Consider the following 115,343-nt stretch of genomic DNA (forward strand, 5'->3'; position numbering starts at 1 on the left):
CGATAGAGTAGGCCATAAAACGGGAACGGGTAAGGTGTGGAGTTAAGGGAGAGAATTATATACTTTTTGTTTTGGTTAACTATATATATGGCAGCTACCTTGCCACAGATGGACAAAGAATAAAAAGTGGCCGTTTCCTGACCTTATAATCGCCTTCTGTTTCCGCTACAATGCGAACATTCTTTTTCAGACGGCCTTTTAACTATAAAAGGCCGTGTCCTAATCCGACTCATACAAAACCGGAATAAAACATGACCGATTACCGCAAAACCGTTAATTTATTGGATACGCCGTTTTCCATGCGCGGCGATTTGGCCAAGCGCGAACCCGCATGGCTGAAAAGTTGGTACGAACAGAAGCGCTATCAGAAGCTGCGCCAAATTAGCGCAGGCCGTCCTAAATTTATTCTTCACGACGGCCCTCCTTATGCCAACGGCGATATCCATATCGGTCATGCCGTCAATAAAATCCTGAAAGACATTATTTTGCGCAGCAAAACGCTGGCCGGGTTTGATGCTCCTTATGTGCCGGGTTGGGATTGTCACGGTCTGCCGATTGAAGTGATGGTGGAAAAACTGCACGGGCGTGATATGCCCAAAGCCAAGTTCCGTGAGCTTTGTCGCTCTTATGCAGCCGAACAGATCGCACGCCAGAAAAAAGACTTTATCCGTTTGGGTGTGCTTGGTGATTGGGATAATCCTTATCTGACAATGGATTACCAAACAGAAGCCGATACCGTGCGCACTTTGGGAGAAATCTACAAAGCAGGTTATCTCTATCGTGGTGCAAAGCCCGTCCAATTCTGCCTGGATTGCGGCTCGTCACTGGCCGAAGCCGAAGTCGAATACAAAAACAAAATTTCCTCGGCTATCGATGTGGCGTATTTGTTCAAAGACAATGCAGCGCTGGCAGCTGCATTTGGTTTGGAAAAAATCGAGGGTGAAACCTTTGCCGTGATTTGGACAACCACGCCGTGGACACTTCCTGCCAGCCAGGCTATTTCCGCAGGCGCCGATATTGTTTACCAACTGATTGATACGCCGAAAGGCAAAATCGTTTTGGCCAAAGACTTGGCACAAGACGCTTTGGCGCGCTACGGTTTTTCAGACGGCCTCACAGTGTTGGCCGAAACCACAGGCGCGAAGCTCGAAAACCTGCATCTGAGCCATCCGTTTTTGGAGCGGGATATTCTGATGCTCAACGGCGACCATGTCACCACGGAAGCCGGTACCGGTTTGGTGCATACCGCGCCTGCCCACGGCTTGGAAGACTATTTTGTCTGCCTCAAATACGGTATCGAGATGATTAACCCTATCAACGCCCAAGGACGCTATATCGCAGGCACGCCGCGTGTGGAAGGCATGAGCGTATGGGAAGCCAATCCTGTGATTGTCGAGTGGTTGAAGGAAAACGGCCGCCTGCTTGCCGATGGCAAAATCGAGCATAGCTACGCCCACTGCTGGCGGCACAAAACCCCGCTGATCTACCGCGCCACCGGGCAATGGTTTATCGGCATGGACAAAAACGGGGCAGACGGCAAAACCCTGCGTAACAAGGCTTTGCAGGCAGTGGACGACACCGAGTTTTTCCCCGCTTGGGGCAGGGCACGTTTGCAGGCCATGATTGAAGGCCGCCCCGATTGGGTGGTTTCTCGCCAGCGTTTTTGGGGCACACCAATGACGTTCTTTGTGCATAAAGAAACGGGTGAATTGCATCCCAATTCCGCTGCGTTGCTCGAAGCTGTTGCCAAGCGCATCGAAGAAAAAGGCATTGAAGCATGGTTTGCCTTGGATAAAAGCGAGCTGCTCAGCCCGGAAGACTGTGAACAGTATGAAAAACTGGCCGACACCATGGATGTATGGTTTGATTCGGGCTCTACTCATTATTCTGTTTTGAAGCAGCGCGAAGAGTTGGCCTGGCCTGCCGACCTGTATCTCGAAGGCAGCGACCAGCACCGGGGCTGGTTTCAGTCTTCCATGCTGACAGGCTGCGCGACCTTGGGGCGGGCGCCTTACAAGCAGCTTTTGACCCACGGTTTCGTTGTCGATCAAAACGGCAGGAAAATGTCGAAATCATTGGGTAACGTCGTTGCGCCGCAAGAAGTGTATAACGAATTTGGCGCCGATATTCTGCGCCTGTGGGCAGCGGCCACCGATTACAGCGGCGAGCTGGCGATTTCCAAAGAAATCCTGAAACGGGTGACCGAAAGCTACCGCCGCCTGCGCAACACCCTGCGTTTTCTGTTGGCCAATCTGAGCGACTTCAACCCGATTGAAGATGCCGTGCCGCAGGCCGATATGGTGGAAATCGACCGCTATGCGCTGGTGCTGGCGCGCAAATTGCAGGAAAAACTGGCCGGCGATTATTATCCGCGCTATGCCTTCCACTTTGCCGTGCAAGACATCGTGGCTTTCTGTTCGGAAGATTTGGGTGCGTTCTACCTCGATATTTTGAAAGACCGCCTCTATACGACCAAAGCGGACAGCCATGCACGCCGCAGCGCGCAAACCGCGCTTTACCATATTACCCGCAGCCTTGTTCTGCTGATTTCTCCGATTTTGTGTTTCACAGCCGAAGAGGCGTGGGACATCATCGGCGGCGGCGAGGAAGACAGCGTGCTGTTCCACACTTGGCACGATTTTCCGCAAATGCCCGCCGCCAGTGAGGCAGAGTTGGTGAAAAAATGGCAGGCAGTCCGCGAAGCACGCAATGCGGTTACCGCTGCCATCGAGCCGCTGCGCGTCGACAAATCGGTAGGCTCTTCCTTGCAGGCCGAAGTGTCGCTGACCGCGCCGGAAGATTTGGCTGCCGCACTTGAAGCCTTGGGTGAAGAATTGCGTTTTGCCCTTTTGGTTTCCCGTGCCGAAGTTCGATCAGGCGCAGAGCTGGCCGTTGACGTGCGGGTAAGCGGCGGAGAGAAATGCGAGCGTTGCTGGCACTATACCGCCGATGTCGGAACGGTTGCGGGACATGAAACCATCTGCGCCCGCTGCGCCGACAATATCGACGGACAAGGCGAAACCCGCAGCTATGTCTGATGGTTAGAACAGTCTGATACGCTGAGGCCATCTGAAAACCCGAAAGGTTTTCAGATGGCCTTTAAGTTTGTAAGCAAAAACATAAAAATCATTGGATTGTGCAAAAAATTTGCGTTAGTCAAAAAAAACGACCGTTTGTTTTTAAAAATAACCGATAAAACCAAAAGTAATAGTCGTTGGGGCGGTTGTAATACAATCGCGCCCTTTTCCACACAACCACCCCACTTTCGAAGGAAGCATAAATGCAGCTGATGTATATGACTCCGCAGGAAATTTTGGATTTCTGGTTTGATAAAGATACACGCCGCCATTGGTTTACGAAAAGCCAGTATCTGGATTTGAAAATCCGAGCAACCTATGAGCGGATTTTTCGTGATGCCGTGAATTGCGAATTGTCGGATTGGCGCGATACCATTCAGGGGCGTTTGGCCGAAATCATTATTTTGGATCAGTTTTCCCGCGCCATTTTTCGTGGCAAGCCCCATGCCTATACGCAGGACCGCATGGCGCTTTTGCTGGCGCAGGAAGCAGTCCGCCATCAGTCCTTTCCCTTTATGGAAGCGCGTCAGCGCCAATTTATCCTGATGCCCTTTCTGCACAGCGAAAACCGCAATATCCATACCACGGCGATGGGTCTGTTCCAACGTTTCGGCACGCGTAAAAGCGTATTGTTGGAGCAGCAGCACAAATCAGTTATCGACCGCTTCGGCCGCTATCCGCACCGCAATGCGATATTAAGACGGCAGACTACGCCGGAAGAAGCTGCATTCCTCAAACTCTATCCGAGCGGTTTCGAGCCGAACGAAGATGACGACGACGACGAATAAACCATGTTGACAAACCTCGGCTGCACAGAGGCCGTCTGAAAACCTATATGCTTTCAGACGGCCTCTGTACGTGTACAATTTCAATTCCATCCCAACCGTTTTGAGGAGAAATACCATGTTCCGACACATAGATTTTTATCCCGGCGATCCGATTTTGAGTTTGGTGGAAACTTTTAATGCCGACCGGCGCGAAGGAAAGGTCAATCTCGGCATCGGCATTTATTTTGACGGAGAAGGCCGTCTGCCTGTTCTGCCTTCGGTACGTTCGGCAGAAATCGAGCGGGCAGCGGAGGCTCAGCCGCGCTCTTATCTGCCCATGGAAGGTTTGGCACAATACCGCAGCGCGGTGCAAAAACTGGTTTTCGGGACGGAAAACCCATTGCTGCAAGAGGGTAGGATCGCGACGATTCAGACCTTGGGCGGTTCGGGTGCACTGAAAATAGGCGCAGATTTTCTGCACCGCTGGTTTTCCGAGGCAAAGGTCTATGTCAGCGATCCGACGTGGGACAACCATAAAAACATTTTCGCCGGCGCGGGTTTCGAGGTCGGGACTTATCCGTATTACAACGCGGCCGATGGCAGTCTGCGCTTCGATGAGATGCTGGTTTTTTTCGCCGGATTGCCGGCACGCAGCGTATTGGTGCTGCATCCGTGCTGCCATAACCCGACAGGTGTCGATCTGAGCCGCAGCCAATGGGACGAATTGCTGAAAGTGCTTGCGGAACGCGGCCTCATTCCGTTTATGGACATGGCTTATCAGGGCTTCGGCGAAGATTTTGACAATGATGCCTATGCCGTACGCCGCGCCGCGCAGATGGGTTTGCCCGTGTTTGTTGCCAATTCGTTTTCCAAAAATCTGTCGTTTTACGGTGAGCGCATCGGTGGACTGAGCGTGGTGTGTCCGAGTGAGGCAGAAGCGGATTTGGTGTTTGGTCAGCTTAAAGCCTGCGTGCGCCGCATTTATTCCAGCCCGCCCGCGCATGGCGCGTTTGTTGCTGCTGCGGTCTTAAATACGCCGCAGTGGATGGCGCAATGGCGGGACGAAGTGGCGCAGATGCGCGGCAGAATCCGCGGAATGCGGCAGTGCCTGCACGCTTTGCTGCGAGAGCGGCGGCCGCAGAGAAATTTCGATTATCTGCTCAACCAGCGCGGTATGTTCGGTTATACGGGATTTTCCGCAGAACAGGTTCGGCGGCTGCGCGAAGAGTTTGCCGTTTATTTGGTGGATTCAGGGCGGATGTGTGTGGCCGGCCTGAACGAGGGCAATATCGAGCGTGTTGCTGATGCGTTTGCCGCTGTGTCGGAGTAGGGCAAAAAAGCAAGAGGCCGTCTGAAAACCTTTTTTGGGGTTTTCAGACGGCCTCTTGATGTATAAAAGGTTTTTTAATTCATTGAGTTGTAATAAGCGTAGGCTTTTTCCATATTCTCGAAGCGGTGCATATGTCCGCGTTCCAGCACCATGGCGTTGTCGCAATATTGCCGGATGGCGTTGTCGCTGTGGGAAACGAGGATAATCGAGCGGTCTTTGCGCTTTTCAAACAACTCGTGTTTGCACTTGTTGGTGAAACGCGAGTCGCCGACAGCGATGACTTCGTCGATCAGGTAGCAGTCGAATTCCACGGCCAAAGACAGGGCAAAGGCCAAACGTGCTTTCATACCCGAGGAGTAGCGTTTGACGGGTTCGTAAAGATAGCGGCCAAGTTCGGAGAATTCTTCCGTAAACTGTTTGACGTAGTCGATATCGACATCATAGATGCGGCAGATGAAGCGCAAGTTGTCCATTCCCGTCAGGCTGCCTTGGAAGGCACCGGAAAAAGCCAGCGGCCAGGAGATGCTCATCGTGCGCCTAATTTCTCCTTCGGTCGGCGGTTCTACACCGCTGATCAGGCGGATAAGCGTGGATTTTCCGGCTCCGTTCCGTCCGAGAATGCCGATTTTTTCGCCTTTTTGCAGCGAGAAATTGATGTCGTTTAAAACGGTACGTTTGCCTTGGCGGGTTTGGTATTGTTTGTAGACGTGTTCTACTGAAATCATTGCGGTTCCACCCCTTTGCTGAATTGGGCGACCATGGACAGGCCGAGAAGCAGCAGAATCAGATTGCATAAGACAATAAACCACGGGTTTTCATAGGTAATTGAACTTCCGCCGAAATAACCTGCGCGGAACATTTCCGTGCCGTGTACCATCGGAATCATCAAAACATAATGCTGTATCTGCTGGGGCAAGTTGTGTACAAAAAAGAATGCCCCCGAAAGCGGCATCATCACAAAGCTGAGGCTGTTCCATACTTTGCCGAACGGCTCGAAACGGAAAGCGACCGAGCAGATAACCAAGCCTAATCCGATAGCAAATACGGACATCAGCAGCCAAGCCAGCAACATATAAAAAATATCGGCGGGCGGTTCGATCCACTGCACGGCAATCAATACACCCATAATAAGTATTTGGGCGATGGTCGCCCCTGCAATTTCCAAAAACATTCGGGCCAGAATGGTATCCAATACGCGGACATTACGGTGGTAGAGCAGGCTGGCGTTAGCGCTGATCGAACCGATGGCGCGGCCGGAAGCATTGCGCCACATCATCATCATCGGATAGCCGGTAATGACAAATGCGATGATGTTTAAGGAAGAGACATTGCTTGCCCTGAAGAATTTCCACATTAGGACAATAACTAATGTGAACAGCAGGGGTTCGACGAACAGCCATAAAAAACCAATATTGTTGCGTCCGTAGCGCGTGATAATTTCGCGCATCAGTAGGGCGCCGATTACCCGTTTTTGAATCGCCAATGATTCGCGAAACGAAGTTTTATGCAGCTCTTTCATCAGTTTTTATGCTCGCGTATGCTGGCCGACAGCAGGCTGGTGATGCCGTAGATAATCAAGCCGATGATGAAAGTGGCAATGATGTTGTACAAGCGCGCGGGTTTTTGCGCCAAGTCGGGTTTGCTGGGGCGGGAGATTACTTCAAGATAAAGTTGTTGCCGGTCGGCTTCGGCTTTGGCGTTTTCTAGTGAAGTAATGGCCGCTGCCAATTGTTTTTCGGCAAGTTCGTTTTCCAGATAGATGCGCTGGTATTCCGACGCCTGACTGCTTAAAGAATGATCTCCCCCACCCGAAATGGCACGCAGCTGCCGGGCAATTTCTTGGCGCAGGCTTTTTTCCCGAGCCGTCAGGCCGGAGATTTGCGGGTTTTCCGGTGTGATAGCTTTAACCTGATCCAATTGGGTTTGGATGACAATTAGTTCGTCTTGTAGTTTGGAAACCAAACCGAGTTGAACATCGGATTGTGCTTTTAAGTCGAAGATGCCGTTTTTGATTCGGAATTGGGCCAGTTGCGAAGAAGCTTCTTTGACCTGTTTTTCTGCTGATGTTACAACTTCTTCAGCATAACGGATGGTGTCTTTTCTGGCTCTTTCATTCAGCTGATTAATGAGTGCCTCGCCTTGTTTGAGCAGGGCCTCATTGATTTTCTGGGATTCTTCCGCATCAAACGAGGTAACATTTAGGTTAGAAATTCCCGAAACCGAATCAAAGTGAATGCCGATTTTTTCTCTGTAATACTGATAAAAAGCTTCGTTTTCTCCCGTTAATCCGAATGCATTGAAACGGCTGAAGATATCCCCTTTTGTTTCGTAGAATTGTCGCACGGGCATTTTTTTCATTAGTGCATCAAGCGATGAGCGAGACTGCATATATTCTTGCACAGTATAGATATCATCTTGTGAACGCGAAAATCCAGAATTTTGCAGAATCGCCCCCAAACCACTTAATGAGGTTTGATTTTTGGGTGAGCGAACAACGAAACTGGATTGGGAGATAAACTGTTCTGAGGCAATCAATCCGAAATATGTTATCGAACAAATAGTGGGTACAGCAACAGTAATCCAAAAAAGCGGACTGATTTTTTTCAGAATGTTTTTTTGCTTCTTTTTTTGTGGAGGAGTCGGCGTCTCCGTCGCTACTTGTGCCGATTGTTTCTCAGAGGTAGAAGGATTGGCAATTTGATCAGACATAATCTAAAAAACTTTCGTGGTTAATTGGTCAGATTGTTGATGCTGTTTGCACTGCTAACCACAGGAGAAAAGACAAACGACAAGAATTTTTGAACTTCTGCCAAAGGTGCGTTAGATACATAGACCACATCTTTGTTTTTGATGGGAAAACGCTGCATCCAAAACAGAGAGTTGGCATCAGTGAGATTCAAACGGTAAACGACAGGGATTTCCGCTGTAAGGCTGTATCCCTGTGTAATCCATTTGGATTGTTTTTCAGACGGCAGTTCGGACAGGGGCGCATAACGGAAAACAAATACACCGCGCGCATCGGCACGCCTGTCTTGTAAACCACCCATACGACCGACCGCTTCTGCTAATGACAACCCCTTCACGGAGAAACCGATCTGTTGGGTTCTTCCAACCGCCCCCATCGATGTGAAACTGCTGGGATTGGTAATCATGGTAATAATGTCGCCTCGGCGAAGTAGGATGTTTTGTTGTGGATCGGATACCAGATCTTCTAATGCAACTGTTTTTACCTGATTCCCACGTGTCAACTGGACATTGGTGTCTTGTACATTGGCAGTGGAACCGCCAACAGCAGCTATTGCATCCAACACCCGCTCTCCTGCCGTGGTCAGCGGCATCCTGACGCTATTACCCGCACGGATAACGGAAACGGTTGCGGCATTGTTTTGCACTGTTCGGACGATAACTTGCGGTTGGTTCGCCATTTTTTTCAGACGGTCTTTGATTAAGTCCTGAATCTGTGCCGGTGTTTTTCCGACAACTGAAACATCACCGATGAAGGGAACGGAGATTGTTCCTTTACTGCTTACCATTTGATCAGGCAGTTTAGCCTGCTGTGCATTACCCGAACCTACGGAAGATAGAGAGCCACCGAATAATAAGGCAGGGGGAGCTTCCCAGATAGTAATGTCCAGCATATCACCAGTATAAATAATGCCTCCAGACGCTGCTCCATTACCGAACTGAGCGAGAGATTGGCTGTTTTGTACTTGATAGAGGGATTCAGTAACAGCATTGTTGACATCAATCAACTCCACTGTAGGTGTTACAGATTCCCTTTGTACGACATTTTTTAAGGAGACTATATTTTTAGCACTTGGACCAGAGGATGGTATAAAAGCGCAAGCAGATAGAGTCCACAATATCGGGTAGATTAAAATTTCTTTTTTCATAAAGTAGTTTTAGTTATCCTAGTAGATCATTTAAATCCTGAAATTGCAAATAATTTCTTATTAATGATTTGGGATTTGTGTTATAAATAATGCCACCCCTCTCTCTGATGGCTAAATCTGCATTGACAATATTAAAAATTTGTACACTACTTTTTGAATCATCAATTTGAATTTCATTTTCAAGATAAAACCTAGCATTTTCTTGATTATAGATTAGATCTACCCCTAGAAGGTAGATTTCCCTAATTCCTAGATAGCTAGCAAGTTGGATAGCAAGCATCACTGTTGTACACCCATAATAATAACCATGATATAAGTCAAATGAAAAGCCATCTCTTTCAAGAGCTGAGACATAATATACATTATCTATATCATTAGGATATACATCTATAATTTCTTTTCTGAATACCTTAATCGTATTTTTACCCAATCTATACGTTGCTAATTGTTTCTTCATAGCTACATCAAAAAAACGTTTGTCTGATACGACATAATATGATTGTGTAAAATCAAATTTTTCTGATAATAAAGTAGATGCATTAATACCGATTGTAACTTCATTTTTCAGCTTTGAGAGATCGTATTCGTTTATTGATGGGCCATTTGCTAGAATAAAGCAGCGATTTCCTCTTTCTCTATCCTTTAATTTTCTAATATCATACATCAGTTAATATCTCCAAATAGATTTTATTATATATTTCAAATAATTTATCGGCTCTAAGATATTGATCAAAAAAATCAAATGATTTTTTTTGATAGTCTCGAACTAAATCGTAATTAGCTAATAGTGCGATCGTGTTCTTCGAAATATTACTGGGATTACATCGATAGAAAGGTGGCATTTCTGGTGCAGTAGCAAGCGATGCTAACATGAATGAAGAAAAATAATCAGCATTGTTGATAACAACATTGCCTGCACATAAACCTTCCAAACTAATCTGGTGATAAGCTCCTGTACTTATTTCATCAATAGAAACATGGCATGTCTTTCTTACTTCAAGTAGTGTATCTTGTGGCAAAGGAGAATCAAGTTTAATTATCTCAATACTTTTCATTTTCTCCAATGAGGATATGACTGTATTCAATTCCTCTGAAAATTTATTATTCCACCTTCCGCCACGTTTATGCGTTGGGGAATACATGACTCTTAACGGTTCATCATCTTTTACCAAGTTTTTACTAGGTGCACCAAGCACAATATTAGGAACAGGATAAAAATCTGGGTAGTGCCTAGGATGATATTGCCCAACAACTAGCTTCTTTGAAAAATTAACACCAAAAGAATTTGTTTTATCAATAAAAATAGGTCCTTCTCTTAATGGAGAATGAACATGATAAATAAATTTTTGATTACTTTTCCATGTAATATCATGAAAAATATTGAAATCATTATGGATGTGTATAATATCAGCTTCTTCTATATAAGATAGTAGTTGATCAGTTAAGTATGGTATTTTTTTATTCCATAAAATTGAATACTTCATAAATTTTTCGTTTAAGCCTGATTTTTCAGGATAATCACCCAATATAATCGAATGTGATAAATATCCATTTTTTTCGCATAGGTAGCTAAGTTTTCCAGGAGCACCAACTAATGGGGTATTGGATAGATGCACTATTTTTTTCATTCACTGACACTCCACGTCGAAATATAAACCGTCTTTTGACGCATATAGATAGAAATTAGCCAAGTTGTCAAAGGTTGGATTAACTAGTAAATTTTGATATTTTAAGAAAACTTGTTCTGTAACATATAGACCATTTGTTAAATTAGCCATCGATATACACAATTCACTATGATATTTAATATTATTATTCTCTATTTTTGATAAACTCAAGTATATTTTAATATCGTAATTACGATTTTTTTCTTTAAAAAGATCAATCCGATAGTCGTCTTTCGATGATATGACAGGCAATAATATATTAATGTCCCTTGGCAAAATTTCCTGTAATACCTTTCTAATGTATAAAGATAAATTTAAAGTAGTGTCATAAATAAACGTTTTTCTAATAGGTTTTTCTTCTAATTTATTAATATTATCTTTATGAATTAAATAGTAACCTAATACATTACTAGTGACTAACTTATTGTTTTTTTGTTTTGGGATAATTTGTATTACATTTATTGTATGATTGCAATGATATAGGGATAAAGAAAAATTTTCAGTATCGTCCAGTATGAAGATATTCCTAATATTTGATAATCTATCCCTGTTGGCATTGTTTAATTTTTCAAGCATATGAAAGGGTTCTATTTCACTAAAATAATCATCATAACAATAAATAATGAGTTCCCCATCTCGCAAAGGTAAGAAATCTTTGTGTCTATGAAGTAGAGGAATTAATTCTTCTGCAATGGGATTATACCGCTCAGGGAGAAGAATCATGGTTCTTAGGTGCGCTTTCTTTGCATCCATTTCTGGAAAGACAATAAACCCACTAGGAGAAATATCCAATTTTTTTATTTTAGGACGTAACAATTTATTTTCTATTGGGATTGTATCGTGCTTATTTTTTAGAAGTATAAAATTGTATTTTTTAATTTTTAAATAAACTGGCTGAAAGTATCGGGAATCTTTAAAAAATAGGATAGGATTTCTAAAGAATTTCTTAATTTTTTTCTTTATTCTCATAAATTTGCTTTCGTTATTTCTAATTGATAGTAATTTGTCCAGATTAATTTTAATGGGGTGATATTCTCCTTTTGAAGATTGCTCTCCATATATAATGCCATTAATATTTTTTAAAAAACAGGCATTCCACTCATAAATGGTTTGTTTGGAATATTTAATAATATCAGTATTTTTTATTTTTGTGGAAATAGCATTTTTAATAGTCTGTGCAAAAATATTGATATCCCATATAGGAACTGTATGGGCAAATTTATAGTTTTGTATAAATTGACATATGCCACAATGTTCCCATAAAACAATTTGGCATCTGTTTAATATGGCTTCGCTGGCAACCATAGACCAAGTCTCAAAAATACTGGGTATAAGTACGATATCCCCAGTATTGACTAAATTTTCTAAATTTGCATCCACTCCATCAATAAAATTAAAATTTGGATGGTGCATAAACGTTTTTCTTAGCTTATCATCACCCACCAATGTAATATTTAAGGAGGGTTCTTTCTGGATTATTTTTAATAGAAATATCGTACCTTTTAAATAGTCTCCTCTTCCAATAAAAAAAATTTTTCTAGAATTATCCGATGGAATATTGTTTTCTCGTCTGGCGTTATGCAAATATATTGGATTAGGTATAATTACAACATTGTCTAAATTATCAAAAAATAATCTGCTGATGTCTACAGTAATTGACGAAGGCGCTGATATGATGTGTGCTTTGTTAATCTCAGCTTGTTCTTCACGGATTAACTCAGCTGATACCGCTAGATTTTGAAGATAGTTGCAATATGTTCTACTTCCATGTAATCTGATATGTAGTCTCGGATGGTTAATATATTTACTTGCTGTTCTAGTCTCGGGAGCTTCAACAATAGTTATCTCGTTATTATTGATAAAAAGTGCCACTCTTTTTCGAAAATCTTCTATAGGTTCCCCAAGCCTAATACTTAATATTTCAACAGTAAAGTGCTCTGATAATATATCTTTTGCTTGTTTGGTATATGCAGTTACTCCGCTTTTGTGAGATGCAAACGGATCAATAAACAAGTAATCTATTTTTCTTGACATATTGTAATTTCATATTTAAAGGTATGCTAGATAAAAATTTATATTAATCATTTATTCATGGGTCTATTTTTAATAGATAGTGAACAGAGAAATTGCTTTATTTTTTCTAGCTGTTTGTCATGTAATCTCCTGTGCAGTATCGTGAAATTTTTCTGTAAAAATTTCTGTTTTTTTAAAAATTGCATTACCTCAATGACGTTAACGAGATGTTGTGTTCGGGGATTCACATATTCCGGATAATAAACCAGCGTTCCCGTTATCAGCTGCCACAGTTCCAACTTGCGGCTTCGGCGGGGGATGGGCAGGGTATCTTCGGTCAGTCCCCAGCCTGCATAGAAGGGCAGGCCGTAGCAGCAGACTTTTTTGCCGCGCAGCAGGGCTTCGAATCCTGTCAGCGAGGTCATGGTGTGAACTTCGTCGGCGTATTGCAGGCAGGTCAGAATGTCGGCTTCGGGGGCGGTTTGGTCGGCGTAGCGGGCGGCATCTTCGGCGGAGATGTGGCCGGTGCGGTTGCCGCTGACGACGTCGGGGTGCGGTTTGTAAACGATAAAGGCATCCGGGTTGCGTTCGCGTACGGTTTTGAGCAGGTCGAGGTTGCGGCAGATTTGCGGCGAGCCGTAGCGGATGGAGGCGTCGTCTTCGACTTGGCCTGGCACAAGGATAACGGTTTTATCGGTTTTTGGCACGCTGAAATTTGTGTTGCCGACGTTGTATTTGCTGATTTTGTTTTCCGTGAGCGCCTGTTGCAGCACGGAGGCCGTCTGAAAATCCTGTTCGTCGAAGACTTGGTTTTGCAGGATGTGTTCGAGGCGCGACAGGGTTTGCGGGTTGAAATAGATGCCCATGTCGTCGATAACGAGAGACAGCGGCGGCACGAGGTTGGAGCCGAGGCCGACGGAGCGGATGAAACCGTCTTCCATACGCAGCAGCGGGATATTGTGTTCGCGGGCAAAGCGGACGGTTTCGTCTTTGCCGTTTCCCCATGCCAGCAGGCGGGCGTCGGCGGGCAGGGGTTTTCCCGCCAGTTTGTCCACGGATTTGACGAATTTCAGACGGCATGAAGGCACGTTGAAAAACGGTTTGACCACGGCGCGTTTCCACAGCGACATGCCCACGCAGTATAAGCTGCCGCGCAGTTTTTCGTTGCTGCGGCGGACGGTGGTGAGGTAGTCGATGACGTCAAACAGGCTGCCGGGTTCGCCGGTGTTGGGGTTGATGTGGCGGCTGTATTGCAGGTAGGCGGCGGCAAAGAGCTGAGGCAGGGTTCTCGGTGCGCGGCGCTGTTGTTGTGCCAAAGTTGCGGCATCGGGGTGGCGGTCGTCGCTCACGCCCCATCCGGCATACCACGGCAGGCCGAAGGTGACGGTCGGTTTGCCGCAGAGCAGGGCTTCGAAGCCCATTTGCGAGGTGACGCAGTAGACTTTGTCAACGGCTTGCAGCAGGGATACGGGGTTGATGTCTTCTACCAGCAGGCGGACGCGTTCGTGTTGCGCCAAGCCGGTCAGATAGCCTTGTTTTTTGCCGCTTAATACGTCGGGATGGGTTTTGATCCAGATTTGCGCCTGCGGGTTTTCCGCTAAGGCCGTCTGAAACATGCGCTCGAATGCCGCTTCGTCGGCTCCGCCGTATTGCACGGCCATGTCGCCGAAGGTTTGGTCGATCAAGAGCACGTTTTCCCGCTCCCGCATTTCGGACAAGAGGCCGTCTGAAAGGTCGGGAGCATGATTGTATTTGGACAGGCGGTGTTTCAGAATCAGACCGATGGCGCGTTCCGCTTCTGCCGTCGTTTCCGGCGGCATGGTGTCGGCGGCCAGAATCAGCTGCTCCAAACGCGAGGGGCGGCTTGTGTCGTGGTAGATGCCGATGTCGTCGAATACGAGGGAAAACGGCGGCCATCCTTCGACGCCTAGTCCGAGCGAGCGCAAGAAACCGTCTTCCAGTGCTACAAACGGCAGACCGTGCGCGTCGGCGAATGCGCGTGCCTTGCGGGTGGTGGGACGCAGCCCCCAGCCGATAACGGTCTGCGCGTCTGCCGGTTTGTTCCGGATGTGGAATTCGGGCAGGAATGCGGCCAGGTTGGGAATGCCGCGTATGCCGCGCGACGGGATGTAGGCGTTTTTCATGATTGTTTCAGGGTCGTCGGTTCTGATCCCGCCATTGGTTTTAACTTCGTTGAGGCCTCGTTTTCAGACGGCCTTTTACGGATGGTTGAGGCCGTCTGAAAAACCTGCGGGCGGTTCAGACGGCCTTTTTGTGCGTGTTTAAAACGTTGCCGCTTCGGCCAGTGGTTTGCCGGCAAGGTCTTTGGCTGACAGGTTCGGCTCGCCTTGCAGCGGCCATTCGATGCCGACGGCAGGGTCGTTCCAAATCAGCGAGTGTTCGGCCTGCGGGTTGTAATAGTCGGTGCATTTGTAAACAAACTCGGCTTCGTCGCTCAAAACGTAAAAGCCGTGGGCGAAACCTTCGGGCACCCAAAGCTGGCATTTGTTGTCGGCGGAGAGGATTTCGCCCGCCCATTGCCCGAAAGTCGGCGAGCTGCGGCGCATATCGACGGCTACGTCGAACACTTCGCCCGACACCACGCGCACGAGTTTGCCCTGTGTGTTTTCGGTTTGGTAATGCAGGCCGCGCAATACGCCTTTGCCTGATTTGGAATGGTTTTCCTGTACGAATGTGCGTTCGCATACATTGGTCTTAAACCATTCGTCGCGGAAGGTTTCCATAAAAAAGCCGCGTGCGTCGCCGAAAACCTGCGGCTCTAAAAGTTTCACGTCGGGGAGGGCGGTGTCGATGATTTTCATGATGCGGTGTGTGTCGGTTTGAGGCCGTCTGAAGAGGCTGCGGTGTTTTAACTCCGTTGCAGCCCCGCTTTCAGACGGCCTGTTGCGTTACAGATAGCGGACGTTTTCGGCCGCGTCGATTTTCAGGTATCCCTGCTGTTGCAGGCCGGCAAGCAGCGCGGCGGCATCGGCGGCGTGCTGCTGTTGGAGCAGGGCGAGCAGGGCGGTTTTCTTTTTCGGACGGTTTTTTCTGATAAGCAGAACGATATGGGCGGGCACTGTGGAAGTGTCTGCGGCGGGCGCGGGATGTTGTGGTGGCGGCAACAGGACGGCCGTGGCGGCGGCACGCACTTGCACGGCGGCTTCGGCAATGATGTTGTTTTCAGTTTCCTGCACGAGGGCATTGCCTGCTTGGAGGCCGTCTGAAACGTTTTCAGACGGCCTGTTGCCTGCGGACAGGAAGCGGCGCGCTTTTTTGCCCAGTTTGCCGCCGCAGAAGATGCGTGCGTCGGGGTGGCGCTGTTGCAGTTTGCCGAGTTTCAGGCGCAGTTTGCGGCGGGGGCTGATAACGGCGATTTCGGCTTTCGGGTCGGTAGCAAGGATTTTCTCCGCTTCGGCCAGAATGGCGGCTCGGACGGCGGATTTGCGCAGCACCAGCAGGCGGAATCTGCCGCTGCCGCTTTGGTTTTTTTTGCCGTCTGCTTTTTTGCGGATGCGCAGCAGGCTGCGGAAGGGTGTGGCCGATTTTTTGTCGGCAAACAGGCGGACACGGTGTGTGCCGAAGGGAATGTATTTTTTGCCGGAATCGGTTTTGACGGTGTCGATCAGCAGGTGTGCCATATTGTTTTCTCCTTTGTTTTCGGGGCTGTAGACCATCAGACTTGCAGTATGAAACACTGCTTAGCAGGCCGAATGTCACACGCCGGGCGGAATCTGTGTTCAGTTTGCGGCGGCTGAGAAAGCGTCGATAACCGCCTGTAAGCGGTTGTGTTTCAGTTTCAGCGCGGCTTTGTTGACGACAAGACGGCTGGAAATGTCGCAGATGTGTTCGACGGCTTCAAGGCGGTTGGCTTTTAGGGTGTTGCCGGTGGAAACGAGATCGACGATGGCGTCGGACAGGCCGACCAGCGGGGCGAGTTCCATCGAACCGTAGAGTTTGATGATGTCCACATGCACGCCTTTGCCTGCGAAATGTTCCGCGGCGATGCGGGGATATTTGGTGGCGATGCGCAGGCGGCTGCCGGGCTGCGAGGCGGCGGCGTAGTCGAAACCCTGCGGCACGGCCACCATCATGCGGCATTTGGCAATCTGCAAGTCCAGCGGCTGGTAAAGTCCTTCGCCGCCGTGTTCGATGAGGACGTCGCGTCCCGCGATGCCGAAATCGGCCGCGCCGTAGCGCACATAGGTCGGCACGTCGGAGGCGCGGACGATAACCAGGCGGATGTCTGGATCGTTGGTGGCGATAACCAGTTTGCGCGATTTTTCGGGGTCTTCGGCGGGTGAGATGCCTGCTGCCGCCAGCAGCGGCAGGGTTTCTTCGAAGATGCGGCCTTTGGATAGCGCGATGGTGAGGCTGTTGTCCGGCATGGGGTTTTCCACGGTTGAGGCCGTCTGAAAAACGCGCGGCGGCGGTTTCAGACGGCCTGAAAAGCATTTAGGATTGGAGCAGGCGTTTGACGTCGGCGGCGATTTCGCCCGATGTTCTGCCGTAGTTTTCCATCAGTACGGTTTCGCCGTTTTTATCGAGAACGTAGGTGCCGGCGGTGTGGTCGATCAGGTAGATGTCGGCCGACTGTTCCTGCGATTTGGCCGATACCACGCGGTATTGCTGTTTGACGACGGGGATGCTTTGATCGCCGGTGGCGGTGAGGCCGATGAAGTCGGGGTTGAAGGTTTTGGCGAATTTGCCCACCACTTCGGGCGTGTCGCGGTCGGGGTCGACGCTGACGAATACCACGGCCACGTCTTTGGCCTGTTCGCCGAGTTGGCCGAGCACTTCGCTGTAGGTCAGCAGGCTGGTGGGGCAGACGTCGGGGCAGTTGGTGTAGCCGAAGGTGAGCAGCACGACTTTGCCTTTCAGGCTGCTGAGGGTAAAGGGTTTGCCGTTGCCGTCGGTCAGCGTGAAATCGCCGCCGATGTCGTCTTTTTGTACGTTGGTGCCGAAAAAACCGCCCTGTGCTTGAGATTTCGGTGCGGAAGCGGCGGGGACTTCCTGTGCCTGAGAAGCGGCGGGTGCGTTGTTTTGCGCGGTTTCCTGCGAGCAGGCGGCAAGCAGGAGGGTGCTCAGCAGAGCAAGGTAACGGTGTTTCATGGTCAGACCTTTCGCAAGTGGACAAAATCGCCGCAATCTTACCGTGTTTCAGGCGGCAGGGGAATGAAACTGCGGGAGAAAGTAAAGGAAAGTTGATTTGGGCAAAGTTTTTTGTTTGGGGAAAATCGTTTTTTTGTTCAATGCATTGGGCTGTATTTCCCGTAAAATCCATCCGTGCTGCTTTACAAGCGGTTTTTTTCCGCTATAATAGCGCCTTTACTACCTGCCCGGGTGGTGAAATTGGTAGACACAGGAGACTCAAAATCTCCCGCCGAAAGGTGTGTCGGTTCGAGTCCGACCCCGGGCACCATCAGCCGCTTCGAGCGGTTATTTTTTTGTCCGGCGGTTAGGTCGCGTGGATGGCCTGCTTTTGCGGGTGCGGTAGAAGGTTTGGAAAAAGGCCGTCTGAAAAACTCTGTCGGGAGTTTTCAGACGGCCTTTTTGTCATGCCGGCTTATTTGGCGGCAGAGGCGGCGGAAGCGGCTTCTGCTTTGGCGCCTGCGGCGGCGTTTTCACCCCAGGAGGCGGGGTATTTGTAGCCGGCGAAGCGCTGGTGTGCGTAGGTTTTGAATTCGTCGGAGTTGTAGGCGGATTCGATGTCTTTCACCCATTTGGCGTCTTTGTCGGCAGTGCGCACGGCAGACCAGTTGACATAGGCGAAGCTGGGTTCTTGGAACAGGGCTTCGGTGAGTTTCATGCCGCTGCTCATGGCGTAGTTGCCGTTGACGATGGCGAAGTCGACATCTTGGCGGCTGCGCGGCAGGTTGGCGGCTTCCATTTCGACAAACTCGATGTTTTTGCTGTTTTCGGCGATGTCGGCACGCGAGGCTTTGAGCGGGTCGATGCCGTCTTTGAGTTTGATCCAGCCCAATTCGTCCATCATCACCAGCGCACGGGCGAGGTTGGAGGGGTCGTTGGGGATGGCGACGGTGCTGCCGTCTTTCACTTCTTCGAGTTTGGCCAGTTTGCCCGGGTAGATGCCCAAGGGGGCAGTAGGCACTTGGAAGACTTCGGTCAGGTCGAGTTTGTGTTCGGCTTTGAAGGAGTCGAGATAGGGTTTGTGCTGGAAGATGTTGATGTCGATCTCGTTTTCGGCCAGGGCTTTATTGGGGGTGACGTAGTCGGGAAATTCGGTGAGGCTGACGGTGTAGCCTTGTTTTTCCAGCATGGGTTTGATTTGCTCTTTGACCATGTCGCCGAAATCGCCCGGAGTCGTGCCGAAGCGGAGTTCGCTTTTGGCGGCGGTTTCTGCGGCGGGGGCACTGCCGGCCGTTCCGGAGGCGGCGTTATCGGCGGACTGGCTACCGCAGGCGGCAAGGCCGAAGCCGAGGGCTGCGGCGAGGGTGAGTTTGACGAATGTGTTCATAAATAATCTCCTATGGGTGGGTGTGGGTGCCGCGGTGTTGCGGCGTTTTTTTCAGACGGCCTTTTGCAGGACGCCGGAATGGTGCGGCCGTCTGAAAGCGGATTGGGTGCGTTCGCGGCCGGTTGCGGATTTTAAACGGTTTGCGTGCGGGCGCAAACGGGTTTCAGACGGCCTTCCGGGGTGCGCGGGCTAGCGTTTGTCCGCTTTTGCCGACAGGTAGTTGCCGAGGCTTTGGACGACGACGACGATGGCGCTGAGCAGGGCGACGACGGCGGCCATGACTTCGGGCATGTAGCGCTGGTGGCCGTAGCGGATGCCGAGGTCGCCGATGCCGCCGCCGCCGATGAGGCCGGCGGCGGCGCTTTCGCCGAGAATGGCGATCATCAGGATGGTGATGCTGAGGATGAGGCCGGCGCGGGCTTCGTTTATCAGCACTTTGAAGATGATGGTTGACGGTTTGGCGCCCATGGCCTGTGCGGCTTCGATCACGCCTTTGGGCACTTCGTTGAGGTTTTGTTCGATGAGGCGGGCGAAATAGAAGCTGGCGGCGATGGAGAGGGAGACGCAGGCGGCCAGGGGGCCGAAGGATGTGCCGACGACGGCGCGGGTGAGCGGCATGAGCACAATCATCAGGATGACGAAGGGGAAGGCGCGCATGAAGCTGACCAGCCAGCTGACGATACGGTTGAGCGGCGGGTTGGCGAATATCTGGCCGCGCGCGCTGGTGAAGAGCCAGATGCCGAGCGCGCCGCCGGCGATGACGGCGATGGTGGCGGAAACGCCGACCATGACGAGGGTCTGCTGAATGGCTTTTTGGAATTCGGGCAGCAGGGATTGCAGGTTTTCGAGGGCGTTGCGGTTCATAGTTCTTCCGTAATCAGTTCGCGGCCGATGTCGGTGCGGGCGAGGATTTGGCGGTCGCGCACGTCGGCCACTTCGAGGAGGCGGCCTTGGTGCAGCAGGGCGGTGCGGCGGCACAGGCGGCGGATGACGTTCATTTCGTGGGTGACGATGACGATGGTGACGTGGAAGCGGCGGTTGATGTCTTCGAGGCATTCGAGCACGCTGCGGGTGGTGGCGGGATCGAGTGCGGAGGTGGGCTCGTCGGCCAGAATCACTTTGGGGTTGGGGGCGAGGGCGCGGGCGATGCCGACGCGTTGTTTCTGCCCGCCGGAGAGCTGGGCGGGATAGTGGTGCGCGCGGTCGGACAGGCCGACGATTTCCAGGCATTCTTTGACGCGCACGGCGGTTTTTTCAGACGGCCATCCTGCGATTTCGAGGGGGAAGGCGACGTTGCCGGACACGGTGCGGTTGGACAGGAGGTTGAACTGCTGGAACACCATGCCGATGTTTTGCCGCGCGCGGCGCAGTTGGGCGGGTGTCATGGCGGTGAGCTCTTCGCCGCCGACGAGGACGCGGCCGGAATCGGGGCGCTCCAAGAGGTTGATGAGGCGCAGCAGGGTGGATTTGCCTGCTCCCGAATAGCCCATCAGGCCGAAGATTTCGCCCTGTTCGATGTCGAGGCTGGTGGGTTCGACGGCGGTAAACCATTGTTTGTCGCGCGTTTGGTAGCGTTTGGAGACCCTGTCGAGAGTAATCATTGTGTCGTTTCCGGATAAAACAAAGCCCGATGTGGAACACAGCGGGCTTAAAAAATAACAGCTTAAATCGAAAAACTCTGTAACGCTTTAGCTGTTTTAACGCCCGCAAGCTGTGTCAAATCGGCGTATACATCAAGTTTCGTGATTAAAACGCAAGCTTGGGTAAATGTCAAACCTTCTCATCGGCTGTGTTGTGCGACAGGTACAGAAGGCCGTCTGAAAATCGGTTTCAGACGGCCTTCTGTCTTGTGCCGCTTTATTTCATGGCTTTGGCGAGGGCATCGACGTTGTGGCGGATCATGCCGGTGTAGGTGTCGGCGGGCGGGGTTTTGCTCAGGGCGTCGGAATAGAGTTTGCCGCCGACTGTGCTGCCGGACTCTTTGGCGATGCGTTCGAGCATGCGGGAGTCTTTGATGTTTTCGGCGAACACGGCTTTGATGCCTTCCTGTTTGACCTGGCGGATGAGGGCGGCGACGTGTTTGGCGGAGGGTTCGGCTTCGGTATTGATGCCCTGCGGTGCGTAGAATTTGATGTTGTAGCGGCGTCCCATGTAGCCGAAGGCTTCGTGGCCGGTGAGGACTTTGCGGCGTGCGGCGGGGACGGCGTCGAATTTGGCTTTGGCGTAGGCGTCGAGCTGTTGCAGCTCTTTGCCGTAGTTTTGCAGGCGCTGGCTGTAATAGGCTTTGTTTTGCGGGTCGGCTTTGATAAGGGCGTCGGCGACATTGGCGGCGTATTTCTGCATCAGGGAGGGGTCGCTCCACACGTGCGGGTCGTAGGCGCCGTGATGGTGGTGGTGTTCGTGGCCGTGGTCGTGATCATGGCCGTGGTCGTGGTCGTGGTCGTGGTCGTGATCCGCTTCGATGGCTTTGATGCCGGCAGCGGCTTCGGCGTAGCGCACTTTGCTCTGCTGCACGGCGCGGGTCATTTCGCCCGATTCGAAACCGAGGCCGTTGAGCAGGACGAGTTTGGACGAGCGGATTTTTTTCAAATCGCCGCTGGTGAGGCGGTAGACGTGCGAGTCCTGATCCGCGCCGACGAGGTTGGTGACGGCGATTTTGTCGCCGCCGATTTGTTTGGCGACGTCGCCCAAGATGCTGAAGCTGCTGACGACATTGAGCGGCTCGGCATTGGCTGCGCCGGCAATCAGGAGGGCGAGGAGGGCGGGTTTCCAGTGTTTCATGCTTGTTCCTTTCGATGGGGGGGTTAGAAGGTTTTGTGGCGGCTGCGGCGCAGCTGTTTGGTGAGCACGCCGCCTTCGCTGCCGATGAGCACGGAGAGGGCGTACCAGCCGCCGCAGAAGAGGATGATGGCGGGGCCGGAGGGGATTTCGACATGGTAGGAAAACAGCAGTCCGGCCAGGCCGCACAGCAGGGCGAAGACAACGGACAGCAGCATCAGCATGCCCATATTGCGCGCCCACAGGCGGGCGGTAATCGCCGGAATCATCATCAGGCCGACGGCCATCAGCGTGCCGAGGGCTTGGAAACCGGCAACGAGGTTCATCACCACCAGCACGAGGAAAATCAGGTGCCACAGCGCGCCTTTGCCGTTTACCGCCTTTAAAAACAGCGGGTCTATGCTTTCGAGCAGCAGCGGGCGGTAGATAACGGCGAGGGTGAGGATGGTGGTGCTGGCGACGAGGGCGACGAGGGTGAGCGCGCTCAAATCGACGGCGAGTATCGAGCCGAACAGAAGGTGCAGCAGGTCGATATTGCTGCCGCCCATGCTCACCAGCAAAACGCCGACGGCAAGGCTGGTGAGGTAGAAGGCGGCGAAGTTGGCGTCTTCCTTCAAATCGGTGAAACGGCTCACCAGCCCCGCCAGCAGCGCCATCACCATGCCGGCGACGAAACCGCCCGCGCTCATGGCGGGCAGGCTGAGGCCGCCGAGCATATAGCCGACGGCCGCACCCGGCAGTACGGCGTGTCCCAGCGCGTCGCCGACCAGGCTCATGCGCCGCATGACGAGAAACACGCCCACCGGCGCGGCACTCAGGGCGAGAAACACCACCGAGGCGAGCGCGTGGCGCATAAAGTCGAATTCGGCAAACGGCTCGATCAGCCATTCGTAAAGGGGGATGGTCATATTCGGTTTTGTTTTTCAGACGGCCGTGCGGCTTGGAAAAACGTTTTCAGACGGCCTCCGATGCCGCCGCTTTGAGGGCATCTGAAAACGGATTTTCCATTACCAGAACGCTTTGCTGCCTTCAAAGATTTGCAGGGCGGCGGCGCAGGTTTGGGCGGCGCATTTTTTCATGGTTAAAACGGCGGTGTAATCGCCGTCTTTTTCGGCTTTCCAGCTGAAACCCGGGCTTTTGAGGATGTGCAGGTTGTTTTTCACGTGCAGGCCGTGTTTGGTTTCTTCGTCGTACAGGTCGAGATACACGTTTCTGTACAGATCGAGATGCAGATTGTCGCACTCGGGGCCGCAACGGCCGGTAATGTTGTAGGTTTTGCCTGCGGTGAAGTGCGTGCGCACGACGATTTCCTGCCCCTGGGCAAGTTTTTCCTCTGTGGCGGCGATTTCGCGCGATTCGGGGTCGTTGCGCTGCTGATATTGGCGGATCACATCGGTTGCGCGTGCCAGGGTGTGGGTTTTCGAATACCGGTCAAGCACGGCTTTTTCGTCGGCTTTTGCATCGGTTTGGGCGCGGTCTTTTGCCGCAGCCTGTCCGATACCGACGGACAGCAGGGCGGCGAGGAGGGTAAGGGCGGGTTTGATCGTCATATACGGTTTCCTTTTGGTTTGCTTGTCACAGGCGCGGCCGAGGCCGTCTGAAAACGGGTTTTAACTTCGTTGAAGCGGTGCTTTCAGACGGCCTTCACACTCAGGCGGCGCACCACTGCGCGTAGTCGTAACGCTGCATGGCCTCGTTGGCCTGTTGCAGATAGCCCTCGGTCAGCACCTCTTCCGTTTTGCCCGCCGTGATTTTCTCCCGCGCAATCAGCAGCGTGTTGGGGAAATAGGCGCGCACCTGCTCGTAATCGTGCAAAACGGCAATCACCGCCTGATGTTCGGCGTTGCAGCGGCGCAAAACGTCGAGCAGGGCGTAGGTCGTTTTCGCGTCCACCGCGTTGAAGGGTTCGTCGAGCAGCAGGAATTTGGCGTTCTGCGCCAGCATCCGCGCAAACAGCACGCGCTGGAACTGGCCGTTGGACAGGTGGGCGATTTGGCGGTGGGCAAATTCGGCCATCTCCACCCGCGCCAGAGCCTGCATCACGCGCTCCTTCTGCGCGGCACTGACGCGGCCGAAAAAGCCGATTTCGTACCACAGCCCCATCGCCGCCAGCTCGAACACCGTCATCGGCTGGCTGCGGTCGATGTCGGCCTGCTGCGGCAGATAGGCGATGTCGCTGCGGCGCAGGCCGTGCCACGACACCTTGCCGGTGCTGCATTCGAGCAGCCCCATCACGGCTTTGAGCAGCGTCGATTTGCCCGCGCCGTTGGGGCCGAACACCGCCCACATCGAAGCGTTGTCGAAACGCATGTCCACATGGTGCACGGCCGGTTTCTGCCGGTAGCTGACGGTGAGGTTTTCCACTTCGATCATGACGAGGCCGCCCAAAAATAAACGCCCCACACCACGGCCAGAGCCGCCGCCGCCAGAAGCAGCCGTTGGAGCAATCCGCTGAGTAATAGGTTCATTGTCGTATGTTGCCGCGCGCGGCGGGCCGTGCAGACGGCCTGCCGCCTGCGGAGGGTTGTCGGAACGTGTTTTCAGACGGCCTTCACGAATATGGCGGCGTCGGAAAAGGCGTGATGATACGTTGTAACACTTTTTTTGTAAATCTCGATGCAAGGGCGGCTGCCGACATATCCGAAAGCCGTCTGAAAACCGGGGCGGCGTATAATCGCCGCTTTTTGACGCGAGGGAGCAGCCAATGACCGAACCGCTTTTAAACGACAAACTCAACCTCGAAACCGCCCGCATTGCCTGGGCAGACCTGCAAACCCATTTCGCACGCGGCGCGGCGGTGTATGTGTCGTCCGATGTTGATTTGATTGCCGCCGCGCGGCTGGTTGCCGACGACGACCGCGAAGCTGTCGCCCGCCTGATGGAGGAGGGCAGGTTCGGTTTGGTGACGGAAGAACAGGCGCGGCGGTTTTATGCCGACAAGCAGGAGATGTGGGCGGTGGTGGTCGCACCGTGGGTGCTGGTGCAGCCGGTGCGTGAGGCCGTCTGAAAAAACGCAGGCCGCAAACGAAAAAGGCCGTCTGAAAACCCGAATCGGTTTTTCAGACGGCCTTTTGGCGCGTCAGACGCGGAACTCAGATTTTGCACGCGCCGCCGGGGCAGGAATCGTCGTCGCTGTCGCTGTCGAATCCGCCTTCCACGGCCACGTCGTCAAAACCGGCCAATGCGTCGTCGAGGTTGTCCATTGCGCTGTCAAAATCGGTATCTTCCATTTTGCTGCTCCTGATTGTGTTGCGGGATAAGGGCGCGCATTCTACCGAAGCGGCGGCTTGGCGGCAAAAGGCCGTCTGAAAACCGGTTTTAACTTCGTTCAAGCGGTGCTTTCAGACTGCCTTTTTGCTGCATTCAGAAACGTCATTCCCGCGTTTATGCCCCGCAGGGGTATAGGCGGGAGCGGCCTCAAAGCTGTATCCGCATCAGCCGCACATCCAGATTTTCGCGTCCCCATTTGGTTTTATAAATCAGACGCAGGATAAAGGGATAATGCGGCGCGCAGAGGCTGCTGAGGTGGATTTCTTCAATCAGGCGGCTGCCGGGGGCGAGTTTCAGCACATCGTTTGCATCGCGCACGCCCCAGCGGAATTCGGGCGGCGTTTCATTCATTTTTTTCAGCGCATCGTGCTGCTGGGCGCGGCCGACCATTTTTTGAGCCAGCGCGTCCATCGCCACCTGCGTGCCAGGCAGTTTGCGCTGCACCATTTCAAAAAACGAGCGCACCTGCGCTTCGTCAAAATACATCAGCACGCCTTCGATAATCAGCAAAACGGGTTTGCCGTGCGCGGCAACGGTGTCCGTCCACGCTTCGTCAAACATCGAAATGCCCAGATAGCGGTTGCTCGATTCGGGCAGCAGCATCCGCCGCACATCGATCACTTCGGGCAAATCCAAGTCGTACCACGCGGTAACGTTCGGTCTGCCCATGCGTTCGTAACGCGCGTCCAAGCCCGAGCCCAGCTGCACCACCACGGCATCGGGATGCTCGTCGATAAAACGCTGCGCCATTTCGTCGAGTATCCGCGCCCGCCCGCAGCAGCCGACTTGCGATGCTTTGACTTTGGCAAAGGGGGTGAAGTCGTAGTCGATCATGTCCAGCATCCGCGCGGCTTCTTTGTCGTGCAGGATGGCGTCCGGCCGCCCGTATTCGACGGCTTTTGCCCACAGGGGAATCAGCATGGTGGCGGACAACACGGTGATGTCTTTCGGGGAAATTTTCTCGCTCATTTGTATTCTCCAAAATCAGGCAAACGGGAACGGTTTGCGTTTTTTCACTATACGCCGCCGCTCCCCGTCTGCCAACTGCGGCGGGCGCGGGAGGCCGTTCCGCCTGCTCGGGAATGACGTTCCTGAACGCGGCGCGGTTGTCAACGGCGCGCGTGGCGTGTTTCAATCCGCCGATGCCGTCTGAAACCCCTTTTGAAAGGAAAACCATGTCCGAGTCTGCCGACCAACCTGTTATCGAAACCCGCCCCTTCCCGCCTTTTCTGCCGCCGCAGGCCACGGTGATGCTGATGGGCACTTTCCCGCCCGCCAAGGAAAAGCGGGCGATGGAATTTCACTATCCCAATTTCCAAAACGATATGTGGCGCGTGTTCGGCCTCGTGTTTTTCAACGATGCGGCGCACTTTCAGAGGCCGTCTGAAAAAGCGTTTGACGCCGACAAAATCAAAGCGTTTTTAAACGAACGCGGCATCGCCTCCTGCCCCACCGTGTACAAAGCCATACGCGGCCACGGCAACGCTTCGGACGCGTTTTTAGAGGTGGTCGAACCCGTTGATTTGAAATCCGTTTTGCAGCAAATCCCCCAATGCCGCCACATCGGCACCACCGGCGGCAAGGCAACGGAAATCCTGCTGGGCGTGCAGGGCGGCGGCATGAAACTGCCCAAAACCGGCGACACCGTGCCCTTTCCCTACGCTGGCCGCGAACTCACCCTCACGCGCCTGCCCTCCACCTCGCGCGCCTATCCGTTGAGTTTGCAGAAAAAAGCCGCCGCCTACCGCGCCTTCTTTCAGACGGCCGGACTGGTTGGATAAACCGAACGGGGCGGCGCATAATGCCGCCTTTCTTCATAAAGGCCGTCTGAACCCCCGTCAAACAAAGGAAACCCGCCATGCAAAACTACCTCACGCCCAACTTCTCCTTCGCCCCCGTTATCCCCGAGCGCGGACTCGGCAGCCGCGTTTGGGACAACGAAGGGCGCGAATACATCGACCTCGCAGGCGGCATCGCCGTCAACGCCCTCGGCCACTGCCATCCCGCCCTTATCGCCGCCCTCAACGAACAGGCGCAAAAACTCTGGCACATCTCCAACATCTACACCACCGAGCCAGCGCAAAACCTCGCCCGCCGCCTTGTCGAGAACACCTTTGCCGACAAAGTATTCTTCTGCAACTCCGGCGCAGAAGCCAACGAAGCCGCCCTCAAGCTCGCCCGCAAACACGCCCGCGACACCTTCGGCGCGCACAAACACAAAATCATCGCCTGCACCAACGCCTTCCACGGCCGCACCCTCTTCACCGTCTCCGTCGGCGGCCAGCCCAAATACAGCCGCGACTTCGCCCCCCTGCCCGAAGGCATCGTCCACATCCCCTTCAACGACCCCGCCGCCCTCGCTGCCGCCGTTAGCGAAGACACCTGCGCCGTCATCATCGAACCCGTGCAGGGCGAAAGCGGCGTCCTCCCCGCCACATCCGAATTCCTGCGCGCCGCCCGCGAACTGTGCGACCGCTTCGGCGCCGCCCTCATCTTCGACGAAGTGCAAACCGGCATGGGGCGCACCGGCAAACTCTTCGCCTATGAGCACACAGGCGTTACCCCCGACATTCTCACCAGCGCCAAAGCCCTCGGCAGCGGCTTCCCCCTCGCCGCCATGCTCACCACCGACCGCCTCGCCCCCGCCTTCGCCCCCGGCAGCCACGGCAGCACCTTCGGCGGCAACCCCCTGGCCTGCGCCGTCGGCTGCGCCGCCTTCGACCTCATCAACCGCGAAGACACCCGCGCCAACACCGTCCGCCAAGGCGCAGCGCTCACCGCCGCCCTCGAAACGCTCGGCCGCGACACCGGCATCTTCCAAAGCGTGCGCGGTCAAGGACTGCTCATCGGCTGCGTCCTCGCCGAGCCCTACGCGGGCAAAGCCGCCGAACTCACCGCCGCCGCCCTGCGCCACGGCCTGATGATCCTCGTCGCCGGCGCCAACGTCCTCCGCCTCGCCCCCTCCCTGCTGCTCACCGACGAAGACCGCGAAGCCGCCGTCCCCCGCCTCGCAGCGGCGGTGAAAGAATGGCTGCAAACGCAGTAAAACCCCGTTTCAGACGGCCTCCGATGCCGCTTGCGGCGCACGCGGTCTGAGGCCGTCTGAAACCCAATCCGACCAAGCCGCGCAGGTCGGGCATTTATGCCCGACCTGCCGAACTGCGGCAACTTCTGCGAAGCAGCAGAGAATGCGGCTCGGTAAACCGCCACGCCACCCCGCCCATCCCCCGCGCAAGCGTAGGTCAGGGTAGGGAGCAGCTTGCAGTTGCCTGCAAGGCAGCGCAGGTATGCCGCACCGCGATGCCCTCGTTTTCAGACGGCCTGTCACATCCAACCGCACACCGCGTCCAAACAACCAAACCGTAGCCTTCCCCTTCCAACCCGCTATACAATCCGCCCCTTTTTCAGACGGCCTACCATGAAACGCACACCGAAAATCATCTTCTTCGACATCGACGACACCCTGTGGATCAAAGACGAACAGCGCATCCCCGACAGCACCCACCTTGCCTTAGGCCGTCTGAAAGAGTGCGGCATCGCCGCCGCCATCGCCACCGGCCGGCCGCCCTGCCTGATTCCCGACCCCATCCGCGCCCTGATGGCCGATGCCGCCATCGACATCCTCGTCGCCATCAACGGCCAATACGTCGAACGCGGCGGGCAAGTGCTGGCCGAATTCCCCCTCAGCCGCAGTGAACTGGACACCGCCACCGCCCACCTGCGCCGCCTCGGCATCGCCTACGCCTACGAATCCGCCCGAAAAATCAGCGTCCCCGCCGACAGCCGCGAAATGCAGGCTGCCCTCGGCTCGCTCGCCATCCCCTACCAAACCGGCGAAACCGACCCCGCTATTCCCGTCCACCAAATCCTCGGCTTTTACGACGAAAGCCGCGCCGAAGCCGTCGAATCGGGTCTGCCCGACAGCCTGCGTACCACCCGCTGGCACACCTTCGGCGTCGACATCCTGCCGCGCCGCGGCTCGAAAGAGCGCGGCATCCGCACCGCCCTCGACAGCCTCGGCCTCGCCACAGACGACGCCATGGCCTTCGGCGACGGCCTCAACGACATGGAAATGATACAAAGCGTCGGCTGCGGCGTCGCCGTCGGCAACGCCCACCCCGAACTCAAAGCCGCCGCCGCACACGTCTGCCCGCCGATACGCGAAGACGGCATCCTGCGCGGCCTCACCGAACTGGGCGTGCTCGGCTGACCGAGTCGGCCCGACGCAGACAAAAAAGGCCGTCTGAAACCCTCTCAGACGGCCTTTGCACATTTGCCGCACGCGCGGTGCAACGGTAACATACGCCGCCTTATCCACCCTTTCAGACGGCCTGCCATGCAGCACATCACCGAACTCATCCGCAGCGAAACACCCGCCGCCGTGCGGGAAACCCTCGAATTCATGCTCTACGAATGCAGCCTCGACCAAGCGCCCGATGCGGCCGACGTCGGACAATGGCGCGGCATCCTGACACAGCGCGGCGGCAAATTCCTACCGCTGGCGCAAATATGCAGCGACTGGCTGGCCGAGGAAGGCGCATGAACCTGCCGCGCAACCGATACACCCTCTTTGCTGCCCTATGGTTCGCCGCCCTGTGGTTCGCACTGCTGCGCGAAAGCGGCAGCCACACGCCGCCGCCCTTTCCCCACTTCGACAAAACCGCCCATTTCGCCGCCTTTTTCGCCCAATTCCAGCTGGCCGCACGCGCATGGAACGAAGAGCGCCGCCGCCCGCCGATACTGCACCTGGCCGCCGCCGCCCTCGTGCTCGCCGCCGCCACCGAAGCGGCACAGGCGCTGTTCACCCGCACCCGCAGCGCCGACCCGCTCGACGCCCTGGCCGACCTGGCCGGTACCGCCGCCGCGCTGTGGCTGGCAGACAAAGTATGGCGCAGCCGCAACGGACAATAGAATGCAAAGGCCGTTCCCGCCTTCGCGGGAATGACGTTTCTGAAACTGAACCGGATAACGGAATTCCCTCTCCCGCCCCGCGGGGGAGGGCTAGGGGCTGTTGACATTCAGCTTGCGAAGCGGTTTTTTGAGGAAAAATCCGCGCCTGCAAGGAAAAAAGCGCAGCAAGATTGGACATCTTGCGAGCATTTTTGACGCGGCAGGCGCGGATTTTTACCAAAAACACTGCCGCAAGGCTGATTGTCAACAGCCCCTAGGGTGGGGCTTGCGCCGCTGCGGCAACTTTTGCAGGGCATCGGCGCGAATGCAGTTCTGCGGACTGCCACCCCCTCCCCGACCCTCCCCCGCGCGGGCGCAGGAGAGGGAGCAGATGCGCGGCGGGATTGGCGGTTTCAGACGGCCTTTCAGATTTGAAAACCACGTTTTCACTCCGTTTAAATTTCGCTTTCAGACGGCCTTTCAGGTTTCAGGCCGATTTGAGGCCGTCTGAAACCTTTCGGGCAACCGCTTCCCCTCTCCCGCCCTGCGGGGGAGGGTTAGGGTGGGTGGTGCCGCTACGGCAAAACTTTTGCAGGGCATCGGTGCGAATAAAAAAGGCCGTCTGAAACCCAAATCGGGTTTTCAGACGGCCTTTTGTTACGGCAGCGGCTCAGGATTCGAGTATGGCGAGCTCGAAGCGGTTGCCGAAGATTTCGACGAAGCCTGTCATGACGCGTTCGGGGTCGGTGACGGCGGGGTCGTAGGTGATGCGGGCGTTTTGGCCTTCCAGATCGGCTTCGGCGGTGGTGACGCCGTCAACGGACGAGAAGGCGCGGTTGACTTTGGCAACGCAGTTGGGGCAGTGCATGCCGCGGACGGCGGCGAGCATGGTTTTGGTCATGGCGGGGTTTCCTTGTGTGAAAGTCCTTTCGGACAAAAAGCTTGCGGGGGTGGCCGTCGGGTGGTTCAGACGGCCTATACTTCCAAATCGTCGCTCAGGTAGACGCGGCTGCCGTTGTCGTGCGGCATCAGCAGGTTCATCAGGAGTGCGGCGCAGCCGCCCATGCAGATGGGGTTTTGGAACAGTTCTTTGAGCGGGAGCAGGGCGAAGACTTCGGGTTTGAAGCTCACGCCCAGGCCGAGGCCGATGGAGGTGGCGGCGATAACCATTTCGCGGCGGTTGATGCCGCGGCTCATCAGGATGCGCACGCCTGCCACGGTAATCAGGCCGAACATCAGCACCATGGCGCCGCCGATAACGGGGCTGGGGATGGTGGTGAAGGCGCGGCCGACGACGGGAAACAGCCCAAGCAGTACCAAAATCGCGGCGATGTAGCGGCCGACGTGGCGCGAGGCGACGCCCGTCATTTGAATCACGCCGTTGTTTTGCGCGAAGGTGGTCAGCGGCAGCGAGCCCAGCGCGGTGGCAATGACCGACACCAGCCCGTCGGCCAGCACGCCGCCGCGCAGGCGGCTGCGGAAGGCTTCGCCTTCGTAGTCTTCGCCCGACACCATGGCCGTGGCGGTCAGGTCGCCCACTGCTTCAAAGATGCTCAGAAGGTAAACCAGCGCGGCCACCAGAAACGGCGCCGGTTGGAAATCGAAGCCGTATTTGAAGGGGACGGGCAGGGTGAGGGTGGGGAGATTGTCCAGCACGGAAAAATCGACCATGCCCAAATACAGCGCCACCGCGTAGCCCGCAATCATGCCCACGGCGATGCCGCTCATGCGCAGCAGCGGGTTTTTCAGGCAGTTGAACACCAGCACCACGGCCAGCACGAAGGAGGCGAGGCCGATGTTTTGCAGCGAGCCGAAGGTGCCGTTGCCCTGTGCCGCGAAGCCGCCGCCGAACTCGGTAATCGCCACACTGATAAGGCTCAGGCCGATCATCATCACCACCACGCCGCTGACGGTGGGCGTAATCACTTTTTTCAGATAGGGCAGCAGCCAGGCCGAACCGGCCACGATAAACGCCCCTGCAAAAGCAATGCCCATCAGCGCCGACATCATCGCGTTTTCGTCCATGCCCTGCGCCTTCATGCCGCTGCCCAGCGCAATCATCACGCCGACGAAGGAAAAGTTGACCGACTGGATGGACAAGAGCCCCGAGCCGACCGGCCCGAAGCGGCTCACCTGCAAAAACGTGCCGATGCCCGAGGCCACCATCGCCATCGACACCAGATACGAAGTCATTTCCGGCGGCAGATTGAGCGCGCTGCCGACAATCAGCGCGGGCGTAATCATCGGCACAAAAATGGCGAGCAGGTGGGTGACGGCGCTCAAAAGCGCATTGGCAAACGGCGGCCTGTCTTCGAGGCGGTAGACCAGATCGGCGGGCTGCTGCGGGGCGGGGGCGGACATATCGTGCTTTCGTGTGTGCGGGAAAAACCGCAGCGGCAGAGGGCGGCTGCGGGGAAAGGGCGGCATTATAAAGCGGAGGCGCGCCGCCTGAAAGCGGCGCAAAGGCCGTCTGAAAAAATCGAAAACGGGTTTTGGCTTTGTTGAAGCTCCGCTTTCAGACGGCTTTCAGGTATCTGCGCGGATCGTGTGCCGCAGGTGCGCGGGCGTTTTACGGAGCTGCTGCGCAGGTTGTTAGGGCATCAAAAAACCGCGTGCGTTGCTGCGCAACACACCCTACTGGTGGCGGAAAGGCCGTCTGAAAGCCTGTGCGGGTTTCAGACGGCCTGTTGTTGCCGTGTCAGCGGGATTTTTTATCTGCCGTTTTCTTTTTGCGGGCGGCGGTTTTGCCGCTGCCGCGCGGTTTGCGGTTTTTGCCTTTTTTCCTTTTTGCCGGAGGCATCGTCCGCCGCCGTTTTGCTTGGCGCGGCAGGGGCGCTGTCGGCGCGGCCGGAGACGAGGGTGATTTTGCCGTTGACGGTGGCGAGCACGCGGGTTTGGGTTGGCTGCGCGGCGGGTGCCGGGCTGTCGGAAGATGCTTTTCGGCTGTTTTCAGACGGCCTTTCTTGCGGTGCTGCCGTTTGCGGGGCGGCGGCTTCGCTGTTTTTTCCGCCGCGCTTGCGTTTGCGGCTTTTGGTGGGGGCGTCTTGCTGCTGTTTTGACTCTGTTGAAGCAGTGCTTTCAGACGGCCTTTCCTGTTGCGCTGCCGTTTGCGGGGCGGCTTCGGCTTTGTTCCCGCTGCGCTTGCGTTTGCGGCTTTTAGCGGGGGCGTCTTGCTGTTTTGACTCTGTTGAAGCAGTGCTTTCAGACGGCCTATTCTGCGGCGCTGCCGTTTGCGGGGTGGCGGCGTCGCTGTTTTTCCTGCTGCGCTTGCGTTTGCGGCTTTGGGCAGGGGTGTCTTGCTGCTGTTTTGACTCTGTTGCAGCTTCGCTTTCAGACGGCCTGTTCTGCGGCGCTGCAGGCTGCGCGGCTGTTTCGGTTTTTTGTCTGCCGCGTTGGCGTTTTCCTTCGCCGCCGCTGATGAGGGCGAGGTCGATTTTGCTGGTGTCGAGGTCGGCGCGGGTGACGCGGACGGTGACGCGGCTGCCCATTTCAAAGCGGATGCCGCTGCGTTCGCCTTCGATACGCATGACTTCGGGGCGGTAGTGGAAATAGTCTTCGCCCAAGTCGCTGATGTGCACCATGCCTTCGATGTGGATGTCGTCGAGGGTGACGAAGAGGCCGAAGTTGGCCATGCCGGTGATGCGGCCGTCGAAGGTTTCGCCGACTTTGTCGCGCATGTAGTAGGTTTTGAGCCAGTTTTCGACGTCGCGGGAGGCGTCGTCGGCGCGGCGCTCGCAGGCGGAGGTGTGCACGCCCGCTTCGTTCCATGATTCGGGGGCGTAGGTACCGCCTTCGAGCACGGCTTTGATGGCACGGTGCACCATCAGGTCGGGGTAGCGGCGGATGGGGGAGGTGAAGTGGGCGTAGTGCTCGTAGGCGAGACCGAAATGGCCTTGGTTTTCGGCTTCGTATACGGCCTGCTGCATGGAGCGCAGGAGCATGGTTTGGATGAGTTCGCGGTCGGCCCGGCCGCTGATTTTTTCGGCAAGTTCGGTGTAGTGTTTGGGGGTGGGTTTGTCGCCGCCGCCGAGACTGAGGCCGAGCAGGGCGAGTTGTTCGCGCAGGGCGGCGAGTTTTTCGGGGGTGGGGCCGAGGTGGTTGCGGAAGAGGCCGCGGTGTTTGTTTTTGATGAGGAAGTCGGCGGCGCAGACGTTGGCGGCCAGCATGCATTCTTCGATGAGTTTGTGGGCGTCGTTGCGCACGACGGGGACGATGCGCTCGATTTTGCCGTGGTCGTCGAACAGCATTTGCGTTTCGACGGTTTCAAATTCCATCGCGCCGCGCTGCGCACGTTTTTTGTGCAGGATTTGGAAGAGTTTGTAGAGGGTTTCGATTTGGCTTTTGTGCGGGTAGTCGCCGCCCGCTTCGAGATGTTGCCAGACTTGGTCGTAGGTAAGGCGGGCGTGCGAGCGCATGATGGCGGGGTAGAAGCGGTATTCTTTGATGTTGCCGGCGTAGGTGACGGTCATGTCGCACACCATGCACAGGCGCTCGACGTCGGGGTTGAGGGAGCAGATGCCGTTAGAGAGGTTTTCCGGCAGCATGGGGATAACGCGGCGGGGAAAGTAGACGCTGGTGGCGCGTTCGTAGGCGTCGCGGTCGATGGGTTCGCCCGGGCGGACGTAGTGGCTGACGTCGGCGATGGCGACGACCAGACGGTAGTTGCGGCCTTGTTTTTCGGCGTAAACGGCGTCGTCGAAATCGCGGGCGGTGGCACCGTCGATGGTGATCAGCGGCAGTTTGCGCAGGTCTTCGCGGCCTTTGCGCTCGGCGGGACGCACTTTGTCGGGGATTTTGGCGGCGGCTTGGGTGCAGGCGGCGGAAAATTCGTGCGGCAGACGGTGTTTGCGTACGGCGATTTCGATTTCCATGCCGCTGTCGGCGTAGTCGCCCAGCACTTCGGTGAGGCGGGCGACGGCGGGCTGGTGGTTGTGCGGGTAGCTTTCGATGCGGGCGGCGACGACTTGTCCCTGCTGCGGTTGGAGGGCGGCGACGGAATCGGGTTCGAGCAGGATGGCGCGGTTGAGACGCTTGTCTTCGGGCTCCATGATGGCGACGCCGTGGTCGAGGTAGAAGCGGCCGACGACGTCGGTTTGCGCGCGTTCGATGATGTCGAGCACTTCGCCTTCGCGGCGGCCGCGGCGGTCGGTGCCGGCGGGGCGGACGGTGACGATGTCGCCGTGCATCAGGTTGCGCATCTGCCGTTCGTATAAAACGAAATCGGCCTGTTTGGGCAGCTTGTCGACGGGTACGGCAAAACCGAAGCCGTCTTTGTGCGCTTCGATACGGCATTTGACCAGCTCCAGTTTCTGCCCGGCGCACACCGCGCCGCGGCGGTTGATGAGAATCTGCCCGTCGCGCGCCATCGCTTTCAGACGGCGTTCGAAAAATTCGTATTCCGCTTCGCTGATGGAGAGTTTTTCCGCCAGCGCGGGCATGGACAGCGGCACGCCCTCGTTTTCCAATATTTCGATAATCCATTCGCGGCTGGGCAGGGGGAATTCGTAGCGCTGCTGCTCGCGTGCCAAAAACGGGTCTTTTTCCCGAAGGCTTAAAGGTTTAGCTTTTTTCTTCATTTTTCTGATTGACATTCCTTAATGGGGATATATAATGCGCCCTTTCGGTCGGGCGTTACTTTAACGCAAGACGGATATTAAAGCAAAGCCCGGGTGGCGGAATTGGTAGACGCGCCAGCTTCAGGTGCTGGTATCCTCACGGGTGTGGAAGTTCGAGTCTTCTCCCGGGCACCAAACACTTTGCTTTGAAACGATGCTGTAAAAATTCGGATTGCCCGGGTGGCGGAATTGGTAGACGCGCCAGCTTCAGGTGCTGGTATCCTCACGGGTGTGGAAGTTCGAGTCTTCTCCCGGGCACCAGAATAAAACAGCAGACGATAAAACAGAGATACGGAAACAGAGCCGCGCAAAGCGGTTTTTATTTTGCCCGCAGTTTGCGGGCATTTTCGTTTTCGTTTGCCGCGTGTGGCATACGTGATGGGCAGGATGCACAGAGGCCGTCTGAAAGGTTCGGGTTGGTTGAAACCGGGCTTTCAGACGGCCTTTTCGCGTTGTCCGTTCAGTGCTTCTGCGTCGTGCGGGCGCGTTGTTTTTGCGCGGCGTGCGGCGGGTCGAGCCACGGGAGGTTGAGGCTGTTGAGGGCGGCGTGCCATTGCGGCAGTAAGGCTTCGAGGCCGTCTGAAAGCGGTTTGCCGGACGCATCCTGCTGCAAGAGCTGGACGATGGCGCCGCCTTGCGCGGCGGCGGCGAGGGCGGCGGTTTGGCGCAGGATGCCGCGGTCGGGCACGGTGTGGGCGCGGATGCCGATCAGCAGGCGGACGGGTTGGGCGGCGAGGCGTTCGCGCAAGGCGGCTGCGGCGTCGCGGCTGTCGGCGCAGCCCTGGTCGAGCCAGTCTTGGCCGAGGACGTTTTTGTACCAGCCTTTGTCGGGCCATTCGGTTTCGAGCATTACTGCCCATTTGGCCGCACCGTTGTCGGAGGTGATGTCGGGCAGGGGTGCGGGCGCGGGTTCGCCGCCGTTGTCGGCATCTGTTACGGCGCTCTGCCACTGGCGGATGATGTTTTGGTAATACGGTTTGTCGAGCGGCAGGGTTTCGGCGGCGCGGCGCAGGAGGAGGGTGCAGGCTGCCCAGGCGGCCAGGCGCGGCAGGATGCCGTAGCAGAGGATGCTGCCGATCAGCAGGCCTGCCCAGGCTCGGGCGTGGGCGGCGTTGCCGTTCAGACGGCCTTGCAGCACGGCGGCATCGTCGGGTACGGGGAAACCGAGTGCGGCGGGCAGTTTGGCGAGGGCGGCGACGGTCTGCACCAGCGCGCCGTTGTCGAGCAGGGTGCTTTCCCAGTTGAAGGTGTACTGGCGCACGGTGAGCAGCAGCAGGATGCAGACGAGCATGCCGGCGAGGGTGCAGAGCCAGAGGCTGTGCGAGGCGGCGCCGATGCGCCAGCGCACGGCGGGTTTGCGCCATTCGTCTGCGTAAAGCCGCAATACGGCCTGGTTGACGCTGTCGCGGCCGCGCAGCCAGGTGGAGGGGCTGGAAACGGGCAGCAGGGTTTTGACGCGCAGGAAGACGGTTGCGGCAAGCCAGACGGCGAGCATGACGGTGTTGGTGCCGAGCACGCCGGCAAGGATAAGGAAGAAGTTGAGGCCTTTTTCGTCCATCAGGACGAAGGTGGCGGAGAAGGCGGCGGAAAAGAGGGCGGTGGCGGTCACAACCCACAGCCAGAACACGCCTTGGCGGTTGCGTTGCAGGGCGTCGGCGAGGCGGCCGTCGCGGTCGGCCAGTTCGGCGCGGCGCAGCAGGCGCTCTTCCGTGCCGAGGCTGCTGTGGCGCAGGGATTCGGTAATCGGGGCGGGATCGGCGGCGAAGAGGTGGCCGCTTTCTTCGAGAAGGCGGACGAGTTCGGCAAGTTGGCGGCGGGAGTCGAGCAGCATGGCGGAATGTGAAGGCCGTTTCCGTTCTTGCCTGCGGGCGGCGGCACGGGAGCGGTGTGGGTGGAAGAGGCCGTCTGAAAGGGCGCGGCGGCGTTTTCAGACGGTCCGGGGCTGATTGTCAACAGCCCCCGGGGTTAGAGATAGAATTTTTCGAGGACGTTGAGCTGGTCGTCGAGTTTGTACACCAGCGGCTGTCCGGTGGGGATTTCGACGGACATGATGTCGTTGTCGCCGATGCCTTCGATGTGTTTGACGAGGGCGCGCAGGCTGTTGCCGTGGGCGGCGACGAGGACGCGTTTGCCGCTCAAAACGGCGGGAGCGATGCGGTCGTGCCACACGGGCAGGACGCGTTCGAGGGTGGTTTTGAGGTTTTCGCCGTCGGGGATGATGTCGGCGGGCAGGTGGGCGTAGCGCGGGTCTTTACGGGCGGAAAATTCGTCGTCGGCATCGAGCAGGGGCGGCAGGGTGTCGTAGCTTCTGCGCCAGATGCGCACTTGCTCGTCGCCGTATTGTTCGGCGGTTTGTTTTTTGTCGAGCCCCTGCAGGCGGCCGTAGTGGCGCTCGTTCAGCCGCCATGTTTTGATTTGCGGAACGTAGAGCTGGTCGGATTCTTCGAGGACGATGTTGCAGGTTTTGATGGCGCGGGTGAGGACGGAGGTGAAGGCGAGGTCGAAGCGGTAGCCCTGTTCTTTGAGTTTGCGTCCGGCGGCCTGCGCTTCGGCGACGCCCTGTTCGCTGAGGTTGACGTCGCGCCAGCCGGTGAAGAGGTTTTTGGCGTTCCATTGGCTTTGGCCGTGGCGGATGAAGACGAGTTCCATGGTTTGCTCCTTTGGGTTTTTGCGGTTTCCGGTTTGGGGAAGGCCGTCTGAAAGGGTTTTCAGACGGCCTGAATGGGGCACGCGGGTCGGACGGTAAGCCGGGTTCTGTCGCGGACAGTCATTCCTCTAGGCGCACCGTTGCCGATACGCTCCAGCAACCTACCCGAACGCTCGGCGGGCCGCGTCAATGCGTTCTGTTTGGTCTTGCTGCGGATGGGGTTTGGCCTGCTGCGCCCTGTTGCCAGGGGCACGGTGCGCTCTTACCGCACCTTTTCACCCTTGCCCGTGCCGCTTTTTCAAGCGGCCGTCGGCGGTTTTGCTTTCTGCTCCACTTTCCGTCGCGTTGCCGCGCCCGGCCGTTAGCCGGCATCCTGCCCTGTGCAGCCCGGACTTTCCTCCCCGTATGCCTTACGCGATACGCGGCGACTGTCTGTCCGACCCGTGTGCGGCGCGGATTATAGCGGAAAAGGAAAAAGGCCGTCTGAAAAGCTGCAAACGCGCTTTCAGACGGCCTTGGTGTCCGGCAAAACGGTTCGGGTGGCGCTAATCGGCGTTTTAACTTCGTTGAAGCGCTGCTTTCAGACGGCCTAACGGCTGCCGTGTACGGCCTGCCAGGCGGCGTTGAGGCGCTCGCCCGCCTGTTGCAGGGCGGCATCGTTGGCGGCCTTGCGCTGCTGCGCTTCGCCAAGCTGCTGCGTGTAGGCTTGGATGTCGGCTTCGGCGGAGGCTTTGCGCTGTTGGGCGGAGACGAGTTTCTGTTGCAGGCCGGAGAGGTTGGCGTCGACGGTGTTTTGTTCCGACAGCGCCTGACGGAAGGCGGCCTGGGCGCTGAGAAGTTCGTCGGCGGGCTCGGCCGACGCGGCGGCGCAGAGGGTGAGTGCGAGGACGGGAAGCAGGAGGCGGATGTTCATTTCATGTTCCTCGAAAATGCGGTTTACGGCGCGCAGACGATTTTGCGCTGTTCGTCGGTAAGCGAATTGGGCGGCACGGCCATCGGGCGGATGTCGATGGCGCTGTAGCTTTCGTCGGAGATGATTTTGCCTTTTTCGTCGTAAAGCGTGGACGCGGTGAGGCGGAAGGTTTTGTTGGTGCAGTGCATTTCCCAAGTGCTGATGGCGGTTTTGTAGGCGGGAACGTTGACAAAGCGCTCGTTTTTCATGTCGACGACGATTTTGCGGTCGCGGAAGGTGACGAGTGCGCCGTTGCGTTTGATGCTGTTTTTATCGACGGCCAGCATCAGGTTGCCGTTGCCCGCCTCGCCCATATTGTGCCAGTCGCCGCCGGCCTGCGGCACGTTGTTCATCGGGCAGCCTGCCAGAAAAAAAGCCGCCAGCGCGGGCAGTGCGGCAAGGCGGAGCGTGCGTTTTGCGTTCATTTGCTATCCTTTCAGACGGCCTTTACAATAACGCGCCCATTATAACGGAAAACGCTTTATGTCCAACCCGCGCGCGCTCGAGATTCTGAACGGTGTGTTCGGCTATCCGGCCTTTCGCGGCAGCCAGGCCGAAATCGTCGACACGCTCGCGGGCGGGCAGAGCCTGCTGGTGCTGATGCCCACGGGCGGCGGCAAATCGCTGTGCTACCAGATTCCCGCGCTGATGCGCGAGGGTGTCGCCATTGTTGTGTCGCCGCTGATTGCGCTGATGAACGACCAGGTCGCCAACCTGCGCGCGGCGGGCGTGCACTGCGCGGCGGTACACAGCGGCACGCCGCCCGACGACGTGCGGCAGATTGCCGAAGACATCGCCCAAGGCCGTCTGAAACTGCTTTATGTGTCGCCCGAACGCCTTGTTACCGAGCGTTTCCTGCGTTTTCTCGACCACACACCCGTCAGCCTGTTCGCCATCGACGAAGCCCACTGCGTCAGCCAGTGGGGACACGACTTCCGCCCCGAATACCGCCGCCTCGGCCTTCTGGCCGAACGCTTCCCCAATATTCCCCGTATCGCCCTCACCGCCACCGCCGACGCCGAAACCCGCGCCGACATCAAACACTATCTCAAACTCGAAAACGCCCGCGAATTCGTCGCCGGTTTCGACCGCCCGAACATCTACTACCAAGTCGTCGAAAAAAACGGCGGCAAAAAACAGCTCCTGCAATTCATCAAACAGCAGCCGCCCGGGCAAAGCGGCATCGTCTACTGCCTGAGCCGCAAAAAAGTCGACGACACCGCCGCCTTCCTCAACGAAAACGGCATCCCCGCCGCCGCCTACCACGCGGGCATGGGCATGGCGCAGCGCGAAGCCGCCCAACACCGCTTCACCCACGAAGACGGCCTCACCATCGTCGCCACCGTCGCCTTCGGCATGGGCATCGACAAACCCGACGTACGCTTCGTCGCCCACCTCGACATGCCGCAGAGCATCGAACACTTCTATCAGGAAAGCGGCCGCGCCGGACGCGACGGCCTGCCCGCGCAAAGCTGGCTGTGCTATGGCCTCAACGACTACGCCCTGCTGCGCGAGCGCATCCAAACCGGCACGGGCGACGACTTCCAAAAACAAATCGAGCTGCAAAAACTCGACGCCATGTTTGCCGTGTGCGAAACCGCCGCCTGCCGCCGCGCCGCCCTCCTGCGCCACTTCGGCGAAACCATTGAACCATGCGGCCACTGCGACAACTGCCTGCACCCGCCCGTGCGCTTCGACGCCACCGAAAACGTGCGCAAACTCCTCAGCTGCGTCTACCGCGCCGGACAACGCTTCTCCTCCGGCTACATCATCAACATCCTGCGCGGCAAAGCCGACCAATGGATACGCGACAACCGCCACGACACCCTCTCCACCTACGGCATCGGCGCCGATTTGTCCGACAAAGAATGGCGCGGCATCATCCGCCAGTGCATCGGCCTGTGCTACCTCGAAACCGACGCGCAAAACTACCACGCCCTGCGCCTCACCGAAGCCGCCGTGCCCGTGCTCAAAGGCAGCGAAACCGTCATGCTGCGCCCGCTCAAACGCGACAAAGCCGCCACCCGCAGCCCGCAGGACACCTGGCTGCGCACCGAGCGCGAAGAACGCCTGTGGCAGGCGCTGCGCCACTGGCGGCTCGAACGCGCCCGCGCCGAAGAAGTGCCCGCCTACGTCGTCTGCGGCGACAAAACCCTGCGCGATTTGGTGGAAAAACAACCGCAAAGCCGCGCCGCCCTGCACGACATCTACGGCCTGGGCGCGGCCAAAATCGACAAATACGGCGACGAAATCCTCGCCGTCACCGCCGCCGCGCAGGAGAACGGCAGGCCGTCTGAAACAAACTTTGCCGCCGAGCCGCCCGCCCTTTCAGACGGCCTTAACGACACAGACGGCAACCCCCGCGCCGCCGAACTGGCCGCCGCCCTGCGCCAATGGCGCCGGCGTCAGGCCGAAAGCGAAAACACCGCCCTGCACACCGTCTGCCCCGACGACAGCATAGACGACCTGTCGCGCAACCCGCCCGCCGAAACCATCGACCTCGCCGCCGTTTACGGCCTCGGCAAAGTGCGCACCGAACGCTACGGCGCCGACATCCTCGCCCTCTGCCGCCCCTTTTCAGACGGCCTCCCGCCCGAGGCCGAACGCCGCCGCAAGCTCGCCCGCCGCCTGACACAATGGTGCGCCGCCACTGCCGCCGCCGAAGGCGAGGAAGACTTCCGCATCCTCAGCAAAATCGCCCTGCGCGCCATCGCCGCCAAACAGCCGCAAACCCTAGACGACCTGGCCGCCATCCACGGCATGGGCGCAGAAAAAACCGCCCGCTACGGCAGCGAAATCCTGCAAATCTGCCGCGAAGAGGCCGTCTGAAACCCTTGTTTGAGGCCGTCTGAAACCGTTTCAGACGGCCTCCCGCCCGAAAGGACACCCATGACCGTTTTTCTGATTATCCTCGGCATCGCCGCCCTGATTGCCGGCCTGTTCGGCACGGTTTATCCCGCGCTGCCCGGCCTGATACTGATGTTTGCGGGCGCGTGGCTGCTCGGTTATGCCGACGGCTACCAAACGATAGGCGGCGGCACGATTACCGCCGTCGGCATCCTCGCCGCCATCGGCACGGCCACCGACTACGTCGCGGGCGTGCTCGGCGCCAAATTCACCGGCGCGAGCCGCGAAGCGCTGTGGGGCTCGTTTTTCGGCGGTATCGCCGGAGCTTTCTTCGGCATCCCCGGCCTGCTGCTCGGCCCGCTGCTCGGCGCGGCCGCAGGCGAATTCGCCGCCCGCCGCGAAGCTTTGCGCGCGGGAAAAGTCGGCCTCGGCGCCTTCGTCGGCTTTATTGTCGGCACGGCCGCCAAAATCGGCTGCGCCGCCGCCATCGTGCTGACACTGCTGGGCGTGTGGCTCTACGGCCTGTTTTGAGAACCTGTTTTATAGGCCGTTTGAAAAGACAAGAGGCCGTCTGAATCCCCGTTTTCAGACGGCCTTTCGGCTTTTCAGGATGATTTTGAGGCCGTTCCCGCTTGAGCAGGAATGACGTTTCTGAAATCTGTCGGGACAACAGCATTCCCTCCACTGCGCCCGCGCGGGGAAGGGCTAGGGTGGGGGCTTGCGCCGCTGCGGCAACTTTTGCGGGTAGCGGCGGAAAATGCAGTTCTACGAATCGCCACCTCTCCCCAACCCTCCCCCGCGCGGGCGCAGGGGAGGGAGCTTGGTGTGCTGCGGGATTTTTGGTTTCAGACGGCCTCCCGTTTGTCCCGTTCCGCCAATCTTCCGTGCCGCAACGGCAAAAGGCCGTCTGAATCTTTCAGACGGCCTTTTGTTTCGGCAGTGCGGCGGGTCAGCCGGGTTTGCCGTCGAGGCGGGGGCGCAGCAGCCAGGGGGTGTAGCGCCAGGCGTAGATGAGCAGGGATGCGGCAAAGAGGACGGCGGAGAGGCGCAGGCTGTGTTGGTAGCCGGTTTGGTTGACGTAGAGCATGACGGCGGCGAGGACGCGGACAAGCAGGGCGGCGAGCATCAGCAAGAAGGCCGTGGGCATGGGTTTGGGCGCGGGGTAGAGGTTGCGGCCGGTGTGGCCGAGGGCGGTGCGGGTCATCATGCTGACGGTGAGCATGCCGATGCCGCCGACGGCAACGAAGTGCACGCCCGCGCTCATCAGCTGCGGCTGCCATTGGCCGATGCCCATCACAATCAGTCCGAGGGCGGTGGCGGCGTAGCCTGCGTGCAGCGTCCACAACAGGGGCTCTTTGGCCGTGCCTTTCGCCCACCAGCGCACGGTCTGCACGAGGCCGAGGATGCCGCAGGCGATGCCGCAGAGGGCGGCGACGGGCAGGGCGGCGCGGGCGGTCATCAGTGCGGCCATCAGCATGGGCAGGGCGAGGGGGGCGACCAGTGCCCATTGCGGCGAGGCGGGCTGCGGGGTGTTGAGGCGGCGCGAGGTGAAGAAGGCGATGATGCGCGAGCCGATCAGGCCGATAAAGCCGGCGACCATGACGAGTCCGGCAAACAGGTTTTGCTGCAGGTTGGCACTGTTGCCCATGTATAGGGCGGTGTGGAAGGCGGCGACGGTGATGCCCATCAGAACGAGGGCGGCAACGGCGATGTAGTTGCGGCTGCTTTTGGCCGCGAAGACGGATTGTCCCATGTAGTAGGCGGCGAGCCAGTAGAAGGCGGTGCCGCAGAGGCCGGAGAGGAGGGCGGTTTGCGGGATGAAGGAGAAGAGGCGTGCCAGCAGCCAGCAGGAGACAAGCAGAATCAGCCTGCCGCCGCCGACGGGCGGCTGTTTTGTCCAGGTGGCGACGGCGGTGAGCAGGAATGCGACGACCACGCCGCCGGCGTAGCCCCAAATCATTTCGTGGGCGTGCCAGAAGAAGCCGGGCAGGGCGGAAGTGCCTTGGTAGCCGAAGCCCCAGAGGAGGACGGAGATGGCGCCGTAGATGGCGGTGAGGGAGTAGAGCGGGCGGAAGGCCATCGCCCAGACGGGGTGTTTGGAGAAGGTCATGGCGGTGTGTTTTCTTGTGGTTTGGTTTTTCGTGTTTGAGGCCGCCTGAAACGGGTTCAAACCGTTTTTTCAGACGGCCTTTTTGTCATTCTGCGGGCGGCAGCAGGGTTTCGACGGCGGGGAAGAGTTCGCGCTCTTCAAAACGGGCATGATCGCGCAGCAGGGTGGCGAATTTTACGTTCCAGGCGGGGTTGGTGTAGTCGGGGGAAACGTGCATTTCGCGCAATTCGGCGTGTTCGGCTTCGAAGCGGCCGCGCAGGTCGTCGCGGCCGAGTTTGTCCCACAGCGGGGCGAACATGGTTTCTTCGTGGACGAAGTGTTTTTCCAAGTCGATGTAGTGTTCGTTGATGTCGGCGGAATGGTCGGTTTCGGGATGGCGCAGGATGCGCGTGCACAGGGCGAGTGTGTGGTGGTGCTCGTGCGACAGGGGGATGAGGGCAGGGTGGCGTTTCATTGTTTTTGTCCTACGGCTGCGGGCGGTTTGTGTATAATGTTGCACATATTATGAAACTTTAACATTGCGCTGGCAACATGTACCTGACCCAACAAACCGACTACGCGCTGCGCGTTTTGGCCTACGCTGCAGTGAACAACGAAGACCTGGTCAACATCTCCTCCATCGCCGAAGTCTACGGCATCTCCAAAAGCCATCTGATGAAAGTCGTTACCGCCCTCGTAAAAGGCGGTTTTCTTGAAAGCGTGCGCGGCAAAGGCGGCGGCCTGCGGTTGCGGCGGCGCTCCGAGCTCATCCGCATCGGCGACGTTGTCCGCCATATGGAGCCGATGAAGCTGGTCGAATGCATGGGTGCGGGCAACCAGTGCCTGCTCACCTCCTGCTGCCTGCTCACCGCCGTGCTCAACGACGCGGGCAAAGCCTTTCTCGATCATCTCGACAAATTCACCCTCTCCGACCTCATCAACAAGCCCACCTTCGACATGCTCTACACGCCCAAAATCACCCTCGCCGCCGCAAGCGCCTGAGCACAGCGCCGCCGCCCCAAGGCCGTCTGAAAACGCCCCGCCGCTTTTTTTCAGACGGCCTGATTCTGTTAAACTGCGCCGCATTTCCCACAGCAAGGACAACCCGTGAACGCACCCGCAAAACTCGTTATCGCCAGCCGCGAAAGCGCCCTCGCCATGTGGCAGGCCGAACACATCAAAGGCCGTCTGAAAGCCCTCTATCCCGCCTGCGACATCACCATCCTCGGCATGACCACGCGCGGCGACCAAATCCTCGACCGCACCCTGTCCAAAGTCGGCGGCAAAGGGCTTTTCGTCAAAGAACTCGAACAAGCCCTGGCCGACGGCCGCGCCGACTTGGCCGTCCACTCGGTAAAAGACGTGCCCATGGAGCTGCCCGACGGCTTCGCGCTCGCCGCCATCGGCGAGCGCGCCAGCCCTTTCGACGCCCTCGTCTCCAACCGTTACAACAGCCTCGCCGAGCTGCCCGAAGGCGCCGTTGTCGGCACATCCAGCCTGCGCCGCGAAGCCCAGCTGCGTGCCAAATACCCCAAGCTACTTATCAAACCCCTGCGCGGCAACGTGCAGACCCGCCTCGCCAAACTCGACAACGGCGACTACGACGCCATCATCCTCGCCGCCGCCGGACTGCAACGTCTCGGCCTCGACGGCCGCATCCGCGAAATCCTCAGCCCCGCCGACAGCCTGCCCGCCGCAGGACAAGGCGCGCTCGGCATCGAAACCGCCGCGCACCGCACCGACCTTATCTCCGTCCTCGCCCCCCTTAACCATCCCGCCACCGCCGCCTGCGTTACCGCCGAACGCGCCCTGGCACGCGCCCTCGGCGGCAGCTGCCAAATCCCGCTGGCCGCCTACTGCACCGAAGACGACGGCACGCTCACCCTGCGCGGCCTTGTCGGCCACCCCGACGGCTCGGTTATCATCCGAGCTGCCGCCCAAGCCCCCGCCGCTTACGCCGACGCCCTCGGCCGCGCCGTCGCCAAACGCCTGGCCGAACAGGACGCCGAAGCCCTGATCGACGCCGTGCTGGCCGAACAGGCGCAAAAACAGGATTAAACGCCCGCCGAACCCAGCGCCGTCGCCCCGCAGAAACAGGTTTCAGAAACAGGTTCCCGTGTTTCAGACGGCCTCTTTCAGACGGCCTGATGCCCTCTCCCATCCAACCTCCATCCGCCATGAAAACCCTTCTGATCGTCCGCCCGCCCGAACAGGCCGCCGCCGACCTGCAAACCTGCGCCGCCGTGGGCTGGCGCGGCATCGTTGCCGCCCCCTTCCTGATCGAACCCGATGCCGCCGCCCTGCGTGCGCTGCCCGCGCGTTTTCAGACGGCCGCCGCCGTGTTCTGGGTCAGCCCCTCCGCCGTGGCCGCCGCCGCGCCGCATGTGGATTTTTCAGACGGCCGCATCGTGCAGATTGCCGTCGGCGAGGCCAGCCGCAAAGCCCTGCAAACTTATTGCCCGCACCCCGTGCTCGCCCCCGCCGACGGCAGAGACAGCGAAGCCGTGCTGCGGATGGGCGTGTGGGACACCCTGCCGCGCGGCGCAGAAATCCTGATTGTGCGCGGAAATGGCGGGCGCGAATGGCTCGCCGACGGGCTGCGGCGGCGCGGGTTTTCCGTGAGCGCCGCCGAAGTGTATTTCAGACGGCCTGCCGCGATAGATTGGCCTGCCGTGGCCGCCGCCCGGCCCGACGCGGCATGGGTTGCCTCGGGTGAAGCGGTGCGCGGCCTCTTCGCAGGCGTGCCGCCGCCGTTTAGGCAAATGCTGCAATCCTTGCTATACTTCACCCACCACAAACGCGTCGCCGAAGCCCTTTACGCGGCGGGCGCACAGCACATCGCAGTGATCGAATCGCTCGATGCCGACACCTTAAACCGATACACGGAGCAAACCGATGAGCGGACAAGAAACCGATAAAACCCCCGCCGGCAACGGCGCTCAGCCCGAAACCCCGAACACAGCGCTTTTAGACGGCCTAAACGAAAACAGGCCGTCTGAAAGCGCTTCTGCCGCTGCGGGTGCGCAAAACGCCCCTGCCCCCGTCGTTATCCGCCAAAGCGGCGGCCGCGGCCTGGCCGCAGGCGCGCTGGTGCTGGCGCTGCTGGCCGTCGGCGCCAGCGGCTTTTTGTTCGTGCAGGGACAAAACGTGCTGAAAATGCAGGAAATGGCCTTCGCGCAGAAAATCGACCAGGCCGCCGTCGGCGAGAGCGAAAACGCCAAAATCTTGCAGGAAAACAACCGCCGCCAGGCCGAGCTGGCCGCTGCGCTGATGCAGCTTTCAGACGGCCAGAGAGCCGACCGCGAGCGCATCGACAACACCTCCCGCGCCTATCAGGAGCTGCTGCGCAGCCGCGCCGACTGGCTGGTGGACGAAACCGAAGCCACGCTGAACATGGCTTCGCAGCAGCTTCTGCTCTCGGGCAACGTGCCGGTGGCGGTGGCCGTGTTGGAAAACATCGAAAGCCGCCTGAGCCGCTTCGACCAGGCCGACCTGCTGCCGATCAAACAGGCCGTCAGCAGCGATTTGGCGGCGCTGAAAAACCGCCCGTACCTCGACGTTTCGGGCACCGCGCTGCGCCTCGACCGCCTCGAAGCCGCCGTGTCGGGCATGCCGCTGGTGTTGGAAAGCACCTTGCAGCCGGGACGCGCCGAACCCGAACCGCAGGACGACCCGAACGCTTCATGGTGGCGGCGCACATGGGGCAAAACCCTGACCGAGCTGGGCAGGCTGGTGGAAGTGCGCAGGCTCGACAGCAGCGACGCCATGCTGCTCGCGCCCGACCAGGCCTATTTCGTGCGCGAAAACCTGCGCCTGCGCCTACTCGATGCCCGCATCGCCCTGATGCAGCACAACGGCGAAGTGTTCCTGAGCGATTTGAACGCGGCCGAAGCGGCGGTGAAGCAGTATTTCGACAGCCGCTCGCCCGCCACGCAGGCCTGGCTGAAAGAATTGTCCGACCTCAAATCGCTCGATATGCGCCAAGTGTCGAACGAGTCGCTCAAAGCCAGCTTGGCCGCCGTGCGTACCTATCAGGACACCGTGCGCGGCACGGTTGCCGTGCGCTTGGACGATGTCAAAACCGCGCCGCAGGAAGCACCCGCCTCCGCCGTAACGCCGTCTGAAAAAGCCGAAACCGCCGCTTCCGAAGCAGCCGCGCAGCCCGCCTCCGCTCCTGCCGCGCCGTCTGAAAAAGCGCAGGAAGCCAAAACGCAGGAAGCGCCGAAAGCCGACAAGGCGGGAGACAAAGCGGCCGAGAAGTCGTCTGAAAAAACCGCCAAACCGGCCGAGGGCGGCAATAAAGACGCCAAGCCCGCCGCGCCCAAAGCTGCCGAGCCGGCCAAAGCGAAAGGCGGTGCGGCATGAAAGCGCTGCTGTGGTTAATCGTCCTCTTCGCCGCAGGCGTCGCCCTGTCGGTAGCCTCCACCATGTTCGGCGGCAACGTCTATTTCGCCGTCGGCAACACGCTGGCACGCGTCGATTTGAAACTCTTCGTGCCCGCGCTGATTGTGGCCGTGGTGCTGCTTTACATTGTTATCCAGCTTTTGGGCGGCCTGTTTAACGTGCCCGCCCGCCTGCAACGCTTCGGCACCGCGCGCAAAGGCCGCAAAGCGGGCAGCAACCTGAACGCCGCCGGTTTGGCCTATTTCGAGGGCAAATACCAGAAAGCCGAACAGGAAGCCGCCAAAGTCCTCGCCAACAAAGAAGCGGGCGAAAGCCGCTCGCTGGCGCTGATGATTGCCGCCCATGCTGCCGACCGCATGAACGACGCCGCGCTGCGCGACCGCTACCTCCACGAAATCGCCGCGCTGCCCGCTGCCGCCCAGCTTTCGCGCTACCTGATGCTGGCCGAAGACGCGCTCAACCGCCGCGACTACCCCGCCGCCGAAGAAAACCTGGCCGCCGCCGCCAAAATCAGCCCGCGCCTCACCCGCCTGCTGCGTTTGCAGCTGCGTTATGCCTTCGACCACGGCGACGCCGCCGAAGTGCTCGACAAGGTCGGCGATCTGCAAAAGCAAAACGCCGCCAATCCGCACGAAGCGGCGCAGTACCGCGACTGGGCATACCGCCGCCTGCTGGCCGAAGCCTCGGATTCAGACGGCCTCAAACGCGTTTTGAAGCGGATTCCCGACGAAATGAAAAACGGCGCGCTGTGTGCCGCCGTAGCCGAAAAATACGAAAACCTCGGCCTGTATGCCGCCGCCGCCGCATGGGTGGAAAAACACTATCCGCAAAACGGCCGCGCCGACCTGCTGCCGCCTTTCGTGCGCAGCGCTTCATTCCTCGCCGACAAAGACCGTCTCAAAGCGCTCGATGCCGCTGAAGGCTGGCTGAAAACGCGCCAAAAAGACGCCGCCCTCCTGCTCGCCCTCGGCCAACTTGCCGAAAACAGGCAGCTTTGGGGCAAGGCGCAGGGTTATCTGGAAGCCGCCATCGCCGAACATGACAGTCCGCAGGCGCGTTTGGCGCTGGCCAAAGTTTTCGACAAAACGGGCGACGAAGCCGCCGCGCAGGAACAGCGCCTGCGCGCCCTGACGCTGGGCGAACCCGAACTTTCCCTGCCCGCGCCGCAAGGCTGATTGCCAACACACTAAGGCCGCCAAACCGAAAAGGCCGTCTGAAAACCGTCTGCCCCGCAGCCGGCGCCGTTTTCAGACGGCCTTTCCGCATCCCGAGCCTGCCGCCCGAGGCAGCGGTTTTGACAAAGCACCGCGCTTGCCCTTAATATTGCCCGCCTTAACATATTTTAGCTTTACGCAAACGAAGAGGAGCATTTATGCAAGACAACGCATGGGTTTTCAACGGCTATTACACCCTGATTGCCGCCACTATCGTGCTGCTGATCGGCAGACTGATGGTGAAAAAAATCAAATTTCTGCAAGACTTCAACATCCCCGAACCGGTGTCGGGCGGCCTGTTGGCCGCGCTGGTGCTGACCGTGCTCCACTCGGTTTACGGCGTCAGCTTCCAGTTCGACAAATCGCTGCAAACCGCCTTCATGCTGATTTTCTTCACCTCCATCGGCCTGAGCGCCGACTTCTCGCGCCTGAAAGCGGGCGGGGTGCCGCTGGTGGTGTTTACCCTTGTCGTGGGCGCGTTCATCCTTGTGCAGAACGCCGTCGGCGTCGGCCTGGCTTCCGCTTTGGGACAAGACCCGCTGCTCGGCCTGATTGCCGGTTCGATTACGCTTACCGGCGGCCACGGCACGGCGGGCGCGTGGGGGCCGACTTTTGAGCAGAAATTCGGCTTTGTCGGCGCAACCGGCCTGGGCATCGCCGCCGCCACCTTCGGCCTCGTTTTCGGCGGCCTGATCGGCGGCCCCGTTGCCCGCCGCCTGATTAACAAACAGGGCAGGGCGCAGATCGACCGCGATACCGTGCAGGAAGACAACCGTGCCGACGACGTGTTTGAAAACCACGACAAAGTGCGCCTGATTACCGCCGACTCCGCCGTGGAAACGCTGGCGATGTTCGCCGCCTGTCTGGCCTTTGCCGAAATCGTCGACGGCTACGACAAAGAATATTTCTACGACCTGCCGAAATTCGTCTGGTGTCTGTTTGCCGGCGTCGTGCTGCGCAACATCCTGACCATCGGCTTCAAAATGAATATGTTCGACCGCGCCGTAGACGTGTTTGGCAACGCTTCACTGTCGCTGTTCCTCGCCATCGCCCTGTTGGATTTGAAACTGTGGCAGCTGGCAGGCATGGCCGGACCGATGGCTATCATCCTGGCCGTGCAGACCGTAGTGATGATTCTCTACGCCACCTTCGTCACCTACGTCGTGATGGGACGCGATTATGACGCCGCCGTCCTCTCCGCCGGCCACTGCGGCTTCGGTCTCGGGGCAACGCCGACTGCCGTCGCCAATATGCAGTCCATCACCCAAAGCTTCGGCCCCTCGCACAAAGCCTTCCTGATTGTGCCGATGGTGGGCGCCTTCTTCGTCGACCTCATCAACGCCGCCATCCTGACCGGCTTCGTCGAATTCCTGAAGAAATAATCTGTAAAGCGCACGAAAAAGCACCCGCCGCAGCTTAACCTGCACGGGTGCTTTTGCTATGATGCCCCGTCTTTTTCAGACGGCCTCCCGCAGCCAAACGCTTAGGCCGTCTGAAAAACCTCCGTTCCCAAAGAAAGGAATCCGAATGACCGCATCCGTCCGCCCCCTTCTCTCCGCCGCCGCGCTCGTCTGCCTCTTGGCCGCCTGCGGCAAAAAAGAAGAGCCCCAACCTGCCGATTTGGCCTGCGCCGACCCGGCAGTGCTGCAAAACATCCAAAACACCTTGCAGCAGAGCGTGCGCGAGCAGGCGCAGACCTTCGCGCGCAACGACGTGCGCCAGTTTGTCGATGCCGACAAAGTCATCGCCGCCGCCGCGCAAATGACCTTCTCCCTCGATAACCCGCAGCAGGACAACAGCAGCACGCGCCCCTTCTGCCAAGCCGCGCTGAACGTCACCCTGCCCGCCGACAGCCTGAAAACCGCGCATACCAACGCCCCGCTGATTTACGGCGACAAGCCGCTCGACAAAGTCGTCGCCGAACGCATCCTCGGCAGCGGCCTGAATTACAACGGCAGCGGCACGTTCACACAAACCCTCAAATACACCCCCGCCCGCGCCGAAGACGGAACCCTCTCCGTCACCTACGCCGACAACGGCCTGGCCGCTGCCGCCAATGCCCTCTCGGGCGCACTCCTGCCCTACGGCATCAAAAGCCTACTGCTGGTAGACGGCAAAGCCGTTTCGCTCGAAGACGCGCTGAAAATGGCAAAAAGCGGCGGCAAAATCGAAATCGTCGAAGAACCCGCGTCAGAGCCGCAGGCCGCGTCTGCCGCTGCCGACAACGCCGCCCCCGCGCCCGAAGTACTGACCCCGCCGCTGCGTAACGAAGAAGCCGCCAAGCCCGCCGTGTCCGACGACGAAATCGACCGCGCCAAAGGCGACCACCGCGCGGCCGACAGCGAAATCAACGCCCTCTGGCGCAACCTCGATCCCACCGTCCAACAAGGCTTGCAAGACGAGCAGCGCGAATGGATCAACCGCAAAACCGCCAACTGCCGCCGCGCCGCCGCGCAGGCCGACAGCCCCGAACAGGCCGAATACCTGCGCCTGCAATGCGACACCCGCCAAACCCGCGAACGCATCCGCTACCTGCGCGGATACAGCGACAGCGAATAGGAAGGCAGAGGCCGTCTGAAACCCTTTTCAGACGGCCTCACTCCAAATGTCAACAGCCCCGGCGTTATTGCGGCATCAGGCGGGAAACGCTAAAATCGCGCATTCCAACAAAGCGGTATCATCATGACTAAATTCATCTTCGTAACCGGCGGCGTCGTATCTTCACTTGGTAAAGGTATCGCCGCCGCTTCTATTGCCACCATCCTCGAATCGCGCGGCCTGAACGTGACCATGCTCAAGCTCGATCCGTATATCAACGTCGATCCCGGCACCATGAGCCCGTTCCAACACGGCGAAGTGTTCGTAACCGACGACGGCGCGGAAACCGACCTCGACCTAGGCCACTACGAGCGTTTCATCAACGCCACACTCACCCGCCGCAACAGCTTCTCCACCGGCCAGGTGTACGAAAACGTCATCATGAAAGAGCGGCGCGGCGACTATCTGGGCGGCACGGTTCAAGTGATTCCGCACATTACCGACGAAATCAAACGCCGCATCCACGAAGGCGCGGCAGGCTACGACGTGGCCATTGTCGAAATCGGCGGTACTGTGGGCGACATCGAATCGCTGCCCTTCCTCGAAGCTATCCGCCAGATGCGTAGCCAACTCGGCCGCAGCAACACGCTGTTTGTGCATTTGAGCTACGTTCCCTACATCGCCGCCGCAGGCGAAATCAAAACCAAGCCGACGCAGCACTCTGTCAAAGAATTGCGCGAAATCGGCATCCAGCCCGACGTACTCATCTGCCGCATGGACAGAATCCTGCCCGAAGACGAACGTCGCAAAATCGCCCTGTTCTGCAACGTGGAAGAGCGCGCCGTGGTCGGCAGCTACGACGCCGAAAGCATTTACGAAATCCCCGAAATGCTGCACAACCAAGGCATCGACGCAATTATCACCGAGCAGCTTCAGCTCAACGTACAGCAGGCCGATCTGACCGCGTGGAAAAAAATCGTCCACGCCATCAAAAACCCCAAACACACCGTCAAAATCGCCATGGTCGGCAAATATGTAGACTTGACCGAGTCCTACAAATCGCTGATTGAAGCACTCAGACACGCCGGTATCCACACCGAAACCGACGTGCAGATTACCTTTATTGACAGCGAAAGCATCGAAAAAAACAACGGCGACGTATCCGCGCTCAAAGACATAGACGCGATTCTCGTGCCCGGCGGCTTCGGCTCGCGCGGCGTGGAAGGCAAAATCGCCGCCGTGCGTTATGCGCGTGAAAACAACGTTCCCTATCTGGGCATCTGCCTCGGTATGCAGATTGCGCTCATCGAATACGCCCGCGACGTAGCCGGTTTGGCAGGCGCAAACTCCACTGAGTTCGACCTCAAAGCCGCCGCGCCCGTTGTCGCCCTGATTGACGAATGGCAAACCGCCGACGGCAGCGTCGAAACGCGCGACGAATCCGCCGACTTGGGCGGCACCATGCGCTTGGGTGCACAAGATGTCGAACTCAAACCCGGCAGCCTCGCCGCCCGCATCTACGGCTCGGAACACATCCGCGAACGCCACCGCCACCGCTACGAAGTCAACAACAATTACGTTCCGGCTTTGGAAAAAGCCGGTCTGGTTATCGGCGGCGTATCCGTCGGCCGCGAGCGTTTGGTCGAAACCATCGAATTGCCGCAGGGAGAACACCCGTGGTTCTTCGCCTGCCAGTTCCACCCCGAGTTCACCTCCAACCCGCGCAAAGGCCACCCGCTGTTCAGCGCGTTTGTCAAAGCTGCGCTGGAAAACCGCAAACCGTAAGCTGCTTTGATTGAGATAAGGCAAAAGGCCGTCTGAAAACCCAATTTGGAGGTTTCAGACGGCCTTTTTTGTGTCCGTGCAAACACGCGCAATATGTTTTTCAGACGGCCTTTTAACGCATCAGGCTTTTATTTCCACACCAAGAGCGCGTGATTTCGTTTGCCGCGACGGAGGATGGTGTATTTGCCGAAGCGTTTGTGCGCGTCGGTAATCAAATAGGCATCGTCGGGCTTGTCGGCGGGCGGGTTGGGGTTGTTGGCTTCGACGGCCGCGCCGTTGAGCATCACGGCTTTGCTGTTCACAAAACCGCGTGCTTCTTTGTTGGACTGCGCCAAGCCGGTTTTAACCAGCGCTTCGACAACGTTGAGGCCGTCTGAAACTTCAAACGCGGGCAAACCGTCAAGCGCAAGCTGCTCGAAATCGCTTTCTGTGAGGCTGCTTTGGTCTTCGGCAAACAGGCTTTCGGAAATGCGCTGTGCGGCTTTTAGGGCTTCTTCGCCGTGAATCAGGCGGGTCATTTCTTCGGCCAAGATGCGTTGTGCTTCGGGTTTGGTGCCGCTCTCTTTGTCTTTCGCTTCGATGGCATCGATGTCTTCCACGCTCAGGAAAGTAAAGTATTTCAGGAATTTATATACGTCGGCATCGGCCACTTTGAGCCAGAATTGGTAAAACTGGTAGGGCGAGGTTTTTTTCGCGTTCAGCCACACCGCGCCGCCTTCGGTTTTGCCAAACTTGGTACCGTCGGATTTGGTAACCAGCGGCAGGGTCAGGCCGTAAACGGTGGCTTTGTTCAGGCGGCGTGCCAAGTCGATGCCGCCTGTGATGTTGCCCCATTGGTCGGAGCCGCCGATTTGCAGGCGCACGCCGTGGCGTTTGTTCAGCTCGGCAAAATCGTAGCCCTGCAAGAGCGCGTAGGCAAACTCGGTAAACGAAATGCCCGCATCGTCGCGGTCGATGCGCTGCTTCACCGATTCTTTGTTGAGCATGGCGTTGACGGAAAAATGCTTGCCGATGTCGCGCAAAAAATCGAGGCAGTTCATGCCGCCGAACCAGTCGGCGTTGTTGGCCATAATCGCAGCGTTGCCGCCCTCGAAGCTCAAAAACGGCTCAAGCTGTGCGCGGATGCTGGCCACCCAGCCTTTCACCGTTTCGGCGGAATTGAGGCTGCGCTCGGCCGCTTTGAAACTCGGGTCGCCGATCATGCCGGTGGCCCCGCCCACCAAAGCCACGGGCGTATGCCCCGCCTGTTGGAAACGGCGCAAGGCCAACACAGGCAAAAGATGGCCGATGTGCAGGCTGTCGGCGGTGGGGTCGAAACCGCAGTAAAGCGAGATTTTGTTTTCGGTGAGAAACGCGTCGAGCGCGGCGATGTCGGTGGTTTGCGCGATCAGACCGCGCGATTGGAGGTCTTGGATGATGGAGGTCATGGGGTTTCCTTGAATGGGTTTTCAGGTAGCCTTTTGGCTGACGGCAAAAGGCCGTCTGAAAACCAAATTTATCTGATGCCGGCTCAGCCTAAATTTGGTTTTAATTTCAAGCCGAAATAGGGTTCAAGTATCAGATACTCAAATAATTCAAGTTCGTTCTCTGGTACTTCTGTGAATGTGGAATTATGGTTTGGAGTCCACCATTTTTGCTCGCCTTGATAGCTGCCAGATTTTTTTGAAGCCCTAATTAAAGTATAAGGCCGCTCTATCCATCCTTCCGAGTCGCCAAAAAAATTGGCCGGGCCTGTAAACTGGCCTAAAAGATAGATACCTTTGTTGCCATGAGTAAGATAGAAATAATCGCCAATGGGGGCTTTAACAAATTTGTCAGCTTGAGTAACAGCAGAACCACCTTTTGATTTGGTGTTTTTGCTAATCATCACGATATTTTTAGAAATATAGTAAATCAAATCTTCAAAAGAAAAATCTTCTGATCCATGCGACATTTTCCAAAAACTCGGTATAAATTTATTTTCCATAAAATTCAGTCCTTATACATTAAATGAAATACCCAGCTTTCAAACTTTCAGACGGCCTTTTTTCAGGTAGCCTTTGCTTTTCAGACGGCCTGTTGCGCGCCCGAGGGGTGCATCAGTTCTTCCACGTCGGCCAGCGAGAGTTCGGGGGTTGCGCCGTGGTGGGAGGCGGCGAGCGCGCCCCAGGCGCAGGCGCAGGCGAGGGTGTCGGCGGGGCTTGCGCCTTGCAGCAATTTATAGACGAAGCCGGCGAGGAAGTTGTCGCCCGCGCCCACGGTGTCGGCCACTTGCACGCGGTAGCCGTGGTGGGCGTGGGTTTGGCCGTTGCAGTAGTAAATTGCGCCGTGTGCGCCGAGGGTGACGCAGATGTGCGGCGCGCCGACGGCTTGGGCGAGGTAGTGCAGATTTTGTTCGAGGCCGTGGTAGGGCGATCCGAGTTCGGCGGCCAGCTCGTAGAGTTCGTCGTCGTTGAGTTTGACCAGGTCGGAGCGGCGCATCAGTTCGCACACGCGCTCGGGGCGGTAGTGCGGTTTGCGCAGGTTGACATCGAACACTTTGAAGCGGGCGGCATCCAGCAGCGTGTCCAGGGCGGCGCGGGCGGTGCCGTCGCGCGAGGAGAGGCTGCCGAACACCAGTGCGTCGGAGTCGGCGACGTAGGCGAGGGCTTCGGCGGGGACGGCGATTTTGTCCCAGGCGCAGGGATAGACGATGTCGTAGGAGCCGCTGCCGTCGTGGTTGATGGACACTTTGACCAGGCCGGTGGCGTGTTCGGGGTCGGTTTGGATCAGATGGGTGGCGACGTTTTTCGCGGCGATGCGGCGCAGCAGTTCTTCGCCGTCTGCGTCGTCGCCGCGCCTGCTGACGATGGCGCAGTCCGCGCCCAGCGCGCTCAGGCGCACCAAAACATTGAGCGGCGCGCCGCCCAGCACTTTTCCTTCGGGAAAATCGTCCCACAATACTTCGCCGAAACTGCTGATTTTCATGGCGTATATCCTTTTTGGAACTCGTTTTGAGGCCGTCTGAAAAGGTTTTCAGACGGCCTCTGCCTTGCTGTTTACACGTTAAACAAAAAGTGCATCACATCGCCGTCCTGCACCACATATTCCTTGCCTTCCACGCGCATTTTGCCCGCTTCTTTGGCTTTGGCTTCGCCGCCGAGCGCGACGAAATCTTCGTAGGCGATGACTTGGGCGCGGATAAAGCCGCGTTCGAAGTCGGTGTGGATGACGCCGGCGGCTTGCGGGGCGGTGTCGCCTTTGTGGATGGTCCAGGCGCGGACTTCTTTGACGCCGGCGGTGAAGTAGGTTTGCAGGCCCAAGAGGTCGTAACCGGCGCGGATCAGGCGGTTGAGGCCGGGTTCTTCCAAGCCCATTTCGGCGAGGAACTCGGCTTTTTCGTCGTCTTCCAACTCAGCGATTTCGCTCTCCATCGCGGCGCAAACGGCGACGACGGGGGCGTTTTCTTTTTCAGCCAATTCTTTTAGGCGGTCGAGGTGCGGATTGTTTTCAAAACCGTCTTCGGCAACGTTGCCCACATACATGGCAGGCTTGGCAGTCAGCAGAAACAGCGGTTTGAGCATTGCGAGTTCTTCCGCGTCTAAGCCGAAAGAGCGGACGGGTTTGCCTTCGTCCAAATGCGGCAGCAGTTTTTTGCACAGTTCGACCAGTTTTTGCGCGTCTTTGTCGCCTGAGCGGGCGCGTTTTTCTTCGCGGGCGATGGCTTTTTCGACGCTGGCGAGGTCGGCAAGCGCCAATTCGGTGCCGATGGTTTCGATGTCGGCAATCGGATCGACTTTGCCTGCGACGTGGACAATGTTGTCGTCGTCAAAGCAGCGCACGACGTTCACGATGGCGTCGGTTTCGCGGATGTTGGCGAGGAACTGGTTGCCCAAGCCTTCGCCTTTGCTCGCGCCTGCAACCAAGCCGGCAATGTCGACAAATTCGACGATGGCGGGCTGCATTTTTTGCGGATTGACGATTTTCGCCAGCGCGTCCATGCGCGGGTCGGGCACTTCGACGATGCCGACGTTCGGCTCGATGGTGCAGAAAGGATAGTTGGCCGCTTCGATGCCCGACTGGGTCAGCGCGTTAAAGAGGGTGGATTTGCCGACGTTGGGCAGGCCGACGATGCCGCATTTCAAGCTCATGGCTGGGATTCCGTAAAGAAAATTTAACGAGCGATTGTAGCATAAAACGCATTTGAGGCCGTCTGAAAAGGGTTTCAGACGGCCTCAAACAAGGTCAGTACCACGGCGCGCGTTTCACCGTCATGTCGATTTCAAAGCGCCGCGCCTGCGCGTTCCATTTGAGCGGGCGGCTGCATTTTTCGTAGCCGTTGCGTTTTTCTTCTTCGTGCGTCTGGCCGCACAGCGTTCCGGCCACGCCGATATAGGCTTTGGCCTGCCTGCCCGCATAGTCGAGCTTGGAGCCGAACGCGCCGTGGAAAAAGGATTTTTCCGCGCCGCCTTCGGGCAGGCCGATGAAAACGGTGACACCGCCGCCTTTGCGGCTGCCGAAGATGCCGCTGCCGCCGTAGCATTGGAATTCGCCGTCGTCCAGCATGTAGTCGTCGATGCCGTCGCCGTTCAGATCGGCTTTTTCCACGGCGTGGCGGAAGCCGTAGGGACGCCCGCCCGAGAGGCGGCAGACGGAGGCCAGCACGTCGAGTTCGTGCGCCACCGCTTCGGGCAGCGGCGCGGCTTGGGCCAAGAGCGGGGCGGACAGCAGAAAAGCGGCGAAGGCGGTTGTTTTCATGGTTAAAAAAGCGCGGTGGCGGGCTGTGCGGCGATGATATAGGCAAACGGCGTGGGCAGACGTTTACAGCGAAGCGTCGAAGCCGCCGTCTTCCACGGCGGCGGCGAGGGCGGCCGGCTGCGTTATGGCGGGGTCGAAACGCACGGTTGCGCTGCCTGCTTCCAGGCTGACTTCGGCGCTTTCTACGCCGGGCACGCCTTGCAGGATGCGGGTGACGTTTTTCACGCAGCCGCCACAGTTCATGCCGCCGATGGCGAGGGTTACGGTTTCCATGGTTTGCTCCTTTGCGTTTGCGGGTAAGGGTGGGGGACGCGGCACTATAAACCAAATGCGCGGGGGCGGGTCTGACGGCGGTCAAGTCTGCGCTTTCAGACGGCCTTAAAGTGCTGTTGCAGGATGTTTTCGATTTCGGCGCGGACTTGGTTTTTGTCGCGGTTGCTGTCGATAACGCGGTAGCGTTGCGGGTCGGCGGCGGCACGCTCGAGATAGCTTTGGCGCACGCGCGCGAAGAAGGCGGCTTCTTCCTGCTCGAAGCGGTCTTTTTCGCGTGCCTGCGAGACGCGGGCGAAGGAGGTTTCGAGGGGGACGTCGAGGATGAAGATGAGGTCGGGGCGCAGGCTGCCCTGTACCCAGTTTTCGAGAACGGCGATGTCGGCTGCGGGGATGCCGCGCCCGCCGCCCTGATAGGCGAAGGTGGCGTCGGTGAAGCGGTCGGAAACGACGTGGATGCCTTTGGCGAGGGCGGGCAGGATAACGTCGTCGAGGTGCTGGCGGCGGGCGGCGAACATCAGCAGGGTTTCGGTGTGTAGGCCGACTTTTGTTGCGGGGTCGAGCAGGAGGCGGCGCAGCTCTTCGCCCAGCGGCGTGCCGCCGGGTTCGCGGGTGAAGAGGACGGGCAGGTTTCGTTCGGCAAACCAGTTTTCGATGGTGGCCAGGTGGGTGGATTTGCCGGTGCCGTCGATGCCGTCGAGGGTGATGAAGCTGGGTTTCATGGGGTTTTCCTTTGTGTGTTTGGCGGGAGGCCGTCTGAAAACGGGTTTCGGGGCTTTCAGACGGCCTTTTCTGTCTATTCTTTGGCTTTGCCGTTTGCGCCGCCGCCGTTTCCGTTTCCGCCTGCGGCGGCGGGGGGCTGCACGGGGAAGAGGAGGTTGAGGGGGTTGGCTTTGATTTGCAGCCACAGGGTGTCGATGAGTTTGGACAGGCTTTCGATGCGGGTGCCGCGCGAGCGCAGGGCGACGGTGAGGGCGAGGGAGAAGCTGACGACGAGGTTTACCGCGCCTATCATCAGGACGAAGGCGAGGTTGAGCAGGAAGTAGAGGAAGCCGCTGTGATCGCTGACGGCGGCGTAGCCGAGGTTGGCGGAGGAAAAGGCAACATGGCGGATGTCGAGCGGCAGGCCGAGCAGGTGGCCGAACCAGCCGGTCATGCCCAGCAGCATACCGAAGATGAAGTTGCCCGCCAGCGAGCCGTAGTGGCGGTGGAGGTAGTCGGCCAGCCATTCGCGCAGGCGCAGGGGCAGCAGGCGTTTGAGCAGGGGCTGGACGGTGAGGCGGCGGCGCAGGTTGAGGTAGTCGGCGCGGTTGTCGTAGAAGCCCGAGATGATGCCGGAGCAGAAGAGCCACACGCCTGCGATGGCGGCATACCAGAGGGTGGGCTGGGTGAAGGGTTGCAGGGATTTGAACTGGTAGGCGGCGCCGTGGGCGTCGAGCATGGGTGCGCCGGTGCGGGCGGAAACGGCGGCGGCGGCGAGGGAAGCGACGATAACGGCGGCGACGACGTTGCCGAACACGGCCACGGCCTGCGAGCGGGCGACGTCGATGAGGAGTTTGGCTAGTTTGCCTTCGACGGCGCGGGCGCCTGCTTTGTGTTCGACGTGTTCGGCGATGCGGGCGGCGGTCATGGCGGGCTGTTTGGTGGCGACGGTGCAGCCGACGATGTGGATGAACATGAAGCCGATGCCGTAGTTCAGTCCGGCGAGAAAGGCGGTGGTGAAGTCGCCGAGGCCGAGGCCGGTAATGCGGATTTTGTTGCCGGCCATCAGGGCGATGATGACGCCGCCGCCTGCGGCGGAGGCGAGCATGGCGAAGTATTCGCGTTTGTTGCGGGTGATGTAGTGTTCGCCGTGGCCGCTGGTGTTTTCGCTGATGCTTTTGGCGAGCATATTGATGCTGCGGCGGCGCAGGAGGGTGGTGCTGTGCTGTTCGACGGCGGCGGTGGTGAGCGATTCGAGCAGGCGCACGCAGTGGCGGCGGCATTCTTTTTCGTCGGGCGCGGTTTGGATGTCGAGCAGGACGGTGAGGCGGTCTAGCGTTTGCGACAGGCGCTCGAGCAGGTGGGCGACTTTGACCGACGAACCCGCGCCCGCGCCCGTGCCTTTGCGGCGCAGGCGTTCGACTTGGGCGCGGCATTGTTCCATCATCACGGCGATGTGGGCGGTGTCGTAGTGTTCGGTTTGGCCGCTGCGGTAGTGGGCGACGAGGCGGCTGATTTCCTGATGCAGGGCGACGAAGGCGGAATCGACTTCCATCAGCTTGGGTTCGAGGCGGGTGAATTCGGGCTCGAGTTCTTCGGCGGCCACCCAGATGGAGAGCATTTCGAGGGCGTGCAGCCGCGCTTGTTCGAGGTGGCGGGAGGCCGTCTGAAAGGCGGCGGCTTCGCTGTGGCGGCCGAGGATGTCGTAGAGCGACAGCCATTGGTGCAGGCTGACGGTTTGCAGCCATTTTTCGTCGTTTTGCGAGTGGAAAAGGTAGAGGAAGACGTCGCGCAGGTTGTTCAAATCTTTGAAAGAAGGCATGAAGCGCTCGTAGATGCGGATGCCCATTTCGCGGGCGAAGCCGCTGCGCGAGAAGATGCCCAGGCCGACGAGGGCGGGGTAGATGTGGATACTGGCGAGCCAGCGGTGGAACTGCGTGCCGAAGGTTTCGGCCAGTTCGGGGTTCTGCCGCAGGGCATCCAGCAGTATGTCGAAACGCTGTGAGGCGCGTTTGACGCCGCCGTCGCGCAGGAATTGGACGATGGCGTTGAGGATGTAGGACATGTCTTTTTCGGACAGGGCGGCGGCCAGAAGGGCGGGAAGGTTGTCGGCTGTGATTTTTTTCATGTTGTCCGCAGGGTAGGGTAGGTGGTGTGGGAGTGGAAAATAGCGGAAAAGGGCGGGATGTGTAAAGGCCGTCTGAAAAGCATGGGGCTTTTTCAGACGGCCTTTGCCGTTTTTTATGCCGCACGCCGTTTCGCAGACAGGCGCGGCAGGCGGGTTGCGGAGAATTTTTTCAGACGGCCTCATGCGTCGCGGCGTCGGAAGAGTTCCACCATGCGGCGCGCGCCTTCGAGGCAGTCTTCGAGCGGGGCGACGAGGGCGATGCGCACATAGCCGCGGCCGGGGTTGCCGTCGGCCGTGTCGCGGGCGAAGAAGCGGCCGGGCAGCACCTGCACGGCGGCTTCGCGCCACAGTTTTTGCGTGAAGGCCAAATCGTCGCCGTCGGGCACTTTGAGCCAGATGTAAAACGAGGCTTCGGGCACGGCAAGGTCAAACGCCTGCCGCAATACGGGCACGACGCGCTCGAATTTTTCGCGGTAGAGGCGGCGGTTTTCGGCGACGTGCGCTTCGTCGTCCCAGGCGGCGATGCTGGCGCGCTGGACGGGCAGGCTCATGGCGCTGCCGTGGTAGGTGCGGTAGAGCAGGAAGGGGCGCAGCAGATCGGCGTCGCCCGCCACGAAACCCGAGCGCAGGCCGGGGGCGTTGGAGCGTTTGGAGAGGCTGGTGAACATGACGATGCCTTTGCGGCTTCGTCCAAGTTGCGCGGCGGCCTGCAAGGCGCCTGTCGGTTTTTGGTCGGAATAGATTTCGGAATAGCATTCGTCGGCGGCGATCACGAAGCCGTATTTGTCCTGCAAGGCAAACAGTTTCTGCCAGTCGGCAAGGCTCATCACGCTGCCGCTGGGGTTGTCGGGCGAGCAGGCGAAGAGGATTTTGACGTGCGGCCAGATGTCGGCGGGAACGGAATCCCAGTCGGGCAGAAAGCGCGGCGGGGTGCTGTTGGCAAAATAGATTTCGCCGCCGCCGAGGAAGGTGGCGCCTTCGTAAATCTGGTAAAACGGGTTGGGGCAGACGACAATCTGCCGATCGTGTGCGGCGGGGTCGAGCACGGTTTGGACGAAGGAAAAGAGGGCTTCGCGGCTGCCGAGCACGGGCAGGATTTCGCTTTCGGGGTCGAGACGCAGGCCGTCGTAGCGGCGTTCCAGCCAGCGGGCGCAGGCTTGGCGCAGCTCGGGCAGGCCTGCGGTGAGCGGGTATTGGGAAAATTCTGCGGCAGAGGCGGCGAGTGCGTCGGTAATCAGGGCGGGCGTGGGGTGCTTGGGTTCGCCGATTTGCAGCATGACGGGTTTGAGGTGCGCGGGCGGGGTGATGCCCTGCATGGCTTCGCGCAGGCGGGCGAAGGGGTAGGCTTGGAGTTTGTCTAAGAGGGAATTCATGGCGGAAAAAACGGAAAAAAGAAGCGGCGATTCTAGCAGAACGGGCGGCGGAATAAAGAAAGGCCGTCTGAAAAAACGTTTTCAGACGGCCTGTTTGTGCGGCGGCATCAGGCGACGGCGAAACCTGCGTCGGTGATGGCTTTTTTCACGGCTTCGACGTCCATGCCCTCGGCGTGGGTAACGACGACGACGCCGGTTTCAAAGTTGGCGTTCACCATGCGCACGTTTGCCACTTCCTCGGCTTTGGCGATCAGTTTGCGGGAATCTTCTTTGCTGGCCATTCCGGTCACATTCAGTTTCATTTGCGGCATATTTCTTTACCTCTCGTTAAAGTATCCAATAAATAAGAATGAGTAATCCATTGTCTCTCCCCGCTTTGTTTTGTCGCACATCCGGCTTTGGCCGAACGCATAGTTGCGGGGAAAACGGGGCGATTGTCTACCTAATCGCCCGGCTTGTCTATCATTTATTCTGATGTCGTTTATGGTTGCGGCATTTTGACAAGTCGTTGAAAGGCCGTCTGAACGGGCGCGGCGCGGCGCGGCGGCGGGTTTTTCGGTAGAATGCCGCGCCTTGTCCACGAGAGCCTTTTTGCGAGCGATATGTTTGCCAAACTCGACACCTTCTGGCGCCGCCGCGCCGTGTATTGGCCGCTGCTGCTTCTGCTGGCCGCCGCCACGCCGCTGTGCTTCGCGCCGTATTACCGCTTCTGGCTGATGCCGCTGCTGTTTGCCGCCTTTATCCGCCTGCTCGAACTGCGCCCGCAGGTACGCGTGCGCAGCGCTTATTTGTTCGGCTTTGCCGCCTATTGCTGCCAGTTTTACTGGATACACACCGCGCTGCACGACATCTCCGGCCTGCCCAATCTCTACGCCCTGCCGCTCACCGTGCTGCTGCCCGCCTATCTCGCCCTGTTTCCCGCCGCCGCCGTGTGGCTGTGGGGCAAAACCCGTTTGAACCGCAGCCTGTCAGTAGGGCTGGCGCTGCCCGTGTTTTGGACGCTGGCCGAATTCGCCCGCGAACGGCTGATAACCGGCTTCGGCTGGGGCGCGCTCGGTTATTCGCAAATCGCCGACGCCTCGCCGCTGGCCGGATTCGCGCCTTTGGGCGGCATCCATCTGGTGACGTTTGCTACCGCGCTGGCCGGCGCATGGCTGGTGTTGCTTGTCGACGGAGAAGGCCGTCTGAAAATCCGTGCGGCCTTTGCCTGCGGCGTGCTTGCCCTGCTGGCGGCGGGACATTTCGCCAAAGAGGCGGATTTCACGCAGCCGACCGGCCAAAGCAGCACCGTCGCCCTCGCGCAGGGCAACATCCCGCAAACGCTGAAATTCCGTGAAGACCAGGTACTGCCGACCCTGCGGCGCTACTACGGCCAAATCGCCCAAACGCAGGCCGACATCGTTATCCTGCCCGAAACCGCCATCCCCGTCATGTTGCAGGATTTGCCTGACAGCGTGTTGGCCGAATTTGCCGAAGCCGCGCGGCAGAACGGCAGTGCGCTGGCCGCAGGCGTTATCCGTCTCACTTCAGACGGCCTCAACTACCAAAACGCCGTCGTCGACCTCACCGGCTTTCAAAACAACGCGCAAACGCTGCCGTATTACGCCAAAAACCACCTCGTCCCCTTCGGCGAATACAAACCCCTGCCCGCGCTGACCGAACCGCTTTACGCCATGATGGACATGCCCCTGTCCGACTTTCGCGCGGGCGGCGGCAGCCAGGAGCCTTTGGCGATGAAAAACCAGCGCATCGCCTTCAACATCTGCTACGAAGACGGCTTCGGCGACGAACTGATTTCCGCCGCCGCCCGTTCCACGCTGCTGGCCAACGCCAGCAACCTGGCCTGGTATGGCAACTCCAACGCCATGTACCAGCACTTGCAGCAGTCGCAGGCACGCGCCCTCGAACTCGGCCGCCAGATGGTGCGCGCCACCAACACGGGCGCCACCGCCGTTATCGACAGGAAAGGCCGCGTCACGGCGCTGGCTGCCGCCGATACCGACACGGTGCTGACGGCAAGGGTGGAAGGTTACACGGGCGAAACGCCTTATATGAAACTGGGCGGCTCGCTGCCTCCGATCGGCCTGCTGTCTGCCGTTGCGATTGCCTTGTTGGCGGTGGGGCGTAGGAAAAAGGCTGTCTGAAAACGAAATCCGACGAAGTCAAAATGCGCTTGCTGCGGGGTTGGAACTGCCCGTATTTTGACTGCGTTCGCGACGACGCAAAACAAAACGCCGGAACGTTTTCCGTTCCGGCGTTTCTTTTTGGTTTGGCGCATTGGTTTGGCGCATGGCAAGGTGGTTTCCCGTTGTCCGCAAGCCTTCGCCAAATCTTGGAGGCCGTCTGAAAGCGGGATCTCAACGAAATTAAAAATAGCGCGTGCCGCCATTTCCGCAGAGGCGGAAATCTTTTTGGCTGCACGGAAATAATTGCATAAGCAGAAATCCGGTTCGCCTCCGCCAAAATTTCCGCTTTCAGACGGCCTCTTTGATTTGCGCGGCAGGCGGACAAAAAAATGCACACATTTTTTCAAATGTGTGCCAAGTCTACAAAGGAGAAATAGAGGAGAAACTGTCAAACGGCTGCTGTCAGCCGCCCAACGCCGCGCATTATCGGCAAGCGCTGCGGCAGCGTCAAGTTTTCGCGCCTCTGTTTTGCATAAAATGGAACATTCTTGATAAAAACACACAAAAACGAAAAATAAGGAAGGTTTTGGAACGTTATTTTCTGTTGTTGTTTTCGTTTTTGTATTGGAAAGACGGATGCGGAAGCTGCGGACAAAAAAATGCACACATTCGCGGGAATGTGTGCCAAGTCTACAAAGGAGAAATAGAGGAGAAACTATCAAACTGTCATTAGCAACGGCTTGACGGCGCGCATTATCGCGGCCGCGTTGCGCCCGGTCAAGCGTCTGCCGTTGTTTCCGGCAGCGCTTTGCTGCATTCGCGCAACAGCCGCGTTGCGTTTCGTTTTTGTTTCTTTCGCAACAAAGTGCGACATTCAGCGGTAGCCGACCGTGACGGGGTCGCGTTCGGCAGGTTCGAACCAAATGTCGCGGTAGGCGGCGTAGACGGTGAGATAGCCGAGGATGTTGAGGGCGAGCAGCAGGGCGCTCAATACATAGGAAGCAACACCTTCGCGCAGGCCGGGAAGGGTGAGTATTACGATATAGAAGAACGCGAAACAGACGCCGCACAAGGCCAGCGGCAGGATGTTTTTCACGGCGGCCTTGGCGCTCAGCAGGATGGCGGCAAACGGGGTTTCGCTTTGCAGGAACACCAAAACGGGGGCGAAACCGAGCAGCAGCTGCCACGACAGATACCAGAAAACCAGCAGCAGGACGAGGGAAACCGGCAGGGTGGCGATGCCCTCCGTATTGCCGAGCCAGCCCAGTGCGTTGGCCGCGCCGTACAGCAGCAGAGCCCAAGCGACGGCAGACAGGAACATCAGAACAAACAGCAGCACGAACTCGAATATCTTGCTATCGAAGATGGCAAACAGATGGCCGATGCGCGGCGGCGTTTCTTCGTATTCCTGAAACGAAGCGGCAGACATGATGCCGCCCGCCTTAAAAAGTACGAACATGCCGTACACTGCCGCCCCTATCATGCCCGAGTAGGTCATGATGCCTTTGCAGATTTCTTCTGCGACGAACAGCACGAGGGCAATCAGCATCCATGCCGCCCAATATTCGCGAAACAGCAAAAACGCTTCGTGTATCCAGCCGATGCCGCGCCCGATGCTGCGTGCGGCGGGTTGGTCGAGCAGGCGTTCGTCTTCTTCGCCGGCGGTGTCTCCGTTGTCTGTAAAAACGTCCTGCATGGTTTTCTCCTTATTGTCGGCCGTTGGCATTTTTCTGTCCGGTCAAACAGATACAGACGGATACTAACATAATTTTACTCTGTTTCCGTATCTTTACATACAGCGGTGTTTGGAGGCCGTCTGAAAGGCAAAGGCCGTCTGAAAACCTTTTTTGGGCTTTCAGACGGCCTTTGGCCTGATTGCGGCCGGACGGGTCAGGCTTCGACGGGGATGATGCCGATTTTGGCCTGCCACTGTTTCGGGGCGACGGCGTGGACGGATTGTCCCTGCGAGTCGACGGCGACGGTGACGGGCATGTCTTTCACTTCAAATTCGTAAATCGCTTCCATGCCCAAATCGGCAAAGGCGACGACTTTGGCTTCTTTGATGGCTTTGGCAACGAGGTAGGCCGAGCCGCCGACGGCCATCAGGTACACCGCACGGTTGTCGGCGATGGCCTGACAGGCGGCCGCGCCGCGTTCGGATTTGCCGATCATGCCCAAGAGGCCGGTTTGTTCGAGCATCTGGCGGGTGAATTTGTCCATGCGGGTGGCGGTGGTGGGGCCGGCGGGGCCGACGACTTCGTCGCGCACGGGGTCGACGGGGCCGACGTAGTAGATGAGTTTGCCGTTCAAGTCTACGGGCAGGGTTTCGCCGCGGTCGAGCATTTCGGTCATGCGTTTGTGGGCGGCGTCGCGGCCTGTGTAGATTTTGCCGTTCAGCAGCAGCACGTCGCCCATTTTCCAGGTGGCGACTTCTTCTTTGGTCAATTCGTTTACATTGACGCGGCGGCCGTTTTTCGGGTTGTAGGTGATGTCGGGCCAGTCTTCGATGGTGGGCGGGGTGAGGACGGCGGGGCCGCTGCCGTCGAGTTCGAACTCAATGTGGCGGGTGGCGGCGCAGTTGGGAATCATGGCGACGGGTTTGGAAGCGGCGTGGGTGGGGTAGTCGAGAATTTTGACGTCGAGCACGGTGGTGAGGCCGCCCAAGCCCTGTGCGCCGATGCCCAGCGCGTTCACCTTTTCAAAAAGTTCCAAACGCAGGGCTTCGACGGTGGAGAGTTCGGCGCCCGCGGCGGCTTTTTCCTGCAATTCGTGGATGTCGATGTGGCTCATCAGCGATTCTTTGGCCATCAGGGCGGCTTTTTCCGGCGTGCCGCCGATGCCGATGCCGAGGATGCCGGGCGGACACCAGCCGGCACCCATTTCGGGCACGGTTTTCAGCACCCAGTCGACAATGGAGTCGGAGGGGTTGAGCATGACGGTTTTGGCTTTGTTTTCCGAGCCGCCGCCTTTGGCCGCGCAGGTGATTTCAACTTTGTCGCCGGCGACGATTTCCATGTGGACGACGGCGGGGGTGTTGTCTTTGGTGTTGCTGCGTTTGCCGGCGGGGTCGGCCAGCACGGAGGCGCGCAGCTTGTTGTCGGGGTTGGTGTAGGCGCGGCGCACGCCTTCGTTCACCATCTCCTGCACGCTCATGTCGGCCTCCCAGCGCACGTTCATGCCGACTTTGAGAAAGACGGTGGCGATGCCCGTGTCCTGGCAGATGGGGCGGTGGCCTTCGGCGCACATACGGCTGTTGACGAGGATTTGCGTCATGGCGTCTTTGGCGGCGGGGTTTTCTTCCTTCTCCCACGCTTTGCCTAGGGCTTTGATGTAGTCGACGGGGTGGTAGTAGCTAATGAATTGGAAGGCGTCGGCAATACTGCGGATGAAGTCTTCCTGTTTGATTACGGTCATGGGTGTTCCTTTATATTTGAAAGATGTTTTTGTTATTGCCTGCCGCGGCCTTTTCAGACGGCCTGAAACAGGCTTGCGGCAGGCGCCGCAGGATAGCATAAAGGCCGTCTGAAAGCACAGAAAGGCGCTTTCAGACGATCTGCCTTTACCTGATTGCAGTTTGGGCGCAGAATAAACGCGAATGTTCATTAATTAAGGCCGTCAACCAAAAGGAGAAAACCCATGCAGTTCAACCGACGCGAATTTTTGAAAATCACCGCCGCGCTGGCGGCCGCCGGCGCATCGCCCGCGCTCTTGGCCGCAGCCAAAGAGCAGTTTACCGTTTACGGCGCACCCGCGCTGCCGAGCATGATTATCGCCGTGGCTGCCTTGCAGGGGCAGCTGGCCAAACAGGCTGATGTGTCGCTGAAAATCTGGCGCTCGCCCGACCAGCTTCGCGCGGGTGTGGCAAGCGGCCAGTTTAAAGTGATGATGAGTCCGAGCAACGTGGGCGTAAACCTGCGCAACCAAGGCCGCAAAGTCGGCATGGTCAACATCCTCACCAACGGCATCACGCAGCTTGTCTGCAAAAACAAGGCCGTTGCCTCGCCGCAGGAGTTGGCGGGCAAAAAAATCCTCGTGCCGTTTAAAAACGATATGCCCGACATCGTGTTACAAGCCCTGTTGAAAAAACTCAAAATCGACGCGGCCAAAGTCGGCATTACCTACGCCGCCACGCCCGCCGAAGCCGTCGGCCTGTTTTTAGGCAAAGATTTCCACGCCGCCATCCTGCCCGAGCCGATGGCATCCGCGTGCATCCTGCGCGGCAAAACCATGGGCGCAAACATCGTGCGCGGCTTTGATTTGGTGAAAGCCTGGGGGCAGGCGTTCGGCACCAAAGCCCTGATTCCGATGGCGGGCATCATCGCCGACGAAGCCTATTTCCACGCGCACAAAGCGCAATTCGACACCTTCCACCAAGACTTGAAAAACGCGCTCGCGTGGATAAACGGCCACCGCGCCGAAGCTGCCAAAATCGGCAAAAACTACCTGCCCGCGCCCGAACCGGCCTTAGTGTCGGGCATAGACGGCGCAAGGCTCACCGTAACCAAACCCTCTGAAATCAAAACCGAAATCCTGCATTTTTACGAAATCCTGATGCAGTTCAATCCGAAGCTCTTGGGCGGAAAAATGCCCGACAGCGGCTTCTTCCTCGCCTGAGCAACACTATAAAAGGCCGTCTGAAAACCTGTTTTTCGGTTTTCAGACGGCCTTTTTATGCGGAAAAACGTGCGGCGCTTACTGGTCGACAAACGCACGCTCAATCAGGAAGTCGCCGCGCACGCCGACTTTGGGCGATTCGACAAGACCGAAATCGTTGAGCACCTGGCGCGTGTCTTTGAGCATGGCGGGGCTGCCGCAGAGCATGGCGCGGTCGTCTTCTTTGTTGATGGGGGGCAGGCCGATGTCTGCAAAGAGTTTGCCCGAGCGCATCAGGTCGGTGAGGCGGCCGTGGTGTTTGTAGTCTTCGCGCGAGACGATGGGGTAGTAAATCAGTTTGTCGCGCACGAGTTCGCCCAGGTATTCGTCGTTAGGCAGCTCTTGGGTGAAGCGCTCGTAATAGGCCAGGTCTTTTTGGTAGCGCACGCCGTGGACGAGGATGACTTTTTCAAACATTTCGTAGATGTCGGGGTCTTTGGTGACGGCCAAAAACGGCGCGATGCCGGTACCGGTGGACAAAAGATACAGGTGTTTGCCGGGATTGAGGTCGCCCGCCACCAGTGTGCCGGTGGGCTTTTTGCTGATGAGCACGTCGTCGCCGACTTTGAGGTGTTGCAGGCGGCTGGTGAGCGGGCCGTCCTGTACTTTGATGCTGAAAAATTCGAGGTGTTCTTCGTAGTTGGCGGAAGCGACGCTGTAGGCGCGCATCAGGGGTTTGCCGTCGACCATCAGGCCGACCATGACGAACTGGCCGTTTTCAAAACGCAGGCTTTCGTCGCGGGTGCAGGTGAAGGTGAAGTAGGCGTCTGTCCAGTGGTGGACGGAGAGGACTTTTTCTGTGTTGAATGCTGCCATTGGGGTTTCCTGTGTCGTATGGGTAAAAGGGTCGGAGGCCGTCTGAAAAGGGTAATTTTGTTGAAGCTCTGCTTTCAGACGGCCTGATCTTTAAGATTCGGCCGTGCCGGAAGACGTTTTGCGTTTGCGCGGACGGCGGCGGCGTTTTTTGCGCGGCTCGCCCTCTTGGGCGGGGGCGGCAGTCATGGCGGCGCGCTCTTCTTCGTCTGCGTGCTGGAAGCTTGTCCACCAGTCGGCCGTTTCCTGCGGCGCATAGCCGAGTTTGGTGCGCAAAACGAGGAAATCGTAGGCGGCGCGGAAACGCGGCTGGGCGAGCAGGCGGTGCGGACGGGTGCCGCGGCGGTGGTCGAACTGGGGTTGGAGTATCCAGATTTCGCGCATGGTGGCGGAGAATTTCTGCGGCACGCCCCAGCCTTTTTCCATGGTTTCGCGCAGGTCGGACACGGCGCCGGTGAGGGCGGGGGCGGCTTTTTCGCCCAATTCCATGCGTTTTTGCCAGAGGCTGTTGAGCCTGTCCCACATCAGGGCGGCGAGGACGAAGCCGACGGAAACGGATTTGTCGGCGCGGATGCGCTCGTCGGTGTTTTTCAGCGAGGCGGCAACCATGTTGGGGCGGTTGTCGCGGGCGGCTTCCTGCAATGCGTCGAGCAGCGGATGAACGGCGGTGTCGATGCCGAGGGTGTGGAATTGGGCGAGGCAGCGGCGGGCATGGCCGGAGAAGAGCAGCTTCATGATTTCGTCGAACAGGCGGGCGACGGGTTCTTCTTTCAGACGGCCTGCGTATTTGGGAATCGGCGCGGCGGTGCGCTCTTCGACGGTGAAACCGAGTTTGCCCGCCAGCCGCACGGCGCGCAGCACGCGCACGGGGTCTTCCTGATAGCGTTCGGCCGGATCGCCTATCATCACGAGGCGGCGGGCTTTGACGTCGGACACGCCGTTGTGGAAATCGTGGATTTCGTGTTTTATCGGGTCGAAGTAGAGGGCGTTGCAGGTGAAATCACGCCGGCCGGCGTCTTCGGCCAGCGTGCCGTAGGTGTTGTCCTTCATGATGCGGCCGTGTTCGTTCTGCACCGCGCCGCCGCTGCCGCGGAAGGTGGTGACTTCGATGGTTTCCGGGCCGATTTGGACGTGGACGATGCGGAAGCGGCGGCCGATGATGCGGCTGCGGCGGAAGAGGGCGCGCACTTCTTCGGGCGTGGCGTTGGTGGCGACGTCGAAGTCTTTCGGTTCGGCGCCGATCAGCAGGTCGCGCACCGCGCCGCCGACGATATAGGCTTCGTAGCCTGCCTGTTGCAGGCGGGAAACGGTTTTTTCGGCGGCCAGGCTGATGTCGCCCGCGCTCAGGCCGTGTTCGGAATGGGAAATGGTTTGTTTGGCGCTTGCGGCGGCAGGTTTGCCCGCCATTTTGCGCCAGAGTTTTTTCAGCATGCGTGTTTCCAAAATCGCGCCGTCCGAAACGCGGTTTCGTGAAAAACCTTTGCCCAATCTTGTGTGCGCCACAATGCTCGGCAAAGGTTTCAGACGGCCTCGGTTTAACTGTGTCAAAAAATGGCGCGCATTATACCCGCCGCGGCGCGGGAAGTGGAACAAAAGGCCGTCTGAAACACGGTTTTAACTTTGCTTTCAGACGGCCTTTACGCGGCGTAAAATAAAGCATCCCAACCCGAAAAAGGAGAGCAGCATGAATATGAAACAAACGGCGGCGCTGGTGTTGGCGGCGGCCGCGCTGACCGCCCATGCCGGCGGCAGAACAGAGGCCGAGTGGAAGCAGATGGAGACGGCAGTACGCCTGTCGGCGGAAAACACCAAGCGTTATCAGGATACTTACAGCGACATTTATTTCGACTTGGGCAGCCTGACTGCGGCCGAATTCGAGCGGCGCGTGGCGGCGGGTGACACGGTATACGCCTACATCGGCCGCCCGAGCTGCGGCGACTGCAACGCCTTCGAGCCGCTGTTCAAACGCTACATTGCGCAACGCAGACTCGACGGCAAAATCTGGTTTGTCAACGTCCACCGCCTGCATCAGGACAAGGAAAAATGGCAGGCGTTCAAACAGCGCTACGGCCTGTCGGGCACGCCCGTGCTGGCGAAATACGCCGGCGGCAGGCAGCAGAACAAGCTGGATTTTGAGGACAACGGCGGCATCCGCGCCAAGGATTTGGAGCGTTGGCTGGATGCCAACGGGCTGTAAACGGGCTTTTCAGACGGCCTCTTTATTTTTGCCAAAGGCCGTCTGAAAATGTTTTACCGCTGTTTGGCAGGAAAGGAGCAATAGCAATATGGCACATTCATGGTTTTACTGGGCTTTGGCTTCGGCCTTTTTCGCCGCGCTGACGGCAATTTTCGCCAAAGCGGGCTTGCAGGGTATCGATTCCGACTTCGCCACATTTATCCGCACGCTGGTGATTATTGCCGCGCTGGCGGCCTTTCTCAGCTACGCGGGCAAATGGCAGGGCGTGGGTGCGTTCACAGCGAAAAACTGGACGTTTCTCATTCTGTCGGGTCTGGCGACGGGTGCGTCGTGGCTGGCCTATTTCAAGGCTTTGCAGATGGGCGAGGCGTCGAAAGTGGCACCGGTCGACAAATTCAGCATTGTTTTGGTCGCGCTCTTTGCCGTCGTGTTCCTGAAAGAGCGGCCGTCGTCGCAGGAATGGCTGGGCATCGCCATGATTGCGGGCGGCGTGCTGACGCTGGCTTTGAAGAGATAGGCCGTCTGAAATATAAAAAGGCCGTCTGAAAACCCGATTCGGGGTTTTCAGACGGCCTTTTGACATCGTTGCAGCGGGATTAGGCCTGTTCCAAGCCGAAGGTTTTGTGCAGCACGCGGGTAGCCAGTTCCATGTATTTCTCGTCGATCAGCACGGAAACTTTGATTTCGGAGGTGGAAATCATCTGGATGTTGATGCCTTCTTCGGCCAGGGCGCGGAACATCTGCGCCGCCACACCCGCGTGCGAGCGCATGCCGACGCCGACGATGGAGACTTTGCACACGGTGTCGTCTCCGTTTACTTCGGCTGCGCCGAGATCGGATTTGAGGCCGTTCATCAGGTCGAGCGTCGGTTTGTAGTCGCCGCGCGGCACGGTGAAGGAGAAGTCGGTGGTGCCCTGAGCGCCGACGTTTTGGATGATCATGTCCACTTCTATGTTGGCGTCGGCGATGCTGCCGAGTATCTGGTAGGCGATGCCGGGTTTGTCGGAGACGCCGCGCACGTTGATGCGGGCTTGGTTTTTGTCGAATGCGATGCCTTTTACAACCGCTTTTTCCATGTTTTCGTCCTCTTCAAAGGTAATCAGGGTGCCTTCGCCGCCGTCTTCCAGGCTGCTCAATACGCGCAGGCGCACTTTGTATTTGCCGGCAAATTCCACCGAGCGGATTTGCAGAACTTTCGAGCCGAGGCTGGCCAACTCGAGCATTTCTTCAAAGGAGATGGTGCTCATGCGGCGGGCTTCGGGCACGACGCGCGGGTCGGTGGTGTAGACGCCGTCGACGTCGGTGTAAATCTGGCACTCGTCGGCTTCCAGCGCGGCGGCCAGGGCGACGGCGGAGGTGTCCGAGCCGCCGCGGCCGAGAGTGGAAATGTCGCCGCCTGCGGTCACGCCTTGGAAACCGGCAACGATAACGACGCGGCCTTCTTTCAGGTCGGCGCGCATTTTGCCGTCGTCGATATGGTCGATGCGGGCTTTGGTGTGCGCGTCGTCGGTTTGCACGGCGACCTGCCAGCCGGTGTAGCTTTTGGCGGGCACGCCGATATCTTTCAAGGCCATAGCCAGCAGGCCGATGGTGACCTGCTCGCCGGTGGCGAGGACGACGTCCAGCTCGCGCGGGTCGGGGAATTCCTGCATTTCGTGCGCCAGTGCCACCAAGCGGTTGGTTTCGCCGCTCATCGCGGACACCACCACGACCACGTCATGACCTTCGGCGCGGGCTTTGGCGACACGTTTGGCAACGTTTTTGATACGTTCGGGCGAACCGACCGAGGTGCCGCCGTATTTTTGTACGATAAGTGCCATTTTCGTGCTTTCTTGTGTGGAGAATCGAAAAAGGCGGCATTATTGCCATTTTTCGCCGTGCCGACAAGGCGTTTGGCAGGCTTTCAGACGGCCTTTCGCGCCCGTTTCACCCGTCTGCCAAATCCCGACACAGCCGCACCGCTTCATCCAGCCGCTCCACGCCGTAAATCTGCAGATTGGGAAACTCTTTGGCGTTGCGCGGCAGGTTGGCTTTGGGGACGATGGCGCGTTTGAAGCCGAGTTTTTCCGCTTCTTTGAGCCGCTCCTGCCCGCGGGCGACGGGGCGCACTTCGCCGCTGAGACCAATCTCGCCGAAGGCGACCATTTTCTCGGGCAGGGCTTTGTTGCGGAAGCTCGATACCATCGCCAGTATCACCGCCAAGTCGGAAGCCGGTTCGCCGATTTTCACGCCGCCGACGGCGTTGAGAAACACGTCTTGGTCGAAGCAGGCGATGCCGGCGTGGCGGTTGAGCACCGCCAAGAGCATGGACAGGCGGTTTTGTTCCAGCCCTACTGTTAAACGTTTGGGCGTGAAGCCGTGCGCGTCGTCCACCAGCGCTTGGATTTCCACCAAGAGCGGGCGGCTGCCTTCCTGCGTTACCAGCACGCACGAGCCTGCCACGTCGTCGCGGTAGCTGGCGAGAAAAATGGCGGACGGGTTGGACACGCCTTTCAGGCCCGTTTCGGTCATGGCGAACACGCCCAATTCGTTGGCCGCGCCGAAGCGGTTTTTGATGGCGCGGATCATGCGGTAGTTGGAATGCTGGTCGCCTTCAAAATAAAGCACGGTGTCCACCATGTGTTCCAGCACGCGCGGGCCGGCGATGGCGCCGTCTTTGGTAACGTGTCCGACAAAAATCATGGCGATGCCCATCTGCTTGGCGATGCGGGTGAACTGGGCGGCGCACTCGCGCACCTGCGACACGCTGCCGGGGGCGGATGTGATTTGGTCGGAATACATGGTTTGGATCGAGTCGATAACCACCACGCCCGGGTGGTGCTGCTTTAAGGCAGCCTGAACGGCTTCCAGACGGATTTCCGCCAGCAGGTTCACGCCTTCGGCATTCAGCCCCAAACGCTGGGCGCGCAGGGCGACCTGTTGCGCGGATTCTTCACCCGACACATACAGCACTTTGCGTTTTTTCGCCATCAGGGCAATGGTTTGCAGCAGCAGGGTGGACTTGCCGATGCCCGGGTCGCCGCCCAGCAGAATCACCGCGCCGTCCACCAGCCCGCCGCCGAGCACGCGGTCGAGCTCGCCCATGCCGGTGGCTTCGCGCGGCACTTCCACCGCGCTGACGCGCGAGAGTTCCTGCACCTGCGTACTCTCCGCCGCCCAAGATTGGAAGCGCGCGTTTTTCGGCTCGGGCGCGGCGACGCTTTCCTGCAAGGTGTTCCACTCGCCGCAATGCGGGCATTTGCCCTGCCATTTGACGGCGGTGCCGCCGCATTCGGAGCATTGGTAGATGGTTTTGGGGGCTTTTGCCATGGGGAATTCCTTGCGTGTGGGGTGGGGGTTCAGGCTGCTTTTGGGGCGGGCGGATAGGCAGCCCGAAAGCGGGATTGGGATGGTTTCAGACGGCCTTCCCGTTCGAGGCCGTCTGAAAAGGCCGTCTGAAAGGAGAAACGTTTTTTCAGACGGCCTGAATCTCCCGAAGCTGCCCGGGCGCCTGCAAACGGGCGCGGGCATTATGCGGTTTTCGCTTCGGAATGCAAGATGCGCGGCTGCCTTGCCGATTTCGTAAAGACACGTTAAATTATGCCGTATTCCGCAAACCCGAAGGAGAACCCATGCAACTTCACCGCCGCCGATTCCTGCAAACGGGCGCAGCCCTTGCCGCTGCGTTTGCCCTGCCGCTGCCCTTATCTGCCGCCGCGCAGCCTTTGCCGCTGCCATTGCCGGAGCATCTGAAAAACAATCCGCTCTTAACATTCGGCCGCCTGCCCGACTTTGCCGCCATCAAGCCCGAACACATTAATCCTGCGGCGGATTTTCTGCTGAAAAAACACCGCGAGGCGGTGGAAACGTTGAGCCGCCAGCCCGACATCACTTGGGAAAACTTTTATCTGCCCTTGGAAGACATTACCGCCAAACTGGAATACGCCTGGGGCATCGCCGAGCATCTGGTGAGCATGGACGGTTCAGACGGCCTGCGCCGCGCGTTTGAAACTGCCGAGGCGAAAAACAGCGAATATTGGGCGTGGTACGGCCAAAACACGCAGCTTTACCGCGCGTTTGAAAAGCTGAAAAACGGCGCGGCCTTTGCCGGTTATACGCAGGCGCAAAAAGCGGCGGTGGAACTGGCTTTGCGCGATTTCAAGCTCTCGGGCGTGGCTCTGCCTGCGGCGAAGAAAAAGCAGTTTGCCGCCATCAGCCGCCGCTTGGTCGAATTGCGTACCAAGTTTGACAACAATGTGGTTGATGCGGTGAAGCATTGGGAAAAACTCGTTGCCGACAAGGCCGATTTGGACGGCCTTACCGAAAACGCGCTGGCCGCCGCCGCCGAATCGGCCAAAAGCAAAGGCAAAAAGGGCTACCGTTTTACGCTGGATTACCCTTCGTACTCCGCCATCATGACCTACTGCCGCAACCGCCAGCTGCGCGCCGAACTCTACCGCGCCTATGCCAACCGCGCCGCGCTGCGCGGCAAATGGGACAACACGCCCGTTATCGAAGAAATTTTGAAGCTACGCCTGCAACAGGCCAAGCTCTTGGGCTACCGCAATTACGCCGAATACGCGCTGCAAACGCGCATGGCCGAAAGCCCGCAGCAGGTTTTGGGTTTTCTCAACGATTTGAAAACGCGCAGCAGGGCGCAATGGTTTAAAGAAACCGAAGAGCTGCAGGAATACGCCCGCGCTTCAGACGGCCTCGACAAGCTCGAAGTGTGGGACACCGCCTATTACGCCGAAAAACAAAAAACCGAACGCTATGCCGTGGATAAAGAAAGCCTGCGGCCGTATTTCCCGCTGGAAAAAGTCTTGTCCGGCCTGTTTGCCGTGGCCAACCGCCTTTACGGCATCAGCGTGCGCGAGAAAAAAGACGTGTCGGTGTGGCATCCCGACGTGCGCTTTTTTGAAATTTACGACGAGGCCGGCCGCCACGCCGCATCGTTTTACACCGACATTTTCGCCCGCGAAGGCAAACGCGGCGGCGCGTGGCAAAAAGGCTGGCTCAGCCGCTGCCGCCTTTCCGACGGCACCGAGCAAAAACCTGTGTCGTTTATCGTGTGCAACTTCGGCAAATCGGCCGACGGCAACAACCTGCTTTTGCACGACGAAGCCGTAACCCTGTTTCACGAATTCGGCCACGGCCTGCACCAAATGCTCACCCAAATCAACGTCGCCGCCGTATCCGGCATCAACGGCGTACCGTGGGACGCGGTGGAATTTCCCAGCCAGATGCTGGAAAACTGGGTATGGAACAAAGAAGTATTGCCGCTGGCTTCCGGCCACTACCAAACCGGCGAGCCGCTGCCGCCCAAGCTCATCGACGGCCTGATTGCCGCCAAACGCTACCTTGCCGCCCGCCAGCTCAACCGCCAGATCGAATTTGCCCTCAGCGATTTCCGCCTGTACCACGAATATCGCGGCCAAGCGGGCTTGGCGGACAAAATCCGCCGCGAGCTGCAACAAGGCTCGCCGCTGCCCGAACCCGACTGGGTACACCGCGCCCAATCGTTCGGCCACATCTTCAGCGGCGGCTACGCGGCAGGCTACTACAGCTACCTGTGGGCGGAAGTATTGGCCGCCGACGGCTACGCCTATTTTGAAGAACACGGCGTACTCAGCCGCAAAGCGGGTCAGCATTTCCTCGACACCTTCCTCGGCCGGGGCGGCTCGCGCAAAGTCGCCGATATGTACCGCGCCTTCCGCGGCCGCAACCCCGACACCGCCGCACTCTTGAAATCCTACGGCATCAAATAGGCCGTCTGAACGCGCCGCGTGCCGGCGTTTCGCATATGTGTGTTGACAGCAAAAGGCCGTCTGAAACCGAAATTTGGTTTCAGACGGCCTTTTGGGTTTCAGACTGATTGAAGGCCGTTTCCGCCTGCGCGGGAATGACGTTTCTGAAACTTATCAAGCAACAGAGTTCCCTCTCCCGCTCGTACCCCTTCGGGGCATAAACGGGGGAGGGTTAGGGTGGGGGCTGCGCCGCTGCGGAAAATTTTGCGGGCGGCGGAAAATGCAGTTCTGCGAACTGCCACCCCCTCCCCAACCCTCCCCCGCGCGGGCGCAGGAGAGGGGGTAAGGTGCGTGGTGGGATTTTCGGTTTCAGAAATGTTATCCCCGCGCGATTCATGCGGAGATGGTCTGAAAATGTCGGATACAAGTATCCGACCTACGGCCGAACCGAGATTCGGCTTTCAGACGGCCTTTCTGCCTTACCGTTTACGCGGCGGGGAAGCGTTCGAGCAGGCGCAGTACGGTGCGGGTGAGCAGCAGGTGCAGCCAGGCGGCCAGCATCAGGGCGGGGTAAAAGAGCAGCAGGCCGTGCGGGTGGAGGGTTTCGGGTAGGGGAATCATCAGCACGGCGGCAATCACGGCGGTTTCGAGAATCAGACCGTATTGCCTGTTCATGGCGGTGCGCAGGGTGTAGGCGGGTATCAGCAGCAGCCACAACACGCCCGCCGCTATGGCGGCAAAGGGGCGCAGCGGTATGGAGGCCGTCTGAAAACGGGCAGCGCGGCCGATAAAGGCGGCGATGCGCTCGAAACGCGCCCTGCGGTCGAAAAACAGAAACAGGTTGGCGTTGAACCACAGCAAAACGGCGGCCAAAGCGTCGAGCCGCATATTTTCGGGCAGAGCCTGCGCTATCCATTCGACGGTGGGGGCGAGGCTGAGCAGGGCGGCCGTCCAGTTCCAGTTCCATGTGCTGTCGGTCTGTTTGTCGCCGAAGCAGTGGGGAAAGTAGTAGAAGGCACTCGCGGCGAAGCAGCAGAAGGTAATCAGGCCGTTGTATTCGCCGTCGGGCATGATGTGCGCCACTACGGACTGCAGGGCGGGCAGGGTGATGAGGAACAGGGGCACGGCTTTGGGGTGGTATTTGATGCGCGGCCATGTGGTTTGCAGCCAGTTTGCCAGCCAAGGAATATTGGCGGGCAGGCCGACTAAGAGGCTGTAGCCGACAATGGAAAGCGCGGTGAAGAGAGCGCCGGCGAACAGCCCGACAAGGATGCCCCACGGCAAGGATTGGCCGCCTTCGCTCGGCGAAAACCAAACGCCCGCGGTGATGCAGGCGGAAAGGATGATGATGAGCCAGGCGCCGCGCCATTCGCTGCCCCATTCAAACAGCCGGTAGAGGGAGGGATGGAAGGCGGCGGTTTCGTCGCGTTCGGCAGGATCGGTTTCGCGGCTGACTTCCGGCCAGACTGCCATCACGGCGCAGGCAGCGGCCAGGCTGCGCCAAAAACCGGGGCTGCGGCCGAGGAAGCGGGCGAAGGCGCGGGTGTAGGGCATGATGCGGGGCGGGTTGCCGAGGCCGTCTGAAAGGGTTTCTTGGGCAGACGAACCGTCTGTGCCTGTTATGCCTATGCCTGCCAAAAGGGCGGCGGTGCGGCGGTAGGCGGCGAGCCGTTCGGATTCCGTGGGCGAGAGGATTTGGTTGCGGAAGTCTTCGTGCCAGCGGAAATAGTCCGCCCACTGCGTCCACAGCAGCGGATGGGTGATGCGCCTGCGGCGCAGGAAGTCGGCGAAATGCGGCGAAACTTCGTCGGCGCCGCCCAAAGGCAGATCGTCGAGCATGGCGCGGATTTGCGGCCACGCCTGCACCAGCGCGGCGCTGCCGTCCTTGTCGTTGCATTCTTGCAGGAAAGCGAAGATGTGATCGGCTTCGAGGCCGTCTGAAAAGCCGAGACCGTCTGAAAAACCGTCTGCGCCGTATTCTGTGTCTGCGCCGTCTTCTTCCGTTTCGGCGAAGCGGCGCGGCACGTCGGCATCGGGTATGGGCGTGCCGTAGTGTTCCTGCCAAAGCAGCAGCAGGCGGCGCGACAGGCGCTGCGGCTGCGGCCAGCAGGAGAGGAAGGCGGTGACGGTGTCGTAGTCTTCGTAATGGGTTTTTTCGAGTTCGCGGGCAAGCTGCGGCCACGCTGCCAGCAGGCCGCCGCTGCCTTCCTGCCAATAGGTGCGGCAGATGCGGCGGATCAGGCCGGCGGCGTGCACGGACACGGCTTCCGGCCACGATGGGGAGAGTAAGGCGGCAGCGGGAAAGTCCTGCGCTTCGAGCCGCCGCCAGTGTTCGAGTTCCGCCGCTTCGCCTGCGTCCAAAAGATGGCGGTAGAACGGGGCGAACCAGTTGAAGCTGTCGGCGAAAAGCAGCCACAGCTGCGGGCTGTCGAGGCCGCGTTCGCGCAAAAAGGCGGCAAGGCCGTCTGAAACGGCGTCGATTGCCTCGGGCGGTATCTCGTGCAGCAGGGTTTCGATGCGCGTGCGCTGTTGCAGTAGGGCGGCGCTGCCTCCTTCTGCCGCGAACTTGTCGAGCAGGGCGAAGAGGCGTTCGGACGGATCGGCGGGAACGGTTTCGGCATCGGTACTGGCGGCCAGCAGGCGCGTTTCTTCCGTGGAAAACAGGTTGGGGAAGCTGTCGGCCGTCCAGCCGAAATATTTTGCCCAACGCTGCCAGACAAGCGGCGCGGTGATGCGGTCGTGCAGGAAGGCGGCGCATTGGCGGGAGAGCCTGTCGGCCGAGCCGAGCGGGAAGCGGTTGAACAGGTCGCGCGTTTGCGGCCAGCATTCCGTCAGTTTTTTGTCGCCGCCTTCTGCAAACCAATTTTCCAACTGCACGGCCAGTTGCGCCGAAAGTTCCGCTTCGCTTTCGCGGCTGCGCGGCGGTGGGGCGGGGGTTTGCAGGGTGTCTTGGCGGTAGGCGGCGAGGTTTTCCAGCTCTTCTTCGCTGAGGCGGTTGCCCGACAGGAAGGAGCGGTTGTAGTCGCCCCAGCCGAAATATTCCGCCCACGAGAGCCAAAGGTGCGGGTTGCGGATTTGCCGCCGCCGCAGCCATTGCAGGCAGTGGTAGGCAAGGTAGCCCGTGTCTTCGAGGGGGAAGGCGGCGAATGCCGTTTCGATTTCGTCCAGATGTTCGAGTACGGGGCGGATGCCGTCGCTGTCGTACCAGCGGTCTATCTGGCTGAACAGGGCGCGCACGCTTTCCTGTGCGTCCACGCCCGCTTCGGGCTCGGCTTCGACAATAAACAGTCCGGCAAAAAAGTCGTCTTCTTGGTTTTCAGACGGCCTCTCCTGATATTCCTGACCGGCGGACAGGCCGTAGTCTTTCTGCCAGCGTTGCCGCAGTTTTTTCGGCAGGCCGCTGGGCTGTTGCAGCCATCCGGCCAAGTAGCCGAGCACTTCGCCGCGCTCGTATTCGTCAAGCGCGGCGATGCGGCGGGCAATCGGCGGCCACAGTTTGAGCAGGCCGCGTCCGCCCGCTTGGTGGTGAATGTTTTGGATGTGGCGGATGATGCGGTCGGCACTTTCAGACGGCCTTGCCGTGTCGTCGGCTTCGCCAAGGCCGTCTGAAAACGGCTGCCCGTCTGCGCGGCCTGTTTCGGCTTCGCTGTCTTCGTTGTCAAACGACCAGTCGTCGTCTTCATCATCGGTTGCCAGATAGGGCGCGATGGCCAGCGCTTCGTCGAAGGCTTCGCGCAGGGTTTGATAGGCGGCCGCGTCGTCGTCGGGACGGGTGGTTTTTAAAAGTTTGGCGTAGGCGCGGCGGATGGCGCGCGTATCGTTGGTCGGTTCGATGTGGAGGATTTGCCAGCAGGACATAACAGGCTTTCGGTGGGAGGCCGTCTGAAAACAGCATTTTTGGTTTCAGACGGCCTTTTGGTGCAGACAGAGATTGCTTTCAGACGGCCTTACAGCAGCCAGCCGCCGTCGTAGTGGGCGAGGAAATCGCCGAACTCTTTTTGCGCGCGGCGGATGGCGGCGGGGTCTTGGCTCTCTAATACGCGCTCGAATTGGGCGAGGGCGTGGCCGATGGTTTGGCGCTGGTCGCCGAGGTATTCTTCGTAGAGGCGTTTGGCTTTTTCCAAGAGATAGACGTTTTCCTGCTGCTCGCGCGGATGCACTTTGAGCGCGGCGAGTTTGGCCAGCGAGGCTTGGATTTCGGTTTCGCTGAGGTTGGCGCTGTTGTGGCGGAAAGTTTGGTTGGCGCGGATGTCGAACTCGTCGTTGCTGATGTCCACGTCGAGCAGGCCGTTGATGTCGTAGCTGAAACGCACGTCGGCATACACTTCGCCGGCGGGGCGCGGCGGGACTTTGATTTCCATCGTGCCCAGATGCAGGTTTTCGCGGGCAACGGCCGATTCGCCCTGGAACACTTCAAATGCCAGCGCGGTTTGTTGGTCAAAGGCGGTCACGTAGCGTTCGACGCGCGATACCGGCACCGGCATATTGCGCTCGATAATCGGCGAAAAGCGGCCTTCGATGCGGCCGCCGTTTTCCAGCGGAATGCCGGTTTCCACGCCCAGCGAGAAGGGCATCACATCGGTGAGCACCACTTCTTCCACGCTCTCGTCGCGGGCAATCAGGGCAGCCTGAACCGCCGCGCCGCGGGCGATGGCTTCGTCGGGATTGACCGATACGTTGGCAATGCGGCGGAACAGTTGGGCAATGCTCTGGCGGATCAGCGGCATACGGGTGGCGCCGCCGACCAGAATAATGCTGTCGATTTGATCGGGGCGCAGCTTGGCATCGCGCAGGGCGCGTTCGAGCGGGCGGCGCAATCGCGCCATCAGCGGCTTGGCGGCTTCGTGGAACTCGTTACGCGTGATGGTTGCCGACACCATGCGGCCGTTGATATTCACGGCGATTTCGGCCTGCATCTCGTCGCCGAGTTTGCGCTTGGCGGTTTCCAACGCCTGCCACAATTCGCTGCTGTCAGTAAGTTTGGCGCGTTCGCCGTCGCTCAAGTCTTTGCACTGGCGCAAAAAACAGTGGCGCAGCACCTGCACGAAATCTTCGCCGCCCAAATGGTTGTCGCCCGCGCTGGCGGACACCTGCACCACGCCGTCGAAATAATCGAGCACGGATACGTCAAACGTGCCGCCGCCCAAGTCGTAAATCAGAAAACGGGTGTCGTCCGGCCGCTCCTGCAGGCCGTAGGCCAGGCCGGCGGCGGTGGGTTCGTTTAACAGGCGCAGCGCGTTCAGCCCCGCCATTTGCGCCGCGTTGCGCGTGGCCTGGCGCTGGATGGCGTTGAAATAGGCGGGCACGGTAATCACAACGTCGGTAACGGCCTCACCCAAAAAGGCTTCGGCGTCTTCTTTAAGCTGCTTCAGCACCAGCGCCGACAGCTCTTCGGCGCGGAAGTTTTTGCCGCCGATACGGAAGGTTTTGTCCGTGCCCATAAAGCGTTTGAAGGCCGAGGCGGTGGACTGCGGCGCGGTACGCAGCCGCTCGCGGGCGGCGAGGCCGACCAGAATATTGCCCGCGTCGTCGGCGCTGACGACGGAGGGTGTGAGAAAGTGGCCGAGGCGGTTGGGAATCAGGCGGGTTTCGCCGTCGAGAAATTGGGCAACCAGGCTGTTGGTGGTGCCCAGGTCGATGCCGATTTGCGGTGTCATGGCGGTTTGGTTAAATGTTTGTGAAGAAAAGGCGCGTATTGTAAAACAAGGCCGTCTGAAAACAGAATTTTTGTTTTCAGACGGCCTTTTTGTCACAAACGGAAATGACGGCATCAGCCTGAAAGCCCGCCGGTGTTTTCAGACGGCCTCTGCCGCTTGGGCGATGTGGTAGAGAACGGCGGCGGTCAGCCCCCAGATGTCGTAGTGAAGATAGGGCAGGGCGGGAACGGAGACGGCGGGGTCTTGCGGCAGGGGGCGGAAGCGGTAGTTGGCGGGGTTGAGGGCGGTGGCGAGCGGCAGCAGGAAGATTTCCGCCACTTCGTCGGGACTGGCGCGCCATGTGCCGCCGGTGTGCAGCGCGGGAACGGGGCGGACGGCGTAGCCTGCGGGGGTGTAGAAGGGAGCGAGCGGCGGGAAGGTTTGCCAGCTTTCGGGCGGGGTGTGGATTTCTTCGGCGGCTTCGCGCAGGGCGGTGGCGGTGTGGCTGCCGCCGTCCTGCGGGTCTTGGCGGCCGCCGGGAAAGGCAATCTGGCCGCCGTGGTGGCGCAGGCTGTCGGTGCGGCGGGTGAGCAAAAGCCGTGCGCCTGCCGCATCGGGAATAATGCCGACGAGTACGGCGGCTTCTTTAAACGGGGCGCAGTGCCGCGCCATGCTGAAATTGCGGGCGTTTAAGGCGGCGCAGGGGGCACGGCGGTGGAGGGTGGAGAGAAAGGCGGGGAGGTCGGCGGGGGTCATGACGGCGGGCGGGTAAAGGTACGGATGCTACGGTTTCGCGGACGCTTTTTCAACGGCAGGATCTGCGGCGGGGGCGCTTTCAGACGGCCTTTGCGTTATAATCCGCGCCGTTTTAGGCCGCTGTTGCGGCCTGTATTTTTGTTTTGAGGCCGTCTGAAAAGAAGCGTGTTGCGCTGTAAACGGGTTTTAATTTTGTTGAAGCTCCGCTTTCAGAAACGTCATTCCCGCGTAGGCGGGAGCGGCCTTTTGCGAGGTGTTTTGCATGGATGTCGGTAAAGGCGCGCTGCCGCAGAGGCTGGCGGCGTTTTCCCTTTTGGCGCTGATTGCGCTGTGTCTGGCCTGGGAGCTGTGGTTTGCGCCGCTGCGGCCGGGCGGTTCGTGGCTGGCTTTGAAGGCGCTGCCGCTGTGCCTGCCGCTGGCGGGGGTGTTGAAGGGGCGGGTGTACACTTTCCAATGGTCGTGCATGATGATTCTGCTGTATTTCGCCGAGGCGGTGATGCGGCTGTTTGACGTGTCGGCGGCCAGCCGCTGGTGCGCGGTGGCGGCGGTGTTGCTGAGCTCGTTGTATTTTGTGTCCTGCCTGTGGTTTGTGCGGCAGGTGCGGGGAGGCGGCGATGCGCGTTGAACGGCAAAACGATCCGTGGGGCTTCGCGCTGCTTTTGGCGGCGTTTTCCCTGATTGCGGTTGTGCCTTTCCTGTCGATTTGGCGGGTGGGGCCGCAGCCGGGTTTTTATTTGGAAAGCGGCTCGCTGCTGTTTGCGCTGCTGTTGGTGCTGCTGACCTTTGCTTTTGGCCGTCTGAACGTGCTGCCGCCGCGCGGCACGGTGTTTTTTCTGGCGCTGGCGCTGTTTTGGCATGTGCACGCGCGGGCGGTGGGCGCGGATTATTTCGGGCTGTCGGACTTGGCGGTATGGACGTTTGTCGCGCTGTCGCTGGCCTCGTGGGCGTGCCGCGGCTGGGTGCTGTCGCTGGGGCAGGAGAGGGCGGTGGCGGCGCTGGCTTGGGCGCTGGCCGTCGGCGGCTGTTTGCAGGCGGCGGTGGCGCTGATGCAGTATTTGGGCTGGACGGCGCATTTCACGGGTTATTTGGCGCGGGGTTCGGCGTCGAATATCACGGGGCAGCTCGGCCAGCGCAACCATTTGGGACATTATCTGATGTGGGGGCTGCTGTCGGTGTCGTACCTGTGGGCGCAGCGGCGTCTTGCGGCGGTTGTGGCGTTGCCGGCGGTGTTGTTTCTCACGGGGACGATGGGCTTGGTGAATTCGCGCACCATGCTGCTTTATGTGCTGGCGGCGGGGGCGCTGGCGGCGCTGTGGCGGCTGCGGCAGGGCAGGGCGGGCAACCGTCTGTTTCTGACGATGCTGTTTTCGCTGGCGATGCTGGTGGCCGTGCAGCTGTCGCTCAATACGGTGCTGGGTTGGCTGGGCGCGGGGCAGGTGGAAACGGCCTTGCAGCGCGTGGAAAGCAGCTCGTTTGCCATGTCGGCGCGCGATTTGGAATGGCGCGATGCCTGGCGCGTGTTCCTTTCCGCGCCCGTGTGGGGGCACGGTTGGGACAGCTTTTCATTGCAGGGCTTTCTGGCCGCCGAGTTTCCCGACGGCTACAGCCCCAACGGCATCAGCGTGCTGTTTACCCATTCGCACAATATCGTCTTGCAACTTCTGGCCGAGATGGGGCTGGCGGGCACGCTTTTGGTGTTCGGCGGCGCGTTGTGGACGGTGTGGCCGTATTTCAAACGGCCTGCCGCCGATGCCGCGCTGCTGCCTTTGGCGCTGATGGCGGTGAGCCTGTGCCACAGCATGCTGGAATATCCGCTGTGGTATGTCTATTTTCTGACGCCGTTTGCCCTGATGATGTCGCTCGCGCCGACCCGGCGGCCGCCTTTTCAGACGGCCTTCGGTCTGGTTGCCATGCTGCCCGCCGCTGCCGCGCTGGTGATCGCCGCCGGCATCGTCAAACTTGGTTTCACTTATGCCGACCTTGTGTATTTCGACAAACGCGGCAAAGACGACAGCCCGATGGAAACCTACCGCAAAATCGACGGCCTGCGCGCCATCGCCGCGAAAGAGCCGCTCTTGGCCTATTACGCCGAACTCTCGCTCACCCGCCGCGCCTCGCCGTCGGACAACGTGGTCAAACCATGGGCGGAAGCCGCCGCCAACCGCGCCCTGCGCCACCGCCCCTACGCCACCGCCGTCCAATACGGCCTCTACCAATACCGCGCGGGCAACCGCTACACCGCCGAACAGTGGCTCAACCGGCTCTACCGCTACTATCCGACTTCGATGAAACAGTATGCCGCGCAAATCCACCGCTCGCCTCACTTTGCCGCGCTCTATCCCGACCTCTACCGCGCGTGCAACGAATACCAAAAGCTCAAACCGCGCACCGAAAGCTGCCCGCAGCCGTGAGCGCAGGCCGTCTGAAAAGGCAAAAGGCCGTCTGAAAAACGGGCGGACGGGGTTCGGCTCCGCCGAAGCTGTGTTTTCAGACGGCCTTCTTATGCCGCATGGCTTATAATCGCCCCCTTTTTTATCCGCCGTTTCCCCACCATGCCCATCACCCAAACCGCTGCCTGGCAGGCACTCGAACAACACCGCCGCGACACCGCGTCCCTCACCATCAGCCAACGCTTCGCCGCCGAGCCCGACCGCTTCGAACGCATGCACGGGCAGCTGCACGGCCTGCTGGTCGATTACAGCAAAAACCGCATCGGCGAAGACACCCTGCAATTATTGTGCGCCCTCGCCGAAACCGCCCGCCTGCCCGAAAAAATGCAGGCCATGCGCCGCGGCGACGCCGTCAATGCCAGCGAAAACCGCGCCGCCCTGCACACCGCCCTGCGCCTGCCCGCCGATGCCGCCCCTGTGTATGTGCACGGCGAAAACGTCCTGCCCGCCATGCACGGCGAACTGGCGCGCGCCCTTGCCTTTGCCGACAGCCTGAACGACGGCTCCTACGCCAATTCAGACGGCCTCCCCTTCACCGACCTCGTCAACATCGGCATCGGCGGCTCCGACCTCGGCGCGCGCACCGCCGTCGAAGCCCTCGCCCCCTATCACGGCAGGCTGCGCGTGCACTTTGCCGCCAATATCGACGGCGCCGAACTGGCCTCCGTCCTCGAACGCTGCACGCCCGCGCAAACCCTGTTCGTCGTCGCCAGCAAAAGCTTCACCACCCCCGAAACCCTGCTCAACGCCCGCGCCGCCCGCGCCTGGCTGCTGGACAACGGCATCGGCGAGGCCGCCCTGCCCCGCCACTTCGCTGCCGTGTCCGCCAATGCCGAAGCCGTGCGCGCCTTCGGCATCGCCGAAGAAAACCGCTTTGCCATGTCCGACTGGGTGGGCGGCCGCTACTCCGTCTGGTCGCCCGTCGGCCTGCCGCTGATGGCCGCCGTCGGCGCGCAGAACTTCCGCGACTTCCTCGCCGGCGCGCACGCCGTGGACGAACACTTCTTCAACACCCCGCTGCGCCGCAACATCCCTGTCCTCCTCGGCCTGATTTCCCTGTGGTACAACAACTTCCACGGCGCGCAAACCCACGCCGTCATCCCCTACACCCACCTCTTGCGCAGCCTGCCCGCCCATTTGCAGCAGCTTGATATGGAAAGCAACGGCAAACACACCCTTTCAGACGGCCGCCCCGCCCGCTGCGACACCGGCAGCATTATTTGGGGCAGCGAAGGCGTCAACTGCCAGCATGCCTATTTCCAACTGCTGCACCAGGGCACGCGCCTGATTCCCGTCGACTTCATCGTCCCCGCCGACACCCCCTATCCGCAGGAAAACCGCGCCTTCGCCGCCGCCAACGCCTTCGCCCAGGCCGAAGCCCTGATGGCGGGTAAAAGCAGCGGTGAGCCGCACCGCAGCTTCGAGGGCAACCGACCCAGCAACACCCTGCTGGCCGAACGCCTCGACCCCTTCACCCTCGGCATGCTCATCGCCCTCTACGAACACCGCGTCTTCGTCCAAGCCGCCGTGTGGGACATCAACCCCTTCGACCAATGGGGCGTGGAATACGGCAAAGTGCTGGCCAAAACCATTCTCGCCGAACTGGAAAACGGCGTCCCGGCCGCACACGATGCCTCCACCGCCGCCCTGATCGCCCGTTTCAAGCAACAGGCCGTCTGAAAAACGGAGGTGCATATGAAAAAGGCCGTCTGAAACCCTGTCGGACAAGGTTTCAGACGGCCTCTTGCCGTATTTTTATAGTGAGCCAAAATAAAAAATATACGGCGTTGCTGCGCCTTGCCGTATTACCCATACTGTCTGCGGCTTGCTGCCTTGTATCTTTTCTATTTTGGCTCACTATAAAAGCCCTTGGCTGCAAACCCGATAGCCGGAATGTTTGGAAGGCTCGTTGCGTCTCAATCTGCCGTCTGAAACGGGCTTGCAGTTTTCCCACAGGGACTTCCTTTGGCCGCAGACGGCCTTTTGCCGCAGCCTGCGACAAAACGGTTGCGACACAATTCGCGGGTTTGCAAAAAGGCCGTCTGAAAGCCCCCTTTCAGACGGCCTAAGCGTTTTCAGACGGCCTTTCTCCTTATCAGCCCAACACCTTGCGCGCGGCGGCGAACATCCGATACCAGCCGCCCAATTCGCCCCAGTTTTCAGGCTGCCAGCTCATTTGCGCGGTTTGGTACACGCGCTCGGGGTGGGGCATCATGATGGTGATGCGGCCGTCGGCGTTGGTGATGCCGGCGATGCCCTGCGGCGAGCCGTTGGGGTTGAGCGGGTAGGTTTGGGTTACGGCGCCGGTGCCGTCGATGTATTGCAGGGCAATGGCAAGGCCGTCTGACACCGAATTGCCGTCGCGTCCCAAGTGGGCGAAATCGGCGCGGCCTTCGCCGTGGCTGACGACCACGGGCAGGCGGCTGCCCTGCATTTCGGCGAGAACCAGCGAGGGCGATTTGGCGACTTCGACCATGCTCAAACGGGCTTCAAACTGCTCGCTGCGGTTGCGTTTGAACTTCGGCCAGCCTGCGCTGCCGGGGATGATTTCGGCGAGGTTGCTCATCATTTGGCAGCCGTTGCACACGCCCAGCGCGAGGGTGTCTTGGCGTGCGAAGAATGCGGCAAACTGCTCGCGCAGCGCGGGGTGGAACAGGATGGTTTTCGCCCAGCCTTCGCCTGCGCCGAGTACGTCGCCGTAGCTGAATCCGCCGCAGGCGGCGAGCATTTGGAAGTCGGCGAGCTTGGCGCGGCCGGCCATCAGATCGCTCATGTGCACGTCGTAGGCATCGAAGCCCGCGCGGGTAAAGGCGGCGGCCATTTCGACTTGGCCGTTGACGCCCTGTTCACGCAACACGGCGATTTTCGGTTTTGCGCCGCTGTTGACGAAAGGCGCGGCGATGTCTTCGTTCACGTCAAATTTCACGTCGGCAAACAATGCGCTGCGGTCGTTGTCGCCAATCAGGGCGAACTCGCTGTCGGCGCAGGCGGGGTTGTCGCGCAGACGTTGGATGGCGTGGCTGGTTTCCTGCCAGGTTTGTTGCAGTTTGATTAGGTTGTCAGAAATAAGGTGCGTTTGCCCGTCGCGGATGATTAACGTGTTCTCATCAGTTAACGTACCGATTTCAAAGACATTGTGATGCAGCTGTTGTTGATAGAATAAATTGATAATATCGGCAACATCTTGTTTTCTAACTTGGATAACAGCACCCAACTCTTCATTAAATAATGTGCGGGCAATGGTTTCTTGCCATTCAGCCAACGCTTTTACCTCTTCAGTCCGCAATGATTGAGACAGAGCGGTATGGTTGGTAATAAATGTTTGTGCAAGCAATAAATTTAAATCTATATCCAAGCCGCAACGTGCCGCAAACGCCATTTCCGCCAGCGTGGCAAACAAACCACCGTCGCTGCGGTCGTGGTAGGCCAAGAGCTTGTCTTCGGCCACCAGCTTCTGCATCACATCGTAAAACGCTTTCAGGCTGCCTGCGTCGATGTCGGGCGCTTCGCCGCCGGTTTCGTTGTACACCTGCGCCAGCGCCGAGCCGCCCATGCGTGCTTTGCCAAAGCCCAAATCGACCAACAGCAATACGCTGTCGGCGACGTTTTTCAATTCGGAGGTAACGGTTTTGCGCACGTCGGCTACCGGCGCGAAGCCGGTAATCACCAGCGACAGCGGCGAGATTACGGATTTTTGTTCGCCATCGTCCGTCCACACAGTTTTCATCGACAGCGAGTCTTTGCCCACGGGAATGCTGATGCCCAAGTCTTGGCAGGTTTCGGATACGGCCTGCACGGTGCGGTAGAGTTTTTCGTCTTCACCCGCGTTGCCGCAGGCGGCCATCCAGTTGGCGGAGAGTTTGATGTTGCCGATGTCGCCGATGTTCACCGCCGCCAGGTTGGTTACGGCTTCGCCGATGCACATTCTGCCCGATGCGGGCGCGTCAAACAGGGCGACGGCGGGTTTTTCGCCCATCGCCATCGCTTCGCCGCGATAGGTGTCGAAGCCCATCATGGTTACGGCGCAGTCGGCCACCGGCGTTTGGTAGCGGCCGACCATCTGGTCGCGCGCGGTCAGGCCGCCGACGCTGCGATCGCCGATGGTAATCAGGAAGTTTTTGGCGGCCACGGCAGGCAGGCGCAACACGCGGTAGGCGGCTTCTTTCAGGTCGATTTGGCTGCCTGAAAATGCTTTTTCAGACGGCCTTACGGTCTCATCGCGGCGGGTGGTTTTGGGCGGTTTGCCGAGCAATACGTTGAGCGGCAGATCAACGGGATTGTCGCCGTACAAATCGTCGCGCACCTGCAAATGGCCGTCGTCGGTGGCCGTGCCGACTACGGCAAACGGGCAACGTTCGCGCTCGCACAGAGCAGAGAAGGTGTCGAGATTTTCCGGCAACACCGACAACACATAACGCTCCTGCGCTTCGTTGCACCAGATTTGCAGCGGGGTTAAGCCGTGTTCTTCCAGCGGCACGTCGCGCAGCTTGAACACCGCGCCGCGACCCGCGTCGTTCACCAATTCGGGGAAGGCGTTGGACAAGCCGCCCGCGCCTACGTCGTGAATGGCGATAATCGGGTTGGCCGCACCAAGCTGCCAGCAGCGGTCGATGACTTCCTGCGCGCGGCGTTCGATTTCGGGGTTGCCGCGCTGTACCGAGTTGAAATCCAGGCTGGAATCGTTGCTGCCGGTGTCCATCGACGAGGCCGCGCCGCCGCCCAAGCCAATCAGCATCCCCGGGCCGCCGAGTTGGATTAACAACGCGCCTTCGGGGATTTCGTTTTTATGCGTCTGCTGCGCCTGGATGTTGCCCAAGCCGCCGGCAATCATAATCGGCTTGTGGTAGCCGCGCACCTGGCCGTCAAACTCCTGCTCAAAGGTGCGGAAATAGCCCAGCAAATTCGGGCGGCCGAATTCGTTGTTAAACGCCGCGCCGCCGATGGGGCCGTCGATCATAATATCCAGCGCGGAAGCCAGATGGCCGGGTTTGCCGTAAGGCTGCTCCCACGGTTGCGCGAAACCGGGGATATTGAGATTGGACACGGTAAAGCCGGTCAGACCCGCTTTCGGCCGTGCGCCGCGACCGGTTGCGCCCTCGTCGCGGATTTCGCCGCCCGCACCGGTGGCCGCGCCCGCAAAGGGGGCGATGGCGGTGGGATGGTTGTGGGTTTCCACTTTCATCAGAATGTGCGTGTCTTCCTCGGCGAAACGGTAGCCCTGATTTTCCGCCGCATGCGGATAAAAACGCCGGATTTTCGCGCCTTCGATAATCGACGCGTTGTCCTTATAGGCCACCACCGTGCCCTCAGGGTGTGCCTCGTGGGTGTCGCGGATCATGCGGAACAAGGATTTCTCCTGCGCCTGCCCGTTTAACACAAAATCGGCGTTGAAAATCTTGTGGCGGCAATGCTCCGAGTTGGCCTGCGCGAACATCATCAGCTCGACATCTGACGGATTGCGGTTCAACGCGCGATAGTTTTCCACCAGATAATCGATTTCGTCGGCCGAAAGTGCCAAACCCAACTCGGCATTGGCCTGCACCAGCGCGTCGCGGCCGCCGTTTAACACGTTTACCGTGGCAAAGGTTTGCGCTTCGGGGTGGGCAAACAGCTTTTCGGCAGCCTGAAAATCGGGCAAAACCGACTCGGTCATGCGGTCGTGCAGCAGCGCCGCCCACGCGCGTTTTTCGTCTTCGTTCAGACGGCCCGACACCCACACCGCCATGCCGCGCTCGATGCGGGTAATCTGCGACAGGCCGCAGTTGTGCGCGATGTCCGTCGCCTTTGATGCCCACGGCGACACCGTGCCCAAACGCGGCGTAACCAAAAACAGATTGAGGCCGTCTGAAACCTGCGGCGCGGCCACGCTCTGCGCGTCGATCAAGGCTTCGAGTTTCGCCGCATCATCCGCCGCCAAAGGCGCGTCGGACGCGGAAAAATACCAAAATTCGCTGGACAACTGAGCCGCAGGCAAACCCAGCGCAGCGGCCTTTTGCAGCAGTTTTTCAACACGGAAATCGGAAAGGGCGCGGGAGCCGCGCAGGGGGAGAACGACGGACATGGCTGGGCTCTTCAAAACGGAGTTGGAAAAGGCGCGCATTATACGACGGGCGGGCGCGGCGTGGGCGGTGCGGACGGTAAAAATGCAGACAATCGGCCGGATGCCGCCGCACGGTTTTGTCGGCAGCTTTTCCGATCGCGCCGCCGATTGAAGCGCATGTGCCTTTGTGTTACTTTCGCCGCCTTTCAAACCCCGCTTTCAGACGGCCTTTGCAGGAGATGAGGCCGTCTGAAAGCCCCGACCCGACAGGTGTTCTCATGAAAAAAATCGAAGCCATCATCAAACCCTTCAAACTCGACGACGTGCGCGAGGCGCTCACCGACATCGGCATCACCGGCATGACCGTTACCGAAGTCAAAGGGTTCGGCCGCCAGAAAGGCCACACCGAGGTCTACCGCGGCGCGGAATACGCCGTCGACTTCCTGCCCAAAGTCAAAATCGAACTGGTTTTGCGCGATGAGCAGGTCGACCAGGTGGTGGACGTGATTATCGAAACCGCCCGCTCCGGCAAAATCGGCGACGGCAAAATCTTCATCATCCCCGTCGAAGAAGCCGTGCGCATCCGCACCGGCGAGCGGGCGGATTCGGCGGTGTAAACGTGTCTGCGCGGCAGGAGGCCGTCTGAAAAAGGCCGTCTGAAACCTCGGATTGGAGTTTCAGACGGCCTCTGTGTACCTGCCTCTGTGTACCTGTACGTTTCCCTACGCTTCCCCGCAAAGCCGCCAGCCGCGTGCGTTGCTGCGCAACACACCCTACCGGTACCGTAAAGGCCGTCTGAAAGCCTCAAACTGCTTTTCAGACGGCCTTTGCGGCGGGCGGGTGCCGAATCAGAATTCTTTTTCCAGAGTCAGCAATACCTGTTTTTTGTTGCGGGGGAAGGCGTAGATATTGCTTTTGACTTTGAGATAGGAAAATTCCAGCTTGGGTGTGATGCCGCCGGGCAGCCATTTTTCTTTCCAAACCGAGGCATCGGCATAAATTTCTTTGTCGCGGCGGATGTCGCCGCCGTAGAGGGTGGCGGGGTTGGCGAAGCGGCGGGAGACGTGGCGGCCGCCGATGCGGAAGTTGATACCGTTGTCGAAGCGGTAGAGTGTGCCGAGGCTGAGCGAGCGGCGGGTGGAGGTTTCTTCTTTGTCGCGGGTGTTTTCGCGCTGTACGGCTGCGCCGCCGAAAACAAACCAGTTGCCCGTCAGGGCGTAAACGGAAGACAGGGAGAGGCTGTTGGCGGTGCTGTCGTAGCCTTCGTAACGCTCGTCGCGGTATTTTCTGCGCAGCGCGGAATACGAGCCCGAGAGTTGCAGGCGGGGCGTGACCCAGCGGCTTGCCGATGCCGCTGCGCCGATGCTGCGGCTGTACGGTCTGCCGCCGAGCCATGAGGCGGAGACAAGCGGGGTGAGGGTGAAGGTGTTGTTCAGGTTTTGGTATTTGTAGCCCGCGTCTGCCGAGAGGGAAAATTCGTTGTCTTCGTGCCGGCCCGGATAATGCACGCCGTCGGCTTCGATGTTGAAGCCGATGTTGTGGTTGCCCGAGAGGTTAAAGTCTTTTTGCAGTTGCGCACCGTAACTGTAGCCGTGGCCGGAACGGGGCAGGCTTTCGGGATCGCGCGGCAGTTTGTAGTAGTAGGTTACGCCGTCGATAACGGCAAACGGCCACAGGAAGTAGTCGTTGGAGGTGGCGTTGTTGGTGTTGCTGCTGTATTGCAGGCCGCCGCGCAGCTTGAACTGCCACGGATTGGCCTGTTTCACGGCCTGCAAATAGGCGTCGGCTTGTGCGGCGGCTTCCGGTTCGATGTCTTCCTTTTTTACCTGCCCGAATTCTTTTGCCGCATCCCGATAGGCGCGGTTTTCAAACAGCATGCCTGCCAAATCGAGGCGGACATAGCTCAAATCGGGCTGTTTGTCCAAGATTTTGCGATAGGTTTTGATGGCTTTGCCGTGCTTGCCCTGAGCGCGCCAAAGCGCGCCTTGAACAAAATCGTACATAACGGGATCGTGGCCGGGAATGTCGCGGTAGAAACCCATGATGTGTTCCAGCGTATCCCAGTCTTCGCGCAGCATGGCGGTGTTCAGGATGTGGTTGGCGATTTCGGGATTTTTTTTCAAATCTTCGTCGCTTAAATCAGGCGTGTCGTCTTCCTGTGCGCCGTCGGTATTTTTTCTGCGCAGGCTGTCGTTGCGCTCGATCTGCTGCTGCCGATAGCCGATATCGCCGCCCACGTCGCGGAAAATACCGAAATCGTCGCGGATGCTTGTTTTGGCTGACGGATCGTCGGCCAAGGCGGTTTGCTGTGTCAGCAGCAGGAGGAGGGAAAGGCTGAGCGGGCGGATGTGTGTCCGATACATGGGAATCCCCGAGAATGTTTGCAGAGGAATGGTTTGCACAGAGTGCCGGAATGTTTCAGACGGCCTGACGGAAAAGGCCGTCTGAAATACGGGCGTGAAAAAAGCGGATTGCGCGTCGCAACCCGCTTTTGCAAGGGCGTATCAGCGTTTGCCGATGATGGCCACGCCGCCGACGCGGTCGGGCAGTCCGTTGACGAAGCCGGCAACTTCTTCGCCGTTCGGGCCGTACACGTTCAGGGTGTAGTGCGGGTCAACTTTGCCGTAGATACTTTCCTTATGCTTGCTTACAACTTCTTGATAAGCAGCTTGGGCGGCAGCAGTGTTGGTAATATACTGCTTGCCTTTTTCAGTAGCGGCTGCACCGCGCACTTCCGCTTTGCCATTGGTTACGCCCAATGTGCCGTTGGCATTGGCGACAATCGGAGCTTCTTTCAATGTGCCGGCTACATTAATAAAACGATTGATATTTTTACCTTTTTCTGATGCTAGGTTCGGGTTCTTAGAACCTTCAATCCATGCAGCGGGCACCAGCAGCTTGTTCAGCGTAAAATCACCCTTGCCGCGTTTGCTTGCCAGATCGATCTGATAGTTGAAATCGCCCTGCGGGAAGTTGGTAAAGGCCACACCGTGATAGCGGAAAGTACCCGATTTCGGCAGGTTGGCGAGTTTGGTGTTGTCGCCGACGATGTGTTTGACAAAATTACGGTTTTTGTATTTGGTGCCGTCCGATTTCAGCTTGGTAACGTTGGCCAGAACACCGGAATATTTCTGCCGGTAGATTCTGTATACCACGTTTGAATCCGTACCTGCCGAGCCGTTGTTGCCGAGCTTGGTTTTGTCGTTGTAGGCCGGGTCTTTCGCCTGCGCGTTGTGCAGTTTGTCGGGTGCGAAAGTGTTCAGCGCGATGGTGGTCTGCGTTACCTTGCGGCCGTTCTGTCCGGCAACGGCGGTGGATGGGCCGTAGGTTTGGCGGCCATAGGTGAATGAACCGGCATATACGCCGTCAACAGATTTGTCGTAGGGCGAATGCTCGTTCAGGTTTACGCGCCAGCCGTTCCAATCTACGGCGGAAGCCGATTGGGTGGCGAAGAGGGCTGCAATGAGGGCGAGGGATTTAAGAGAATTTGCTGCCATGTTAGAATACTCCTATAAAAGGCAAAAAATGAAAGAAAAAGCGCGTAGCGCATTCCCGTTTCTTGATCCGCTGCTCCCCGAAACTGAAATTTTAAGAGACAGCAACGGGTCAAGTTTTTTTTTCCGCATTGCTGCGGGAATTCTGTTTTATGGCTTGGGTTCTGAAATGGCGGCTGATGCCGCTTTTTTGTTGCCTGCCGGAAATTACGGCGGCTTACGGCGGCGTTTGGATTTAATGTAACGAATGAATATTAATCCTACAAATTAACAGAGCGCAAGCAAAAACAGATAAAATAACCATATTTATTTTAATACTGTTGCTTTATGTGAATAAATTTTTATATTACCACCTTATTTTTATCGCTGCGTTCACACTTCTGTGTTTGCCGTAAAAATTACCCCGTGCATTGGTGTAGTAGCGTTTGTTGAACAGATTGCCGACATTGACTGCAACGGCAGCATGTTTGTTGATTTTGTAAGAAGCCATCGCATTCCATACAGCGTAAGAAGGCTGCCACAGTTCCTTCGGTTTGTCTGAAACATAATATTGGCCGTTGGACATTCCGTGTCCCCAAGGTTTCGGCTTCACGCCACTGTTCCATCTCATGCCGATACCTGCGGCAAATTTCGGTGTGAAATCATAGCGGGTAAAGAATTTGAAGGTTTTGGCGGGAGCGGTATAGGTTTCGCCGTAATCCATATTCAGCTCGTCGCCCAATTCGCTGTCGGAATTGGGGGAAGCGTAGGGTTTGCCGATTTTCAGCTTGGTAAAGCCTGCCTGAACCAGCCATTTCGGCGTGATTTTCCCTGCGATATTGATGTCGAAACCGCTGCTTTTGTAGCCGTTGGTAATATCGTATTCCAGCGGGCGGCTGATACACTGACCCGAACTGTCCCAGCCGTTGCATTCGCCTACGCCTGTCGGCTCGAAGGAGGGGTAGCCGTTCTGCGTCATGGTGAAATAGGCAAGGGAGAAATTGAGTTTGTCGTCGAACAGGCCGCCTTTGATACCGAATTCTTTCGAGTTGCCTGTAATCGGCGGAAATTTGCCGCCGCCTTTGGGCTGGCGGTCAAACTGGGTTACGCCGAATGTATCGTTGTCTTTGGCAATACCCGTATAGCTGGCATAAGCATTAACGGATGGGGTTAGTTCGACAATCAGGCCGCCATACGGAATAAATTTTTTGAAATCGCCTGTGCTACTGCCGGCTCCACCACTTATTTCATATTCATATATCGGTGCTTTCTGCCAATTAGCGTCTTTTCTTCTCACGCCGAGCTGTTTATTGAGATCAGACCATCCATGTCCGCCTTTGCGTTTCCAATGAAGCCAGCGTCCTCCTAAAACAGTGGTGATTTTTGCTGTTGGTTTGAGTTTTAAAGAAAAATAAGGTCCAAACTGATAGCTTTTAATTTTCAGGCCTCCTGTCGGATCGTCTGCTGGTCCGAATTTTCCTTTATAAACAAGATTTTCATTCATCATCGGGAAATTACCGTTATTCCAGTAATCCAAAGGCATTGCCTCTGACAAATATGCGGTGGTTTCATAATACGAACCGTTAAAAGCAATACCGTCAGGTTTGGTATTAGCAATAAGCAAGTCTCCCGTTGGAGTTTCACCTAAATAAAATCCACCGCGCGAAGTTCTGTGATCACCACTAATTCCAATAATAAATTGCTGTTCCTGCTTAAATAGTTTGAAACGTCCATCAAGAAAAATATCAAGAGCATGACCGATAAAACTGGCTTTTTCCCTCCCCCATTCGTAGCTGGCGGCATTTAATTTTGGTGCATAACCTGTTGTGCCGATGTCGCCATAAAGAAAATGCTGTTTGTTACGGGTTTGATTATAGGTAGTTTGAAGAGAGAGATTAGAATTAAAAAAGTGCTTGTATTCAATAAAAAAATTGTCATTTATTTGCTTGTCAAACGCCCAGTCTGCGCCGTTATTGAAATTCGGCGGGGTGTCGCGGGCATCTATCCATTCCAGTTTCTCTTCATATGTATTGGGGTCTAGCCCCAAATTGACGCGGGAGTAGCGGGAAACTCCTCTACGTGGTGCGCCGCGCACAACACGGTGCTGGTGGCGGTGGCCGAAGGTGAGAAAGTTTTTATTGTCGGGCGACCATTCGACTACGCCGTAGAGCGCGTGCGAACGCTGCCTTACTCTGTCTAGAAAGCTGTTGCTGTGCCCGAGCGTGGCGACAAAGCGGCCTTTGAGGGTTTTCGATTCGTTTAACGCGCCGCCGTAGTCGAATTCGATGCGCTTGTCGTTCCATGAGCCATATTTCAGATTGAGCGTACCGGCTTTTTCGGCGGTGGGGCGTTTGCGCACAAAATTGATGCTGGCGGACGGATCGCCCGCGCCCGTTGTCAGTCCGGTCGAGCCGCGTACCACTTCCACGCGGTTGTATAAAAAGCTGTCCTGCGCGGTGCGCCCGCCGAGCATGGAGCGGCTGACCATCACGCCGTCAAGCTGGTAATTATCGACGGGGAAGCCACGCGAATAGTATTCCGCATCGCTCACGCCGGGTATGGAATCGTTAATTACCGTAATGCCTGGGGTTTCTTCGAGAATATCGTTGAGGTTTTGCAGGTTCTGATCCTGCATCTGCTGCTGGGTGAACACGCTGATGCTCTGCGGCGTTTCTTTGAGTTTCAAATCGAGCTTGGCGGCGGAGGTGCTGCCTTTGACGGTGTAATTGTCGCCGCTCTGGCGCGGGGTGTTGCGGTTGGCGCGGACGACGACGGCGCTGATGCTGTCGCGCGCATCAACTGTTTCGGCGGAAGGTTGCGGATTGGCGGCCGGGGTTTCGTCTGCCGCACGGGCATAGGCGGACAAGAGTGCGGCGGCAACAAACAGGGAAAGGGGTTTGACGCTCATCTGGATCTCCTTACAATTTGACGAAAAAAGAAATTTACAGGAGTTTACATTCAATCAACCATGATTTCAATAATTAGAATCAATAAGTGTATTAGTCTTAGGAATAAACGGAGGCCGTCTGAAACAACGGGCAACCGGTTTGCACTTTGTTGCAACTCCGCTTTTAGACGGCCTACCATTTCATTTTCAGCGCCACGGCGATATTGCGCGGTTTGCCGTAGAAGTTGCTGCGGGCATTGGTGTAGTAGCGCTTGTTGAACAGGTTGCCGATATTGACGGCTACTGCTGCATTCTTATTGATTTTGTAAGAGGCCATGGCATTCCACACGGAGTACGGGGGCTGCCACATTTCTTTTGGTTTGTTGGAAACATAGTATTGGCCGCCCGAATAGCCGTGTCCCCACGGTTTCGGCCGTACGCCGCTGCTCCAGCGCATGCCGACGCCCGCGCTGAATTTTGGCGTAAAGTCATAACGGGTGAAAAATTTAAAGGTTTTATTGGGGGCGGTGTAGGTTTCGCCGTAATCCATATTCAATTCATCGCCTAAATCGCTATCAGAATTTGGAACATCATAAGGAGTGTTTATTTTTAATTTGACAAAACCCGCCTGCATCAGCCATTTCGGGGTGATTTTCCCGGCGATATTGATGTCGAAGCCGCTGCTTTTGTAGCCTTTGGTGATGCCGTATTCCAGCGGACGGTTGATGCATTCGCCGGTGGCGGGATTGCGTTCGCAAGGCCCCCAACCGAGCGGCTCGAAAGTAGGGTAGCCGTTTTGCGTCATGGTGAAATAGGCAAGGGAGAAATTCAGCCTGTCGTCGAACAGGCCGCCTTTGATGCCGAACTCTTTCGAGTTGCCGGTAATCGGCGGGAAGTCGCCGCCGCCTTTGGGCTGGCGTTTGAAATAGGATTCTTTCAGTGCATCGTTGCGTTTGGCGATGCCGGTGTAGCTGGCATAGGCGGTGAGCGAGGGAGTAATGTCGACGATCAGGCCGCCGTAGGGGATGAATTTGCGGAAGGATGCGCTGCTGATGGGGGATTCATATATTTCGTCCGCCGGTTCTGCATTTAGATCCTTCATTTTGTGTGTAATCAGTTTGTTAAAGTCAATCCATTCCGAACCACCCTGCTTTTTCCAATTCAGCCAGCGGCCGCCCAAAACGGCAGTAATTTTTTTATGCGGCTTTAATTTGAGGGAGAAATAAGGGCCGAACTGGCGCAGCTTGCCTTTCATTCCGCCGGCTTTAATGTTTCTGATATTCAAATCTTCGGTAGCCTCGCTCGGATAGTATGCTGCGCGCCCAGTGGTTCACTCGCCGCTGATGCCGACGATAACCTGCTGCTCCTGATTGAACAGTTTGAATTTGCCGTCGGCAAATATATCCAAGGCTTCGCCGTCAAATCTGTAGTTGCCCCTGCCCCATTCGTAGGTGGCGGCATTGTATGCGGGCGCGTAGCCCAGCGTGCCGATGTCGCCGTAGAGAAATTTCATTTGGTAGCGGGTGCGGTTGTAGGCGGCTTGCAGGGAGAAATTCGGTGTGAAGAAGTGTTTGTATTCGATAAAGGAATTTTCGGTCTGCTGTTTGTCAAACGCCCAATTCGCACCGTTGTTGAAGCTCGGCGGGGTATCGCGCTCATCAATCCATTTTTGAATTTCCTCGCCCGTATTTGGATCGCGTCCAATTAAAACGCGCGAATATCGGGAAACACCTTTGATGGGTGCGCCGCGTACGATTTGGTATTGGTGGCGGTGGCCTATTGTCAGGAAATTTTTATCGTCGGGCGACCATTCGAGCACGCCGTATACGGCGTGCGAGCGTTGTTTCACGCGGTCGAGAAAGCTGCCGCCGTGCCCCATGGTGGCGACAAAGCGGCCTTTGAGGGTTTTCGATTGGTTGAGTGCGCCGCCGTAATCAAACTCGATGCGCTTGTCGCCCCATGAGCCGTATTTGAGGTTGAGCGCGCCCGCTTTTTCGGCCGACGGGCGTTTGCGCACGAAATTGATGCTGGCGGCCGGGTCGCCCGCGCCGGTTGTCAGCCCGGACGAGCCGCGCACAACTTCGATGCGGTCGTAGAGAAAGCTGTCCTGCATGGTGCGGTTGCCGAGCATGCTGCGGTTAACTATTACGCCGTCGAGCTGGTAGTTGTTGACGGGGAAGCCGCGCGAATAGTATTCGGAGTCGCTGACGCCGGGAACGGAATCGTGGAGCACGGTGATGCCGGGGGTTTCTTCCAGGATGTCGTTGAGGTTACGCAGGTTCTGATCCTGCATCTGCTGCTGGGTGAGGACGGTGATGCTTTGCGGGGTTTCTTTCAGTTTCAAATCGAGCTTGGAAGCGGAGGTGCTGCCTTTGACTGTGTAGTTGTCGCTGCTTTGGCGCGGGGTGTTGCGGTTGGCGCGGACGACGACGGCGCTGACGCTGTCGCGCGCATCAACTGTTTCGGCGGAAGGTTGCGGATTGGCGGCCGGGGTTTCGTCTGCCGCGCGGGCATAGGCGGACAAGAGTGCGGCGGCAACGAGCAGGGAAAGGGGTTTGACGCTCATCTGAATCTCCTTACAATTTGACGAAAAAAGAAATTTACAGGAGTTTACATCCAAGCAACCATGATTTCAATAATTAGAATCAATAAGTGTATTAGTCTCAGGAATAAACGGGAGGCCGTCTGAAACAACGGGCAACCGGTTTGCACTTTGTTGCAACCCCGCTTTCAGACGGCCTTTTGCTTTGGATGTCCGCACGGTCTGCCTGCGGTTTGCAGCAAAGCGAAACCGCGTGCATTGCGGGGCGGTACATCCTGCCTCAGCGGCACAAAGGCCGTCTGAAAGCTTTTTCAGACGGCCTTTCTGTTAAAATGCGCGCCGTTTTTTCCACACGCACGCCGCCATGAACCAACGCAGCCAATACAGCGAATCCAGCATCACCGTACTCAAAGGCTTGGAGCCGGTTAAAGAACGCCCGGGCATGTACACCCGCACCGACAGCCCCACGCATATCTGCCAGGAAGTCATCGACAATGCCGCCGACGAAGCCTTGGGCGGCTTTGCCGACCGCATCGACGTACAAATCCACGCCGACGGCTCGCTGTCGGTGCGCGACAACGGGCGCGGCATTCCCACCGGTATCCACCCCACCGAAGGCTTGCCCGTGGTCGAACTCGTGTTCACGCAGCTGCACGCGGGCGGCAAGTTCAACAAAAAAGACGGCATGGGCGCGTATTCCTTCTCCGGCGGCCTGCACGGCGTGGGCGTGTCCGTAACCAACGCGCTGTCCACCCGCTTGGAAGTAACGGTCAAACGCGAGGGCCAAATCCACCGCATCGTGTTCTCCGGCGGCGATGTTGTCGAGCCGCTGCACGAAACGGGCAAATGCGCCGTGAAAGACAGCGGTACGGAAGTGCGCGTGTGGCCGGACGGCAAATACTTTGAAAGCCCCAATTACAGCATCGCCGAACTCGAACGCCTGCTGCGCGCCAAAGCCGTGTTGCTGCCGGGTGTAACCGTATCGCTCACGCGCCCCGTAAAAGGAGAAGACGCGCCGCAAACGCAGACTTGGCACTACCCCGACGGCCTCAAAAGCTATCTCACCGACCTCATCAGCGACGCGCAGGAAGCCGTGCCGCTGTTTTCCTGCGCCAACTATCTTTCAGACGGTCAAAGCGGCGATTTCAGCGCAGGCGAGGGCGCGGCCTTCGCGCTCACATGGCTGGAAGAAGGTTCGTGCGCCAATGAAAGCTATGTCAACCTGATTCCCACCCCGCTGGGCGGCACGCACGAAGCAGGGCTGAAACAGGCCGTGTTCCAAGCCGTGAACAATTTCATCAACCTGCACAATCTGCTGCCGCGCGGCGTGAAAGTACAGAGCGACGACGTGTTCGGCAAAGTGGCGTTTGTGCTTTCCGCCCGTGTGCTCGATCCGCAATTCCAAGGCCAAACCAAAGACAAACTCACCAACCGCGACGCGCTCAAACTCGTCGCCGCCGTGTCGGGCGACCCGCTCGAATTGTGGCTCAACCAAAACGTCGAATACGGCAAAAAAATCGCCGAACTCGCCATCCGCCAGGCGCAGGCGCGGATGCGTTCGGTGAAAAAAATCGAAAAGAAAAAAGGCAGCGGCGTGGCCGTATTGCCCGGCAAACTCACCGACTGCGAAAGCGAAGACATCCGTGAAAACGAGCTGTTTCTCGTTGAGGGCGACTCCGCCGGTGGCTCGGCCAAACTCGCCCGCGACAAAGCCACCCAAGCCATCCTGCCCCTGCGCGGCAAAGTGCTCAACAGCTTTGAAATCCACCCCGACCAGCTTTTCGGCAATGCCGAAATCCACGATATTTCCGTTGCCATCGGCGTCGATCCGCACATGCCCGGCGAAGAGGCCGACCTCTCCGGCCTGCGCTACGGCAAAATCGCCATCCTCTCCGATGCCGATGTGGACGGCTCGCATATCCAGGTTTTGCTGCTCACCCTGTTTTACCGCCATTTCCCCAAACTCGTTGCCGACGGCCATATTTACGTCGCCCAGCCGCCGCTGTTCCGCGTGGACGTGAACGCGCAGGGCAAAAGCAAACCCGCGCGCAAATTCTACGCGCTCGACCAGAACGAACTCGACGGCATCTTGGAGCGGCTGCAAAAAGAGGGCGTGGCCGAGTCCAAATATTCCATCAGCCGCTTTAAAGGCTTGGGTGAAATGAACCCCGACCAGCTCAAAGACACCACCATGCACCCCGACACCCGTCGCCTGCTGCGCGTCGAAATCCCCGAGGGCGCGGACGAAGAAACCTACGACATCTTCGTCAGGCTCATGGGCAAAGGCGAAGCCGCCGCCCGCCGCGCCTGGATGGAACGCGAGGGCGATACCGCGCAGGTGGATATTTAGGCCGTTTGAAAATCTGAACAAGGCCGTTCCCGCGCAGGCGGGAGCGGCCTTTTCCGTTTCATCAAACCAAGGTTTCAGACGGCCTTTCCGAGTTTCGGTTTGCCGGAAACCGTATTTTCACTTCGTCGAAGTTTCGTTTTCAGGCGGCCTCTTTATCCGAATCGCGTATAATCCGCCCGTTTTGTCCGTTTCCGTCTGTCCTGTCATGAAATCCTACCGAACCGTTCTGTTTGTTGTGTTCCTGCTGTCCGCCGCTGCCGCGGCGGGTTCGTTTTTTGCCCAATATGTGATGGGGCTGAACCCTTGTCCGCTGTGCATTTTGCAGCGCGTGGCGGTGCTCGCGGTGCTGGCCGCCTCGGCGCTCGCGCTGCTGCTGCCGACGGCCAAGGCCGCCGGACGCGCCGCTGCCGCGCTTTTGGTCGGCACGCCTGCGGTGTGGGGGCTGTATGTCGCGTGCTACCAGCTCTGGCTGCAAAGCCTGCCCGCCGAAGAGCAGCCCAGCTGCGGCGCGCCGTGGACGTTCCGTCTGAAAGAGTGGCCGCTGTTCGATTACTGGCGCTTCGTCGTCGAGGGCTTCGGCAACTGCGGCGTGCGCGAGTATGTGCTAGGCGTGCCGCTGCCCGTGTGGAGCCTGCTGTTTTTCGCTGCGGTGCTGCTTTTGGCGTGGGGCATGCTTCTGCGCCTGCGCGGGCGTTAAACCGCCGCATCAAGGCCGTCTGAAAAGGTTTCAGACGGCCTCTCCCGTTTCCCGAAGCGATAAAAAAACCATGCGAAAACGTTTTGCCCTTCTCCTTCTTTTCCTTTCCCTGCCTGCCGCCGCACTCGATTTGGGCGGCCTGCGTCCCGACGAAGCCGCCGTGTACGTTCGCAATCTGCAAACGGGCGAAGTGATTGCCGAACACCGCGCCGACGTGCCGGTCAACCCCGCCTCGACGATGAAGCTGGTTACCGCCTTCGCCGCCCTGCGCGCGCTGGGGGCGGATTTCCGCTGGCAGACGGCATTCAAATCCGCCGCGCCGCTGCGCCCCGACGGCCTGCTCGACGGCGATCTCTACTGGGTCGGCAGCGGCGATCCCGTATTCGACCAAAACGGCCTGCTGGAAATGCAGGCGCAGTTGCGCGACAAGGGCGTGCGCCGCATCGGCGGACATCTGGTGCTCGACCGCAGCGTCTGGCCGCACACCGGCAGCGCCGACGGTTTCGACGACGACGCCCACCGCGCCTTCGCCACCGCGCCCGACCCGCAGATGCTCGCCTACAAAGTGGCCGCCGTCACGCCCGGCTACGCCCTCGGTAACGCCTCCGCCCCGCCCGCGCTCAATCCGCCCCTGCCCGACGTGTTGGTAGACAGCCGCGCCGTCTTTACGCCCTCACCCGCTCCCTGTCCCGACCCCTCGCGCTTTCTGCGCGGCCGCTACGCCGAAGGCGTGATTACCGTGGAAGGCCGCGCCCCCGCCGCCTGCGCCGGACGCGAAATCTACGTCAACATGCTCGGCGCGGCCGAATTTGCCGGACGCAGCTTCGCCGCACACTGGCGGCAGAACGGCGGCAGCCTCGCCGACGGCCTGATGCAGGGCAAAACCCCGCCCGCCGCCCGCACCCTCGCCCGCAGCATATCCAAACCGCTGGGCGAAGTGCTTGCCGACATGAACAAACACTCCAACAACATCATCGCCCGCACCGTTTTCCTCACGCTGGGCGAACGTTTCGGCGGCAGGGACACGCAAGACCCCGATGCCGCCGTGCGCGTCCAATTCATGCTCGCAGGCATCGACACCGCGCCCCTGGTTTTGGAAAACGGCTCCGGCCTGTCGCGGCGCGAGCGCGTGTCCGCCCGCATGATGGGCGAAATGCTCGCCGCCGCCTACAAAAGCCCCTTCGGCCGCACCTTCGCCGCCACCCTGCCCGCCGCAGGCGGCGAGGGCACGCTGAAAAACCGCTTCCGCCACATCGGCGCGCCGCTGCGTCTGAAAACGGGCACGCTCAAAGACGTGCGCGCGCTGGCAGGCTATTACGATGGCGGCAACGGCACGCCGCCCCTGGCCGTTGTCGTGATCGTCAACAGCCCGCGCGCCGAAAAACTGCTGGGCGAATTGGACAGGCTCATCGAACGCCTGATTTTCCCGCCCGCCCCGCTTTCAGACGGCCAAACGCCCAAGTAAAGCGCAGGCCGTCTGAAAACCGTTTGAAAACCGTTTAAAACCCCACCGAAAGGACAACCCGTGAATATCGAAAAAGGCCGCCGCGTCGGCATCTTCTACACCCTCACCGACGGCAGCGGCCGCCTGCTCGACCAAAGCGAAAACGGCCGGGCGCTGCGCTACACCGCCGGCGCGGGCGAAATCATCCCCGGCCTCGACCAAGCCCTGATCGGCCGCGCGGCGGGCGACAAACTGACCGTTACCGTTGCTCCCGCCGAAGGTTACGGCGAGCGCGACGAAAATCTGGTACGCGAAGTAGACAAAGCCTATCTCGCCTCGGTATTGCCGCAGATGGAAGAAGGCATGGCGATAGAGGCCGACACCGGCGACGGCGCGCGCGTGTTCTACGTCCGCGAAATCGACAGCGAACGCGTCACCCTCGACGCCAACCACCCGCTCGCAGGCATGACCCTGCATTTCGACATCGAAATCGCCGACGTGTCCGAAGCGGGCAAAATCCGCGTGGATTATTAGGGGCTGTTGGCAATCAGCCCCCGCCCGCACGGCAAAAGGCCGTCTGAAAACCCGGAAACAGGTTTCAGACGGCCTTTCTGTCAGCCCCCGACAGTGTTTTCACTTCGTTCGTTGAATCTTCGCTTTCAGAAACGTCATGTCCGCGCAGGCAGGAACGGCCTTTCGGGTTTCAGGCTGATTTGAGGCCGTCTGAAACCTATCGGACAACAGCGTCCCCTCTCCCGCTAGTACCCCTTCGGGGCATAAACGGGGGAGGGCTAGGGTGGGGCTTGCGCTGCTGCGGAAATCTTTGCGGGCGGTGAAAAATACAGTTCTGCGAACTGCCACCCCACCCCGACCCTCCCCCGCGCTTAGGCGCAGGAGAGGGGGTAAGGTGCGCGGAGGAAATGACGGTTTTAGAAACGTTATCCCCACGCAGGCGGATGGCCTGAAAATGTCGGATACAAGTATCCGACCTGCGGCTGTTTCTTTGAGGCTGTCTGAAACAGGGCGTTCAGACGGCCTGTTCTATCCACGCGCTCAGGCCGCCTTCGCGGCGGTTTTCCAAACGCAGGGTCAGGCCGTGCAGGGCGGCGATTTGTTCGACGATGGAGAGGCCGAGGCCGCTGCCTTGCTCGTTTTGTCCGGCGGGGCGGTAGAAGCGTTCTTTGATGCGCGGCAGGTGTTCGGCGGCGATGCCTGCTCCGTGGTCGCGGATTTCGATGCGGTCGGGGTAGAAGTACAGGCCGACTTCGCTCTCTTCGGGCGAGTGGCGCACGGCGTTGTCGATGAGGTTGCGCAACATGAGTTGCAGCAAAACGGGGTCGCCTTGCAGCGGCAGGGGGCGGCCGGCGAAGTCGCGTTTGAGGCGGATGCGTTTTTCGCGGGCGGCGGTGTTGGCCTGTTGCAAAACTTGGCCGCTGAGGGTTTCCCAGTCGATGTCTTCGCGCCGCGCGAGGCCGCTTTCGGGGTCGAGGCGGGCGAGGGTGAGGAGCTGGTTGATGAGGTGTTCGGCGCGTTCGATGCTTTGGTGGATTTGGTGCAGGTGGTGCGGCTGCTCGTCGGGGTCGCTGAGGGCGAGCACTTCGCTTTGCACTTTGAGCGCGGCCAGCGGGCTGCGCAGTTCGTGGGCGGCGTCGGCGGTGAAGCGTTTTTCGCGCTCGGAGGCCGTCTGAACGCGCTCGAGCAGGCGGTTGAGGGCGTTGACGACAGCTTGGGTTTCTTTGGGTACGGCGCGGGTAACGGGGGTGAGGTTGTCGGCGCGGCGCTCGGAGAGTTCGCGCGCCAGCAGATCGAGCGGGCGGATGCTGCGTTTGACGGCCAGATGCAGGAGGATGGCGAGCAGGGGCAGGACGAACAGGGAGGCGGCAAGCTGCACCCAGACGATGTGCCAGAGCATTTCGAGGCGTTCGTGCCAGCGTTGGGCGACGGCGGCGGTGAGGCCGGTGGCGTCGTTGCGGTAGTAGACGACGCGCCAGCTGTCGTCGCGCCAGACGGGGGCGGTGTCGGTGAAGCCGGGGGTGTCGCTGAAGGGAATGCGGCGGCCTTTTTCGTCGGCCAAAAGCAGGCGGCCGCGTTTGTCCCAGATGGCGATGCCGTTGTGTTTGTCTTTGGCACTGCCGCGCCGAGCTTCTTCGAAGCTGTGTTTGATTTTGGGCAGGAGGATGGTTTCCCAGTCGGTTTCGCCTTCGACGTCGTCGTCTTCATCGTCGTCGTGTTCGCCATCATCGTCGCGCTCGTCGTCTTCGATGTCGATATAGGGCAGGGCGCGGGCGAGTTCGCTCATCTGGCTGTCGGCCGATTCGTTGAGCTCGTTCAGGGCGAGGGTGAGGGAAACGGCGTTGGTGACGAGCCAGACGGCAAACAGGCCGCCCGCCAGATAGTAGAACAGGCGTGTGCGGATGGCGGTTTCGGGGGGCAGGGTTTTGAAAAGGGGCATGGCTGTTCGGGCGGTTTGGGTTGGCGGATGTGCGGAGGCTTTCAGACGGCCTTTTCAGACGGCCTAAGGCGCTTCGCCGAGGCAGTAGCCCAGCCCGCGTTTGGTTTGGATAACGGAGGCGCCGATTTTTTTGCGCAGGTTGTGGATGTGCACTTCCACGGCGTTGCTTTCCACTTCCTGCTCCCAGCCGTAGAGGCGGTCTTCGATTTGCGCGCGGCTGACGATGTGTTTGGGCTTGGACACCAGCATTTCGAGCAGACGCCATTCGCGGGCGGTCAGGTCGAGCGGCTCGCCGCCGAGCGTGGCCGTTTGCGCGGCGGTGTCGAGTTTCAGACGGCCGAAGGACAGGCCGCTGTCGCTGCGCCCTTGGCTGCGGCGCACGAGGGCGTTGAGCCGCGCGGCGAGTTCTTCGAGGGCGAAGGGTTTGCACAAATAGTCGTCCGCGCCGCCGTTCAAACCGGCGAGGCGGTTGGGCAGCGCGTCGCGGGCGGTGAGGATTAACACGGGAAAGCTCAGGCCGCTTTGCCGCCACGCACGCAATATTTCCATGCCGTCCATGCCCGGCAGGCCGAGGTCGAGCACGGCGGCGTCGTAAGGCGCGAGGGCGGCGGCATCGCGCCCTTGGAGGCCGTCTGAAAACCAGTCGGCGGCCATGCCGAGCTTTTTCAAACCGGCGGCGATGCCGTCGCCGATGTGGGGGTCGTCTTCTATCAACAATATGCGCATGGGAGATTCCGTATGAGTGAGAGGCCGTCTGAAAGGCGTTCAGACGGCCTGTATTAAAGCACGGTTTGATTAAGGGAAGCTTAATAGTGAGCCAAAATAAAAAATCTACGGCGTTGCTGCGCCTTGTCGTACTACCTGTACTGTCTGCGGCTTGCTGCCTTGTATCTTTTTTATTTTGACTCACTATAAACAAAACGCGAAGGCCAAACGGGTGTTTAAATTTGTTTTCTGTAAAAACAATGGATTGAATAAAAATCCGCGTCAAAATGCCTTCTTAAGATTCGCTTAATCTTGCTTTGGTTTAATGCGCTCCATCGACAGGGACGGCAGCAGAAAAACGTCCCGCCCCGTTTACCTCAAACCGAAAAAAGGAATCCGACATGAAAAAATCCCTCTTCACCGCCCTGATCGCCCTCACCGCCGCCGCTTCTTTTGCCGACGACCACATCGAACGTCAGATTTACAGCGACAGGAATTTCGAGCAAAACCGCGCCAAAGCAGTGAAAATGCTGGAAAAACGCGGCTATCAGGTTCAAGAAGTCGAAGCCGACGACCGCCGCGGCAAACCCGTTTTGGACATCGACGCCTATAAAAACGGCCGCAAATACGACATCGTGCTCTCCTATCCCGACCTGAGAATCATCAAAGAGCGCATCGACTATTGATTTTCCGTTTTCCGATTATCCTGTTAACCATCATTCAGACACCAAAGAAAAAAACCTTATGAAAGCCAACAAAAAAAGCATCATCGCCGCCCTCGTCACCGCCGCCGTCCTGAGCACCGCAGGTGCGGGCGCCTACGCCGCTGGCATGGTTCCCGACAGCAAACACGCCGCCCTCGCGCAAAGCAAAATCAGCGCCGCCCAAGCCGTCGATCATGCGCTGGCCAAAGTCAAAGGACAGGCCGTCGACGTCGACTTCCGCCACAAACACGGCCAAAGCTACTACAAAGTCGAAATCATGAACGGCAGCGAAGAGACCGAAGTATTCGTCGACGCCAACAACGGCAGCATCATCGACAGCCGCCCCGACTACGACAGCAAACCGCGCCGCCCCGTGCCGCAGACCGGCATTTCGCTGAAACAGGCTATTGCCGCCGCCGAAGCGAAAACCGGCGGCCGCGCCAAAGAAGCCGAGTTGAAATACAAACGCGACCTGCCGGTATATGAAGTGGGAACGGTTAACGGCGCACGCAAATACGAAGTGCGCGTCAACGCCGCCGATGGTCAGGTTCTCTCCTCGCATCTGGATTTCTAGGGTCTGTTGACATTCAGCTTGCGAGACGGTTTTTTGAGTAAAAAATGCCCGAATGCAAGGAAAAAAGCACAGCAAGGTTGGACACCTTGCGAGCATTTTTGACGTGGCAGGCGGGTATTTTTTGCCAAAAACACCGCCGCAACGCTGATTGTCAACAGACCCTAAGGTATTCCGTTTGCCCCTCAGGCCGTCTGAATCATTTTCAGACGGCCTTTCCCGTGTTTCAGAAACGTCATTTGCGCGAAGGCGGGAGCGGCCTCATCCCGTTTTAGGCCGTCTGAAAACCCCGTCCTGCCTCCTTTCGGCTACAATCCGCCCCGTTTCCCACATAAGGAATAAGGAGCAGAACATGAGCGCCGGCCATCATCACGACCATGCCCACACCGCCAACAAAAAAGTGCTGGCCGTGTCCTTCTTCATCATCGCGGGCTATATGCTGGTGGAAATCGCCGGCGGCCTCGCCACCGGCTCGCTGGCGCTGCTCTCCGACGCGGGACATATGCTCTCCGACGCCCTCTCCGTCGGCCTGTCGCTTCTGGCCTTCAAACTCGGCGAAAAAGCAGTGAACAGCAGCCAGACCTTCGGCTACAAACGCGCCGAAATCCTCTTTGCCCTGTTCAACGGCCTCACCCTGCTGGCGATTGCCGTGTTCGTCGTTATCGAAGCCGTCGAACGGCTGGACAACCCGCCCACCGTCGCCGGCGCGGGCATGCTGGCGGTGGGCGCCGTCGGACTGGCCGTCAACCTCTTCGTCGCCCGCTATATGCACAGCCGCGGCGACGTGCACGAAAACATCAACATGAAAAGCGCCTACCTGCACGTTTTGGGCGACCTGCTCGGCTCGCTGGGCGCCGTGGCCGCCGCCCTGCTGCTGATGTTTTTCGACTGGCGCTGGGCCGACCCCGTTATCAGCGTGCTCATCGCCCTGCTTATCGCCAACAGCGGCGCTTCCGTGCTGCGCCACACCCTGCACATCCTGATGCAGGGCGCGCCGCCGCATATCGACCAGGCCGCGCTGGTTGCCGAAATCCGCACCGTGCCGCAGGTGCTGGGCGTGCACGACCTGCACATCTGGACACTCACCAGCAGCCGCCACCTGCTCTCCGCCCACCTCGTACTCGACGGCGCGCTCACCGTGCGCGAAGCCCAAGCCGTCGTCCGCACCGTGGAAGAACTGGCGCGCGGCAAAGGCATCGGCCACATCACCCTGCAAACCGACGCGCAAGACCACACCCACGGCGACCATCTCTACTGCCAAACCGAAGACGCCGACGACGGACACGGCCGCCACCATTAGCCGCACCCGTCACGCAAACGGCAAAAGGCCGTCTGAAACCCGCTTTTACGGGTTTTCAGACGGCCTTTTTTTTCGACGCCGCGTGCTCAGAAATCCGCCATCGGCGCGGGGTAGCCGTTGCGCTCGATGCCGCTGCCTGCGCGGTGCGGCGCGTGGATCAGGCTGTTGTCCAGGTGCGCCAGTTCGGGCAGATGGCTGCGGATGAAGCGGCCGTCGGGGTCGAGGTGCTGCGATTGGACGAAGGGGTTTTTCAGACGGCCTCCCGCCGCTTCCTGACAGCCGGCGCGGCAGAGGGCGGGGTCGTAGTCGGCGAGGGTGTCGGCGAAAAAGCGTTCTGCCGCCGCAGCGGGCATATCGGGCAGGGCGGCGGGGAAGGCGGCGCACAGCAGGCGCAGGCGCGGGTGCAGCCAGCCGCTGCGCACGAGCGAGCGCATGGCGGCGTCGACAAGCGGCACGCCCGTTTCGCCGCGCTGCCAGCGGCTCAGGGCTTCGCTGCGGGCGGTGTCGGCGGCGGGTGTTTCGGGCGGCGGCGCACTCGGCAGGATTTCGCGCAGGCTGCCGTTTTCCCAAGTCCACAGGCCGTCTGAAAACGGCATTTTGCGGCGGCAGTAGTCGGCGTAGACCAGACCTTCGAGCCATTGCGGCGCGTCTTGGCGCAAGGCTTCGCGGGCGAGGGCGCGCACGGGCAGGAGGCCGAAGCGCAGGGCGGCGGAGAGCTGCGATGTGCCTTTTTGCGCGGGCAGGTCTTTGAGCAGGGGGTAGAGCGCCAGTTTGGGAACGAACGCGTGCCAGGCCGCCTGCGCCGCCGCTTCGCCGCCCTGCTGCAACAGCGGCGTGTCGGGGGCGTCGGGCAGCGGCGGCACGTCGCGCAGGCTGTCGGGCAGGGCGCGCTGTATGCGCTCTGCCACCGCCCAATCGGGTTCGCCGTCTGCGCCGTCGTCGGCCTGCGCCTGCCGCAGCCATGCCTGACGGAACACGGAAAAATCGGGCGGCGGCGCGGCATCGGCGCCGTGGCGCATGACGGGCACGGCGAGGATTTCTTCCTGTACGCGCAGCACGCGGTTTGCGGCTTCGCTGCCGGCCAGGCGTACGGCCTGCGCTGTGACGAGGCGGGCGGAAGGATGCCGCGCCATCAGGCCGTTTAGGGCGTCTGCGGCGCTGCCGTGCAAAACGTGCAGCGGGATGCCGTGTGCGGTGAGGCCGTCTGAAAGTCCGGCCAGCGTTTGCCGCAGAAAGGTCTGCTGGCGCGGGTTGGCGTGCTGCGGCCAGACGAACACGCCCGCCACGGGCAGGCCAAAGCGCAGCGCCGCGTTCAGGGCGGGGTTGGCGGCAAGGCGCAGGTTGCGGGTGAAGTGGAGCAGGATAAGGGTGGGTGCGGGCATGGGAGGCCGTCTGAAAAAAGGAAAAGGTTGCAGGGGCGGGTTGCGGCGGTCGGCGCGTGTTCAGACGGCCTCTTTGCCGTTGGTGCGGCGGACTTGGCCGAAAAAGCGCAGCACGGTTTCGGGCAGCCAGCGCAGATGGCCGAGGCCGCCGCCGGAGACAAAGCCCGCATGGCCGCCGTGTTCGGGTTGCAGCAGGCGCACCTGCGGGGAAACGTCGTGTTCGGCGGGCAAAAAACGCGCGGGCAGGAAGGGGTCGTTTTTGGCGTTGACGAGCAGGGTGGGCACGGCGATGTCGCGCAGGTAGGGCAGGGCGGCGGCTTGGCGGTAGTAGTCGTCTTTGTCGGCGAAGCCGTGTATGGGCGCGGTGTAGGCGTTGTCGAAATCGCCGAGGGTGCGGATTTTCTGCGGCACGGGCGGCATTTTCGCCAGCAGGCTGCTAAGGAAATAGCGGGTGTAGATGAGGCGCGGCAGGCCGCTCTCGAGGGCGGCGCCCGAGGCGGCGAGGTTGACGGGGGCGGAGAGGACGGCGGCGGCACGCGGCACGGCGGGCGCGTTCAGACGGCCTTGTTCGCCGAGGTATTTGGCCAGCGCGTTGCCGCCGAGGGACACGCCTGCGGCGTAGATTTCGCGGTAGCGCGCGGCGAGCAGGCCGAGCATGTGGGCAATTTCGCGGGTGTCGCCGCTGTGGTATTTGCGGTTGGCAGGCACGCCGCCGCAGCTTCTGAAATGGGCGACGACGCCGTGCCAGCCGCACGCCTGCACGGCGCGCATGAGTTCGACGGCGTAGTGGCTGCGGCTGCTGCCTTCGAGGCCGTGGAAGAGGACGACCAGCGGCGCGTCGGGGTTGGCCGCGTCGACGAAATCGTAGGCGGCCAGGTCTTCGCCGTAGCTGTCGGGCAGCAGCTCGCGGCGGTAGGCGGGCGGCGGGCTTTGCCGCAGCTTGGCGTAGATGCTTTGCAGGTGGCCGCCGACGAGCCAGCGGGGGCTGCAAAAAGG

Annotated in this window: 97 protein-coding genes, 3 tRNA genes and 1 other RNA gene (1 of these 101 running past the window's edge); 40 read left to right on the forward strand and 61 right to left on the reverse strand. The window is 58.8% G+C overall.

Features of this window, described 5'->3' with window-relative positions; translation table 11 throughout:
* Positions 1–251: 251 nt before the first annotated feature.
* From ileS to CGZ77_RS00015, 3 genes are all read left to right on the forward strand, one after another.
* Entirely contained in the window at positions 252–3,038 is a 2,787-nt protein-coding gene (ileS, locus tag CGZ77_RS00005) for an isoleucine--tRNA ligase (protein WP_009427280.1), read from the forward strand.
* Between the two features lie 242 nt (positions 3,039–3,280).
* The gene (locus CGZ77_RS00010; protein ID WP_009427281.1) at positions 3,281–3,865 is read left to right on the forward strand and encodes a DUF924 family protein; all 585 of its coding nucleotides are present in this window, start codon (positions 3,281–3,283) and stop codon (positions 3,863–3,865) included.
* A 115-nt stretch (positions 3,866–3,980) separates the two neighbouring features.
* Positions 3,981–5,174 (forward strand): amino acid aminotransferase, encoded by a 1,194-nt coding sequence (locus CGZ77_RS00015; RefSeq protein WP_009427282.1) that lies wholly within the window; start codon positions 3,981–3,983, stop codon positions 5,172–5,174.
* A gap of 74 nt (positions 5,175–5,248) precedes the next feature.
* Here the strand turns inward: CGZ77_RS00015 and CGZ77_RS00020 are convergent, their stop codons facing one another.
* The 12 genes from CGZ77_RS00020 to CGZ77_RS00070 all read right to left on the reverse strand — a co-directional run bounded on the left by CGZ77_RS00020 (position 5,249) and on the right by CGZ77_RS00070 (position 17,859).
* Positions 5,249–5,899, reverse strand: a complete 651-nt coding sequence (locus tag CGZ77_RS00020; RefSeq protein ID WP_009427283.1) for an ABC transporter ATP-binding protein — start codon at positions 5,897–5,899, stop codon at positions 5,249–5,251.
* A complete protein-coding gene (locus tag CGZ77_RS00025) occupies positions 5,896–6,693 on the reverse strand; it encodes an ABC transporter permease (protein WP_009427284.1) in 798 nt (265 codons plus the stop codon). Before CGZ77_RS00025 ends, CGZ77_RS00020 begins: the two co-directional genes overlap by 4 nt.
* Complete coding sequence (locus CGZ77_RS00030; RefSeq protein ID WP_009427285.1) at positions 6,693–7,883, reverse strand: polysaccharide export inner-membrane protein, BexC/CtrB/KpsE family; 1,191 nt, start codon at positions 7,881–7,883, stop codon at positions 6,693–6,695. Before CGZ77_RS00030 ends, CGZ77_RS00025 begins: the two co-directional genes overlap by 1 nt.
* 20 nt (positions 7,884–7,903) lie before the next feature.
* Positions 7,904–9,067: a polysaccharide biosynthesis/export family protein gene (locus CGZ77_RS00035; RefSeq protein ID WP_051040476.1), complete on the reverse strand. Its 1,164-nt coding sequence runs from the start codon at positions 9,065–9,067 to the stop codon at positions 7,904–7,906.
* Positions 9,068–9,080: 13 nt separating this feature from the next.
* Positions 9,081–9,731, reverse strand: a complete 651-nt coding sequence (locus CGZ77_RS00040; RefSeq protein WP_009427287.1) for a DUF115 domain-containing protein — start codon at positions 9,729–9,731, stop codon at positions 9,081–9,083.
* Positions 9,724–10,695: a hypothetical protein gene (locus CGZ77_RS11845; protein ID WP_157697463.1), complete on the reverse strand. Its 972-nt coding sequence runs from the start codon at positions 10,693–10,695 to the stop codon at positions 9,724–9,726. Before CGZ77_RS11845 ends, CGZ77_RS00040 begins: the two co-directional genes overlap by 8 nt.
* A complete protein-coding gene (locus CGZ77_RS00045; RefSeq protein ID WP_094030806.1) occupies positions 10,696–12,768 on the reverse strand; it encodes a glycosyltransferase in 2,073 nt (690 codons plus the stop codon).
* 47 nt (positions 12,769–12,815) lie between these two features.
* On the reverse strand, positions 12,816–14,891 hold the full coding sequence (locus tag CGZ77_RS00050) for a capsular polysaccharide biosynthesis protein (RefSeq protein ID WP_094030807.1): 2,076 nt from the start codon (positions 14,889–14,891) through the stop codon (positions 12,816–12,818).
* Between the two features lie 138 nt (positions 14,892–15,029).
* Entirely contained in the window at positions 15,030–15,569 is a 540-nt protein-coding gene (gene rfbC / locus CGZ77_RS00055; RefSeq protein WP_009427291.1) for a dTDP-4-dehydrorhamnose 3,5-epimerase, read from the reverse strand.
* Positions 15,570–15,656: 87 nt separating this feature from the next.
* Positions 15,657–16,388, reverse strand: coding sequence for a hypothetical protein (locus tag CGZ77_RS00060; RefSeq protein WP_157058155.1), 732 nt, complete (start codon positions 16,386–16,388; stop codon positions 15,657–15,659).
* Between the two features lie 99 nt (positions 16,389–16,487).
* On the reverse strand, positions 16,488–17,135 hold the full coding sequence (gene hisG / locus CGZ77_RS00065) for an ATP phosphoribosyltransferase (RefSeq protein ID WP_009427293.1): 648 nt from the start codon (positions 17,133–17,135) through the stop codon (positions 16,488–16,490).
* A gap of 67 nt (positions 17,136–17,202) precedes the next feature.
* Positions 17,203–17,859, reverse strand: a complete 657-nt coding sequence (locus tag CGZ77_RS00070) for an SCO family protein (protein WP_009427294.1) — start codon at positions 17,857–17,859, stop codon at positions 17,203–17,205.
* Positions 17,860–18,084: 225 nt separating this feature from the next.
* Between CGZ77_RS00070 and CGZ77_RS00075 the strand changes: the two genes are divergently transcribed.
* Positions 18,085–18,169: transfer RNA gene (locus tag CGZ77_RS00075), tRNA-Leu, on the forward strand.
* Between the two features lie 144 nt (positions 18,170–18,313).
* On the opposite strand, the gene CGZ77_RS00080 is transcribed toward CGZ77_RS00075, so the two are convergent.
* From CGZ77_RS00080 to CGZ77_RS00110, 7 genes are all read right to left on the reverse strand, one after another.
* A complete protein-coding gene (locus CGZ77_RS00080) occupies positions 18,314–19,225 on the reverse strand; it encodes a MetQ/NlpA family ABC transporter substrate-binding protein (RefSeq protein ID WP_009427295.1) in 912 nt (303 codons plus the stop codon).
* Between the two features lie 189 nt (positions 19,226–19,414).
* Positions 19,415–20,089 (reverse strand): methionine ABC transporter permease, encoded by a 675-nt coding sequence (locus tag CGZ77_RS00085; protein ID WP_009427299.1) that lies wholly within the window; start codon positions 20,087–20,089, stop codon positions 19,415–19,417.
* Positions 20,086–20,826 (reverse strand): methionine ABC transporter ATP-binding protein, encoded by a 741-nt coding sequence (locus tag CGZ77_RS00090; protein WP_009427300.1) that lies wholly within the window; start codon positions 20,824–20,826, stop codon positions 20,086–20,088. Before CGZ77_RS00090 ends, CGZ77_RS00085 begins: the two co-directional genes overlap by 4 nt.
* A gap of 256 nt (positions 20,827–21,082) precedes the next feature.
* The gene (locus CGZ77_RS00095) at positions 21,083–22,006 is read right to left on the reverse strand and encodes a metal ABC transporter solute-binding protein, Zn/Mn family (protein WP_009751881.1); all 924 of its coding nucleotides are present in this window, start codon (positions 22,004–22,006) and stop codon (positions 21,083–21,085) included.
* Between the two features lie 23 nt (positions 22,007–22,029).
* Positions 22,030–22,911 (reverse strand): metal ABC transporter permease, encoded by an 882-nt coding sequence (locus CGZ77_RS00100; RefSeq protein WP_009751882.1) that lies wholly within the window; start codon positions 22,909–22,911, stop codon positions 22,030–22,032.
* A 99-nt stretch (positions 22,912–23,010) separates the two neighbouring features.
* Positions 23,011–23,553, reverse strand: a complete 543-nt coding sequence (locus CGZ77_RS00105) for a hypothetical protein (RefSeq protein ID WP_009751884.1) — start codon at positions 23,551–23,553, stop codon at positions 23,011–23,013.
* 100 nt (positions 23,554–23,653) lie between these two features.
* Positions 23,654–24,376, reverse strand: coding sequence for a metal ABC transporter ATP-binding protein (locus CGZ77_RS00110; protein WP_198344883.1), 723 nt, complete (start codon positions 24,374–24,376; stop codon positions 23,654–23,656).
* Between the two features lie 331 nt (positions 24,377–24,707).
* Between CGZ77_RS00110 and CGZ77_RS00115 the strand changes: the two genes are divergently transcribed.
* Positions 24,708–25,010, forward strand: a complete 303-nt coding sequence (locus CGZ77_RS00115; protein ID WP_009751887.1) for a DUF2288 domain-containing protein — start codon at positions 24,708–24,710, stop codon at positions 25,008–25,010.
* Between the two features lie 85 nt (positions 25,011–25,095).
* Here CGZ77_RS00115 and CGZ77_RS00120 read toward each other — a convergent pair whose 3' ends face one another.
* Positions 25,096–25,335: a hypothetical protein gene (locus CGZ77_RS00120; protein ID WP_036496685.1), complete on the reverse strand. Its 240-nt coding sequence runs from the start codon at positions 25,333–25,335 to the stop codon at positions 25,096–25,098.
* 85 nt (positions 25,336–25,420) lie between these two features.
* A complete protein-coding gene (locus tag CGZ77_RS00125; RefSeq protein ID WP_094030809.1) occupies positions 25,421–26,242 on the reverse strand; it encodes a class I SAM-dependent methyltransferase in 822 nt (273 codons plus the stop codon).
* A gap of 206 nt (positions 26,243–26,448) precedes the next feature.
* Between CGZ77_RS00125 and CGZ77_RS00130 the strand changes: the two genes are divergently transcribed.
* The 6 genes from CGZ77_RS00130 (at position 26,449) to CGZ77_RS00150 (ending at position 30,184) form a co-directional block, all read left to right on the forward strand.
* Positions 26,449–27,054, forward strand: coding sequence for a DNA glycosylase (locus tag CGZ77_RS00130; protein WP_036496687.1), 606 nt, complete (start codon positions 26,449–26,451; stop codon positions 27,052–27,054).
* A 77-nt stretch (positions 27,055–27,131) separates the two neighbouring features.
* Positions 27,132–28,319 (forward strand): acetylornithine/succinyldiaminopimelate transaminase, encoded by a 1,188-nt coding sequence (locus CGZ77_RS00135; RefSeq protein WP_009751891.1) that lies wholly within the window; start codon positions 27,132–27,134, stop codon positions 28,317–28,319.
* Positions 28,320–28,560: 241 nt separating this feature from the next.
* Entirely contained in the window at positions 28,561–28,695 is a 135-nt protein-coding gene (locus CGZ77_RS12575; RefSeq protein WP_009751893.1) for a hypothetical protein, read from the forward strand.
* Positions 28,692–29,483 carry a Cof-type HAD-IIB family hydrolase gene (locus CGZ77_RS00140; protein WP_009751894.1) on the forward strand — a complete coding sequence of 264 codons (792 nt, stop codon included), beginning with the start codon at positions 28,692–28,694 and terminating at the stop codon, positions 29,481–29,483. Before CGZ77_RS12575 ends, CGZ77_RS00140 begins: the two co-directional genes overlap by 4 nt.
* Positions 29,484–29,609: 126 nt before the next feature.
* Entirely contained in the window at positions 29,610–29,816 is a 207-nt protein-coding gene (locus CGZ77_RS00145; RefSeq protein WP_009751895.1) for a hypothetical protein, read from the forward strand.
* Positions 29,813–30,184 carry a VanZ family protein gene (locus CGZ77_RS00150; protein WP_009751896.1) on the forward strand — a complete coding sequence of 124 codons (372 nt, stop codon included), beginning with the start codon at positions 29,813–29,815 and terminating at the stop codon, positions 30,182–30,184. The genes CGZ77_RS00145 and CGZ77_RS00150 overlap by 4 nt, the downstream gene beginning before the upstream one ends.
* A 649-nt stretch (positions 30,185–30,833) precedes the next feature.
* Here CGZ77_RS00150 and CGZ77_RS00160 read toward each other — a convergent pair.
* From CGZ77_RS00160 to rnr, 3 genes are all read right to left on the reverse strand, one after another.
* On the reverse strand, positions 30,834–31,064 hold the full coding sequence (locus CGZ77_RS00160) for a heavy-metal-associated domain-containing protein (protein ID WP_009427404.1): 231 nt from the start codon (positions 31,062–31,064) through the stop codon (positions 30,834–30,836).
* A 74-nt stretch (positions 31,065–31,138) separates the two neighbouring features.
* Positions 31,139–32,524, reverse strand: coding sequence for a nucleobase:cation symporter-2 family protein (locus tag CGZ77_RS00165; protein ID WP_009427403.1), 1,386 nt, complete (start codon positions 32,522–32,524; stop codon positions 31,139–31,141).
* A gap of 350 nt (positions 32,525–32,874) precedes the next feature.
* Entirely contained in the window at positions 32,875–35,754 is a 2,880-nt protein-coding gene (rnr, locus tag CGZ77_RS00170) for a ribonuclease R (protein WP_094030811.1), read from the reverse strand.
* Positions 35,755–35,826: 72 nt separating this feature from the next.
* On the opposite strand from rnr, the gene CGZ77_RS00175 reads away from it, so the two are divergent.
* Positions 35,827–35,913 (forward strand) — tRNA-Leu (locus CGZ77_RS00175).
* 39 nt (positions 35,914–35,952) lie between these two features.
* Positions 35,953–36,039 (forward strand) — tRNA-Leu (locus tag CGZ77_RS00180).
* A gap of 199 nt (positions 36,040–36,238) precedes the next feature.
* Here CGZ77_RS00180 and CGZ77_RS00185 read toward each other — a convergent pair.
* From CGZ77_RS00185 to CGZ77_RS00205, 5 genes are all read right to left on the reverse strand, one after another.
* Positions 36,239–37,606, reverse strand: coding sequence for a DUF2868 domain-containing protein (locus CGZ77_RS00185; RefSeq protein ID WP_036496766.1), 1,368 nt, complete (start codon positions 37,604–37,606; stop codon positions 36,239–36,241).
* 137 nt (positions 37,607–37,743) lie between these two features.
* A complete protein-coding gene (locus CGZ77_RS00190) occupies positions 37,744–38,427 on the reverse strand; it encodes a 2,3-diphosphoglycerate-dependent phosphoglycerate mutase (RefSeq protein WP_036496740.1) in 684 nt (227 codons plus the stop codon).
* Between the two features lie 78 nt (positions 38,428–38,505).
* An RNA gene (gene rnpB / locus CGZ77_RS00195) (RNase P RNA component class A) lies at positions 38,506–38,869 on the reverse strand.
* Positions 38,870–39,014: 145 nt separating this feature from the next.
* Positions 39,015–39,338, reverse strand: a complete 324-nt coding sequence (locus CGZ77_RS00200; protein WP_009427395.1) for a hypothetical protein — start codon at positions 39,336–39,338, stop codon at positions 39,015–39,017.
* Positions 39,339–39,361: 23 nt separating this feature from the next.
* A complete protein-coding gene (locus CGZ77_RS00205; protein ID WP_009427394.1) occupies positions 39,362–39,802 on the reverse strand; it encodes a surface-adhesin E family protein in 441 nt (146 codons plus the stop codon).
* Between the two features lie 58 nt (positions 39,803–39,860).
* On the opposite strand from CGZ77_RS00205, the gene recQ reads away from it, so the two are divergent.
* Together recQ and CGZ77_RS00215 are read left to right on the forward strand one after the other, a co-directional pair.
* On the forward strand, positions 39,861–42,206 hold the full coding sequence (gene recQ, locus CGZ77_RS00210) for a DNA helicase RecQ (RefSeq protein WP_094030813.1): 2,346 nt from the start codon (positions 39,861–39,863) through the stop codon (positions 42,204–42,206).
* Positions 42,207–42,266: 60 nt separating this feature from the next.
* Complete coding sequence (locus CGZ77_RS00215; RefSeq protein WP_009427391.1) at positions 42,267–42,755, forward strand: DUF456 domain-containing protein; 489 nt, start codon at positions 42,267–42,269, stop codon at positions 42,753–42,755.
* Between the two features lie 418 nt (positions 42,756–43,173).
* On the opposite strand, the gene CGZ77_RS00220 is transcribed toward CGZ77_RS00215, so the two are convergent.
* Positions 43,174–44,334, reverse strand: coding sequence for an NnrS family protein (locus CGZ77_RS00220; RefSeq protein ID WP_009427390.1), 1,161 nt, complete (start codon positions 44,332–44,334; stop codon positions 43,174–43,176).
* An 85-nt stretch (positions 44,335–44,419) separates the two neighbouring features.
* A complete protein-coding gene (locus tag CGZ77_RS00225; protein WP_009427389.1) occupies positions 44,420–44,788 on the reverse strand; it encodes a hemerythrin domain-containing protein in 369 nt (122 codons plus the stop codon).
* Between the two features lie 77 nt (positions 44,789–44,865).
* Here CGZ77_RS00225 and CGZ77_RS00230 point away from each other — a divergent pair, with 77 nt between their 5' ends.
* The 8 genes from CGZ77_RS00230 to CGZ77_RS00265 all read left to right on the forward strand — a co-directional run bounded on the left by CGZ77_RS00230 (position 44,866) and on the right by CGZ77_RS00265 (position 54,254).
* On the forward strand, positions 44,866–45,315 hold the full coding sequence (locus CGZ77_RS00230; RefSeq protein WP_009427388.1) for an Rrf2 family transcriptional regulator: 450 nt from the start codon (positions 44,866–44,868) through the stop codon (positions 45,313–45,315).
* Between the two features lie 105 nt (positions 45,316–45,420).
* The gene (gene hemC, locus CGZ77_RS00235; RefSeq protein ID WP_009427387.1) at positions 45,421–46,371 is read left to right on the forward strand and encodes a hydroxymethylbilane synthase; all 951 of its coding nucleotides are present in this window, start codon (positions 45,421–45,423) and stop codon (positions 46,369–46,371) included.
* 89 nt (positions 46,372–46,460) lie between these two features.
* Positions 46,461–47,231: a uroporphyrinogen-III synthase gene (locus CGZ77_RS00240; RefSeq protein ID WP_232304415.1), complete on the forward strand. Its 771-nt coding sequence runs from the start codon at positions 46,461–46,463 to the stop codon at positions 47,229–47,231.
* Positions 47,209–48,678 carry a uroporphyrinogen-III C-methyltransferase gene (locus CGZ77_RS00245; protein ID WP_009427385.1) on the forward strand — a complete coding sequence of 490 codons (1,470 nt, stop codon included), beginning with the start codon at positions 47,209–47,211 and terminating at the stop codon, positions 48,676–48,678. The genes CGZ77_RS00240 and CGZ77_RS00245 overlap by 23 nt, the downstream gene beginning before the upstream one ends.
* Positions 48,675–49,892 carry a heme biosynthesis HemY N-terminal domain-containing protein gene (locus tag CGZ77_RS00250; protein WP_009427384.1) on the forward strand — a complete coding sequence of 406 codons (1,218 nt, stop codon included), beginning with the start codon at positions 48,675–48,677 and terminating at the stop codon, positions 49,890–49,892. The genes CGZ77_RS00245 and CGZ77_RS00250 overlap by 4 nt, the downstream gene beginning before the upstream one ends.
* Before the next feature lie 197 nt (positions 49,893–50,089).
* Positions 50,090–51,313 (forward strand): sodium/glutamate symporter, encoded by a 1,224-nt coding sequence (gltS, locus tag CGZ77_RS00255; protein ID WP_009427382.1) that lies wholly within the window; start codon positions 50,090–50,092, stop codon positions 51,311–51,313.
* Positions 51,314–51,458: 145 nt separating this feature from the next.
* A complete protein-coding gene (locus CGZ77_RS00260) occupies positions 51,459–52,490 on the forward strand; it encodes a lysozyme inhibitor LprI family protein (protein WP_036496733.1) in 1,032 nt (343 codons plus the stop codon).
* Between the two features lie 123 nt (positions 52,491–52,613).
* Entirely contained in the window at positions 52,614–54,254 is a 1,641-nt protein-coding gene (locus CGZ77_RS00265) for a CTP synthase (protein WP_009427380.1), read from the forward strand.
* Between the two features lie 128 nt (positions 54,255–54,382).
* On the opposite strand, the gene tyrS is transcribed toward CGZ77_RS00265, so the two are convergent.
* From tyrS to CGZ77_RS00315, 10 genes are all read right to left on the reverse strand, one after another.
* Positions 54,383–55,681, reverse strand: coding sequence for a tyrosine--tRNA ligase (tyrS, locus tag CGZ77_RS00270; RefSeq protein ID WP_009427379.1), 1,299 nt, complete (start codon positions 55,679–55,681; stop codon positions 54,383–54,385).
* 83 nt (positions 55,682–55,764) lie between these two features.
* The gene (locus CGZ77_RS00275; protein WP_009427378.1) at positions 55,765–56,220 is read right to left on the reverse strand and encodes a hypothetical protein; all 456 of its coding nucleotides are present in this window, start codon (positions 56,218–56,220) and stop codon (positions 55,765–55,767) included.
* A gap of 80 nt (positions 56,221–56,300) precedes the next feature.
* Complete coding sequence (locus CGZ77_RS00280; protein WP_094030814.1) at positions 56,301–57,200, reverse strand: carbohydrate kinase; 900 nt, start codon at positions 57,198–57,200, stop codon at positions 56,301–56,303.
* A gap of 71 nt (positions 57,201–57,271) precedes the next feature.
* A complete protein-coding gene (gene ychF / locus CGZ77_RS00285) occupies positions 57,272–58,363 on the reverse strand; it encodes a redox-regulated ATPase YchF (protein ID WP_009427376.1) in 1,092 nt (363 codons plus the stop codon).
* Between the two features lie 94 nt (positions 58,364–58,457).
* Complete coding sequence (locus tag CGZ77_RS00290) at positions 58,458–58,970, reverse strand: hypothetical protein (RefSeq protein WP_009427375.1); 513 nt, start codon at positions 58,968–58,970, stop codon at positions 58,458–58,460.
* Positions 58,971–59,033: 63 nt separating this feature from the next.
* Positions 59,034–59,243: a heavy-metal-associated domain-containing protein gene (locus tag CGZ77_RS00295; protein WP_009427374.1), complete on the reverse strand. Its 210-nt coding sequence runs from the start codon at positions 59,241–59,243 to the stop codon at positions 59,034–59,036.
* A gap of 95 nt (positions 59,244–59,338) precedes the next feature.
* On the reverse strand, positions 59,339–59,962 hold the full coding sequence (gene tmk / locus CGZ77_RS00300; protein ID WP_009427373.1) for a dTMP kinase: 624 nt from the start codon (positions 59,960–59,962) through the stop codon (positions 59,339–59,341).
* A gap of 74 nt (positions 59,963–60,036) precedes the next feature.
* Positions 60,037–62,070 (reverse strand): site-specific recombinase, encoded by a 2,034-nt coding sequence (locus tag CGZ77_RS00305; protein ID WP_094031199.1) that lies wholly within the window; start codon positions 62,068–62,070, stop codon positions 60,037–60,039.
* Positions 62,071–62,249: 179 nt separating this feature from the next.
* A complete protein-coding gene (gene dapC, locus CGZ77_RS00310) occupies positions 62,250–63,443 on the reverse strand; it encodes a succinyldiaminopimelate transaminase (protein WP_036496729.1) in 1,194 nt (397 codons plus the stop codon).
* Between the two features lie 107 nt (positions 63,444–63,550).
* Positions 63,551–63,745, reverse strand: coding sequence for a hypothetical protein (locus CGZ77_RS00315; RefSeq protein WP_157058159.1), 195 nt, complete (start codon positions 63,743–63,745; stop codon positions 63,551–63,553).
* A 300-nt stretch (positions 63,746–64,045) separates the two neighbouring features.
* Here CGZ77_RS00315 and lnt point away from each other — a divergent pair, with 300 nt between their 5' ends.
* Positions 64,046–65,587, forward strand: coding sequence for an apolipoprotein N-acyltransferase (gene lnt, locus CGZ77_RS00320; RefSeq protein ID WP_036496761.1), 1,542 nt, complete (start codon positions 64,046–64,048; stop codon positions 65,585–65,587).
* On the opposite strand, the gene CGZ77_RS11850 is transcribed toward lnt, so the two are convergent.
* From CGZ77_RS11850 to CGZ77_RS00330, 3 genes are all read right to left on the reverse strand, one after another.
* A complete protein-coding gene (locus tag CGZ77_RS11850) occupies positions 65,491–66,234 on the reverse strand; it encodes a hypothetical protein (RefSeq protein ID WP_157058158.1) in 744 nt (247 codons plus the stop codon). The genes lnt and CGZ77_RS11850 overlap by 97 nt on opposite strands.
* 209 nt (positions 66,235–66,443) lie before the next feature.
* Positions 66,444–67,265: a hypothetical protein gene (locus CGZ77_RS00325; protein ID WP_157058157.1), complete on the reverse strand. Its 822-nt coding sequence runs from the start codon at positions 67,263–67,265 to the stop codon at positions 66,444–66,446.
* 194 nt (positions 67,266–67,459) lie between these two features.
* Positions 67,460–68,983, reverse strand: coding sequence for a fumarate hydratase (locus CGZ77_RS00330; protein ID WP_009427360.1), 1,524 nt, complete (start codon positions 68,981–68,983; stop codon positions 67,460–67,462).
* 222 nt (positions 68,984–69,205) lie between these two features.
* On the opposite strand from CGZ77_RS00330, the gene CGZ77_RS00335 reads away from it, so the two are divergent.
* Complete coding sequence (locus CGZ77_RS00335; RefSeq protein WP_009427359.1) at positions 69,206–70,183, forward strand: ABC transporter substrate-binding protein; 978 nt, start codon at positions 69,206–69,208, stop codon at positions 70,181–70,183.
* 78 nt (positions 70,184–70,261) lie between these two features.
* Here the strand turns inward: CGZ77_RS00335 and CGZ77_RS00340 are convergent, their stop codons facing one another.
* Positions 70,262–71,038: a ferredoxin--NADP reductase gene (locus tag CGZ77_RS00340; protein WP_009427358.1), complete on the reverse strand. Its 777-nt coding sequence runs from the start codon at positions 71,036–71,038 to the stop codon at positions 70,262–70,264.
* Positions 71,039–71,128: 90 nt separating this feature from the next.
* Positions 71,129–72,466 (reverse strand): polynucleotide adenylyltransferase PcnB, encoded by a 1,338-nt coding sequence (pcnB, locus tag CGZ77_RS00345; RefSeq protein WP_036496758.1) that lies wholly within the window; start codon positions 72,464–72,466, stop codon positions 71,129–71,131.
* Between the two features lie 253 nt (positions 72,467–72,719).
* On the opposite strand from pcnB, the gene CGZ77_RS00350 reads away from it, so the two are divergent.
* Together CGZ77_RS00350 and CGZ77_RS00355 are read left to right on the forward strand one after the other, a co-directional pair.
* Entirely contained in the window at positions 72,720–73,232 is a 513-nt protein-coding gene (locus tag CGZ77_RS00350; RefSeq protein ID WP_009427355.1) for a thioredoxin family protein, read from the forward strand.
* 88 nt (positions 73,233–73,320) lie between these two features.
* The gene (locus CGZ77_RS00355) at positions 73,321–73,749 is read left to right on the forward strand and encodes an EamA family transporter (RefSeq protein ID WP_009427354.1); all 429 of its coding nucleotides are present in this window, start codon (positions 73,321–73,323) and stop codon (positions 73,747–73,749) included.
* A gap of 79 nt (positions 73,750–73,828) precedes the next feature.
* On the opposite strand, the gene CGZ77_RS00360 is transcribed toward CGZ77_RS00355, so the two are convergent.
* Positions 73,829–75,052, reverse strand: coding sequence for an aspartate kinase (locus CGZ77_RS00360; RefSeq protein WP_009427353.1), 1,224 nt, complete (start codon positions 75,050–75,052; stop codon positions 73,829–73,831).
* A 106-nt stretch (positions 75,053–75,158) separates the two neighbouring features.
* Complete coding sequence (gene radA, locus CGZ77_RS00365) at positions 75,159–76,541, reverse strand: DNA repair protein RadA (protein ID WP_009427352.1); 1,383 nt, start codon at positions 76,539–76,541, stop codon at positions 75,159–75,161.
* Between the two features lie 302 nt (positions 76,542–76,843).
* Here radA and CGZ77_RS00370 point away from each other — a divergent pair, with 302 nt between their 5' ends.
* Positions 76,844–78,979 carry a M3 family metallopeptidase gene (locus CGZ77_RS00370; protein WP_198344877.1) on the forward strand — a complete coding sequence of 712 codons (2,136 nt, stop codon included), beginning with the start codon at positions 76,844–76,846 and terminating at the stop codon, positions 78,977–78,979.
* A 465-nt stretch (positions 78,980–79,444) separates the two neighbouring features.
* On the opposite strand, the gene CGZ77_RS12210 is transcribed toward CGZ77_RS00370, so the two are convergent.
* The 3 genes from CGZ77_RS12210 to CGZ77_RS00385 form a co-directional block, all read right to left on the reverse strand.
* Positions 79,445–82,816, reverse strand: coding sequence for a hypothetical protein (locus CGZ77_RS12210; RefSeq protein WP_009427348.1), 3,372 nt, complete (start codon positions 82,814–82,816; stop codon positions 79,445–79,447).
* 89 nt (positions 82,817–82,905) lie between these two features.
* The gene (locus CGZ77_RS00380) at positions 82,906–84,615 is read right to left on the reverse strand and encodes a molecular chaperone HscC (RefSeq protein WP_009427346.1); all 1,710 of its coding nucleotides are present in this window, start codon (positions 84,613–84,615) and stop codon (positions 82,906–82,908) included.
* Between the two features lie 138 nt (positions 84,616–84,753).
* Positions 84,754–85,350, reverse strand: coding sequence for a CoA pyrophosphatase (locus CGZ77_RS00385; protein WP_009427344.1), 597 nt, complete (start codon positions 85,348–85,350; stop codon positions 84,754–84,756).
* A gap of 262 nt (positions 85,351–85,612) precedes the next feature.
* On the opposite strand from CGZ77_RS00385, the gene CGZ77_RS00390 reads away from it, so the two are divergent.
* From CGZ77_RS00390 to pgi, 3 genes are all read left to right on the forward strand, one after another.
* Entirely contained in the window at positions 85,613–85,975 is a 363-nt protein-coding gene (locus CGZ77_RS00390; RefSeq protein WP_009427342.1) for a DUF2069 domain-containing protein, read from the forward strand.
* Complete coding sequence (locus CGZ77_RS00395) at positions 85,965–87,761, forward strand: PglL family O-oligosaccharyltransferase (protein ID WP_009427341.1); 1,797 nt, start codon at positions 85,965–85,967, stop codon at positions 87,759–87,761. Before CGZ77_RS00390 ends, CGZ77_RS00395 begins: the two co-directional genes overlap by 11 nt.
* Before the next feature lie 141 nt (positions 87,762–87,902).
* Positions 87,903–89,480, forward strand: a complete 1,578-nt coding sequence (gene pgi, locus CGZ77_RS00400; RefSeq protein ID WP_009427340.1) for a glucose-6-phosphate isomerase — start codon at positions 87,903–87,905, stop codon at positions 89,478–89,480.
* 415 nt (positions 89,481–89,895) lie between these two features.
* Here pgi and purL read toward each other — a convergent pair whose 3' ends face one another.
* The gene (gene purL, locus CGZ77_RS00410; RefSeq protein WP_009427338.1) at positions 89,896–93,861 is read right to left on the reverse strand and encodes a phosphoribosylformylglycinamidine synthase; all 3,966 of its coding nucleotides are present in this window, start codon (positions 93,859–93,861) and stop codon (positions 89,896–89,898) included.
* A gap of 257 nt (positions 93,862–94,118) precedes the next feature.
* Between purL and CGZ77_RS00415 the strand changes: the two genes are divergently transcribed.
* A complete protein-coding gene (locus CGZ77_RS00415; protein ID WP_009427336.1) occupies positions 94,119–94,457 on the forward strand; it encodes a P-II family nitrogen regulator in 339 nt (112 codons plus the stop codon).
* 231 nt (positions 94,458–94,688) lie between these two features.
* On the opposite strand, the gene CGZ77_RS00420 is transcribed toward CGZ77_RS00415, so the two are convergent.
* A complete protein-coding gene (locus CGZ77_RS00420; RefSeq protein ID WP_009427335.1) occupies positions 94,689–96,203 on the reverse strand; it encodes a surface lipoprotein assembly modifier in 1,515 nt (504 codons plus the stop codon).
* 141 nt (positions 96,204–96,344) lie between these two features.
* Complete coding sequence (locus CGZ77_RS00425) at positions 96,345–97,337, reverse strand: factor H binding protein domain-containing protein (RefSeq protein ID WP_009427334.1); 993 nt, start codon at positions 97,335–97,337, stop codon at positions 96,345–96,347.
* On the opposite strand from CGZ77_RS00425, the gene CGZ77_RS00430 reads away from it, so the two are divergent.
* A complete protein-coding gene (locus tag CGZ77_RS00430; protein ID WP_157697465.1) occupies positions 97,336–97,578 on the forward strand; it encodes a hypothetical protein in 243 nt (80 codons plus the stop codon). The genes CGZ77_RS00425 and CGZ77_RS00430 overlap by 2 nt on opposite strands.
* A 102-nt stretch (positions 97,579–97,680) precedes the next feature.
* On the opposite strand, the gene CGZ77_RS00435 is transcribed toward CGZ77_RS00430, so the two are convergent.
* The 3 genes from CGZ77_RS00435 to CGZ77_RS12350 form a co-directional block, all read right to left on the reverse strand.
* Positions 97,681–100,221 carry a TonB-dependent siderophore receptor gene (locus tag CGZ77_RS00435; RefSeq protein WP_094030817.1) on the reverse strand — a complete coding sequence of 847 codons (2,541 nt, stop codon included), beginning with the start codon at positions 100,219–100,221 and terminating at the stop codon, positions 97,681–97,683.
* Between the two features lie 172 nt (positions 100,222–100,393).
* Positions 100,394–101,455, reverse strand: a complete 1,062-nt coding sequence (locus CGZ77_RS12345; RefSeq protein ID WP_232504839.1) for a TonB-dependent siderophore receptor — start codon at positions 101,453–101,455, stop codon at positions 100,394–100,396.
* Positions 101,456–101,530: 75 nt separating this feature from the next.
* The gene (locus tag CGZ77_RS12350; protein ID WP_232504840.1) at positions 101,531–102,766 is read right to left on the reverse strand and encodes a TonB-dependent siderophore receptor; all 1,236 of its coding nucleotides are present in this window, start codon (positions 102,764–102,766) and stop codon (positions 101,531–101,533) included.
* A gap of 340 nt (positions 102,767–103,106) precedes the next feature.
* Between CGZ77_RS12350 and CGZ77_RS00445 the strand changes: the two genes are divergently transcribed.
* From CGZ77_RS00445 to CGZ77_RS00460, 4 genes are all read left to right on the forward strand, one after another.
* A complete protein-coding gene (locus CGZ77_RS00445) occupies positions 103,107–105,092 on the forward strand; it encodes a DNA topoisomerase IV subunit B (RefSeq protein WP_009427326.1) in 1,986 nt (661 codons plus the stop codon).
* A gap of 205 nt (positions 105,093–105,297) precedes the next feature.
* Positions 105,298–105,789: a disulfide bond formation protein B gene (locus tag CGZ77_RS00450; RefSeq protein ID WP_009427325.1), complete on the forward strand. Its 492-nt coding sequence runs from the start codon at positions 105,298–105,300 to the stop codon at positions 105,787–105,789.
* Positions 105,790–105,859: 70 nt separating this feature from the next.
* A complete protein-coding gene (gene dacB / locus CGZ77_RS00455; protein ID WP_009427324.1) occupies positions 105,860–107,254 on the forward strand; it encodes a D-alanyl-D-alanine carboxypeptidase/D-alanyl-D-alanine-endopeptidase in 1,395 nt (464 codons plus the stop codon).
* Between the two features lie 60 nt (positions 107,255–107,314).
* Positions 107,315–107,767, forward strand: coding sequence for a peptidylprolyl isomerase (locus tag CGZ77_RS00460; RefSeq protein WP_009427323.1), 453 nt, complete (start codon positions 107,315–107,317; stop codon positions 107,765–107,767).
* A 493-nt stretch (positions 107,768–108,260) separates the two neighbouring features.
* Here the strand turns inward: CGZ77_RS00460 and CGZ77_RS00465 are convergent, their stop codons facing one another.
* Positions 108,261–109,685: an ATP-binding protein gene (locus CGZ77_RS00465; protein ID WP_009427321.1), complete on the reverse strand. Its 1,425-nt coding sequence runs from the start codon at positions 109,683–109,685 to the stop codon at positions 108,261–108,263.
* Between the two features lie 63 nt (positions 109,686–109,748).
* Positions 109,749–110,411 carry a winged helix-turn-helix domain-containing protein gene (locus CGZ77_RS00470; RefSeq protein ID WP_009427320.1) on the reverse strand — a complete coding sequence of 221 codons (663 nt, stop codon included), beginning with the start codon at positions 110,409–110,411 and terminating at the stop codon, positions 109,749–109,751.
* 380 nt (positions 110,412–110,791) lie between these two features.
* Here CGZ77_RS00470 and CGZ77_RS00475 point away from each other — a divergent pair, with 380 nt between their 5' ends.
* From CGZ77_RS00475 to CGZ77_RS00485, 3 genes are all read left to right on the forward strand, one after another.
* The gene (locus CGZ77_RS00475; protein ID WP_009427318.1) at positions 110,792–111,076 is read left to right on the forward strand and encodes a PepSY domain-containing protein; all 285 of its coding nucleotides are present in this window, start codon (positions 110,792–110,794) and stop codon (positions 111,074–111,076) included.
* A 58-nt stretch (positions 111,077–111,134) separates the two neighbouring features.
* The gene (locus tag CGZ77_RS00480; RefSeq protein WP_009427317.1) at positions 111,135–111,668 is read left to right on the forward strand and encodes a PepSY domain-containing protein; all 534 of its coding nucleotides are present in this window, start codon (positions 111,135–111,137) and stop codon (positions 111,666–111,668) included.
* Between the two features lie 349 nt (positions 111,669–112,017).
* A complete protein-coding gene (locus CGZ77_RS00485; protein WP_157697467.1) occupies positions 112,018–112,965 on the forward strand; it encodes a cation diffusion facilitator family transporter in 948 nt (315 codons plus the stop codon).
* Between the two features lie 86 nt (positions 112,966–113,051).
* On the opposite strand, the gene CGZ77_RS00490 is transcribed toward CGZ77_RS00485, so the two are convergent.
* Positions 113,052–114,347, reverse strand: a complete 1,296-nt coding sequence (locus CGZ77_RS00490) for an FAD-binding domain-containing protein (protein ID WP_009427314.1) — start codon at positions 114,345–114,347, stop codon at positions 113,052–113,054.
* Between the two features lie 60 nt (positions 114,348–114,407).
* Positions 114,408–115,343, reverse strand: the 3' portion of a protein-coding gene (locus CGZ77_RS00495) for a YheT family hydrolase (RefSeq protein WP_009427313.1). The gene runs 36 nt beyond the window's last position; only the last 936 of its 972 coding nucleotides appear in the window; its start codon lies off the right edge, out of view; its stop codon occupies positions 114,408–114,410.

Source organism: Neisseria sp. KEM232 (assembly GCF_002237445.1).
GTDB lineage: Bacteria > Pseudomonadota > Gammaproteobacteria > Burkholderiales > Neisseriaceae > Neisseria.

Coding starts and splice junctions, on each gene's coding strand:
- ileS (WP_009427280.1), top strand. CDS start 252: ATGACCGATTACCGCAAAACCGTTAATTTATTGGATACGCCGTTTTCC.
- CGZ77_RS00010 (WP_009427281.1), top strand. CDS start 3,281: ATGCAGCTGATGTATATGACTCCGCAGGAAATTTTGGATTTCTGGTTT.
- CGZ77_RS00015 (WP_009427282.1), top strand. CDS start 3,981: ATGTTCCGACACATAGATTTTTATCCCGGCGATCCGATTTTGAGTTTG.
- CGZ77_RS00020 (WP_009427283.1), bottom strand. CDS start 5,899: ATGATTTCAGTAGAACACGTCTACAAACAATACCAAACCCGCCAAGGC.
- CGZ77_RS00025 (WP_009427284.1), bottom strand. CDS start 6,693: ATGAAAGAGCTGCATAAAACTTCGTTTCGCGAATCATTGGCGATTCAA.
- CGZ77_RS00030 (WP_009427285.1), bottom strand. CDS start 7,883: ATGTCTGATCAAATTGCCAATCCTTCTACCTCTGAGAAACAATCGGCA.
- CGZ77_RS00035 (WP_051040476.1), bottom strand. CDS start 9,067: ATGAAAAAAGAAATTTTAATCTACCCGATATTGTGGACTCTATCTGCT.
- CGZ77_RS00040 (WP_009427287.1), bottom strand. CDS start 9,731: ATGTATGATATTAGAAAATTAAAGGATAGAGAAAGAGGAAATCGCTGC.
- CGZ77_RS11845 (WP_157697463.1), bottom strand. CDS start 10,695: ATGAAAAAAATAGTGCATCTATCCAATACCCCATTAGTTGGTGCTCCT.
- CGZ77_RS00045 (WP_094030806.1), bottom strand. CDS start 12,768: ATGTCAAGAAAAATAGATTACTTGTTTATTGATCCGTTTGCATCTCAC.
- CGZ77_RS00050 (WP_094030807.1), bottom strand. CDS start 14,891: ATGAAAAACGCCTACATCCCGTCGCGCGGCATACGCGGCATTCCCAAC.
- rfbC (WP_009427291.1), bottom strand. CDS start 15,569: ATGAAAATCATCGACACCGCCCTCCCCGACGTGAAACTTTTAGAGCCG.
- CGZ77_RS00060 (WP_157058155.1), bottom strand. CDS start 16,388: ATGGCACACCTGCTGATCGACACCGTCAAAACCGATTCCGGCAAAAAA.
- hisG (WP_009427293.1), bottom strand. CDS start 17,135: ATGCCGGACAACAGCCTCACCATCGCGCTATCCAAAGGCCGCATCTTC.
- CGZ77_RS00070 (WP_009427294.1), bottom strand. CDS start 17,859: ATGAAACACCGTTACCTTGCTCTGCTGAGCACCCTCCTGCTTGCCGCC.
- CGZ77_RS00080 (WP_009427295.1), bottom strand. CDS start 19,225: ATGAACACATTCGTCAAACTCACCCTCGCCGCAGCCCTCGGCTTCGGC.
- CGZ77_RS00085 (WP_009427299.1), bottom strand. CDS start 20,089: ATGAACCGCAACGCCCTCGAAAACCTGCAATCCCTGCTGCCCGAATTC.
- CGZ77_RS00090 (WP_009427300.1), bottom strand. CDS start 20,826: ATGATTACTCTCGACAGGGTCTCCAAACGCTACCAAACGCGCGACAAA.
- CGZ77_RS00095 (WP_009751881.1), bottom strand. CDS start 22,006: ATGAAACACTGGAAACCCGCCCTCCTCGCCCTCCTGATTGCCGGCGCA.
- CGZ77_RS00100 (WP_009751882.1), bottom strand. CDS start 22,911: ATGACCATCCCCCTTTACGAATGGCTGATCGAGCCGTTTGCCGAATTC.
- CGZ77_RS00105 (WP_009751884.1), bottom strand. CDS start 23,553: ATGACGATCAAACCCGCCCTTACCCTCCTCGCCGCCCTGCTGTCCGTC.
- CGZ77_RS00110 (WP_198344883.1), bottom strand. CDS start 24,376: ATGATCGAAGTGGAAAACCTCACCGTCAGCTACCGGCAGAAACCGGCC.
- CGZ77_RS00115 (WP_009751887.1), top strand. CDS start 24,708: ATGACCGAACCGCTTTTAAACGACAAACTCAACCTCGAAACCGCCCGC.
- CGZ77_RS00125 (WP_094030809.1), bottom strand. CDS start 26,242: ATGAGCGAGAAAATTTCCCCGAAAGACATCACCGTGTTGTCCGCCACC.
- CGZ77_RS00130 (WP_036496687.1), top strand. CDS start 26,449: ATGTCCGAGTCTGCCGACCAACCTGTTATCGAAACCCGCCCCTTCCCG.
- CGZ77_RS00135 (WP_009751891.1), top strand. CDS start 27,132: ATGCAAAACTACCTCACGCCCAACTTCTCCTTCGCCCCCGTTATCCCC.
- CGZ77_RS12575 (WP_009751893.1), top strand. CDS start 28,561: ATGCCGCACCGCGATGCCCTCGTTTTCAGACGGCCTGTCACATCCAAC.
- CGZ77_RS00140 (WP_009751894.1), top strand. CDS start 28,692: ATGAAACGCACACCGAAAATCATCTTCTTCGACATCGACGACACCCTG.
- CGZ77_RS00145 (WP_009751895.1), top strand. CDS start 29,610: ATGCAGCACATCACCGAACTCATCCGCAGCGAAACACCCGCCGCCGTG.
- CGZ77_RS00150 (WP_009751896.1), top strand. CDS start 29,813: ATGAACCTGCCGCGCAACCGATACACCCTCTTTGCTGCCCTATGGTTC.
- CGZ77_RS00160 (WP_009427404.1), bottom strand. CDS start 31,064: ATGACCAAAACCATGCTCGCCGCCGTCCGCGGCATGCACTGCCCCAAC.
- CGZ77_RS00165 (WP_009427403.1), bottom strand. CDS start 32,524: ATGTCCGCCCCCGCCCCGCAGCAGCCCGCCGATCTGGTCTACCGCCTC.
- rnr (WP_094030811.1), bottom strand. CDS start 35,754: ATGTCAATCAGAAAAATGAAGAAAAAAGCTAAACCTTTAAGCCTTCGG.
- CGZ77_RS00190 (WP_036496740.1), bottom strand. CDS start 38,427: ATGGAACTCGTCTTCATCCGCCACGGCCAAAGCCAATGGAACGCCAAA.
- CGZ77_RS00200 (WP_009427395.1), bottom strand. CDS start 39,338: ATGAACATCCGCCTCCTGCTTCCCGTCCTCGCACTCACCCTCTGCGCC.
- CGZ77_RS00205 (WP_009427394.1), bottom strand. CDS start 39,802: ATGAACGCAAAACGCACGCTCCGCCTTGCCGCACTGCCCGCGCTGGCG.
- recQ (WP_094030813.1), top strand. CDS start 39,861: ATGTCCAACCCGCGCGCGCTCGAGATTCTGAACGGTGTGTTCGGCTAT.
- CGZ77_RS00215 (WP_009427391.1), top strand. CDS start 42,267: ATGACCGTTTTTCTGATTATCCTCGGCATCGCCGCCCTGATTGCCGGC.
- CGZ77_RS00220 (WP_009427390.1), bottom strand. CDS start 44,334: ATGACCTTCTCCAAACACCCCGTCTGGGCGATGGCCTTCCGCCCGCTC.
- CGZ77_RS00225 (WP_009427389.1), bottom strand. CDS start 44,788: ATGAAACGCCACCCTGCCCTCATCCCCCTGTCGCACGAGCACCACCAC.
- CGZ77_RS00230 (WP_009427388.1), top strand. CDS start 44,866: ATGTACCTGACCCAACAAACCGACTACGCGCTGCGCGTTTTGGCCTAC.
- CGZ77_RS00240 (WP_232304415.1), top strand. CDS start 46,461: ATGCCCTCTCCCATCCAACCTCCATCCGCCATGAAAACCCTTCTGATC.
- CGZ77_RS00245 (WP_009427385.1), top strand. CDS start 47,209: ATGAGCGGACAAGAAACCGATAAAACCCCCGCCGGCAACGGCGCTCAG.
- CGZ77_RS00250 (WP_009427384.1), top strand. CDS start 48,675: ATGAAAGCGCTGCTGTGGTTAATCGTCCTCTTCGCCGCAGGCGTCGCC.
- gltS (WP_009427382.1), top strand. CDS start 50,090: ATGCAAGACAACGCATGGGTTTTCAACGGCTATTACACCCTGATTGCC.
- CGZ77_RS00260 (WP_036496733.1), top strand. CDS start 51,459: ATGACCGCATCCGTCCGCCCCCTTCTCTCCGCCGCCGCGCTCGTCTGC.
- CGZ77_RS00265 (WP_009427380.1), top strand. CDS start 52,614: ATGACTAAATTCATCTTCGTAACCGGCGGCGTCGTATCTTCACTTGGT.
- tyrS (WP_009427379.1), bottom strand. CDS start 55,681: ATGACCTCCATCATCCAAGACCTCCAATCGCGCGGTCTGATCGCGCAA.
- CGZ77_RS00275 (WP_009427378.1), bottom strand. CDS start 56,220: ATGGAAAATAAATTTATACCGAGTTTTTGGAAAATGTCGCATGGATCA.
- CGZ77_RS00280 (WP_094030814.1), bottom strand. CDS start 57,200: ATGAAAATCAGCAGTTTCGGCGAAGTATTGTGGGACGATTTTCCCGAA.
- ychF (WP_009427376.1), bottom strand. CDS start 58,363: ATGAGCTTGAAATGCGGCATCGTCGGCCTGCCCAACGTCGGCAAATCC.
- CGZ77_RS00290 (WP_009427375.1), bottom strand. CDS start 58,970: ATGAAAACAACCGCCTTCGCCGCTTTTCTGCTGTCCGCCCCGCTCTTG.
- CGZ77_RS00295 (WP_009427374.1), bottom strand. CDS start 59,243: ATGGAAACCGTAACCCTCGCCATCGGCGGCATGAACTGTGGCGGCTGC.
- tmk (WP_009427373.1), bottom strand. CDS start 59,962: ATGAAACCCAGCTTCATCACCCTCGACGGCATCGACGGCACCGGCAAA.
- CGZ77_RS00305 (WP_094031199.1), bottom strand. CDS start 62,070: ATGAAAAAAATCACAGCCGACAACCTTCCCGCCCTTCTGGCCGCCGCC.
- dapC (WP_036496729.1), bottom strand. CDS start 63,443: ATGAATTCCCTCTTAGACAAACTCCAAGCCTACCCCTTCGCCCGCCTG.
- CGZ77_RS00315 (WP_157058159.1), bottom strand. CDS start 63,745: ATGAAACTGAATGTGACCGGAATGGCCAGCAAAGAAGATTCCCGCAAA.
- lnt (WP_036496761.1), top strand. CDS start 64,046: ATGTTTGCCAAACTCGACACCTTCTGGCGCCGCCGCGCCGTGTATTGG.
- CGZ77_RS00325 (WP_157058157.1), bottom strand. CDS start 67,265: ATGCAGGACGTTTTTACAGACAACGGAGACACCGCCGGCGAAGAAGAC.
- CGZ77_RS00330 (WP_009427360.1), bottom strand. CDS start 68,983: ATGACCGTAATCAAACAGGAAGACTTCATCCGCAGTATTGCCGACGCC.
- CGZ77_RS00335 (WP_009427359.1), top strand. CDS start 69,206: ATGCAGTTCAACCGACGCGAATTTTTGAAAATCACCGCCGCGCTGGCG.
- CGZ77_RS00340 (WP_009427358.1), bottom strand. CDS start 71,038: ATGGCAGCATTCAACACAGAAAAAGTCCTCTCCGTCCACCACTGGACA.
- pcnB (WP_036496758.1), bottom strand. CDS start 72,466: ATGCTGAAAAAACTCTGGCGCAAAATGGCGGGCAAACCTGCCGCCGCA.
- CGZ77_RS00350 (WP_009427355.1), top strand. CDS start 72,720: ATGAATATGAAACAAACGGCGGCGCTGGTGTTGGCGGCGGCCGCGCTG.
- CGZ77_RS00355 (WP_009427354.1), top strand. CDS start 73,321: ATGGCACATTCATGGTTTTACTGGGCTTTGGCTTCGGCCTTTTTCGCC.
- CGZ77_RS00360 (WP_009427353.1), bottom strand. CDS start 75,052: ATGGCACTTATCGTACAAAAATACGGCGGCACCTCGGTCGGTTCGCCC.
- radA (WP_009427352.1), bottom strand. CDS start 76,541: ATGGCAAAAGCCCCCAAAACCATCTACCAATGCTCCGAATGCGGCGGC.
- CGZ77_RS00370 (WP_198344877.1), top strand. CDS start 76,844: ATGCAACTTCACCGCCGCCGATTCCTGCAAACGGGCGCAGCCCTTGCC.
- CGZ77_RS12210 (WP_009427348.1), bottom strand. CDS start 82,816: ATGTCCTGCTGGCAAATCCTCCACATCGAACCGACCAACGATACGCGC.
- CGZ77_RS00380 (WP_009427346.1), bottom strand. CDS start 84,615: ATGACACCGCAAATCGGCATCGACCTGGGCACCACCAACAGCCTGGTT.
- CGZ77_RS00385 (WP_009427344.1), bottom strand. CDS start 85,350: ATGACCCCCGCCGACCTCCCCGCCTTTCTCTCCACCCTCCACCGCCGT.
- CGZ77_RS00390 (WP_009427342.1), top strand. CDS start 85,613: ATGGATGTCGGTAAAGGCGCGCTGCCGCAGAGGCTGGCGGCGTTTTCC.
- CGZ77_RS00395 (WP_009427341.1), top strand. CDS start 85,965: ATGCGCGTTGAACGGCAAAACGATCCGTGGGGCTTCGCGCTGCTTTTG.
- pgi (WP_009427340.1), top strand. CDS start 87,903: ATGCCCATCACCCAAACCGCTGCCTGGCAGGCACTCGAACAACACCGC.
- purL (WP_009427338.1), bottom strand. CDS start 93,861: ATGTCCGTCGTTCTCCCCCTGCGCGGCTCCCGCGCCCTTTCCGATTTC.
- CGZ77_RS00415 (WP_009427336.1), top strand. CDS start 94,119: ATGAAAAAAATCGAAGCCATCATCAAACCCTTCAAACTCGACGACGTG.
- CGZ77_RS00420 (WP_009427335.1), bottom strand. CDS start 96,203: ATGTATCGGACACACATCCGCCCGCTCAGCCTTTCCCTCCTCCTGCTG.
- CGZ77_RS00430 (WP_157697465.1), top strand. CDS start 97,336: ATGTTAGAATACTCCTATAAAAGGCAAAAAATGAAAGAAAAAGCGCGT.
- CGZ77_RS00425 (WP_009427334.1), bottom strand. CDS start 97,337: ATGGCAGCAAATTCTCTTAAATCCCTCGCCCTCATTGCAGCCCTCTTC.
- CGZ77_RS00435 (WP_094030817.1), bottom strand. CDS start 100,221: ATGAGCGTCAAACCCCTTTCCCTGTTTGTTGCCGCCGCACTCTTGTCC.
- CGZ77_RS12345 (WP_232504839.1), bottom strand. CDS start 101,455: ATGAAAGGCAAGCTGCGCCAGTTCGGCCCTTATTTCTCCCTCAAATTA.
- CGZ77_RS12350 (WP_232504840.1), bottom strand. CDS start 102,766: ATGAGCGTCAAACCCCTTTCCCTGCTCGTTGCCGCCGCACTCTTGTCC.
- CGZ77_RS00445 (WP_009427326.1), top strand. CDS start 103,107: ATGAACCAACGCAGCCAATACAGCGAATCCAGCATCACCGTACTCAAA.
- CGZ77_RS00450 (WP_009427325.1), top strand. CDS start 105,298: ATGAAATCCTACCGAACCGTTCTGTTTGTTGTGTTCCTGCTGTCCGCC.
- dacB (WP_009427324.1), top strand. CDS start 105,860: ATGCGAAAACGTTTTGCCCTTCTCCTTCTTTTCCTTTCCCTGCCTGCC.
- CGZ77_RS00465 (WP_009427321.1), bottom strand. CDS start 109,685: ATGCCCCTTTTCAAAACCCTGCCCCCCGAAACCGCCATCCGCACACGC.
- CGZ77_RS00470 (WP_009427320.1), bottom strand. CDS start 110,411: ATGCGCATATTGTTGATAGAAGACGACCCCCACATCGGCGACGGCATC.
- CGZ77_RS00475 (WP_009427318.1), top strand. CDS start 110,792: ATGAAAAAATCCCTCTTCACCGCCCTGATCGCCCTCACCGCCGCCGCT.
- CGZ77_RS00480 (WP_009427317.1), top strand. CDS start 111,135: ATGAAAGCCAACAAAAAAAGCATCATCGCCGCCCTCGTCACCGCCGCC.
- CGZ77_RS00485 (WP_157697467.1), top strand. CDS start 112,018: ATGAGCGCCGGCCATCATCACGACCATGCCCACACCGCCAACAAAAAA.
- CGZ77_RS00490 (WP_009427314.1), bottom strand. CDS start 114,347: ATGCCCGCACCCACCCTTATCCTGCTCCACTTCACCCGCAACCTGCGC.